This window comes from Bacillus cereus group sp. MYBKT111-2 (assembly GCF_051915205.1).
Classification (GTDB): domain Bacteria; phylum Bacillota; class Bacilli; order Bacillales; family Bacillaceae_G; genus Bacillus_A; species Bacillus_A paranthracis.
Genome location: NZ_JBQAEG010000003.1, coordinates 288,357 through 403,699 on the forward strand (window position 1 = coordinate 288,357; position 115,343 = coordinate 403,699).

Sequence of the window (115,343 nt, forward strand, 5' to 3'; positions counted from 1 at the left end):
TATACGTTACCACATTTTCTTGTTAAATAGCTTTTAAACCCACTTTTTTTGGTACGCTGCTATACTTTCATATTCTTCTTCCAATTGACGAGACAGACGAATATAAATCGGTGTTAAATCTTTATACTTTTCCACACTTTCCATGTTTGGTTCATGGTGGAAATTCGCACCTACCATTTCAGAAACTACATGCAACGTATCTACTTCACCTAAACTATATAAACCGAGGATTGCAGCTCCTAAGCAAGAGCTTTCAAAACTTTCCGGAACATATACGTCTTGATGGAAAATATCTGCCATCATCTGTCTCCAAAGTTCCGATCTTGCAAAACCACCTGTCGCTTGAATTTTTTTCGGTTCACCAATGAGTTCTTTTAAAGCGAGAAGAACGGTGTATAAATTATAAATTACTCCTTCTAAAACAGCACGGATAAGATGTTCTTTCTTATGATGCAATCCAAGTCCAAAGAAAGATCCTCGCGCATTTGCATTCCATAAAGGAGCTCTTTCTCCTGCTAAATACGGGTGAAATAATAAACCGTCGGACCCCGGACTCACTTTTGCTGCTATTTCAGTAAGCACTTCATATGGATCTTTTCCTAAACGCTTCGCAAGCTCAATCTCTGAAGTACCTAATTGATCACGAGCCCATCTGAAAATCATACCACCGTTATTAACCGGTCCACCAATTACCCAATGGTCTTCAGTTAAGGCGTAACAAAAAATTCTACCTTTTGGATCTGTTACAGGACGATTTGTTACAGCACGTATCGCACCGCTTGTACCAATTGTCACAGCAACAACGCCAGGATCTATTGCATTTACACCTAAATTGGATAGGACTCCATCACTCGCTCCTACTACAAATGGAGTAGAAACAAGTACATTCATTTCTTTGGCAAGCTCCTCATCTAATCCTGTTAAGCTGTGCGTCGTTGGAACAAGTTTAGAAAGCTTATCATCTGTAATGCCCGCTACATGTAAAGCCTCTTCATCCCATTTTAAAGATTTCAAATTGAACATTCCTGTCGCTGATGCTATAGAATAATCAATTACATACTCCTTATATAACTTATAAAAAACATACTCTTTAATAGAAATAAATTTATAACTTTTTGCGAACAATTCTGCCTGTTCATTCTGTAACCAAACTAATTTCGAAAGTGGTGACATCGGATGAATTGGTGTCCCAGTCCGCAAATAAATTTCATGACCATTCATATCATTCTTTATTTTCTCTGCCCAGCTTGCACTTCTATTATCTGCCCAAGTAATACATCTCGTTAACGGCTTTCCCTTCTCATCTACAGCAATGATACTATGCATTGCCGAACTAAAAGAGACGCAAAGAATATCATTTGGCTGTACACTACTTGACTGTACAGTTTCTTTAATCGTATGTATTACTGCACGAAAAATTTCTTCTGGGTCTTGTTCTGCTGTTTCCGGCGTAGGAGAATATAAAGGATATTCAATTCCATGACTTGCAATAACAGACCCATCAGTAGAAAATAGAACTGATTTTGTACTAGTCGTCCCAATGTCTACACCAATCATATATTTTGAGCTCACCATTTCTTCCTCCTAACAAAAAATCACTACAGTATACCACCATAAAAACATCCTTATTTTAAACAAACATATCGAGTAATAAAACGCCTCCAAAAGCGATAAATGAAAGTAATGTTTCTAATACTGTCCATGTTTTAAATGTTTCTTTCACTGTTAAACCTAGGTATTCTTTTACCATCCAGAACCCAGCATCGTTTACGTGAGAAAACATTAATGCCCCTGCACCCGTTGCAATGACGAGTAATTCTAAATTCACACCTGTCGTATTTTCAACGATTGGCGAAACGATACCCGCTGCTGTTGTTAAGGCGACTGTCGCTGACCCTGTCGCAATTCGAATTAATCCAGCTACCATAAATGCTAATACAATTGGAGATAGTGCTAAATGCTCAGACATTTGAGCAATAGCATTCCCTACACCACTATCGATAAGAATTTGCTTAAATCCCCCGCCGGCACCAATAATCGCAACGATTGAACCGATTGGTAATAAGCTATCTTCTGTTACCTTCTTAATAGCCTTTTTATCGATACCTTGACGAAATCCAAGAAAATAGAAAGCTGCAAAACATGCAATCAAAAGCGCAATGATAGGACTACCGATTAAGGTGACCATCTTCATCAAAGTAGTAGAAAGCGGAACATAAGGAGCTGCTGCAGCTAACACCATTAACAATACAGGTAACAATATAACTAAAAACGAAACTCCTATTCCTGGTAATTCCGTTGATTTTGTATTTACACGAATCAATTCTGGCTCATTTTCAGGAATTACACGTTTGTGAATCCATTTAGCGAATAAAGGACCTGCAATAATCGCTGCAAAAAATGTAATAATGAGTGAATACAATAATACCTTCCCAAGATTCGCTTTATAAATACCTATTGCAACGATTGCCCCTGGATGCGGAGGAACAAGACCGTGTACGACAGATAGCCCAGCAATTGCTGGTAACGCTATCAATAAAATATTTTGTTTTGTTGTTTTATGAATGGAAATTACTAACGGCAACAATATTAAAATACCTACTTCAAAAAACACCGGAATTCCAATAATAAAACCTGCAATTAACATCGCCCATGGTAAGTTTTTTATTCCGAAGGATTTAATAAAGAACTCTGCCACCTGCATTCCAGCACCTGACTCTGCCATCATTTTCCCTAAAATTGTACCTAATACTAAAATACCTACTAAATGCCCAAGAACACTTCCGACTCCCGTTTCATAAGCACTCACTATTTTATCCATTGGCATTCCAGACATAATTGCTAAAAATAAACTTGCAATCGTTAAACTAATAAACGCATGCCATCTCCACCACGATACCCCTAAAATAACAATTACAATTGATAATAATGTAATCATTAAAAGGTACATATTCATACTTAATACCCCCTTTATGTAAACCCTTTCAAAATTGCTATAAAATGAAAAGAACCTATATAGTTCTTAGTTGAACAAAAGATATATTTACATATTGATTACACTAAAAAGCATCTTCACAACATAATAATTTATATAAAAAGAATCTCCCTTATCAGAGATATACTTTAACTCATCTCTCTAATAAGGGGATTTCTCTTTCATAATTGTAATGTTATTGTGATAAACGCTTCGCGTAAGCAAATTTTCCTTTTTTAAAAGTGAATGACGCTTTCTTCTCTTGCTGTTTTCACGTAGTAAGACCCAAACTCGGGATCCCGTTTAAACGATGAAGTTACTTAGGATTTGTCCTCTCATGAAAAGCAATTTTCGGAAAGCTCCTTCACTTTTATGCATTATAATTTAGGAGCTTTCGCCCAGTCCGCAGCAAACTTCTCAATACCTTGATCTGTTAATGGGTGCATAGCAAGTTGTTCAATTACTTTATAAGGGATTGTTGCAATGTGAGCACCTGCCATCGCTACACGAGTTACATGATCTGGATGTCTAACAGAAGCCGCAATAATTTGTGTATCTAATTGGTGAACATCGAATAATTCAGCAATTTTAGCAACTAATAATACGCCATCTTCAGAAATATCATCTAAACGTCCTAAAAATGGAGAAACATACGTTGCACCTGCTCGAGCTGCTAAAAGTGCTTGGTTCACAGTGAAAATAAGTGTAACGTTCGTTTTCACACCTTTTTCAGTAAGATAGCGACAAGCTTCTAATCCTGCTAGCGTCATTGGAAGTTTTATTGTAACTTTCTCATCGCCGCCGTTAATCTTAATCAACTCTTCTGCTTGAGCAATCATTTCTTCAGCCGTCACAGCATCTGGCGTTACTTCTGCCGAAACAGATTCAACTTTCGGCACTGCCTGACAAATTTCTGCAATACGGTCTTCAAATTTAATCCCCTCTTTTGCTACTAAAGAAGGATTCGTTGTAACACCAGCTAAAACTCCAAGTTTATATGCTTTTTTTATGTCCTCAAGATTTGCAGTATCAATAAAAAATTTCATGATCTATTCCCTCCATTTTTTAAACGTCAATGAGTTAAATTTTTAAGATGTTTATTTCTTTTCTACTGCATGTCCGCCAAATTCATTGCGCAGAGCTGCTACTACTTTTCCTGTAAATGTATCATTGTCTAATGAGCGGTAGCGCATTAATAACGACATTGCGATAACAGGAGTTGCTGTTTGAAGGTCTAATGCTGTTTCTACTGTCCATTTTCCTTCACCAGAAGAATGCATAACACCCTTAATTTCATCTAGTTTTGCATCTTTAGAAAATGCATTTTCTGTTAATTCCATTAACCATGAACGGATTACTGAACCGTTGTTCCATACTCTTGATACTTTTTCATAATCGTAGTCAAATTCACTTTTCTCTAGAATCTCAAATCCTTCACCAATAGCAGCCATCATACCGTACTCAATTCCGTTGTGAACCATTTTTAAGAAGTGACCACTACCAGCTTTTCCAGCATATAAGAATCCATTTTCTACAGCAGTATCACGGAAGATAGGTTCAACGATATCCCAAGCTTCTTGATCTCCTCCGATCATGTAACAAGCACCATTACGAGCGCCTTCCATTCCGCCAGAAGTTCCTGCATCCATAAAGTGAATGCCATCTTTCTTTAGTTGCTCATATCGGCGAATAGACTCTTTATAATGTGAATTACCCGCTTCAATTAAAATGTCTCCTTTTGATAAAAGTGGTGTAACCTCATCAATAACAGAATCAACAACAGCGTGTGGTACCATTACCCAAAGAATTCTTGGTGATTGTAATGACTGAACAAGTTCACTTAAACTAGATGTACCTGTAGCCCCGTACTCTTTCATTTCTTCCACTGCACTTGCATTTAAATCAAATGCTGCTACTTCATGTTTATGATCCATTAAATTTTTCCCTAAATTTAATCCCATTTTACCTAACCCAATTAATCCTACTTGCATAATATAATTCCTCCTCAAATTATCTTTTATTAAAAATTCATATCACTACAATCTGGAATACCTTGCAGCACTGATATGTACGGAAAGGTATTCACAGTCATAGCTTAAGAATTCAATACATTTTTAGTAATTTGAACAACATTTTCTGTCGTAAATCCAAATAGATTCATGACTTCAGCCCCAGTTCCTGAAGCTCCAAATGTTTCAATCGATAATATGTTTCCTTCTTGTCCTACATAACGTTCCCAACCGAGAGATACGCCCATCTCAAGAGATACTCGTTTCGTTACAGAAGATGGAAGAACTGATTCCTTATATTCTTTCGATTGGTGATCGAATAACTCCCAGCTTGGCATTGCAACGATACGAACAGAGACATTGTCTTCTTCTAGTTTCGCTTTCGCACTAGCAGCTAAGGATACTTCAGAACCTGTTGCAATTAAAATTACATCTGGATTTTCATTCGTTTGCGTTAATACGTAAGCCCCTTTAGAAAGATTCTCTATGTTTCCTTTCGTTTCATGAAACACCGGTAAATTTTGACGGCTAAGTACTAAAACGACTGGACCATCCGTTTGCTGTAAAGCATACGCCCACGCACTTGCTGTTTCATTTGCATCTGACGGGCGGATAACTGTTAAACCAGGAATTGCCCGAAGAGCTGCTAAATGTTCGATAGGTTCATGCGTTGGACCATCTTCTCCTACAGCAATTGAATCATGTGTAAATACGTACGTAACAGGTAACTTTTGCAATGCAGCCAGTCGAATAGATGGACGAAGATAGTCATTAAATACAAAGAATGTACTCACGAACGGTTTTACTCCTCCATGAAGAGCCAGTCCATTCGCTGCTGCGCCCATTGCATGTTCACGTACACCGAAGTATATATTTCGACCAGCATACGATTCTACTGCATACACTGCTTCACCTTTTATATCTGTCATCGTAGAATGAGAAAGATCCGCACTTCCACCGAAAATAGAAGGAATCGATTTCACATAATGGTTAATAGCTTCCCCACTTGCAACACGAGTAGAAATCGTTTTTTCAGTATCGAAGGATAAAATGTCTTTCGCTTCGATTAAAACTTCACCTGTAATCGCTTTTTCTAATTCATCTGCTAGTGTAGGGTTTGACTCTCTGTATAAGTTAAACTGTTCATTCCAGCCATTTTCTTTTTCAATACCTTTTTGTTTCAGTTCATTAAAATGAGCTGTTACTTCTTCAGGCACAAAGAAGTCTTCCTCATAATGCCAACCATACACTTGTTTTGTCGCTGTCGCTTCTTCTACTCCAAGCGGATTACCATGTGCTTTGTTCGTTCCAGCAACTTTTGGACTTCCGTAACCTATAATGGTTCTAATTTCTATAAGAGTAGGTTGATCCGTATTGTCTTTCGCTAGTTGAATCGCTTTTGTAATCGCATCAACATCGTTTCCATCCTCAACTCTTACATATTGCCAATGTGCAGATTCTACTCTTTTCTGCATATCTTCAGAGAAAGCAATGTTTAATTCACCATCAAGTGAAATTTCATTTGAATCATACAGCACAATTAACTTGCCAAGTTTCATATGTCCTGCCATTGACATCGCTTCATAAGCGACACCTTCCATTAAATCACCGTCTCCAACTAAAGCGTACGTATTGTGATCAATAATAGAGTGACCATCCTTATTGAACTTCGCCGCTAAATGCGCTTCTGCCATTGCCATTCCGACAGCATTGGCAATCCCTTGTCCTAACGGGCCTGTCGTCGCTTCAACTCCAGAAGTGTGACCAAACTCAGGATGTCCTGGTGTTTTACTATTTAACTTTCTGAAGTTTTTCAAGTCATCAATTGAAACGTCATATCCAGCTAAATGAAGTAGGCTATATAATAAGCTAGATCCATGTCCCGCCGATAAAACGAAGCGATCACGGTTAAACCATTTTGGATGATTAGGATTATGCTTTAAATGATTCGCCCATAATGCATAAGCCATTGGCGCTGCTCCCATCGGAAGACCTGGATGACCTGAATTTGCCGCATTAATAGCATCAATTGATAACGTACGAATTGTATTCACTGCTAATTGATTTATGTTTTGTGTCATAGTAATCGTCCCCCTACATGCTTTCATGAAAGAAAGTACTTATTTTTTCGTTTCTTGATCTAACCACCATTTAAATCCACTTTCTTGCAATAATTCATTAGATGCCTCTGGACCATATGAACCAGACTCATATTCATGAAGTGGTAATAAGTTTTCCTCGAATGCCTCAAGAATTGGTTGTACCCATTCCCATGACAATTCAACTTCTCTCCAATGTGCAAAGAATGTAGCGTCTCCACTCACAGCATCATGAATGAGTCTTTCATACGCTTCAGGTACTCCCACATCCGCTTGCTCACAAGTAAAGTTAATACGGATTGGTTCAATTTCTCCATTTTTCAATGGATTTTTACTATTTAACTGTAATGAAACGTTCTCACCTGGGCTAATTTCAATTATTAACAAGTTAGGTGCTGCATTTGGATTACTATCTTGATATTGCTGTTTTAACGTATTTTTAAATTCGATTACAATACGAGTAGACTTTTCTTTCATTCGTTTGCCTGTTCGTATATAAAAGGGAACGCCAGTCCAAAATGGATTATCGATCCACAAGCGAGCAGCGACAAATGTGTCTATATTAGAAGAAGGATTTACTCCTGGCTCCTCTTTATATGCTACAACTTGCCCGCCATTTATCTCACCTGCACCATATTGTCCGCGAATGATATGGTTTTGAACGTCTTCTTTTTTCACTTTACGAAGCGCCTCCATTACCTTTCGCTTTTCCTCTCGAATTTCACATGCATTAACCTTTTCTGGCAAATTCATAGCAGTCATCATTAATATTTGTAACATATGATTTTGAACCATATCTCGAATGGCTCCTGCCTGATCATAATATCCTGCCCTTTCTTCAACCCCAACTGTTTCACTCGCTGTGATTTGTACATTCGCTATATGTTCTTTATTCCAAATCGATTGTAAAACAGGATTTGCAAACTCTAGTGCTTCAAGGTTTTGAATCATCGGCTTACCTAAATAATGATCAATACGGTATATCTCGTCTTCTTCAAACGTGCGACTAAGCTTATCATTCAGCTCACGAGCAGATGTAAGGTCGTGCCCGAACGGTTTCTCAATCATTAGGCGTTTCCATCCATCCGTTTTATCAAGTCCACTTTCCTTAATATTTAAAGCGATTGTCTCAAAAAATTCAGGAGCAACGGAAAGATAGAACATTCTATTCCCTTTTATATGTAGTTCTTCTTCCCTTTCACGAACGACTTGTAATAATCTCTCATAGTCTTCCGGCTTACTCACATCTAATGGACAATAGCGAAAATTATCTAAAAAACCTTCGAGTTCTGGAGTACCTTCTTCTCTATGACGAGAAAACGTCTCTATTGATTCTTTTATTCTTTTTTGAAAATCTACATGAGATACTTCACGTCTCCCAAGCCCGATAACGGATATTTGCTTTGGAAGCTTTTGATCTCTATATAAGTTATATAGTGCGGGGTAAATTTTGCGTTTCGCTAAGTCCCCTGTCGCTCCAAATAAAACAAAGGTCATTGATTCCAATTTCAGTCCCCCTCTTGTTGTATAATCCTGGTCAATATATTAAAAATGAATTGTACAGAAGCTCATGTTTTTATAAAAAACAAAGAGTTATCAAATTCCAATTCTTTTTATACCTTTCGCTTTCTAATTGTCCCCAATATTAATATTGGCAATTCAAAGCGTTTCTACCACGACTTACTTATTTATAATATTTTACGAAAAAATATATATTAAATTACTTTTAGTAATTAAATAATATTATGTCTAGTATATTAACCACATAAATTATTATCGTCAATAAAAATGTCTTAAATTACATACTATTTATTTCGTAATACTTTTCTAAGTTTATCCTTAGTTACCACTCATTTTCAAAGATAATGATCGATATAAAAAATATCAGTTTCATCAAAATCTTCAATTAATTTTTCGTTAAACTCGTGAGCAGACGTTATATGATGATCAAACGGCTTCTCTATAATAAGACGGTTCAATCCTTTTGTAGCCCACAATCCACTTTCCTTAATATTTAAAGCAATGACATCAAATACTTTTGGTATAACAGATAGGTAAAACATGCGGTTTTCAGGAATGTTTAATTCTGTTTCACGTCTCTTTACAAGACGCAACAAATCTTGATAGTCCTCTATATTCGCTGTATTTAATTGACAATAACGAAATGTGCTAAGAAATTCTTCTACTCCTGATTCGTCATCAGTAGATCTTCTAGAAAATGTAGCAAGGGATTGTTCTACCTTTGTTTGAAATTCCACATCTGACATTACCCTTCTGCCGATACCGATAATCGAAATAGATTGCGGTATATTTTGATTACTAAATAGCTTATATAAAGCAGGATAAATTTTTCGTTTCGCTAAATCCCCTGTCGCTCCAAATAAAAGAAATGTCATTGAATCCATTTGTTCTCTCCCTTTTAAAACAATTGCTAGAATAGAATATATAAACTCATTCGCTACTTAGCACAATACTGTCTCTAAAACCTCATACTTTACCAATGTTTCTTCAATACTATTTTGCCACGAGCACGCTCTGACTCACTTATGTGGTGTGCTTTTTTTACACCTTCTACATGTAAAGGCAACACATGCGTGACAACGGGTTTAATCTTCCCGCCCTCAATTAATTCTGTAATAAGAGAAAGTTCATATCCGTTAGGTTCAGTAAATATATGGTCACTCTCAATATTTTTCTCTCTTGATATCTCGGTTTGCGGAATTTCCATACCTTTCGGACCATAAATAGACGCTAACTTTCCATTTGGTGCAAGCACTTTATAACTATCCTTTAGTACATCTCCGCCTAACACATCAAATACAATATTGTAATTATGCAAAAGCGAAGAAAATTCTTCCGTTTTATAATCGACGACAATATCAGCGCCTAGATCCTTTACAAACTGCATGTTTTTCGTACTAGTCGTAGTTGCAACATGTGCACCGAAGCTTTTGGCTAGCTGAATAGCAAACGTACCAATCCCGCCAGATCCAGCATGAATTAAAACCTTATTGCCTTTTTGAACATTTGCGAACTTTACTAAGCTTTGCCAACTTGTCAAACCTACAAGAGGGATTGATGCCGCCTCTTCAAAAGATAAATTCCTCGGTTTTTTCGCCACATATTTCTCATCTACAGCCACGTACTCTGCATAAGCACCGTTTCGTTCAATATCCGGACGACTATATACTTCATCCCCCACTTTAAATACTGTTACGTTTTTTCCTATAGCAGCAACTACACCTGCAACATCCCATCCTAAAACGAGCGGGAAGTCATAAGAAATTACGTCTTGAAGTAAACCTTCACGTATTTTCCAATCCACGGGATTTACACCAGCTGCATATACTTCAATCAGTACATCGTTGTCTCCCAATAGCGGTGTCTGCATTTCAATCTCTTGTAGTACGCTTTTATCTCCATATTGCGTAAGTCCTATTGCTTTCATTCTTTTCACTCCTTTACAAGGCTGGGAAATGCGGTAGTACTTCTTCTCCTAGCTCATCCAATACTTCGTCAGCTGGACGTTGACCATCAAATAGAGCAAGGAATAAATGATTCACACCAATACTTTTATATATATCAAGTAATTCAATTAGTGCCTTACGCCCTGTACGGTAACCTAAACGTATCGGTGTAGGACGTTCATTTGGATCTTCAGATAAATCTAAATGCATCGGTTGGATAAATGGTTTGAATACATCTGGATGATAACCCTCTACTAGTTCTCTCCATTGTCCAATTGCTGCTGCCTGATGCACTGGACTACGTGGATAATACATCCATCCATCTCCATGTTCAGCGAACCAGTCCATATTTTGCTGACTAAAACCTGTAATAAAGGTTGGAACACGTTTAGACGGTTTTGGAACTAAATTCGCACCATGCACTTCTCCTAGCGTCGACTGGATAGACGGGAAGTTTTTATACAAAATCTCTTCCAAGTAAGCAAACGCTTCTCTAAACTTTTCACCTCGTGTTTCATGACTAACACCTAACGCTTTGAAATCGGCACGTCTGTCACCGGATGAAACGCCAAGCATAATTCTTTCTGGAAATAGTTGATCTAATGTAGCAATTTCTTTTGCTACACGCAATGGATGACGAAGTGATAACACTGTTGCCGACGTTCCAAATGCAATTTTCTCTGTCTTGCTTGCTAAATACGTCAAATAAATCATCATATCGTAAATTTGACCTGTTGCAGGATCACCAAAGTCAGGGTCTTGCAGTAAAACATCGCGAAGCCATACACCTGTAAAACCATATTGTTCTGCTTTTTGTACTAACTCTACTTGTTTTTCCATCGTTGGAGCATGAAACTGATAATTTTCAATCGGAATGTGAACTCCTAATGTAAGCTGATCTTTCGCAAACATACGATTATATCCAAAATGATTCGCAAACTTTTCCATGTGTTTCACTCACTTTCCTTTATTCATATAAATCTATACTTTTCATATTTCTTCTCAAAATTCATAAGCAATACTGTAGCACCACATTGTTGCCGATTGTCATCGTTATAACTTTCTTTGTGCTACGAGTATTATTATAAATCGGTCATAACATGAATAACAGTACGTACTTTAAAGTGATGTAGGCACTTTTAAGTACCTATACTAAGTGAGTAATAATACACATAATGAATAAATCGTGCTGCAAAAATCACATCTATCCTTTCTTCAAAAAGCTGTACTGTTGCTTTTGCAAGTACGTTACATGATTTCACGTACTTTCCCCTTCTCTATATAAAATTCTCACTAACCAAATTCAAAATATTATACTTATTTTTCGTACTTTGCTATGCTATAAGCACAAACAGGAGGTATAAACAATGAAAGCACAAATTATCCATTCTTTTGGGGATTCATCTGTATTTCAATTAGAAGAGGTTTCAAAACCGAAACTTTTACCAGGTCATGTTCTAATCCATGTAAAAGCAACAAGTGTAAATCCAATCGATACGAAAATGCGTAGTGGTGCCGTTTCAGCAGTCGCTCCTGAGTTTCCAGCTATATTACATGGAGATGTATCCGGTATTGTTATTGAAGTAGGAGAAGGCGTTTCGAAATTCAAAGCTGGCGATGAAGTATACGGGTGTGCCGGAGGTTTTAAAGAAACTGGTGGTGCACTTGCAGAGTTTATGCTTGCTGATACGCGATTAATTGCTCACAAACCTAACAATATAACAATGGAAGAAGCAGCAGCTCTACCATTAGTTGCAATTACAGCTTGGGAATCTTTATTTGATCGTGCAAATATTAAACCTGGTCAAAATGTACTCATTCATGGAGCTACTGGTGGCGTAGGACACGTAGCCATTCAATTAGCTAAATGGGCTGGTGCTAAAGTTTTTACAACAGCTTCTCAGCAGAGCAAAATTGAAATAGCTCATCGTCTGGGAGCTGACGTAGCTATTAATTATAAAGAAGAATCTGTTCAAGAATATGTGCAAAAACATACGGATGGCAACGGATTTGAAGTTATATTTGATACAGTAGGTGGCAAGAATCTCGATAACTCTTTCGAAGCTGCTGCAGTCAATGGAACTGTCGTAACAATTGCAGCTCGTTCAACCCATGACCTCTCTCCTTTACACGCAAAAGGACTCTCTCTGCACGTTACTTTTATGGCGTTAAAAATATTACATACAGATAAACGTGACGCTTGTGGGGGAATTTTAAATAAACTAACGCAAATAGTAGAAGAAGGAAAACTTCGCCCATTGCTAGATTCGAAAACTTTTACGTTTGATGAAGTTGCACAAGCACATGAGTATTTGGAGTCAAATAAAGCAATAGGAAAAATAGTGTTGAAAAACGTTTGGTAACTTTCACTAAATAATACAAATAACAGCAGGATCACTTCGCCTTATCTTTGTCTTAAGAGGCGTGCCACAACCTTAAAAGCTTCCCATCCTTTACAACAAATAAAAAAATAACAGCCGAATTTTTCTTATAGTAGAAAATCCGGCTGTTGTCATATCACAATTTATTTTTTGTATATTTCTGTTAATAAGTAAAATACAACTCATTTGCCTTACCATCTTTACCTTCAACAGCATATTATGTTGTTTTAAATTTATTAAAATACACTACGTACTAATCCCCCGTCTATTCGCAACGCGGAACCATTAATCGCTGAAGATAGTGGGCTGCTTAAGAAAGTGACAAGATTGGCAATTTCTTCTGGTCGAATAAGTCTTTGAATAATAGAGGTTGGTCGATTTTCTTTCATAAATCGCTTCTCAGCTTCTTCTATTGTCAATTGCTCATTAGGATAAAGACTATTTAACATAGTCTCCACTCCTTCCGTTAAAGTCGAACCAGGCATGATAGTATTAACAGTCACATTCGTTCCTGTCGTCAGCTCAGCTAAACTACGAGAAAGTGAAAGTTGCATCGTTTTAGTCGCACTATAATGAGCCATTTCTTGAGATGGCATAATAGCTGCTTCGCTAGCAATAAAGATAACTCTTCCTTCTTTTCTTTCAATCATTTTTTTCAAGTACGAGCGAGTAAGTCGAACACCACTCATAATATTGACTTCAAACAATTTAAACCAATCTTCATCACGGATATCAAAATATTCTACAGGTTCAAAAATTCCTAGGTTGTTAATAAGAATGTCTACTTCAGGGTACTTTTCAATCACATTTTGGCACCCTTGTTCTGTTCCTAAATCAGCTACTACGGGTTGAAGGATAGCATCTGGATACTGCATTCGAATTTCTTTTATCGTTTCATTAACATTTTCTTCACGGCGTCCATTAATAAGTACAGTAGCTCCTTCCGCTACTAATGAAGTGGCAATTGCTTTTCCAATGCCTGCCGTAGATCCAGTAACCAGTGCTGTTTTCCCTTTTAATTGCATATGCATATAGATCCCTCCAAATTCATGTGCTACATGATTGACTTACGTTGGAATAAATAATTACGTTTATATTGTGGTTCATTTCTCTTATCTTTAACAGAAAATAAGCTGATCCACCCTTTTTTCAAAAGAGTATAAACGAAAATTATGTAGCTATTACACTCTGTACGGAATTGAAAATCGAAATTATCATCATTTACATCTACTCGATAATTCTGATTCTAATCATTGTCATGTTAAAAAATCACATCAACAGCAGAGTAAAGCTAAAACCAACTAATAAATACCATTATGATATATATTAACGATAAAGAAAATTACGCACTTTAAAGTTCCATAGGAACAAAAAAGTGCCCTATAAACTATAATTTCTAACTCTTTATATTTGCTAAAGTAGTATCTTTTTTTATCATAGAAAAGGTTGTAAAATCACACATTCTTACATACAGTTATAGGATTATTTTTATCCTTATTAACTAAAAACCATTATACTCCTTTATCACTTTCAAACATGAACAAAAAAACACGAAGACTTTAAAGTCTTCGTGTTTTTTAATATACATATTGCTACATTTGTGATCGAATTCATAACTAGAATCTTTTTACTCATTCCTTATGAATAACGTTTATTACTTATGAAATTTCACACGCTCTTCAAGGGGTTGGAATTCTTTTTCTCCTGGTGCAGCTGTTGGATTACCAAATGGCATTTGTGCAATGAGTTTCCAATTAGCTGGAACATTCCATTCTTGTTTTACCTCATCATCAATTAATGGATTATAATGTTGTAAAGATGCTCCTAATCCCTCTGCTTCTAAACCTGTCCACACGACTAATTGGTGCATACCTGATGCTTGGTGTGACCAAATTGGGAAGTTTTCAGCATATGCAGCAAATTTTTCTTGAAGCGATTTAACGATAGCTTCATCCTCAAAGAATAGTACTGTTCCATAACCAGCTTTAAAAGAATCCATTTTTTGTTGCGTTCCTGAAAAATCTCCATCTCCAACTACTTTTCTTAATGTTTCAGTTGTAATATCCCATAATTTATTATGAGCTTCACCAAATAATACAACTAATCGCGCAGTTTGAGAATTGAAAGCGGATGGAGTATATTTCACAGCAAACTCCACAATTTCTTTAATTTTTTCATCTGATACTTGTACCTCTTTATTAATCCCATAGTAAGTACGTCTTTCTTTCAGTGCAGCATAGAAATCTTTTGTCATAGTTCATTTCCTCCCAAGCTTTAATATTCTTCAAAATGATACATCTCGAAGATAATATGCATTTAAATGAGTCCATTTTTAAATAATTGAACTCCATAACACCAATTGCCAGTCATTCTGAATCTAAACCACTGCTTCTTGCTTCAGTTTACCTAAAAAAACTCTTATAGCATCATTGATACAATCTAGTGATCATTCGTTATTATTTTACCCATTCTCTATTCATGTATCCTGCTTGTTTCATATTTACACAAATATGAAAATAACCTTAAATTGATGATCAAAAAAGCCAGGTAGCATGAATAATGCATTACCTGGCTTTTTACATTTTTAATTTAAATTCAACTAAACATTACCAATGAATAGTAGTAATAACTATATCCATCACTTATTTCATGATTAACATCTCATAAGGATGTTGTTCCATAAATCTATTCTCCCAAGGAATCTCTAATGATATCCAATTTGAACCACCATCTACTGACTGATACACTCCTTTATTGCTAAACAGATAGAACGTTCCATCACTTGTTGCCTTTAATACTGGTATGATTGTGCCCTTAGGAGTTGGTAAACCTGCATTCATTTCTGCCCAAGACTGATCTTTTTCTTTCTTATAAATAAATGATTCACAATTTCCATTATTGTAATCGTGTGCTACGTGTGGATTTGAAGATGTCGCGATAATAATATTTTCTGGATCATTTGGATTAACTGCCATTTGATATGCGTAATGATGTTTTAGCCCACTACACATATAGTTCCAAGTCTTACCTCCATCATTACTCTCCGCATACTCGTGACCTGGTTCTTTCAAGAATGAATCACCTAACACCCCGTATAAGCGATTTGGAGCATTGCGATGTGATGTAAGAATGTGAATATCTTGAGGGTAGTTCCCCTCTTTTTCCTCAGTCCACGTCTTACCTCCATCTACACTTTTAATTAATCCCCCAACCTCAATTGTTGTATATATAGTTTCTGGATTATTAGCATCAATTTCAATATGTTTTACGTGGTGCGTATATGTTCTTTGAGGAAAGAACCATGATGAATACGATGGCATTTGTCGATAATCCGTTAGCAATTCAAAACTGTCTCCTCCATTTTTGGATACAAACATGGCGCTCGGTTCAGTTCCTACATATACGATCCCGTTACCGTCATCACCCTTCGCTGGAGATACAGAAACTGCTGTAATAGCTCTCATATGAATAGCATTAGCTGGAAACACTTCACCAAAAGAAGGTAAAGTTCCAATCGCTTCCCATGAACTTCCTCCATCTTTACTTCTCCATAATCCTCTATCAAAAGTACCACAATACATTCTTTCTGAATCGTATGGATCTAAAGCTAACGCAACTGGATTCGCACCTACAAACTGTGATTGGACACTCCATGTTGAGTCTTTTTTTTCTGCAATTACAAGCTCTCTATCAAACGCTAATATAAATTTTTCCATAACTAAAATCTCCTCGTTTCATAATATATCTACTGTATTATTTAAATTTTCGCCATTACAATTTAAGAGGCGGATTTTATATGCTATAGCATATAAAAGATAAAATTTATAATCAATATGTGATTAAAAACTTACATTATATATTTTGTTAATTTCACATCAGTGCGATGAACAAGATGTCCTGTTCACTCATATAAGTCCATATGCCACCTCCAAATAACTTACAATATGTATGCTATAGCATACATATTATAGAATGCATGATTACATGTCAAACTTTAATACTGTCTTAGAGTAAGTTCTCTACATAGCCAAAAGCAATTCAACAGCCATAATATAAACGCTAATCAAATAAACAGAAACATTTTATTGAATAGGAAATAAAAAAGAGTGCAACTTTGCACTCTTTTTACTCATTCTTTAATCTTAGAAATCAAAGTTATCAGGATCTGGACCAACGCGGTGATTTTGGTTTAACGCATCGATTTTTTCCATATCTTCTTTCGTTAATTCAAAGTTAAATACATCAGCATTTGCAATAATACGGTGTTCTTTCGTTGATTTTGGAATTGTAATTACTCCATTTTGAAGATCCCAACGTAAAATCACTTGTGCTGTTGTTTTACCGTGTTTCTCAGCAATCTCTTGTAATGTTTCGTTATCTAATAATTGACCTTGCATTAATGGTGACCATGCTTCCATTTGAATGCCTTGTTCTTTACAGAAAGCTTGTAGTTCTTTTTGTGTTAAACGAGGGTGGTATTCTACTTGGTTGATCATTGGCTTAATTTCTGCATCTTTTATTACATCTTGCAAATGATGGATTTGGAAGTTACTTACGCCAATTGCACGTACACGCTTTTCTTTATAAAGTGTTTCTAACGCTCTCCACGTATCTTTATATTTTCCTTCTACAGGCCAGTGAACAAGATATAAATCTAAATAATCTAGTTTTAATTTTTTTAAGCTCTCTTCATATGCAGCAATTGTTTCTTCATATCCTTGATCTGCGTTCCATACTTTTGAAGTGATAAATAATTCTTCTCTTGAAATTCCAGTCGCTTCAATACCAGCGCGAATTCCTTCACCTACAGCTGCTTCATTTCCATAAATCGCAGCTGTATCGATGCTACGGTATCCTGCCTTAATTGCTGATTTAATTGCTTCTACAAGTTCTGGACCTTCTTCTACTTTAAATACTCCTAAACCGAACCAAGGCATTTCTACACCGTTATGCAATGTTGTTGTACTTTGTAAATTTTTCATTTTATTTTCTCTCCTTTTATTTTACTTGATCTCGTTTTTCTAATCTCATACTCCATGCTGTTAAAATAACAGCACCTACTACCATAATGCCGCCTACCCAAGCTGTATGAATTAACCCTAACGAGTTCGTTACAATACCACCTAAATAAGCACCAAGAGCAATCCCGGCGTTAAACGCCGCAATATTAATTGCCGATGCAACATCGACAGCACTCGGTACAAATCGTTCAGCTAACATTACGACATATACTTGTAACCCTGGAACATTCATAAATGCGAATAGTCCCATAAAAATAATTGTGATTAACCCCGCTACCTTAAATGGTGCTGTAAATGTTAAAACAAATAATATAATCGCTTGAATAAAGAACATGTAAAATAGCGCTCGAATCGGATTATGATTCGATAATTTCCCGCCAATCACATTCCCTATTGCAATGGCGATTCCATACACTAATAAAATGATAGTAACCGTATTAGCTTTAAATCCTGTTACTTCTTGTAATAACGGAGATAAATACGTAAATGTTACGAATGTTCCCCCATATCCTAATGCAGTAATGATGAAAACTAGTAACAGTCTTCCGTTTGTAATCAATTTAAACTGATCGCGGAATGATACAGACGCACCTTTTTTCATATTAGATGGAATGAGAATACTATTTGCGATTAAGGCAATAATTCCAATTACTACAATTGCTAAAAATGATGTTCTCCAGCCAAATTGTTGACCAATAAATGTTCCAATTGGTGCTCCTGTAATAGTTGCAACTGTTACACCAGTAAACATAATGGCAATGGCGCTAGCACGTTTATTTTCTGGTACAAGTGCCGCAGCAATCGTTGAACCAATTGACATAAACACACCATGCGAAAGTGCTGAAACAATTCGCGCAATAAGTAATACAGTGAAGCTTGTTGCGACAGCTGCAATTCCGTTACCAATAATGAAAATAATCATAATCCACATTAATAACGTTTTTCGTGACATATTAGCTGTTAACGACGTTAATACTGGAGCACCAAATGCTACGCCTAACGCATATAAAGAAACTGTTAAACCAGCTGTTGTCACCGACACATGTAAATCTTCCGAAATAGATGGTAATAAACCCACACTAACAAATTCAGTTGTCCCAATCCCGAACGCACTAATTGCTAGCGCTAATAACGCAAATATACTTCTTCGATTCGTCTGAACTTCTGAAGACGATGCTGTATATGAATTCAATTGATTTCCCCTCTTCCCTATAATTCCTATCATAATAGTGCGATAAAAAGGCCCTTTTATCTTTCAAAACATATATTTAATCTCTACAAACGCTATTATGAATGGTTTCATTCTCTTTTTAAAGAACGCACTTTAAAGTACTATAGATACTTTTTAGTACCGTAAAGCTTGTCTCTCTCCTACATGTACTATTATGAAATATATTTAACATAATGAATAGTACGCACTTTAAAGTGCTGTAGGTACTAAAAAGTAACATAGTTAATTACTAGTACCATAAAGCTTGTTTCCCTCTCACATGTGCTATTATGAATGATATTTAACATAATAAAAAGTACGTACTTTAAAGTACTATAGGTACAAAAAAGTAACATTTATATAACCTAGCTTATTTTGCTCCAAAATTAACATCTACATTCAACGAAGAAAGGTTTCATATGGAGAAATACTCTCTTCCTAGGGAGGCGACTTTAGAGGATATTACTTGAAAATGTAAAGGATCATGTTCATTATCACAAACAAATAATAAAAAAGGCAAAAACGAACAGAAATATGTTCATTTTTGCCTTTTTATTAATTCATTAAAATGTACGACTTTTGGAAAGGAAATCTTTATCGGCTCCCGTTACACCACTTTGCCCCCAGTTTCCTGGAATCATTTCACGAATAAGAATTAGCACTTTATCCAAAGGTGCATGCGTATATTTAGATGTTACTTGTGTAAGTTCGTTTACCCACTTATCCTTTGTTTCTTGATCAAATGTATTCCATATGTCAATCTTAATAATAGCCATTCCATCAACGTTACCAGACGATGTATCGTAGGACTCTTTTGTCTCCCAATTGGACACCCTACTTTTCTCAGCAAAGGTAGCATCACTTGCTACAGCTCCAGCTTTCCCCCAATTTTCTTTCTCAAGTTCCGTAATCAACACTTGAATTTTGTCAGGGACAATTTTTAATCGTTTTATTGTAAGTTCCGTTACATTATAAATGAATTCCTTCTTTTCTTCTGTTGACATGGTTGGCCAAGTATTTAGTTCAATTAATGGCATAGTATTGCCCCCTAAAGTTAATTAATTATTTATTCACTAGCTACAACTATTGGTTTAAATGATTTTTAACTGCCCTTACTACCAATTCGTGATCTTCTTCTGGTGGTAATCCTGATACCGTTATCATTCCAATAACTCCTACGTTTTTTATTCTGATAGGAAAACATCCGCCAAATGCAGCATATTCCGAAGTATCTAAAAGATATTTTTCATTATATGAGATTCCAGTTATTTCACTTTGTATCTGCATATAATACGAGCTACGATCATGCAGGGAAACGACTCGCTTTTTACGCTCAATCCATTTCGTATTTTCCGCATTTGTCCCTGTCATCTTGAAATGAAATAATTGCACACCGTTTTTTGTTATATCAACAGCAATCACTTTACCCTCTTGCTTTGCTGTTTCCACGATAAATAAACCTAGTTGCAAGGCATCTTCATTTGTAAAAGAGGAAAATTGAAGTGTTTCCTCCTCTTTTAAAATTTGTTTACTTATCTCATTCAAATTTGAAGAACTCATATTTTTAACCTCCATAATTGTTTTATGCCACACCGACATTTTTTTGAAATTATTAGTCCATATCGTACAACCTTTTAAACAATCTGAATCTAAATAAACTGTTATAACCTCATTAGTAACTAGTACCGAAAAGCTTGTTTTCTTCTTACTGGTGCTATTATGAATGATATTCAAAATTATAAAAAGTACGCACTTTAAAGTGCTATAGGTACTTTAAAGTACTATTTTACTTATCCCTATCTTACAGAGACTATTATGAAATATATTTAACATCTTAAAAATGTATGTACTAAAGAATAATATTTTTCATATCAAACTTTTTTGCTCAATGGCTGTAATGCAAGCCCATCAAATTTTTGTATAAAAACAAACGAAAAAGAAAAGAATCTAGCCGATACTAGATTCTTTTCTTATCTAAAAAATACCCTTATATTTCTTTTGAGTTGTTACAAACGAATTAGAATAGAACTTCAACTAAAGGCTCATTTTAATTACAGTAAAAGATTGGTGAAACGAATACATTGCACCACCTAAAAACAGGAGGAAACAAAAATGAGTGAAAAAACAGCAGGCTTCTCACAAGTAAATCACGTCGGAATTACAGTAAGCAATTTAGAAAAATCTATCGTTTTTTATGAAGCATTAACAGGTAAGAAAGTATCAAATATTGATGAAATTGGCGGAACAAGAATGGCGCAAACACAAGGACTTGAAGATACTCGTATTAAATATGCCAATCTACACTTAGACAATTTGAACATCGACATTCTAGAATACGTTGTCCCTAAATCAGATAAAGCATCTTACTCAAATGATCAAATTAGTGCGATGCATCTTTGTTTTGAAGTAGAAGATATTGATGCCGCTGTAGAACGTCTAAAAGCAATTGGGGTAAAACCAGATGGAGAACCAATTGTCTTTCAAGAAGAAGACGGCTTGAAATCTGGATTTGGTACAGGCGTTGCCTACTTCCGTGATCCAGATGGTACTAATTTAGAGCTCATTGCTCCAAAAGGCCCATTTAGACGTGAATAATTAAAATAAATTAATACCAAAACAGCCACCTTCTCTGAAAGGTGGCTGTTTGTTGATAGATTGAATAAAAGGACAAACTCTCCAACGTGAGAAGTTTGTCCAAAAGGTTTTTCATGTCCACTATTTTTATACTAAAATCAACAATCTTGAATTAGAATAATGATTTAATACTTGCTAAAACAGTAAGTACACCTACAATAATAACAAATACGTTACTCATTTTCCCTTTGTACTTAGCTAATACCGGTACTTTTTGAATCGCATACATCGGTAATAGACATAAGATAGCAGCAACTAATGGACCACTTAGAGAATCAATAAGTCCAAGAATACTTGGATTTGTATAAGCAACAAACCAGCATGATAATACAACAAAAGTAAGGACGATTGTCTTAATTGTTTTTTCTTCAATATCTTTTCCACGTGATTTACCAAACTTAATAATCATGTCACGCATTACTTCAAATGCTCCGATATAATGGCCAAGGAAAGACTTTGTAATAGCCACAAAAGCAATGATTGGAGCTGCAATCGTGATCACAGGTGAATTAAGCTCATTCGCAAGATATGAAAGGATTGATAGGTTTTGTTCTTTTGCCATTTTTATATCATCTGGAGTCAAGCTCAATGCGCTACTCCAAACGAAGAACATAACAACAGCGAATGTCATAATATAACAAACCTTTTGTATTTGCGCACATTTCGCATCAGTGGCTTCGATTCCATACGTAGCTCTCTGTTTCACAACAAATGATGAAATCATAGGTGAATGATTAAATGAGAATACGATGATTGGTAAAATCATCAATATCGTCCCAAAATAGCCTGTTCCTGTTGAAGCAGTTGAAACAGCTGAAAAACTCAGCATTGACGTATTCCACTGTGGAATTAAAGATATTGCGATAAACAGTAGAGAAACGATGAAAGGATACACTAACATACTCATTACCTTTACAGTAATATCTTGACCAAAATTTAGTATAGCGATAAGACCAAGAACTAATACAAGTGATAAAATTGCTCTTGGCGGTTCTGGCATGTGCAATTGATGCACGATAAAACTACTTGCAGTGTTTGTAAGCGCAACCGAATACATTAGTACGATTGTATAAATTGAACCGAAATATACGATGTTAAAAATGATACTCGCTTTATTTCCAAAATACTCTCTAATTGTACCTGTGATCCCCTCATCAGCAGAATTAGAAGCGTATATCATTTTAGCAAGCGCCCTATGTGAGTAGTACATAACTGGATATGCAAGCAATGTAATTAGCAGTAAAGATAATAAACCACCTGAACCTGCATTAATCGGTAAAAAGAGCACCCCTGCTCCAATTGCAGTTCCAAATAGACTGAGTGCCCATGTAGTATCCTGCTTATGCCACTTTTTCGGATCTGCATATTGCTCATTGTTTAGTGCGGTATTTTCAGCTTGAACTTCTATTTTCTTTGCAGTATTCCCGTTCATATAATAACTCCCCCTTGTATCTATTCCTGCCTCTCTCTTAATAGCTACCGAATATTTTCCTTTTTGGGAAAATGAATTCCTTACAAGTTGCCCCACATTGTATGTCCTTCATCATAATGAAACCAAATTGAAACATTCGCTAGTTAGCGTCCTAATATAATTGTTAGCGTTCACAAAAAAGTTTACTCGTAATATCCGCTCTTTATATAAAGACCCCTTAAGAGAACAATATAGAATAGACTTCATAAATACGTTGCAACATTTCTAATAACAGTGTATTACTTTCATGGTTTCTCTTTTTTACTTTTAACAGTAATTTTAGCTAAACCGGCCTCTCTTCATTTGCGAGGCATTTCTTTCTCAATTCTATACATTAACTTTCATAACTTCGGTAGCACTGATAATATTGCTTACACAAGCCACTGAAGCACATTACATTCATTTCGCCTCTAATCACACACCTTTCTTACTAATAATCGCATTTTTTATATTTTCTCCAGAGATAATAAAATTTCTCTCGACGCCCTCATTATAACGTGTATATTTATAAAATTAATATTTTTATATTTTCAGAAATATTAATTGGATATAATTTTACATAGATAACATTTTACAGTTCGCATGCAACCCTTGTTCCTATCGCTTAAAACTGAATGAATTAGCATAAAACACAGTCACATATTATTTATCCAAGTTACTTATTATAAAGATACTTATATTCTTCTTTGTCAAAAAAATTTATTTTAATTTAAAAAGATATTCTAATAAATAATTAATGTGGTTAAAAAGAAATATCTTTTTGAATATACCAACCAATTTTCAGGATATATATTATCGACATTGCATTCATATACATTTTTAGGAAGCTACCTTTTACTTGATGGCAATAAGAGGACCGCTAACATTTTACAAAAACCTACGCTAAACGCAAAAATACAATAAGCTGCCCATATCGGGCAGCTTATTTACATAACAATTGTTATCAGAGGTGTGCAAACAACTCAATGCAATTTCATCTTAATTCGAGTTTTTTCAACTCTTCTTCAGGAATATTTCTATATTTATAATGAATCGTTTTTACATCATTTCCTTAGAGATGATATTATTGCTTATTGCACGATTCAACCTATTAAAAGCAAATCATGTAATCTTTAAAATCCTTCGTTAACTAGCTCTTTTATTGAGTTTAATTTTGAAGAAAGCTCGATAAACCATTCTTCGTCTCCTGTTAATAATGCAAGGTCTATCAGATAAAGGATTTGCTCCTTATTGATTACCTTTGATTCAGGAAGTTTGTTAACATGTTTACTAAAGAGTAAAATCGCTTCGTTTATTGTGTACTTGTCGTCACGTTTCACAATACTAACTGTAACTATATCTTCCGCTTCATCAAGTGATACAATGTAACCAACTATGAATTCGCCCTCATTTGATATTCCACGAACCCAATCTCCTACTTTTAAAACTTGATTATTATTTGACATCATACTTTTTCACCTTCTTATAAATATTTTTTGTGACGATAAAAACGAAATTAAACTGTAATGTTTTCCATTACATTTCAATGGTAAGAACTTACGGCTCTATATAACAAGTAAGCCACTTAACGTTCTTGATTGATAAGATCAACAACTTCTTTCATTGTGTAATTCTTTAAGTATTCACCTAGATGTTCTTCCGCACCTAAGAAAATAGTGAACAGCACTTTTCGCATGTTTGAACCTACAATACACTGATCATTTGATTCTGGGCACTTAGGCTGCAATGCACCTTCAGAGGTTATTTGATAAATATGCCAAAGATTAACTTCATCTAAATCTCGGGCGAAAATAAAACCGCCACCAGTCCCCTCTTTCGATTGTATAAACTTATGTTTTTTTAACAAACTTAGCACTTTGCGAATGCGTACTGGGTGAACCCCCGCACTTTCTGAAATCGCATTACTTGTTGACATCCTGTCTGGCTGTAAAGCTAAATAAGTTAAACTGTGTATGGCCAAAGTAAAGTCGCTGCTCATTGTTTTCCTCCTACGATCAAAAATATTGTTTCTCCTATATTAACATACTGTAGCCATAAACATTACAGATAGGTTAGTTGAACGTTAAAATATAAGAACCACTCTTAGCATAAAGAAATAGATTCCATAACTTCATTTAGCTTTTTAAGTTAAACATACATTTAAAGACTCCATTGTTTCTTCACTTGCTCTTCTGCCAACTGTTTAATTTTTGTCCATATCGTATCTTTGCTTACAATAACATTTGTTTGATAATTTCTATCGTTATAATTGACTGTAACACATACTTCTATCATTTCCTGCTTCCTCCTTTCAAACAAATTTCTTATCTATATTTAAGTCCTGAAAAGTCTTGGGTTTAGTTATAACCTCTAACCTATAACTTCATTTTTTTGATAATCATATTTAAAAATCCCACTGTTTTTTGACTTGTTCTTCTGCCAATTGTTTAATTTTTGTCCACACCGTATCTTTGCTTACAATAACATTTGTTTGATAGTTTCTATCTTTATAATTAACTGTAACGCATACTTCTATCACCTTCAGTTTCCTCCTTTCAAAAAATTTCTCTCTCATACCATTACTTATTAATTAGCCAACTTTTGCAGTTCAATATTTAAAAATGTTCGAACGCTACGTGGTAAAAATTTACGAATTTCTTCGTCATTAAAACCAATCTGTAATCTTTTCTCGTCCAGCATAATTGGGCGACGCAACATTAGCGGATGCTCAATTATTAATTGATAAAATTCATTCAGCGAAAGCTCATCTATATTTATATTTAAGTCTTGAAAAGTTTTGGATCTAGTTGAAATTATTTCAGTAGCACCCTCTTCAGTTAAACGAAGAATGGATTTAAGTTCATCCACTGTCATAGAATTGGATACGATATTTTTTTCAGTATAATCAATTTGATTCTCCTCCAGCCATGCTTTCGCTTTTCGGCATGAACCGCAGCTTGCTGTTGTATATAAAACCACCATATTTCACTCACTCCTTTAATATTCTTTATGAAACTTCAATTTTAAATATCGGTCATTTAAATGTATTAAAAAAAATTACAGTTCAGGATCAAATTCACGTAATGTTATTTATTCGGCAATGTTTCATTTATCTCTATTATTCATGCTACATTTTACAGACGATAACAACTCACTTTTAAAAATCTTACTGTAATTTTAAACTTTACAGTTCAATTAATCAACTGTTAAGTCTTGGATTCATTTTAATAACAGAACAAATTGTTCTCATGTAAAATTGCCCATAGCATGGTAGCTCCTTCAAAGCACATTTCACGCATTTCTTGCTTACAAGTGCTATTATGGATTATATTCAGCATAATAAAAAGTACGTACTTTAAAGTGTTATAGGTACTAAAAAGTAACGTATGCATTTTCAAGTGTCGTTCTGCTTATTTCTCTCTTACATCGGTTATTATGACCGATATTTAGCACAATAAATAGTACGCACTTTAAAGTATTATAGGCACTAAAAAGAAATAATTTTCGTATTACAACGGATGTAGTATCAAAACTATAATCTAAATTCATTAAAGGAGTTTTTTTATGAAGACATACAATATTCCTGTAGAAGCGACTTTAGAAGTTATTGGCGGAAAGTGGAAGGTTGTTATTCTTTGCCATTTAAAAAAAGGCACAAAAAGAACGAGTGAATTAAAACGTTTAATGCCTGGTATTACACAAAAAATGTTAACACAGCAATTACGGGAACTAGAAGAAGACGATGTCATCCAAAGGAAAGTATATGACCAAGTGCCACCGAAAGTAGAGTATTCGTTAACGGATTACGGTTCGTCTTTAGGAGCCATACTTGATTCCCTCTGCACTTGGGGAGAAGTTCATCTTGAAAAAAACGGGAACACATCCATGCTGATTACAGCAGATGAATAATAGCTGTTCCTACTATATTGAAAACAGAAAATAGGTTGAGGCAATACGTGCCCCAACCTATTTTTTATACCCCTTTATAACTTTTTGCAGTAATAACTGTTTCAAATTCAAAGGTTTCTGGCAGGTGATCGGCGTAAGAGTATTCAAAAGTTCGTCCATCCGTTAAGTAGGCCACTTGTTCAACTCTCATTAAGAAATCTTGATTTGTTAAGTTCATAAACTGCTTTTCTTTATCATCCGGGCGAATTCCTTTAACCCTAACAACGGATGTTCCCACTTGAAGACCTAGTTTATTTTGAATGTGGGAGTAGATTGATTCCTCTAAAACAGAAACCTCAACACCTGGAATGACCGAAATCGGCATCCATGTATGCTCCATAATCGTTGGAATACTGTGAATGATGCGGAGGCGAATGATTTTATATACAAAATCCCCTACTGAGATACCCAATTTTTCAGCAATGACTTCATCGGCACCGACAATCGTAAACTCAATAATTTTACTTTCTACCTCACTGCCATAAACAGCTTTTGTACCTGTTAAAGTTTGAATCATTCGTGCTTTTTCCTGTTGACGCCAATCTTGAACGACCGTTCCACTTCCGCGCCGGCGAATGATGTAGCCATCTCTAACTAACAGATCCAGCGCTTTTTTTATAGTAAGGACAGAAACATCAAATTCTTCAGCGAGGACGGGGCTACTTGGAATTTTTTCGTTAATCTTATATTCGCCGTCTAAAATTTGCTGTTTCATTTTTTGATAAATGCCGAGGTATTTTACTTGTGTGGATCCGCTTGCCATTTCCATACCTCCTTTATGCTGTATTCCCTCTTCTATTCATTTAAGTTTAAAGCCTCAAGTTTGTAAACGGAAGGTGATGGCGCAGCAAATCCGTTTTCTAAGATTTCAATATTCGTTATCGCTTCTTCATCTTTCACAAGTTTTGGTGCACCATTCACGATTGTTTCATACGCTGCATCATAAAAACGACCGTAATCACCAAGCGGCGTTTTAATTTGTTTTTCAATCCAATCACCGTTTGCATTGCGATATTTCGCAATTCCATAGTACATCGGTGAATCTTCACCAAATCCTGCACTCTCAGGCATGATACCCGCTTTCAGATCATTTTCCTGCTGATCTTCACCATATTTAATAAACGATCCATTTGTTCCATGAACGATAAAGCGCGGATAATCTTTCGCTACAACATGGTTCGTTTTCAGTTTAATTTTCAACTTATTTCCGTAATGTAGACCAACATCGAAATAATTATCAACCGCAACTTCCACTTCATTATTACGAATATCGTATGTCACCGTATCTGGACGGCCAAACAGTGAAATCATACGGTCCATCGTATGAATACCTAAACTGTAAAATGAACCTTCTTCTTTTGGACCTTCGTGAGTGATTGAACCAGGACGGAAATAATCAATATGTGATTCAACCTCAACAATATCACCAAGGAATCCTTGTTCCACAACTTGCTTCACTGCTAAAAAATCACCATCAAAACGGCGGTTTTGATAAGGCATAACTACTACACCTTTTTCTCGTCCTAAAGCTAATAATTCTTTCGCATGTCCCACTGTATCGCAAAATGGTTTTTCCACAATAACTGATTTTCCAGCAAGTATAACTTTTTTCGCTAATTCGTAATGCGTATGTGCTGGCGTACAGACCGACACCACTTGAATTTCTTTATCATTCAACAATTCGTTCAAATCAGTAGTGAAACTAACACCTTTTTCCTTATATGGAGCCGCTAATTCTTCATTAATTTGGCGAGCAAAAATCGTTTTTACTTTTATATTTTTACGTATATTCACATACGGTAAGTGATAGCGGTTAGCTGATTTTCCAAATCCAATAAAGCCCATTGTTAATGTCATATTCTTCAACTTCCTTGCTCATAAATTTTTGATTCTATATTTATTATATATTTTTATTATTAAAAGTATATAGTTTTGTTTTTAAAATTATATATAAAAAAGTCGAGATGGAAATCATTTTCTGATTCCGATCTCGACTTTAAGTTATAGACTTATGTCCTACCATCATTTTATTTACACTCGATGAGTAGTTACAGAGCTGCTTCATTACATGCTCTTATTCATACATATAAGAACGTGTCATCGGAATTGTATCGTTAATACCTTTTGTAAATACAAATTGATGTAAATCAATATTACCTGTAAAGAACGAAGCTGCACATGCATTTAAATATAAGCGCCACATACGAATGAATCGCTCATCTTTCGTTTTGCGAACTTCCTCCAGTACGTTTTCAAAATTTCGAGCCCAATGTTGTAATGTTTTCCCGTAATGTCTACGTAAGCTTTCCACATCAACAATGTAAAATTGTTCGTTTGTCATGTTCGTGATTAATTCGTTAACAGCAGGAACATATCCGCCAGGGAATATATATTTTTCAATCCAACCATTCGTAGCACCACCATTGGCCGGGGAAGTAATACAATGAAGTAGCGAAATCCCACCATCATTTAGTAGTGCATTCACTGTCTCAAAGTATTGTGTAATGTTGTCTTTTCCTACATGTTCAATCATACCTACACTAACAATTTTATCAAATTTACGATTCTTAATATCACGGTAATCAAGTAAAGATACTTCAACTAAATCCGTAAGTCCCTCTTGTTTAATTCGTTCGGAAGTCTTAGCATATTGTTCCTCACTTAACGTTACTCCCATCGCTTTCACACCGTACTGCTTAGCGGCAGCTGTAATGAGCTCACCCCACCCGCAACCAATATCTAATAACGTATCACCTTTTTGAAGGTTCAACTTTTTCAAAATATGATTCACTTTATTATGTTGAGCTGTCGTTAAAGAATCTTGCTCATTTTGGAAATACGCACAAGAATATGTCATTGTTTCATCAAGCCATAATTTATAGAAATCGTTCCCAATATCATAATGATGAGCAATATCATCTTTATTTTTTTGTTTTGAGAAATTCCATTTACTTTTGAAATATTGCAACTTACTATCACCTAAAAAGCTATCCTGCCTTTTATAAATAGATTGAATTGCTTTTTCAAGGTTACCTTCTATTTCAAGATCTCCATTCATATATGCTTCACCGAATGCGATAGAAGGATCCTTAGCAATCTCTTTTTTTGAAAGCGGCTTATGAAATGTTACATGAAATTGAGGCTCCCCTTCTCCATATTGTATTGTTTCTCCATTCCAAAGTGTAATTTGAACTGGGTCTGAAAAAAGATTTTTAAGTATTTTTTTATAAAAAAGTTCTTCAACCATATAAACATCTCCTACTAAAGAAATTGAACAAAAAACTATACTAGTTAATAAGTCTTTTTGAACATAGCTTAAAACCGTTATGACTTGTTGCTACGAGTGTCATTATAAAACGGTTATATTATAAAGCATAGTACGTACTTTAAAGTGATGAAGGCACTTTTAAGTACCTATGACGAATGATGCATTAAACATTCACCCTAGCTAAAACAGCTGCTATTCTGGTATAGATCCTTACTTTTCAGTATAATAACTTTCTAAAGTTTTATACTGAAAACACCACCTCATCATTAGGTGGTGTTTTCAATATTACATATAGAGATTTCACTTAACTTTACTATTTTTTCTATCTATGCATCGTTCTCCCCATACGGTCAATTGATTTAATACATTTTGCAAAGACCACCCATAATCAGTTAAGGAGTATTCTACTCGGGGTGGAATTTCTTTATAGATTTCACGTGTAATCACACCATCATCTTCCAGCTCACGTAATTGTTGCGTCAACATTCTAACAGAAATTTCAGGAATTAGACGCTGCAACTCGCTCGTTCGCTTCGTTCCTTTCGTTAAGTGACATAAAATGACGACTTTCCACTTTCCCCCGATAATTTCTAAAGTTGCTTCTATCGGTATATTGTATTGTTTCACGCGATCTCCCTCCTTTTTTCTAAATTTCTTCTCTATTGTTACGTAAAAACAAATAATTTTCTATACGGCACATTTTAGTTCCTACAGCACAAAAAAGTACCTATATTACCAAAAAGTAATTATGCCGCTTACAAATCTCCCTATATACAAAAAGAAAAAACGAACGTATTCTCGTTCGTTTTTTTCTTGTTTATTCTGCTGTAATGAGCATAGACGTGTTGCCATTCTTTTCAAGATGATGTTCTCCCCAGTTACAAAGAGAATCGAGTATAGCATCTAAAGAATGACCGTAATCCGTTAACGAATACTCTACTTTTGGCGGCACTTGGTTATACACTTTTCTCTCGATTACACCGTCTTCTTCTAATTCACGTAATTGTTGCGTTAACATCTTTTGTGTAATACCAGACATTAATTGTTTTAATTCGCACGTTCTCTTTTTGTCTTTCTTTAAATGACAAAGGATTACTACTTTCCACTTTCCACCGATAACCTGTAAAGTCGCCTCTACAGGAATATTGTATGTTTTCATATAAAAATCTCCTTTAATAATGTTATAAGGCAAGTAAGCTAAAGATTTAAATATTACTTTTAAGTATCTATAGCACCTTAAAGTACGTACTTTTTACCCTGTTAAACATGTTTCATAATAGCATACGTAAACAGCAGATGAGTAGTACGGCACTAAAAAGTACCTGTATTACTTTTTAGTATCTATATCACTTTAAAGTACGTACTTTTCATTATGTAAAATACATTTCATAATAGCATTTGTAAGAGTTGAGTGAGTCATGCAGTGTTAGAAATTACCTACGTTACCTTTTAGTGCTAACGTACAATTTTAACTGTTTATATACTTTTATCATGCCTTTTGTCAGACGATGAAATGACATGTTTTCATTTTCACATCCATTCACAATGATGAATTAATTTTTAAATACATTTTAGGGGGATATTTATAATGAGTAAATTACTAAAAGAAAAAATTGGTTTTGGTACAGCACCACTAGGAAATATGTACCGTAATATTCCAGAAGAAGAAGCAATCGCTACAGTGGATGCTGCTTGGGATAATGGCGTTCGTTACTTTGATACAGCTCCACTTTATGGATCTGGCTTAGCGGAGATTCGTCTTGGTGAAGCACTATCAAAAAGAAATCGTGATGATTACTTTTTAAGCACAAAAGTAGGTCGAACGATTTCAGATGAACTAGAAGATCCATCTGCACGTGATTTAGGTGAAAAAGGCGGACTTTTCGAATTTGGCCGCAAAAATAAAATGATCAATGACTATAGTGCAGATGCAACACTTCGTTCTATTGAGCAAAGTTTGAAACGTCTAAAAACAGATCGTCTAGACTTTGTTTTCATTCATGATTTAGCACAAGACTTTTATGGTGATGAGTGGATTTCACAATTTGAAACAGCTCGAACAGGAGCATTCCGTGCACTAACACGTTTACGTGAAGAAGGCGTTATTAAAGGCTGGGGACTTGGAGTAAACAAAGTAGAATCAATTGAACTGATGCTTGATTTAGAAGAAGCGCAGCCAAATATATCCTTACTAGCTGGTCGTTATTCATTACTAGACCACGAGCGTGCATTGCAACGAGTAATGCCTGCAGCTGTTAAGCATAATATGGATATTGTTGTTGGTGGCCCATATAGCTCAGGTATTCTTGCTGGAGGTGCTCACTTCGAATATCAAAAAGCATCACCGGAAATTATTGCAAAAGTTGAGAAAATCAAAGCTCTTGCAGATCGTCACGAAATTAGCATCAAAGCTGCAGCATTACAATTTTCACTAGCGAATCCAGCAGTTGCCGCTGTTGTTCCTGGTGCAAGTAAACCGGAACGAATTGTAGAAGATCAAAATGCCTTAAACACAATAATTCCAGCAGCATTCTGGGAAGAAATGCGCGAACAAAAACTAGTAGCACCTAATGCACCACTACCAATCAACGTAAAATAAATTGAAACCTTAATCAGTGGGGCAATCCCCACTGATTATTTACCCGCAAATACCGGGATGAAAAGGAGCGTAATGAACATGGCACATACTACTACATCTATGGAAATTTTCGGTTCACCTGAACAAGTATGGCAATTAATCGGAGGTTTCAACTCCCTTCCAGACTGGTTACCTTATATACCTAACAGTAAATTAACGGAAGGCGGTCGTGTACGTCACCTAGCTAATCCAGATGGTGACACGATTATAGAACGATTAGAAGTATTCAATGAGAAAGAACGATACTACACGTATTCAATCATGAATGCACCATTCCCAGTCACTAATTATCTATCTACAATCCAGGTGAAAGAAGGTACTGAAAGTAACACATCGGTAGTAGAGTGGTCTGGTACGTTCACTCCTGTTGAAGTTAGTGATGAAGAGGCAATAAACCTTTTTCATAGTATTTACAGTGATGGACTGAAAGCATTGCAACAAGCATTTCTAGATTGAGCTATTAAAAACAATGAAAAGCAAAGCGATATCGCTTTGCTTTTTATAAAATCCCTTTTAACTTTTCACCAATTAACTTCGCTACATACTCATAGCCTTCTGGTCCAAAGTGTAGCCCATCTCTTTCATCATTTTCTACAAACCTTTTATAATTCCGTTCTTGAATCATTTCAGCATACAAATTTAGAAAATAGCTTCCTGTTTCTTTCGCTACTTCCTCTACCACGTCTGCATACTGACCGAGTACTTCATTTGTTCTATTATGCTGTCTTTCTTCATCAACTGGGGCAGGACTAATAAGCAGTACTTTACCTGAAGAAATATGGTTCACAATCTTCTCTAAATTTTCTTTGTATGCTTGTAATGCCCCTTGCGAAAAAGAGACTGCATCATTCGTGCCAAGAAAAACTGTTACGAAATCTGGTTTATGTGATAATACATCTTCTTTAATCCTTTTTAACGCATCAAACGTATTATCACCTGGAACACCTGCATTCACTACATTCCAATTCGGAAACATCTCTCGCAAACGTGGTGTTAACCTCGGCGTTCCATTGAAAAACATTTCATCAGCTGTAATACTATCCCCAAAGCATACTAACGTTTTCATAAAACTAACTCTCCTTTTACGTATGAAACAACTTTCCTTCTACCGCCTTAATATATCTTTCAGCAGAACGTTCCACTGCCTCATTTGCATGTTCTTTTACTACTCGATGAAAAGCGTTGTATAAACGATTAAACTGTAACGGCTTCACTCGATTCACCATTTCTTCCACTTTTCTCGCTGGTAATGGAATTAAGTTTGGATAGCTGTACATAAAGCTTACCCATCGTTCATCCGCTACAACTTGAATAATATCACCTGTTAACAAAATTCCTTTCCCATCATTACCTTCTTCCCAATGTAAGACAGATCCACCTTTAAAATGACCACCTAAACGATGAATAACCAATCCATCCGCTAATTGTAAAGACTCACCAGACCAATAAATAATACGACTACTCGGGCGCATCACCCACTCTTTATCATCTTCGTGTATATAAATCGGTACATCAAATGTCTCCGCCCATTCTACTTGCGTTGAATAATAATGAGGATGAGACAAGGCAATTGCATCTAGTCCACCAAGCTCTTTTATTTTCGCAATTGTCGTTTCATCTAAATAAGTAATACAATCCCACAGTAAACGATATGACTCTGTTTTCACTACATATGCCGTTTGACCGATCGCAAATCCTGGTTTTGTTGTAATACTAAAAAGTCCATTTTCCTCTTCGATTATTTCATTTTTATATGTATCACTTGTTTGTAAGCTTTCTAGCGTCGTCCAAGACTGCCCTTTCGGATTCACATATTGTCTCTCTTCATCACAAATATGACAACTCACCGGTTCCTCTACACTCGCTGCATACTGCACACCACACGTTGTACAAACAAAATTTTTCATCATAATTCCCCCTATCCCTCTATTTTTATTAAGCTGATTTTTGTTGATACTGATTTGCTTTTTTATTTTCAATTAATAAACTGATAAAAGTAAGTAAATAAACAACCGTAACGGATAATGGAATGACAGTGAATCCTTTTTCTGCAAAAAGAATCCCGCAAACTGACGTTACGAATACAGTCCCTACGGATAATAAACCGTAACTTTTGCTTTCATAAATCCATACGTACGGGATAAAATGAACACCTATTAACATCGCTACTACAAAAGGTAACCATTCTGGAAATTGAAAATAGGCAAGTAATACAAGCGGAATATTCAATACATTTATCCCACCAATTAATCCTGCCAAAACCCCTAACGGGTTTCCTTTCGCAAACATATCAATTTTCAATATAGCAGCTATCATTAATCCAAAAGGAAACACACATCCCATACCGATTAAATATACCCACACCACTTGTTTTTCAGAAAGAACAAAGCCCATTATACTCATAACTATCCAAAATAAAACACCAGCTAATATAACCGGTAATCCTCGCTTCGTTTTGATTGCTAAATCCTTTTTCGCTTCTGAAACATTCATTTCACGATCCCCCCAAAAATATTTGTACTATAAAGTCACCTCAACCTCGTCCATCCAATAACGCCAAGCTACTAAATAATCTTCTAAATCTTTCGGGTGATGTCTTAAACACGTATCTATACGCAAATATAATCCTATAACTATTTCTTCATATAAATCACGTTCTTTTTTATGAAATACACAGTGTTTCATCGCATAATCAATCGTTTCTTTCGTTACATCTTCCGGGGTTGAACAGAACGCATAAATTAAATCGTATATAGGATCTCCTAACACTGGTAGGGGATCAATTACACCATGCAACTCATTTCCTTGAAATATAAAATTATGAAATCCAAGATCACCATGCAGTAAAAATGGATGATTTATTCCAGTCCCTCTATTTGGGCTATTTGCTAACTTAAGAACTGTTCTATACTCTTCCTCACTTATGTAACGTCTTACATTTTCATAAGCTTCCATCACATTTTTCGTTAAAAATGCACTCCAAGATTGAACCGGACTTTCTTTCCATCCCCAGCCATCTATACGTGAAACTATTTCATACTTATTAATAACTTCTTTTACAAGGGTACTAAGCGTAATTCTTTTTTGTCCTCGTCCGCACGAAGTACTACCTTCAAGGAAAGAATACACAATATATGTATGTAAAGGTTCCTTATACAAAAGATTTGCAAACAAAGTATTCCTTTCATAAAAAGAAAGAAAAATAGCTTCTTCACGTATTACTTCCGCTTCATTAAGTTTTACAACGTATTTTTCATCCAACAAATATACAGTACTTGTCGTTCCCCCGTTCAGCACTTTTACGCTAGTTGGATAATGTGAAATCACTTTCTCCTTAACTAGTTGTGCAGCGATTGTTGAAATGTCCATTCCCTCACCCTTTAATCCCGAAGATTTCTTCAATTCAAAAGACAACTTTACTATTATTTGACAAACAAATAGTAAATACCTTCCAAAATCATAATATAACAAAAATTCATTCACTTTTACATTTCAAAAATAAGGAAATACTAACAACAACGTTACATACATATAGGAGGACAATATGAAACCTGAATTTTTAAAAGCTGTACATGATGCCATCGGAAATGTCGAACACATTCATATAGAGGAAAGCGGTGCTGACAGCTTACTCATCCATCATGATGATGCACAGCAGTTACAACAAATCGCTAAAACGCTAGAAAATAACAATTTTCGCTCTGCTTTAAGAACAACTGGAGATGCTTCGTATATTGAAGTATTGAACAGATAATGAAAGTCCGGATGTATGCCGGGCTTTCTTTTTTGTCCCGCATTAACGGGCAGTAAGACCCTCACCTCAAAATTCAACGGAAGCAAAGAAGTTAGGTGGGGGATCAACTGCCCGTAAAAGCCCGATTGGTTCAACTAATAATCAGTGGGGATGCCCCACCCACTGATTAAAGTTTCACTTTATATTGAAACTTCAAATTCTTTCACATACACCGCTGTTCCAGCAATATCAATTTGTAAATTCGCATTCCCTTCAACTTTCGTTACATACACCGTTACACGACCATCTTTATGTATTTCCTGTCCTTGTTCAACAATTAACTCCATTTCATGGTCAAAATCTTTTTCCAAATACATCGCATAATACGCCCCCATTACACCTGAAGCTGTTCCTGTCACTGGATCTTCTATCGTTCCAGCATAAGCCGATGAGAAATGACGTCCATGCATTTGTGCTAGTTCATCATAAGTTTCTAGACAAATTGGGTGAATAGAAGCGTTAGGTATTTCTTTTAATACTGATGGAAACATCTCATTGTTAGGCTTCATTCTCTCACACGCATCTAGATTTTTAATCGGTACAATTACAGTCCAATTACCAGTACTTCCATATACAATCGGTAAACTTACATCTAAATCATTTACTTCTAAACCGATACTATGAGCTAATTCTCCTTTTGAACCTGTAAATTCTTTAAACTGAGGTGCTGCCTGCCTCATTTTAATAAAGGTTTCTACATTTTCATTTACACCTATTTGTATCGGTAAAATCCCAGCCTTCGTTTCAATCATAAGGTTATTTTTCTCTTCTAATAACCCTCTTTCACGCAAAGCAAATATTGTTGCAACTGTCCCATGACCACATAAATCCATTTCATAACCAGGTGTAAAATAACGCATTCTTATATCTGCTACTTCTGAGGAAAGAACAAAAGTTGTTTCGTTATATCCAACTTTTTCAGCAATACGCTGCATTTCCTCTTCTGTTAATCCATCTGCATCTAATACAATACCTGCTGGATTACCCATATTCGATTTATTCGTAAATGCGTCATAATGAAATACGTTTATAGTCTTCATTTTCTTTTCTCCTAACCTTCTTTAAAAATTTTATAATAAAGCTCTATCTCCGTTTTCAACGAACAATTATTTCTCCAAAATATTCTCTGCATCTTTTCATTTGAAGTATGTGTGCTTCCGATGTAATAAGTAGCCCCTATTTCCTTTAACATATGTAAAGATTGAAGATGCAGCCGGGAAGCAATTCCTTTCCCACGATAACAAGGCATTACCCCAAGATAAAATAATCGTCCTTCACTTTCTGTTCCAGTTTCTATATGCGGTATGGACATACCAATCGGCTCATTTTTATCATAAAAAACAATACATGACTTTTCCCAACCCTTACCTAACTCTGTTTGTACAGAATAAAAATGTTCATCGATAGTTAAAATTGAAGTTTGATTCCCTGAACCCGACATACATTGTTCCCAAATATATTTAAAATCTTTTTCCGATAACGTTCCTTCTGCTATTGATCGATATGTATATTGTCTTTCAAGTTCTTCTATATTGTTCAATTCTCTACATACTTCTATCTTTGCTGCGTGCAAAGAAAAACCGGCATCAAGTAACACTCTCACACTTGAGTTATAACTACTAAACCTTTTGTTTAATACAATACTCGCTCTTTTTAACTCCCAATTAAAACAAACCTCTTCAAATCTACTTATCTTTTCTTTATATGTTTGTACGTTATACAAAACGTCTTCTTCGATTTCTTCAATCGTTACTGCATTTGGTAAGCCATTTAATACTTTTTTAGAAGGGCCAAACAGATTCTGAATGATTGCAAGATCGTATATCACCACTTTAATTCACCTACACCTGGCTCAATAAACTTCCCTGAAACATCCTCATTTGAATCTATTATCCAATCATATATATTTTTTGCTCCTTCAGCCGGGGTCATATTCGCATCAAAAGCACCAATTTCAGTCTTTAATTTTCCAGGGTGAATAGCAGTTACACGAATTCCTTTATCCTCAAACTCTTGTTGTAAACAGAGTGTTAGCATATTTTGTGCAGCTTTAGCAATTCGATATGAATATGAGAAATGGCCTTGCGGAAACTCTTTGTTGGCCATTTTATGCAATGAACCTAACCGAGAGGACACATTTATGATTCTCGGATGATCCGATTTAGCTAAAGCCACATATGTACCTTTTACAGCTCGAATTACACCTAAGCAATGAATATTAAATAAGTCCGTTAACTCTTCTGAATTCGTATGTAAAACCTCAGTCTCCTTTCCAGTAATTCCTGCGTTATTTATAACTAGATCAATATACTCTGTATATTCCTCAAGCTGTTTCTTAATTTGTTCTGTACTTTCATCAGCCGATAAGTCTGCTAATATAGGAAAACATCTACAACTAAACATTTGCTTCAATTGCGTTACCGCAACCTCAGTTTTAACTAATGGATAAACAATATGTCCATTTTCATGAAACACTTTTACTAACTGTAACCCTAATCCGCGATTTCCACCTGTAATTAGAACTCTCATATATTCATCTCCTTATTTTTAAAATAAATAAGAAAATCCATCCACTTACCATTCTCTAATGAAAACGCCTCTCTCTTGCATTCAAAAGAAAAACCGGCTCTTTCCGCAAGACGAACGGATGGTTCATTACCAACATGTATATGTAATTCGATTCTATGAAAATGAAGACGATTAAAAAATAACGATACTGCAGCTTTCACACTTTCCATGCCATATCCGTTTTTCCAGTATTGATTATGTATGGAATATCCCATCATCGCCCATTGATAGTCCATACGTAAAATTTTAATCAGCTCTAGCTTACCAATATTAGCTCCGTCTTCTTTACGAAAAATACCTAATACGTACATCTCATCTCGATGTGCTGCTTATCAAAGCCTCTAATCCATTCCGTGAACCATTCTTTCGTTGATGATGCCATAACTTGATAACCATCGTCATATTTATACTGCGATGGTAACCTCTTATGAAATCCATCTAACCAACTTTCATAATCATCATTTTGGAACGGACGGATCATCAGTCTCTCTGTCTCTACCTGTAATAGCGGCAGCTTCATTTACATCTCTTCCCTTGATTAATATTTGAATATTCTTTATTATCTTACACAAAATACAAAATCTAGTAAATTATTATGTTTTGATAGACAAAAACCCAGTCATGCTTTATACATAACTGGGTTCTTCATCGTTTAATAACATTTTTATTTCACAAGAACTACATCCCTTAATTCCCTCTTCAACACTTTCCCTAAAGCGTTTTTCGGTAATTCTTCTACGAATACCACTTCTGGAATTTTGTAACTTGCTAACTTCTCCTTACAATACTGAATAATACTTTCTTCTGTTACTGTTGTTTCGCCATCCTTCACAATGTAAGCTCTTGGAACCTCTCCCCAAAATTCATCTGGAACTCCAACTACTGCAACTTCTAAAACACCATGTATTTCATGAATAACCTCTTCTACTTGGTCTGGATATACATTGTCACCACCGCGTATAATAACGTCTTTATATCTTCCCATAATATGCAAGAATCCGTCGTCATCTATCATGCCAGCATCGCCCATGTTAAACCAATTATCTTTTACTACCTTCTTTGTCGCCTTTTCATTATTCCAATACCCTTTAAACATATATGGACTTCTTACATGAATCTCTCCAACTTCATTTGCTTTAAGTTCATGTCCTGTTTCTGGATGAACAATTTTCACCTCTACATTTTTCAAGGCTTTTCCAACAGAAGACATCTTTTCTTTTCCCATCATTGGATGCCATGATGTTACAACCCAACCTTCTGTACTACCATAGCCTTGCACCATATAGATTCCTTTTTCCATATATTTTTGGATGAGTGTTTCTGGCACTTTTGTTCCACCGCTCTGTGCTACTTTAAAGGTTGAGATGTTACGTTCTTTTTTATTTAGTTCATCAAGCATATAGCTATAAACAGCTGGGAATGCAAGCATCGTAGTAATTTTCTCTTCTTCAATCTTATCCCAAATAAGAGTAGGATTCGAATCAGCTAAGAAGATCATCGTAACACCATGATAAATACAATTTAAAATAGAAAGCACACCACTCATATGAAATAATGGATGCACGGATAAAAAGCGTTCACCTGCTGGAATTTCTCTTTGTCCTGCAATCTCATCAAAATAATGATGTAAGTTTTTATGTCCAATTACGCATGCTTTTGCCTGTCCAGTCGTTCCTGAAGTAAATAAGTAAATGGCATCGTCTTCTTCATGAACTTCTACGTTCGGTTCTGTCATTGGCTGTTTTTGCAACTCTAATTCAAATGAACCAAAGCCTTCTTTTGTCGTTTGAATTACATACGGAATTTCTTTAACAGCATCAACATTTAATAACACTTCACTAAATTCTTCATCAATAACTAACACTTTTAATTTCGCTTCTTTTACAATCGTTTCTAATTCATATACAGTAAGCTGATGATTTAGCGGAATACATACCGCTCCAATTTTTAAACTTGCCATCATAACGCTTGGAAATGGGTGATTGTTTTTGCATAGTATTCCTATACGATCTCCTCTTTGCACACCATTATGTAATAAATAATGTGCAAGCTGATTTACTCGTTCATTATATTGCTGAAACGAATATCTTTTCCCTCCGCCTACAAGCGCTTCCAAATTTGGTGATTGCATTGCTCTTTTTTGTAATAATTTTTGCATCGTTCTCAAGTAAAACTCCCCTTTATATATGTTAGGTTTTTTATTTTACCAGATTAACTATTAATTTACTAAAGATTACACTTAGTGAATATAATAAGAATATAAAATAGCCATTTACTTCACAAGTAAATGGCTATTTCCTCTTATATATTAGAATACTTCTTGTTCATCACATATTGCACATACTCAGGTGCACTTTTATCAATCTCTTCATCACTTAGTTTATATTCTGCACCATATAAATAAAATGAAGGTATAAATTCCATACCTGTATATAAGCATGTAGCTTGGAATGGTTTCGTCAACTCATCCATCGTAATTCCGCTATTTTCATAATCTTTTTCTAATCCACCTATAGAAACTGCTACACCAAACTCTTTTCCCTTCACTTTATCCCCTTTTGATCCGTATGCAAATCCATATGTTAATACATCATCAAACCATTTTTTTAATAATGGCGGTGTGCTGTACCAGTAAAGCGGAAATTGAAATATATATCTGTCATGTTCTACTAATAACTTTTGCTCTTCTTCAATATTAAACTCCCAGTTTGGTGCCACTTTATATAATTCATGCACCGTAATTTCATCTGAATGTTTCTCAAGTTCTTCTATCCATCTTTTATTAATTTTTGATTTTTCAATATGAGGGTGTGCTACAATTACAAGTGTTCTCATCATTTTCCATCCCCTTTATAAATGAATCAATCCTTTACATATTAGTATGAATGCATTACATATAATTGAAAAGTACGTACTTTCAGGTGCTATAGGAACCTTGAGGTACCTTTGGAGGTGTTATATGAATCAAAATGATAACTGTCCAATTGCAACGACGCTCGATGTAATCGGTGGAAAATGGAAAGTTCATATTTTATGTGTTTTGATGGATGGAAAAATGCGAACAAATGAAATCCGACGAGAAATCCCAAACATTACGCAAAAAGTTCTGACTCAACAACTTCGGCAACTTGAAGCTGATGGGATTATCCATCGTACTGTATATCAAGAAGTACCACCAAAGGTTGAGTACACAATAAGCGAATACGGGAAATCTTTAATGCAAATTATGAATGAACTATTTGAGTGGGGAAAAGATCATCAAATAAAAAGATTACATGACTAAAAAACCTACCAACTTCTTTGCATACTGGTGGGAACGGCACATCACTATCAAGCTAACAAAAAGACCTTAATAAAAACTTTCATGTTTATAGTCCATTTAAGAATTAGCTTGATAGTGATACGGCAAGACCCAAATAAAGAAGTATATGAAACAAATTAACAACAACGCACGGCTGATGTTAATAAGAAAATTATAATCGCTGAATGTCTTTCTTACTTCATTTTGAAGTTTAAACAATTATCCATTAAGCCAAGCTTAATAATATCGCTTTTGTACGATTATCCGTTACTTCATAATAAATTTCTAACCCTTTTCGAGTACCTGTAACGACTTTAGTAGCTTTTAGTTTAGATAAATGTTGACTAATTGTACTTTGAGGCATTTGTAACATTTCATACATTGTCGTTACGTTAATAGGACCTTTTGCAACCATTATTTTTACTAATGATAAACGGACAGGATGTGCTAATACCTTCAATACTTCAGTGATTTCTTCATACATTTCTTTCATATTTTTTCTCCCCTTTTACATAAACATTAATGATATCCATATATATAATTCGAAAGGATATACGATTTTGTGTCCGTCATTTTAAAAAAAATAAAAAATCTTTTCAGATGGAAAGAATTCCCCCTCTGTTCAATATTCTATAAAGTGAAACTTTAATCAGTGGGGTTTTCTTCATCCCCCACTGATTATTAGTTGAACCAATCGGGCTTTTATGGGCAGTTGATCCCCACCTTACTTCTTTGCTTTCGCTGAATTTTGAGGTAGGGGTCTTACTGCCCATTAAAGCGGGATAAATTTTTCTTTCACTCGATATTATGTGGTAAGAACTTTCCTTACTGCGACCCTCTTCCATTGTTTTCTTGCTTATGTCCACTATACCCTTGAGAACCTCTTCCATTATTCTCTTGCTGATTCCCATTATTCCCTTGCGATCCTCTTCCGTTGTTCTCTTGCTGGTGCCCATTATTTCCTTGGGACCCTCTTCCGTTGTTCTCTTGTTGGTGCCCAGTATTCCCTTGCGATCCTCTTCCGTTGTTTCCTTCCTGATTCCCATTATTCCCTTGCGATCCTCTTCCGTTGTTTCCTTCCTGATTCCCATTATTCCCTTGCGATCCTCTTCCGTTGTTCTCTTGCTGGTGCCCATTATTTCCTTGGGACCCTCTCCCGTTATTTCCTTGCTGATTCCCATTATTCCCTTGCGATCCTCTTCCATTGTTCTCTTGCTGGTGCCCATTATTCCCTTGCGATCCTCTTCCGTTGTTTCCTTGCTGATTTCCATTATTCCCTTGTTGGGATTCTCGACCGTTGTTCCCTTGCTGATTCCCATTATTTCCTTGTTGGGATTCCCTACCGTTATTCTCCTGCTGATTCCCTCTATTTTGTTGCTGAGATCCTCTACCATTGTTTTCTTTTATTTGCTTCGTTGGCTGTTCCTCTATTTTCTTTTGTTCTTTATGCTCTGGCTTCTCATATTTTTTGTCTTTTACAGAAGACAAATCTGGCGCTACATCAGGAGATGAATCCGGCTGCGATTGCACCTCTTCTTCGTTTTCCACCGGATTAGACAGCGTGGCAGGCGGCGTAACCGATTTGTTCTTCTCATTCTCTTGCTTTATATAGACACCTGTGCCCATTCCAGCTTTTCTAGCATTCTCTCGTACTTGCATCGTGCTACTTTGATATTCGACTGTAATATGTTTTAGCTCATATTCTTTCTTTAATTCTTTCATTACCTTTTCCAACTTCGGTTCTAGCAACTTATCCTTTGCAATAGCGGTTAGCATAACTTGCTTATCATTCGTTAAATACTTATCCTCTTGACTCTGCTTTATAATTGTACGTATTACTTCTTGCAATTGTTTATTTTCCCATTGCTTCAATTCTTTTAAAATACGCCTTCCATCATCATTACAAGCTTGTAAATCTATAACGCGAAGATCCTTCGTTACGCTCACTTCTAAACTTGGATTTATATCAACTGAGACGTAAGCGAATACTTTTTCTTCCGGTTGGTTGTAGAAAAATAACAGCGCACATAGAAAACAAGCAACAAGTAATGATGCCGGCTTTAAGAAATAAGGGATTGAAAAACGCGATGCTTTTTGTTCTTGCTCATCAAATGAAATTTCCTCTCCAATCATGCAAGAATCCCCTTTTCTTTTACACGTAATAAACTCTCCATTTGGCGTTAAAACAACTACGCTATGTTTTTTTATATCCATCACAATTCCTTTATTCATCATGCTTCCCTCCCCTTATATAATCAAGAATGTATGTATAGTTGTTTGCGAAGATAATACACATTGCAATGATATATTTTCTATGCCGCTCCAACGTTTTACGACTTACCCTAACACGCGGTTCAATATGTTTAAGCGGTAACTTTTTCTTCCTAAACAGCTCCTCCATCATTTCCTCTTCTTTTATAATCATCTTTACAATTTCTATTAAATGTTCACGCGTATCACGATGCTTAGGAGATTCTTTAGCAAGCTCTGAAAATGTGATTTTAAACTCAGCTAACACACTTTGAAAATGGAGAATTTCTTCCTTACGGTTACCATTTTCTATTTCCTTCATATACTCCGTAAGCGATACTTGCATTTCTAACATTTCCTCTTGCTCATCTTCTTTTAAAAAGACAAGGTTATGCTTAGACTCCTTGCGTATATAGTCAATTACATCTCTTTTTATAAGAAGATCAGCAAACGCTAGAAAAGATTTCCCTTTTTTATATGAATACTGTTCAATTGCTTCGTTAAACGCAAACAATCCAATACTATATTCATCATCCTGTTCTGTAATATATCGGCGGCAGACAGACGAGATTGATTTTCTAATAAACGGCTGATACTGTACGATAAAAGCTTCTTTATCTTCTTCATTATTTTGTATGTTACATACGATATCTTCTATTTTCGGTTTTCTTAAGATCTTCATTACTAAACTCAACACGGGTAATCTCTCTCCCTCCTTCTGCTTGAAATAGAAAAATGGTCACTAAACAAGTGACCATTCAACCACATTTTCTTTAGGCTTGTCTTCTTGTTGTTCATATTTTTCAAAGCCAACTTTTCTATCGTTCTTACAGTTAGGCTTACATTTCACTCTACTTTCTTATTTTCTTCCGCTTGTTTTGCTTGCTCTGTTTCTATTTTATCTGCAATCCTTGCATAACTCTTCTCTATATCATTGGTAATTTCACCCTTTTATTTCGGATGCTCAACTTAATCTAGTAATTTTATTAACACGTCAATATTCTTTCATAATCAGTTTTCTTCTATTTATTTTCTTCACTATACATATTCGGAGGAATACAAAGTTTTATGGGGGTCAAAAAATATTTTTATAAAAAAATAGATATTTATTTCAAAAATAAAAACCATTGATTTGAAAAAGGGCTAATCAAATTGATGGTTTTCTTATCATATCTATTAAATTAAGTTAGGCTCTCATTATGTATAAGAAAATCTGCTGTTCTCCCTATTTCCTGCCGCTTTTCTCCATCGTTATCTTTCTTGATTATCATAATATGTCTTATCTGCATATTTTTGATCATTTCCTTTTAGATAAGCTAATATTACTTTTGGATTTTTAAGTAAAGCCCAGTCTCCATATGTATCAAATCTTCTGCATGAAGTTATCATGCCATTTTTAATGGTACCAAATTTCTTATTATTTCGTTTTCCCCATTCTTTTAAGCGTTTCGCGAAATCTGCATCTTCTGCCATAAGCATGTTTTCATTAAATCCGTTAATTGCCATAAAATCTTTTCTATAACACCAAAAAATCCCCACAGATATAGCTCCGTACTTAAAAAGTAAGGGAATTATAATTAGAATTGCAGAAAAGAATATTCCAAAAGACATTCTTTCGAACTTCCCATTCACCCCACCACCAATATATTTACCTGAAGATAAATATTTATCTACATTAGATAACAAAGACTCTGTCATTATCGTATCAGCATCTATAGTAACGATTATTTCTCCACTAGCTATTTCTGCCCCTGCATTTCGGATTTTAGATAAGTTTTTATCTTCATTTTTTAATGTAATACAATCATAAGATTTTGCTATTTCCTCTGTTTTATCTGTGCAACGATTTAAAACAACTATAACTTCCGTTTGCTCTTTATATGCTTCTGATGCTTTTGCAATTGAATCCAAACATTTTCTAATGTACTTTTCTTCATTATGTGCAGGGATTATAATAGAAAACTTCACATCTTTTTGTAAATCACTTCCTGAAGATTCGTTTATTTCAGTCATAATATTCCCCCTTATTTTAGATAAATATATGTTATACATAACATATATTAAAATTGATTAAGTTTTATTATAAAAAAGTACTTAAAACAATATGGACATATTATGTTAAGTGTAACAGGGCTACTATTAAGCTAAAAAAATTGACGTTGTATGAGCTTAGCTTAATAGCGATGTGTTGGACCTCTATATAAAAAACCACAGTTTACACCCAAACTGTGGTTTTTTGACGTACAATGATTTATCAACTTCTGTTTTTAGTCTTAAAATCTGCAACAGAACCAGGATCCCTCCTGAAAGTATAAATTCCAAGGAGGGAATCCGTTTTTTATTTACTTATATACGTACAGCTGTACCACTTACAGCAACCATTAACATTCCATCACGAACAACTTCGTAATCTACGTCAATACCAACGATAGCGTTCGCACCTTTTTGTTTTGCAAGTTCTTTCATTTCGTCCATTGCGATATCACGAGCTTCTTTTAGCTTACTTTCATAAGAACCAGCACGACCACCGACAACATCACGAACAGAAGCGAATAAATCGCGTACAATGTTGGCCCCCATAATAGCTTCACCATTTACAATATCAATATAGTCAATAATTTCTTTACCTTGAATTCCAGACGTTGTTGTTACAATCATGTTTGACACCCTCCTAATTTTTTATAATATTCAACTGCATGTGTCTCTCTATGACATATGCAATTAAATAAAAGGAATAAAATTGTTTAACATATGTATCGCTATAACATATGCAAGGGATCTATTAGAAATAAGATACGCTGCAGTAAGCATCACCGTGCCAGGTAAATAAATAGCAATATCCGAAAGTTGGTTCGTGTGAAGAAGTGTAAAAATTATAATCGAAACGATGGATGCAATAGCAGTACCAACATATTCCGAAAAACGATTTACTAATATATAACGAAATATAATTTCTTCAATTATTGGTCCTATAATCCCAAATACAAGTAATGTGAATATAATAGGCATCTCTGCGCCATTTGTAAGGATCTGTTCTTGGTTCTCTGGCTGACCTGTATTTAGAAAATGCATAATAGAATTTTCCACAATTATCATAAGTAAAACTACCATAGGAATGCTTACTATTTTCAAAATTGTTTTCTCTTTAAAATAAGTAAAACTTTCAATCATTTCTTTCCTAAAGAAAATGATTCCTACAATAGCAGGTACAGTCAAACCGATGGCACTAAGAGCAAATTCTGATTCAACTAAGTTGCTGTTAGTTAAAAGGGATATGCCAAATAATATGAACAAGCCAATTTGAAGTAGTGCAAACAGTATATAAATTATTAGCATAACAAGTTCTTTTGTATTCGTTTTTATAAAGCTCACTTTATTACCTCCATAATGAAATTACTTAGAATCTTTGATTTTTCTTTCTGCATAACGTTCTCCTTCTAAATATACTTATATAATTTTTCAGACCGGACGGTTCGGTCCGAAAACTAATGATACTATAAGTTTCTAGTTTTTTAAACCCCCTTTATAAATTATTTACAAAATCAAAACGGTACAAAGCAATAAATTTATATTTCAGCTTCTGATTTACAATCAAATTCCAGTACTCATTCATTATTAACAATTAATCTTTTATAGTATGAAGTGATACGGCTTTTAACCGCAAGATCTCCTAATTAAACGAAGTGAAAATGAGAGTAGTTCAAACATTTTAGCTAAACATATTAATTAAAATTATATATAATACTCATATGTCGATACGGTAAAATTAGTTGCATGATATGACTGAATTAACCAACTGGTCATATTGTTTTTGACAGAAAATTCATTCGAATAGTATGGATAATACAGTTTGAGGTTTCCATCAGATAGGAATTGATAAGATATTTTTTGTTCCAAACTTATTTCTACTTACAAAAAAATCAAGAAAATAGAGGGTAAACATTACCTGGAATATTAAGCTCGTTTTTATTAGGAGGACTATAAAGCATGACTAAAGTTGATACAGTAAAAGAAAAGATTATTGAAACATCTTTATATTTATTTAATACTAATGGGATAACTCGCACATCCATTCAGGATATAATGACAGCCACTGAACTACCGAAAGGATCTATTTATCGTAGATTCAAAAATAAAGAAGAAATTGTTCTTGCTGCCTACGACAAAAGTGGTGAGATTATGTGGAGTCATTTTCATAAAGCAATGGAAAATAAAAAGACAGCAATCGATAAAATCCTTGCAATTTTCCTTGTATATCAAGATGCAGCTAATAACCCCCCTATCGCCGGAGGCTGTCCATTGCTTAATAGCGCAATTGAAAGTACTGGCGTATTTCCAGAATTACAAAAAGCAGCAGCAAAAGGCTATGATGATACAGTAATGTTAATGGCTTCTCTCATAAAAGAAGGAATAGAGAAACAAGAACTTAAAGAAGAGATAAACATTATTTCGCTCGCTTCTTTCCTTGCCTCTTCAATGGAGGGCGCTATTATGGCAAGTCGTGTATCTAACGATAATATACACCATCATTATTTTATTGAACAAATAAAACATCATCTTTTCTCTTATTCTAAATAAGTGAGAACTTGCATTGCTTTCATTCAATTTTTATAGACTTAAATTGAATAAACCCCTCACATAAAGAATGCTTTCTATTTATGTGAGGGGTGAATAGTTTTTAGCAAAGGTAGCTTTTTAGACGTTGTATATTATGCATACAACCAATCTATTTTTTTACATACCCCTCCTCACTATCTTGACGTGGATTTTAGGTTCTTATTTGTTACTGGATTAACCAAAAACTTTATAAAATCTCACATGTTCTTAGCTTGATAGCGATGCGCCGCTTCCCTATTTAAAAGAATGTAAAAAAGGCCAACAATTCAAGATTGTTAGCCTCCATATTCCATAATCGTGCATTTTAAAATACTACAAACGACTGGATTCTTCAACTTACACTATATTCTCCTTTAATTACAAAAAACGATCCCCGAATTGTTCCAGCTAATTTAGACTTCTGCCTAGCAAACTTAAATTTCTCTGCCAATTCTGTTGGTACCTCCATTCCATCAGAAAGCTTAAATCCAACAGCCCTCTTCTTCGGGTTATCCAATGTATACATGACGTTAATCACAAGACCATCTTCATAAAAGACGTATGCAAACTTAATATTTTCCACTTGAAAATACGATGTTTCTAAAGGTTTCGCCGCAAATTCAATATCACGTTCTTCCTTCAAAATGCGGTTCACATAATCAAGAGTCTTCTGGCTTGCACTAGCTGGTACAACTATAAATTCATGCTTGTATTTATTCATAAAGTAACGGGCTTCATGAGCACGTAAACCAGCTAGCGCTTCTACTATAGGTGAAGATTCTAAACCAACTGTAGTTACATTTTTAAAATCAACGATACAAGACAATTTCATCTCTCCTTTTAACTATTTATTTCCTAACAACCGGAATCCACATTTCACCAAACACTAAACCGTTTCTTTTCCCCATCTCAACCGTCGTATTTGGCCCACCAACATAAGCAAAATCTATTGCTTCTCGTAAAGCCTGACCGAAGGCGATGCCAGTAAGCTTATTACTTAGCTCTTCAGCTGTTTTGTCTTCCCCTTTTACTACTAAGTATTCTCCCTTAGGAAATTGGATTACTCTAGATTCTTCTTCTATTTGTGCTTCTGTCATGACACCCGCATAATACATCATCTTGTTATTCACCGCTTCGCTCACAGAAAAAATGTAATCATTTGTAGCTAGAGCTTTTAAAGTATCCAGCCTTCCATCTTCTTTAACAGCTGACCAAAAGTCTTCCTTTTCTTTTTTTATTCCAACAAAATCTGTATATTCACTCTTAATTTCAGTTCCAATACCTAACACAATAAAGCTATCTTTTTCTTCAATCGTATAATTTTTCATATTCAAAACCTTCCTTCTTTTAAAATGAATCAAATGATTTATCTTTTCATCTGATGAGTTTATAATAACTTTAAATCATGTCAAAAAATGATACTGTTTAGGAGAACCAAATGAAAAAAGTTGAACGGATTAATACAATTATGCGGTATATCAACAACCGCTCCCACTTTACAATTTCAGAAATCATACGAGAATTTAACATCTCTCGATCGACAGCTATTAGGGACATTAGAGAAATAGAAGCTATGGGCATGCCACTTGTTGCTGAAGTTGGGAGGACTGGGGGATATTTTGTTATGCATAACTCTATCCTGCCCGTTGTTCGCTTTACTGATAACGAAGTGAAAGCTCTTTTTATTGCCTTTATGGCTACAAGAAATCAACAACTTCCCTATTTAAAAAGTCGTCAATCTTTAGCCGAAAAACTGTTAGGACTCATCTCAGAAACCCAGCAAGATGATATCGTTCTTTTAAATCAACTCTTGCTTTTTGAAGGGACTAATCCACATAACCCTGATCTACTTGAGCTTTCTGACCTCCCTCACCCTATGTTAGAAAAACTCATCCAAATCCTTCTTTTGGATAGACATTTATTGATTTCCATTAAAGAAGAGAAAGAAATCAAGTCTTATTCCATTTATCTATTACACCTGTATCAAGAAAAAAGTCAATGGATCATTGAAGGGTTTGACTTAAAAGAAGAAAAGAAGAGGATGTTTCCTGTCGATCATCTCATCCATATCGAACCATACACGACGAAAAAAAAGCTAAATAAGAAAAAGATTTTAGAAAAACTAAGTAAGAAGGATGAAGTGATTAACCTTATACTTGAACTTGGTCCAAAAGCAATTGCCCAGTTCAAAAAATACCACCCTTTCAAAATTTCAATATCTTATACAAATCCTTACCAATCCACAGCTATTTTAAAAACATTTATCAATGTTAACAATTCGGATGAAGTAACGGAAATAGTAAATTGGCTACTTTTCCTAGGGAAAGATATTACAATTAGGGAAATGCCTGAAGAAATACTAGAGAATTTACAAAAGCAATTGTGCTTTTACACTCCATAAACAGTGAGCCATTGTCACTGGGTAGATATCCTTTTTTTAATATCATTTTATTTACTACAGCGAGAGCACAACAAATAATAAAAGCACGGAAAATCTTCCCGTGCTTTTTCAAAGATATATATTATTTCGGAGGATTTGATTTACTTACCCTAACTGACGTTTAAATGCTTTACTAGCGAAAAAGTAAGAGATGATCATAATCCCTACGCACCAAGCGAGCGCAATCCAAATATCGTTTCCAACAGATCCTTCATATAAAAGAACACGAATCGCATTCACGATTGAAGTTACAGGCTGGTTTTCAGCAAATGCACGAACAATTTTCGGCATCGTTTCGGTAGGTACGAAGGCCGAACTAATAAATGGAAGAAAAACGAGTGGGTACGAATATGCTGTCGCCCCTTCCATAGACTTCGCTTTCAGCCCTGGAATGATAGCCAACCATGTTAGCGCTAACGTAAACATCCCTAGTATCCCAGCTACTCCAAGCCAATCTAGAATATTCGCACTGGAACGGAAACCCATTAAGAGCGCAACAAGAATAACAACTAAGATAGTAAGTACATTCGCAACAAGAGAGGTTAAAACGTGAGCCCACAATATCGATGAGCGCTTAATAGGCATCGTAATGAAACGTGCCATAAGCCCACTCTTTACATCCGTAAATAATCGTACAGAAGTGTAAGCGACACCAGATGCGATAGCCATTAGCAAAATTCCCGGCAATAAATAATTGACGTAGTTATCTGTTCCTGTTTGTATAGCCCCACCAAATACGTATACAAACAATAGCATCATCATAATCGGTGTAATCGCTACCGTAATAATTGTATCTGGACTACGCATAATATTGCGCATTAAGCGCCCAAGTAATACCCCTGTTTTGCTTTTCATTTACATCTCCTCCTTTTTGCCAATGATCGCAAGGAATATTTCTTCCAATGTAGGCTGCTTCTCGATATACTCCACTTTTGCTGGCGGGAACATCTCTTTCAGTTCAGTAAGAGTACCTGTCGTAATAATTTTTCCACCATGTAAAATAGCGATACGGTCAGCTAATTGTTCTGCTTCCTCTAAATACTGGGTTGTTAGTAAGATAGTTGTTCCTCCACCAGCAAGCTCTTTAACTGTATCCCACACTTCAATGCGCGCTTCAGGATCAAGCCCAGTCGTTGGTTCGTCAAGAAAAATAACTGCTGGCGCCCCGATCAAACTCATCGCGATATCAAGCCGGCGCTTCATCCCGCCTGAATACTGATCTGCCCTTTGGTTGGCCGCATCTGTCAGGCTAAATCTATCAAGCAAATCGTCAGCAACTTGAGCAGGATTGGAAACACCACGTAACTTGGCAATCATGATCAAGTTTTCCCTCCCGGTAAGCATGCCGTCTAAAGCTGCAAACTGTCCTGTCAAACTGATACTTTGACGAACATGATCTGGTTGGCGCTTAATATCAAATCCGCAAATACTTCCTTCACCGCTATCTTGTTTCAGTAGCGTCGAAAGGATGTTAACCGTTGTCGTCTTTCCCGCTCCATTTGAGCCTAGCAGCGCGAAAATTTCTCCACGCTGCACCTCAAAATCCACTCCCTTTAAGACTTCTTTATCTCTAAAAGCTTTTTTTAACCCTTTTACAGAAATCGCTGCATTACTCATACTTTTTCCCCCTTATAAAATTAAATTACCTGCACCCTCTATTCAGTACCACTGATAATCCGTATTACTTAGTAGTGGTTTAAAAATATAACTGAATAGCGATGGCGTTAGTTCACATTTATGACCAGCTAATCAGTCGGTATTACTTGTTGCATTTATTTTTTTCTCAATTTCTTCATAATACTTTCATTCAAATCTTCACGATATTTGGAGACATACGTTTTAGCGTTTGCCACTAGTTCGTCAGCAAAAGATGCCACATCTTCCCCAGTAATATCTAGCACTTGTCTACCTTCCGCTGCACCAGCTTCAAACAAATCGATTAATTCGTACTGAATGTGCAGCATATCCATTCCGTTGCCGGTCGAAAAATTCCACATGTAGTTTTGAATTTTCTTAAACACAAACTGATAGTCCTCTGGCAGTGCTGCAACACGTGCCATCATCATTCTATACTCTTTTTTATCACCAATTAATTTTTTGAATATTTCCAACATCTTATTTTCCTCCTTTTTTATAAAGCAGAACAAAAAACTCTCCAAATATGAGCCGAAACATTTTATATTATGAGGCTAATTTGACTTCAAGACATTAATTTTTGACGATACAAAATCCCATTTTCTCCAAAATAATTCCAGCTCCTGACGGCCAGCTTCATTTAATGAATAAAACTTACGAGGCGGCCCCATATCTGATGGTTTCTTTTCAATATTCACAAGCTTTTTCTTCTCTAATCGTACGAGGATGGTATAGACCGTTCCTTCCACGACTTCGGTAAACCCAAGATCATTCAGGTGGCGAGTAATCTCATAACCATACGTTTCACGGCGACTAATGATTTCCAGCACACACCCTTCCAATGAACCTTTCAACATTTCAGTTAAATTTTCCATGTTCTGATCCTCCTTTACCCCCTATTCTGTCTGACTTATATTCAGTATTACAGAGTACTAAGGCGAATTTTTAATGAATAGCTTTTGAGTAAAACTACACTATTCAGTATTACTTATTACAACTACATTGTATGACTAAGTAGCGATACATGTCAACTAATTTTCAAATTTTTTCTAAAATCCGCTATTACCTATCGTTTAGTGAAAATTTTTTACGAAATAACACTACTCAGTATCACCTATTACAACTACATTGTATGACTGAGTAGCTGTAAATGTCAACTCGATTTTTATATTTTTCTAAAATCAACTATTACCCACCCCGCTAAGAAAAGAAAATACCCCAAAACAATAATTCTACATTTTTGTTTTGGGGCGCTATAAGCTAGCTCTTCTTCTAAATAAAACAATTCATCCTCTTGTTACGATAACATCATATCCATATCTTCTGCTGCAGTTGTAATTAATTTCAAACCGAATGTTTCTTGTAATACATCAAGCACGCCAGCTGAAATAAATTCAGGCGCCTTTGGACCGATGCGAATATCTTGAATTCCAAGACTAAATAGCCCAAGCAAAATAGCAACCGCTTTTTGTTCAAACCAAGATAAGACAATGCTTACTGGCAATTCATTCACTTCGCATTGGAAAGCATCAGCTAAAGCAGCCGCTATTTTCACTGTAGAAATGGAATTATTACATTGTCCTAAGTCGATGTAGCGCGGAATCTCGGTACCAGGTACAACGCCGTAATCCACATCATTGAAGCGGAACTTTCCGCAAGAAGTTGTTAAAATCACTGTTTCAGGCGGAAGTGACGTTGCTAATTCACGATAATATTCCCCGCCTTTTCCTGGTGCATCACAACCTGCGATGACAAAGAAACGCTTAATCTTTCCTTCTTTTACTGCCTCAATAATTTCTGGAGCTAATGATAAGACTGTATTATGATGAAACCCTGTTACTAACTGTTCATCCGACTCCATATGTACTTCTGGAAGTTCTAGCGCTTTTTGAATCAATGGTGCAAAATTATCATTTTCAATTTTTTGTACACCCTCTAAGCCGGCAATATCATATGAAAAGAATCGATCAGAGTATGATCCTTTAATTGGCATAACACAGTTCGTTGTCGCTAATATGGCACCTGTAAATTTTTCAAAAAGGCGTCTTTGATCATACCATGCCTTACCGATGTTTCCTTTTAAATGTTTATATTTTTTCAGCTGCGGATACCCGTGTGCTGGTAACATTTCCGAATGCGTATAAATATTAATTTCTTTTCCTTCTGTTTGTTTTAATAATTCTTCTAACGCAAATAAATTATGGCCTGTAACTACAATAGCTTTACCTTCTACACGGTTTTGTGTAATTTGAACAGGCTCTGGAACACCAAAATGATTCGTATGTGCCTCATCTAGCAACTCCATTACTCGTAAAGCCGATTTCCCAACTTTCATAGCCATATCAATATGTTCTTGTTCATTAAAATTAGAATTTGTTAATGTCATATACAGCGCTTCTTGCGTTGTAGCATCTACAAAAGCATCCGTATACCCTAGCTGAGCAGCATGCGTACGATAAGCCGCAATTCCTTTTAACCCAAACACAATCGTATCTTGTAAACTCGCAATCGTTTCATTCTTGCCACAAACACCCATTACTTTACATCCGCCTGTTGGTGTTTGTTCACATTGATAACAAAACATATCATCCCACCCTCTCCCAATCATTAATTACACCCTAAGCATAATATCCATTGAAAAAAAGTGATGTGATATCAATCACAATAATATATAAAGATTTGTGACAGTTCATATTGTTGACATAATATTTTTACTGTCTTCTGATTTCGATACTTGCGCATAATATATCAGTGCGTTTTTATGAAATACAAATATCATATCGATCTAATATTTAACAAAATTTCCCTTTCTGATGGTACAATTAAAATTATGGAGGGATAATATGGTATATATGATGTTTTATTACGGAATACTGTTTCTTATACTTGGTATTGCAGTATTTCTATTTATTATGGCTGGGTCACGAAAAATTAGGAATAAAAATCTTTCATTCGTATTGATCGGTTTAGGGATAAATATACTTGCAAGTCCAGTGGCACTTTTTATAGGGGGGATGGCAACAGATTCTCCATATAGTACTGCACTTGATTTTTGGAAAGGATTTTTCTTTATTCAAGGAATACCTCTTTTCTTACTACTTATAGCTTTCGTTTGGTGGTTTATTTGCCCGCCAAAAGTAACAGTTCAAACGAGTATTGAAAAAGAACTTGAACAAGATAGTAAAAGCACTAAGAAAAAAAGGAAAAGAATCCGTCCAATTACTGCCTTACGTATTGTAATTTCGATTATTTTAGTAGTAGGCTGTTTGTCTTACATTTTGTATTTACAGGACATTACACTAGAAAAAAGTCATTCTCCAAATAATAAAAATACGATTAAAGTAGTGAAAATAGATTCAGACTCTTCTCATGGTTCCTCTCCTGTCAGAATTAAATACGGCTTATGGGAACATTTTGACATAAGTATTGCAAATGAGGGAGAACGCCTCGATTCCTCAAACGTTTTCGTAGATTGGAAAAACGATTATGAAGCAACAATAACACTACGAGGAAAAGAATCCGTACCTGAAGTTGTGGAATTTAACATATCAAATAAATCCAATGGTCCTATTTTTAAGAAGGTACAAAAAGTGGTCAGTTCCTTTACCTTTCAAAAAAGTGAATCTCCAAATTTAATAAATATTATCGAGCTTAGAGAAACAATAAAATCAAAAGGACCAAGTCCCAGTTCAACTGTAAGAATCTATTATGGGAAAAGAGGTAGCATTTTAGAAAAATATAAAGAGGTCACTCTTAAGGAAATGTATACGACAGATAACTTTAATATCAATTGGAGAAACGATGAACAAGTACAGGTAGAAGTATTAGAGGAAAATGTAGTAACAGCTACCATCGTGATCGATTTGTCAAAATGAATTTATTTTTCACATGTTATAACTGTGTTCTATCTGGCACACGAGAGATACATAGCATTTATAAATGAATAGATTTACAGACATGATGAACCACCCCTTTCTTTACAATACATTTACATTACCTTAACATTGTTTACATTATTTATATGATATATTTATATAGAATCTACTTAATAAATTTCATGTACATTGTTATCTTTATAATCTCTGATTTAATTGATAAGAGATTATGTTATATTTTTTATACCAGGGGTGAATGAGGATGACTGAAACTTTAAAAACACTTATTATGCTTGATGCTACTTACGTTGTTATCGCAATTATGACGATACTGGTATTTGTATACTTGGAATTAAAATCTCAGTAACGTATGCGGACTTCGCATTTAAATATAGTTAGAAGAAAGCGAGGAGAAAATTGTTTCTCCTCGCTTTTTTTATTTCAACAAATCCAATGTATGTAAAAGTAATCCTCTATCCCCTACTTCTCCATGACCAGGCACTACTAAATTTATATTTCCATATCGCTTCAGCACATTTTCAATCGATGTGGACCATTCATTTACATAAGCATCAGTAATATTTCCTAAATCTTTCGCGGACGCAGACTTCACTAAACAGCCTCCAGCTAAAATTTGATATTGTGGCAACCAAACAACAATATTATCTTCTGTATGTCCCTTCCCTGGATAAAATGTTTCTACTTTCATATTTCCAAACTTCAAATTTGTAACGCTTTGTAAGTCTCCAAGTGGTTCTTCATATCCATTTTTCTTTGCTAATTCCGCAGTTAACGCTGTACTATGCGCTTTAATGCCTCTTTCTTTCAATGTTTTCATTCCACCAATTCGATCAGCGTGTGCATGTGTAATAATGACATCTGTTACGCGCTTCTTAAATTTCTTTTCTACCATCTCTATTAATTCTTTCGTTAACTTATCATCCCAAGAAGAATCGACAAGTACTAACCCTTTAGAAGTATTAAGGACTAAACCGTTCGAAGGAACTGCTTCTCCGCTAAAATAACCTAACTCCGTATGAACCCAAACATTTTTGTTTAACTGAGAAATTGAAATAGTTCCTGTCTCATTTTTTATTACTTTATGCTCTACCGTTCGTTCTGCTTGTACAGAAGAAATTGTACTAACAAATGGAGTTATTCCTAGTAAACTAACACATACCCCTAATTTTAATAATGTATTTTTCATTTTCTCCACCCTTTCTTTCAAACGAAATATTTATTACCTATATTAGACAATTCATCTTCAGTGCTTGTTCCATCTTTTCTTACATATTTTTCATACCATGAATAAAAAGCGCACAAAATTTTGTGCGCTTTTTAACTTCCCTTTTACCATTCACGTTTTTTATTAATCATCATTTTTTCTTCAAATGCCTTCTCCAAATCAATTTCTAACTTGTTTGCTAAATCACATATATTCCAAATGACATCAAACATTTCTAAACCGATTTCTCTTTTGGCATCTTGAATTTTATCACGCTTTAATATAACTTCCGCTAATTCACCTAATTCCGCCATCGCATACATCGTACGCTCTTCAATTGTTGTATCTTGAAATCCTTTTTCTTTACTGAAATTTAATACATATCTCTGAAATTCCACAATATTCATACTTCATCTCTCCTTGTCACAAATACTTTATTTTTCTATTACACTTAAAACTGATTTTTTGTTAATTTATAACATTCATACTATAATTTATTTATAACCCTTTAACGGAGGTGTTTTCAATGACTCTCTTCGCTTCCCCATCATTATTCATACTAGCAATTATTTCATTTGCACTAGCCTATTTCATCGGAGTTAAACAATACACTTGGCTCTTATCAGGATTCAATGAACGCCGTGTACCAGAAAAAGATAAGTTATCAAAAATAGTTGGTCTTTATAATTTAACTGCTGGTGTTATTGCCACAATTGGTAGCGTCTTCCTTACTCCTAATGTAAAAATCTTATTTCCTATCATTATAATTGGACACTTTATAATCGCTGCTTATGTAAATACACGCATGGTGCAGTGAAAAAAGATCACCCACACGGATGATCTTTTTATAATTTATCAACATATTGCTTCGCTTCTAGTAAAGAAAAACCAAAAGCTTCTCTTACTCTCTTAACTGCTGTAACTGTTTTTCCTTCTTCCATAAGCTGGCGTAACTCTTTATTAATTTCAGGTTCTCTATCTACAATTCCCATTTCTTTCGTAATTAGCTGTAATCTATCTTCCACCCTCTTTAAACGCGCATCCGTTTTCTTTTCAATTTTATTTAATTTTTCAACGATATAAATAAACCCAAAGACAGCTATCGGTATGATCATCCAAAACTCCATGATTATTCCTCCTCACTAGCTTTCATTTGTTTTATTTCACTAACTTATGTAAATTTTACCACGAAACACATTTAATGTATAATAGTAATATACAACACTGTTGATAAACCTTTTATTTTAGGGGGACACTTTATGAAAAGATTTTTTAAGACGTTACTACAATTTGTAGTTCTTTCAATTGCACTACATGTATTATTTGATATCGTTGGCTGGCTTGTTTTCAAGGCACCAATTCAAAACAAACAAATCATTATTTCATTAATTACAGCCTCATGGCTTATGTACATGTACCGCGATAAATTTTTTAAAACATTCACTTCAAATTAACGAAAAAACTTCATCGATAAAAGATGAAGTTTTTTCGTTTTCTCCCCATTTACTACTGTATAATAGAACTAACATTCTGTCTTTTTAAGAAAGGAGTCACTATGAACTTAAAAAGTAAAAATATATACGAGAAAATGAACCAATATTCCGTTGCAGGTTTAAGTCTTGCCGTTATACGCGACGGCAAACTAGATGAAACAGCTGCTTTCGGAACACTTGAATCTGGAACAACTAGAACTGTTACTACAGATTCCATATTCAATTCTTGTTCTATTAGCAAATTTATCACCACAATTCTCGTACTAACATTATCCGATCAGAAAATCGTACATTTAGATGAAGACGTAAATGATAGACTCACATCTTGGAACATCCCTACTAATCTATTTACTTCACAGAAAAAAGTCACATTGCGAAACTTGTTAAGTCACCAATCTGGAATCATTGACCCACCTAATAGTTTTGAACATTATACACTTGCACATGGGCAACCAAGCATGTCTAAACTCCTTGCCGGTAAAACACCATATTGCTCCGTACCGATAGAAGTAACTTATAAACCAGAAAGCGAATTTCACTACTCGGATGCAAACTTTTGTATAATCGAAATACTACTTGAAGATATAACTGGAAAGCCATTCAACCTTTTACTAGAAGAATATATATTTCAACCACTGCAAATGGAGAATAGTACAATCTTCTCTCCTGAAGACATAGATAAAACCGATGCTTTTGCTTGCGGACATAATAAAGATGGCACCGTTACAAATGAGAAGTATCCATTTTATCCATTCGCAGCTTCTTCAGGTATTTGGACAACACCAACTGACTTATCAGCTTTAGTTATTGAAATCATTCATTCCTTACAAGGAAAGGGTAAACTAAAACTTTCTCAAAAAACAGTACAAGATATGATTTCTCCTCAAGGTTGCTCAAAATGGACGGGACTAGGTGTTTTTCTGGATGATTCAAATGAAGACTTACAAATATATTCACTCGGATGGGGCGTGGGATTTCAATGTATGCTAGTATGCTATCCATACCGAGGTAAGGGTACTATTATAATGACGAACGCAGACTTAGGTGTTCATCAAATGGAAGGGATTATTGGTGAGATTTTAAAAACGTTATCCTTATAATGAAAAAGAAAGAAGCTGTTCCTTTCAGCTTCTTTCTTATATAACATTTTTCGCAACAATTTTTATATGTTCTGGTGCAATAATCTCCGTTATACTTTCTTGGAAATCTTCCTGCAACATTTCTTCAATATGTTCTAGCTGCACTTCAACATGTGTGCATTCTAAATTATGTATATTTAAAAGTGCATAATGATCTTTTTTCTTTATTACTAAATATTGATTTTCTTCTGTTACAAGTACAGAACCTAATCGTACTCCTAGTAGGCGTTGATCATCAAACTTCACAGCCATCCCCCCTTACTTTATATGTAATAAAATAACATTTTATGTAATCTATTCTTTATAAACTATATCATAATTTATTAAAATATAAATATCATATTTCTTTTTACTAAAAACCCCCTATTCTTTTATATATTTCGATACAAAAAACTTTCTCAACACGAAATTAGAATTTTCAGTTTTTATTCTTATGAAAATCAATTATAATAAAGTCAATAAATGTTTGACCTCTCCTAATTCATGTACATATGGATGATCAGTAGTCGCTGCTACTGATCTATTTTTTTGATTTCAGAAAGTAAATACGCCGCATCCTTTCCTACACCACAAATAAGTGCAGAACCTCTTTGAGACTGCCATGGCAAGCCGATATAATATAATCCTCTTACTGGACTTATTCCTTTTACATGATTAGGCAATCCATTCTCATCCACTGCCTTTTCTATTTCAATCCAGTTATAGTTCTGAATAAAGCCTGTTGACCATATAATGCTTTCTGCACTATATGTTTCACCGTTCTGAAACATAATGTTATTTTCTGATGCACTTACTACTTTTTCTTGTAGTTGTATTGATCCATTACGAATGAGTTCCTTACCTTCAAATCCAAAAATGGGATCCTTTCTCTTTTGAAACCATTTCCCCCTCTTTGTATTTACTTCGGCGTACAATAAACCCAATTTTTCTAACCAATTGAAAATACTTTTTCTAAAAAGATGTAACGGTAAATACGTTAAAGGATGACTAATAGACAGTGTAACTTCATGAGTTTTTGCCAGTTCTACTGCAATTTGCATTCCTGAATTCCCGCCACCTACTACGAGTACTTTCTCCTTAGGAATTTGTGATGGTGATTTATATTGTGATGAATGTATTTGAAAAACATGTGATGATAGATTTGCTGAAACTGAGGGAATAAACGGTTGCTGAAAACCACCTGTTGCGATAATAACTTTTTTCGTTTGTAAAATTTCTGTAGGGGTATGTAATTCGAATATATCTCTTTCTTTCTTTATTTTAAAAACTTTAGTTTGCAATTGGATCGGTAATTGAAAATGTCTTGCATATTCTTCTAAATACGTTGCAATTTCATCTTTATATGGAAATTCATTTTTTTCATCTATTAACGCCATACCTGGTAAACCACTGTAAGGCCGCGGAGTAAAAAGCTGTAAAGAATCATATCGATTTCTCCATGAATCACCAACTCGGTTTCCTGCCTCAAGTAATAAAAAATTATACCCTTCTTGTTTCAAGTAATATCCCATTGTTAATCCAGCTTGACCCGCTCCAATAATAATTAGATCTTTCATTCTAATCCCTCCTCTTCTCAAATATATGAATACTTGTTCATATATTCATACGTTTCCATAATCATAACATTTTATTTTTATATAATTCAATATGTACTCAAAATAAAAAAGAGCAGTTTACCATAAAGTAAGCTCCCCTTCATTCTATCTTCCCAGTCTTTATCGCCTGTGCCCAATCATGCCTTTCATGTTAAGTAGCTAACCGAGCAGCTTCTTCCCAATTATACGGAACTGAAATTTGTTCAATTATCCATTCTCCCAAAACCTCTTCTATCACTACATATTTTGCATGCGGAGTTCCTGATTCCATTTTATGCATAACAGGTAACTCATCTTTGTATGCTGGAAGTCCTACACTCCCCGGATTTATAACGATTTTTTCGTTTGCTAAATATACAACTCTAGGAATGTGCGTATGACCGCATACTATTATTTTTTGCTCAATATTTTGGAGTTGATCCATTATATTTTTTTCATTCTTTAATATCGCACCATTCTCATCCATCTCCTCTAGTAAATACACCTCATCTGAAGTTGGTGTACCATGACAGCATAACATATCGTCTACAATAAATTGTGCAGAATGTTGTTTTAACCAATCTATATGATTTTTTGTTAATTGGTTTTGGACAAAAGTTAGTGTAGCAGACTGCTGTTGTATAGGTTCCCAGAGCATGCGGTCACAATTGCCCTTAATATGTATCATCTCGGTATTCATTAATAATTCAATTGTCCCTAAAGGATCTAACGGCCCATACACACTATCTCCTAAATTTATTATCATTTCGACCTTGCGACGTTCCAAATCTTTTAATACTGCTTGTAAAGCGTGACTATTTCCATGAACATCTGAAATGATTGCTATTTTCATCTAAACCCCCACTTTACTATATTATTTATAAACATCTGCCGCCAATTCTCTCAAAACATCCACATTCACTACTTCAAAGCATCCATTGTTTTTCTTTATAATCTCTTTATCACAAAAAATATTTAATGTACGTAATAGATGCCGATAACTCGTTCCTAACAATTCAGCTGTTTCTGTTAAATTCCCACTAAATACAATTCGATTTCCGTGCTGCACCGCTCGTTCCCCTGCTGCTAACATGTAACTCGCAAGTCTGTTTTCAAGTGGATATAGTAAATTAATGGTACTATTTTTTGAAAGTCGGTTTAATTTATGTGCTAACGATCCACAAATACATCGTAAAAATTTCGCATCATGAAATAGTTGATTTCTCACTTTTCCTAAAGGCAAACCAACACAATATGAATCTGCCATTACTTGTACGTTTGAAGCAGTCTTTTGAGAATGAATTAACTCCACATCTCCTAACAGCTGCAAACTATCATAAAAACATAATAATACAGATTTCCCGTTACTTAATGTATTAAACGCTTTTGCTTTTCCTTCAACGAAGAAAAACAAATAATCTATCTCTTCATTTTCTCTACAAATAAACTCATTCTTTTTAAAAAATATAAGTTCCATATACGGTTTCATATCATTACTAAAAAAGGAGTCAATGTTATTTTGTTTCATATACTCTGCTAATTTAATTGAATTACATATTTTCTTCATAGTCCCCCACCTTTACAACTCATCCCCATTGTAATCAAAATTTTCTTCCTCCACTATGACATATGTCATAGTAATACACAATTTCAGCATGATACAGTCATTACAAATATGAAATACAAAGGGGATATTACATTGTATAACTTTCTTTCTGTCTTTATTGGCGTGCTTATCGCCGTTATGCTTCCATTGAATGGGATTTTATCTGAGTTAATTGGCAAGTATACAGCAAGTGTTGTCATTCACTTTGTCGGTTTAATTGCAGTTATTTTCGTTTTAATCATAAACAAACATAAAATCCATTTTGATAAAAGTATTTCACTTTTTTTATATAGCGCTGGAGCGATTGGAGTATTCACTGTTCTTTTTAACAATATAAGCTTCTCCGTCCTTGGTGCCTCTATTACGATCGCATTAAGTTTACTCGGTCAATCCATTGCTTCCATCGTTATTGATCATTTCGGTTTATTAGGAATGAAAGTTGCAAAGTTTGAAAAGAAAAAACTAATTGGATTATGTTTCATCTCTTCTGGAATTATAATCATGACAATTTATTAATGGGGGCAAGAAAATGTTATATGTTACGATCGCTATTTTAGCTGGTGTTTCTATCGTCGTTGCTAGAATTATTAACGCGAATTTAGCAAAGAAAATTGGGAATTGGGAAGGCACATTTTTTAATTATATTACTGGCTTATTTTTCTCTATGTTATTTTTAATGTTCAGTTCAGATTCAATGTATATTCCAATGCATACGTTACAATCCATACCTATCGCTGTATATTTAGGCGGATTAGTAGGCGTTATCGTTATTTCATTATCGAACTATATCACTCCTAAAATATCAGCATTTTATTTAACGTTACTCATCTTTATCGGACAGTTATTTGCAGGGACTATCATTGATTTCTTCCTGACAAATGAACTCTCAACTGGAAAGATTATCGGCGGTGTTTTCGTATTAATTGGGCTTACTTACAATTTACTCGTTGATCGCCCTCTTAAAACTGTTAAGAATAGCCACGTTCAACTATAATACTTTACGCTTACCTATCATATATTAATAGAAAAGCTCTTTATACGAAGTAATAGAGAGGAGAATATTCTATTAAGAAAATTATTTTACTGCTTTGTAGCACATTGATTATTTGTGGGATCATATGGTTTATAAACTCTGGAAAATCTATTCAAGATCTCTATACAGCAAATAAGCCCAAGAAAAAAGCTACTATTATTTCCACTCAAAGGGATCCAAATGAGCCCCCTGTCTTTTTAGGAAAACAGGAAATAAAAGATATACATGTCGAATCCATTAAAACAAAAAAGGATCTCTTCCTCACAAAAACAGATGAATTAAAAACGTTTATTAATAGTATGGATACCGCAAAAAAAGGAAAATTAACATTAGATGAAGAAGGATCAGATTTAATAGATTGTGATATGTGGATTACTTTCGAAGATGGAACTTATAAAAAATATTTCATATGGGTAGTTGATCATCACAATAACGAAGTGATGATTGCTCAGCAAGATACTCCTGATGATGTAAACCTAACGTACTATCAACTAAATGAAGATAGTTCCAAAAAAGTTTATAACTTATTAAAAAAAATTATTTAAACGAAAAAGTCATGAGCACGTGAGCTCATGACTTTTTGCACTATACATATTCAGGAAACACTTTACAACCCTTTTCCTGTTCTATATCATGTCCAAAGAAAATAATTGGTTTCTCTTTTGTCACAACTTCTTTTAAACGTTTAATTGAAGATAAAGCTAATTCCGAATCAAATCCCGCAAACGGCACTTCACCTTCAAAATTCTCTTTCGTATAAGATGCATCAATCGTTAATAGTACAGGACCGTTTTTTTCCGTCTCAATTAATAATGACTGATGTCCTGGAGAATGTCCTGGTGTATACAATAACCGAACACCAGGTACCACTTCATAATCACCTTCAATAATTTTGCAGTTTAAATTTGGAAGATATGCTATTGTTTTTCCACTGTAATATTTCCGTTATGTGTATTTAATTTAATTACATTTTCTCCTTTTCCAATAACGGTATTTCCATTATATTTATCAAGGATATTCGCTCTACCATTATCAACAGCAACATTAAATTGAACATTAGTTGGTTCTTTTTCCGTTTCAATATTAATTTTTCCATTGTGAGTCGTAAAATTGAGATTTCGATCCAGTTCATTCGTTTTCAGAGTAAGACTTCCATTTTTAGTTTGCCCCTCTATTTCACCTTCAACATGGTCTAGCATTATTCGTCCGTTGTTCGATTTCACATGAATATTTTGTGCCAATACATCTTTGAAATCCATAATTCCATTGTTTGTTTCCGCGATAATTTTTGGCGAATTGATTTCTCTTAATTCAACACGTCCATTGCTTGTATTGATATTAAAATTTGTTGCGTTTAGTTTTTTAGCAGAAACATAGCCGTTATTATTGGAAACTTTTAATGATTCATATTGTTTTTCAGGTAGATACACATTTAATGTTAATGGCGCCAACACTTCAGAAATATTAAAGTTGAACCAACTCTGTTGTTTTTCTTTATAAGAAATAAGAAGCGTTGAATCTTTCTCATCCGTAGCTAATGTTCTTTTTACGTTTGGATTAACCTCACCATCTAATTTTACTTTCACGTTACTACCTGTTGTAGGGTTGATGTTAACACGAACATTATTCGTATCGATAATGACGCTTGACACATTATTATTAATGACCTTTTCTTCTGAAATTGGTACCCCAGCAATTGAACGATAAGTGAATAAACTTCCGATAATACCAATAATGAAAATAATACCTGCAATGATTGAGAAACTCTTCTTATTTATCATGCTTCAAACCACCTTTTACTAGTGCTATATTGAACTTTAAATAACGAACAAATCCTTTCGTTGCTAACTTCGTTAAAAATAACATAGCAATAACAATGAAATATCCAAGTCCACAAAGTGCTAAAGAAACGAAAAGATTAAATAACAAGAATGTATTTGGATGTATAATCGTATCAACTAAAACAAGTAATGGTGCACCTAAAAATGAGATACCTAGAACCCAACCTGAAAAAATCAATGCCGCTAATGTAATTGCAGGTGCAAGTACGATTAACAAATTGAAAAAACCTAATCCAATTACTGCCCAAATTGCACGAAAAACATTTCCTGTTGTTGCACTTGTTGTTACTTTCTCAATATGATAATCTGCTAATAACTCTTTGGCGATTTGAGCTGGAGAACCTAATGAAGCTACAATTTCTTCTTCCCTTTTCCCTTCCTCTAATCCGAAAGTAAAATGTTCTTCATAATCTTTTAAAATATCTGCACGCTCTTTTTCAGATAATCTTTTTAGAGATGCATTTAATTGTTGTAAAAATTCATTTTTCGTCATTACTTACACCTTCTTTTATTAATTGATTGACACCTTGTGAGAACTCATTCCATTCCCTCAAAAGTTGGTACAAATACGTTCTACCTTTATCCGTCAGCGTATAATACTTCCTTGAAGGACCTTCTGAAGACTCCTGTAAATACGTTGTAAAATATTCTTCTTTAGTTAATCTACGCAGTAGAGGATAAACAGACCCTTCTGATATTTCAATTCGATTGGAAATACTTCGAACTAATTCATACCCATAACGGTCTTGCTTATCAAGTAAGACAAGAACACAAAGTTCTAAAACTCCTTTTTTAAATTGTACATTCAATATTCATTCACCCTATTCTAATTGATGTTCACTACTATTTATTATTCAGTACTGTTTTATAATAAGTAACCGCAAGTATAATATAACACTCGGTATTGTTCATTGCAAGGTACACTGGAAAAATAAGTATAACTTTCATCCAACGCCTATAAAATCAAAACGATGGCGGATCCTCTCCAGTTACACGGTACTACATGATGCTGAAACAGGCCTTTTACAAAATAGAAGGGACTTAACTTTTTTACATAATGACACTCCACCTACTATAATAAAAGAGTAAATGACTCTTACTTTAATGGAGGGAATACAAATGAAAGCAATTGGTTTACATGAATACTTACCTATTGAAGAAGAAAACAGTTTAATTGATATGGAAGTTGAAAGACCTGTTGCTACAGGAAGAGATATACTCGTTAAAATTAACGCTATTTCCGTTAATCCAGTTGATACAAAAGTTCGCTCTCCGAAAGATAAAAAAGAAGAAGTAGTGAAAATACTTGGCTGGGATGCGAGTGGTGTTGTTGTACAAACTGGCGAAAGTTGTACGTTATTTAAAGAAGGCGATGAAGTATTTTACGCTGGAAGCATTACGAGACAAGGTACATATAGTGAATACCACCTCGTTGATGAAAGAATCGTTGGTAAAAAACCAAAAACGTTAAGTGATGCTGAATCTGCAGCACTTCCGTTAACAGCTATTACAGCTTGGGAAGGTTTATTCGAACGTTTAGGTATTGATTATAATAAGAAAGATACGAACTCCTTTAAAAACATTTTAATTATAGGCGGTGCTGGTGGTGTAGGTTCAATTGCCATTCAACTTGCGAAATGGGCCGGACTAAATGTTATTACAACTGCATCCCGCAATGAAACGATACACTGGGTTGAAAAATTCGGTGCCGATTATATCATTAACCATCACCAACCTTTACAAGAACAAATATTAGAGTTTGGGCTAAAAGATGTAGATTATATTTTCTGCCTAAACAATACAGATCAACATTGGCAAGCAATATGTGACCTCATTAAACCACAAGGAAAAATTTGCTCTATCGTAGAAAATGAATACCCTCTTGAGATGGGCATTTTAAAAAGTAAAAGTGCTACACTCGTTTGGGAATTTATGTTTACAAAAGCGATGTATGAAACTGGAGACATGATTACGCAACACGAACTATTAAATAAAGTAAGCGAACTACTAGATGAAGGCATTTTAAAGACTACTTTAAATGAAACATTCACACCAATTAACGCTGAAAATGTAAAAAAAGCACATGCCCTGCTTGAAAGCGGAAGTACAATTGGGAAAATCGTTTTAGAGAAGTTTTAATAGTAAAAAGTCCGATTTCTAAATAAGAAATCGGACTTTTTATTATCTTTATTTACTTGAAATCTCTTGATCATTTTGAACGTCTAACGGAGTTCGCTTTCCTATTCCGAAAGCATAGAAACTAATTGTAACGATAGCTAAGAAAATGATACCTACAACTAGTGAAATGCGCGTATCATCGTTAAACCACATTCCGATTAATACCATAATTAAAAAGGCAATTGTTAAATAGTTTGTAACAGGAGCAAACGGCATTTTGAACGGATGATCTTTCATCTCTGCTCCCTTTTCTTTTCTAAAATTAATTTGGCTAATTAAAATGACAAACCATGGTACCATACCAGGAAGTACACTCGCACTATATACATATACGAATAAGTTTTTTGGTGCAATATAACTTAGAACTACACCGACCGCTAAACCGATAATTACGCCAACTGTACCAAATAAAGGTACACCATTTCCAGAAAGTTTCGTGAAATATTTCGGTGCTTGTCCATTTACACCTAACGTATATAGCATACGACCAGCACTATAAATACCACTATTACAACCAGACATTGCTGCTGTAATAACAACAAAGTTAATTAATCCCGCAGCAGCCGTAATACCAACTTTCGCAAAAGTTGCTACGAATGGACTTCCAATTGTACTTAATTGATCCCACGGATACACAGTTACAATAACGAAAATCGCACCGATGTAGAAAATTAAAATACGCCAAATTGTACTTTGAATCGCTCTTGTAAGTGTCTTCTTCGGATCCTTCGCTTCACCAGCAGTAATACCGATTAATTCCACACCTTGATACGCTCCAACTACAAGTGATAATGCAAAGAAGAATCCAGAAAAACCACCTGTAAAGAAACCGCCATTTGACCAAAGATTCGATATGCCAATCGCTTCTCCACCGTTACCAATTCCAAAGAAAATAAGTCCAAATCCCGCAATAATCATTAATAGAATCGTAACGATCTTAATCATCGCAAACCAAAATTCAAATTCACCAAATGACTTAACAGAAATTAAGTTAGCTGCGCCAAGAATAACCATTGCGATTACACCTGGTATCCAAGCTGGTAAATCAGGGAACCAATATTGCATATACGCTCCAACTGCGATAATCTCTGACATCCCAACGATAACCCACTGGAACCAGTTACTCCACGCTGTCATATAACCAGCTAGCGGATGAATATACTTATGACCGAATGTTGCAAATGAACCTGTACTTGGCTCCATATACAACATTTCTCCCATGGCACGCATGATGAAAAAGATAAAAATACCTGCAATTGCATACGCAAGCATAACTGACGGACCTGTCCATTTAATTGTGCTGGCTGACCCCATAAACAAACCAACACCAATTGTTCCGCCTAAAGCAATCATTTGAATATGACGTGCTTCTAAACCTCTTTTCAATTCTTTGTTTGCCACTTCACTTCCCCCTCTTAGATGATTCATAGCCGCATTTTAAAACAAGATGCTTTCCCCTAATTCCTTTCGGCCCTGAAAATGATGAAGCAAACGTCATTTTACACTAGCTTTAAAGCTATCCTAAAATCGTTTTTATTGCTTCTTATAAAATTCTCAAAACCTTTCATCTTCCAATATTCTATAAATCTTAAAATTACTTACCTTATATTAATTCATTAATCTGAAAAATTCAATTATTTTTTCAATAAATTAATATGCATAATTACGTTTAAATTTTAACTGAATTAACAATAAAATACATCTATTCAATATGATTCCGGTATGTATATTATTACAATATAAATAACCGAGGAGAGCATTTTTTCCCCGGTTTCACATCTCATGTACTTCAATCGTTATAGTTGATAACGTAATTTCCCACGCATCCAATTCATATACCAACCAGAAATTTAATATATTAATAAACTACTAACTTTTTTAATCTAATTTTGAGGCAGGAATCTTCCTGCCTCAAAACAGCGGGATAAAATATAAAAGAGTCTCATTTTTAATGAGACCCTTTTACCATTACATATTTAAATCATTTTTGAAGTTTGTTTACCCAAAACAAACACTTTAGTAAACACCATCATGATAACGACTATAGCTAGAAAATAAAGTGGCATCACTATTAATGAGCCTGTATGAAGCTCGCTCATTCCCAAAATTATCATTGTTACTACTATATAGTACCCTAGGCTAAACAATGCGCCCGCTGTACCAATGACATCTTGAAAATCTACTAATGCTAAACTTAAACAGTTAGGTAACGCCACCCCAATTCCTAATAGCAATATAAACATCGCTACTAAAAATACAACCATATATATTACATTCGGATTTGATCCAACAAACGTAATAACAGATAAAAGGATAGCTCCTCCTGTCATTACGAGACAACCGATATATATAATTTTCTCTGGTTTATAAGTAGCAAGTAAACGTTTCGAAACTTTCGCTCCAACAATAGAAGCAGACGCTACAACAATCCCTAAAAATCCATACATACTAGGCGATAATTGAAAGTATTCAATAAAGATAAACGGTGCTTCTGCATAATAGCTAAATAAAACACCATTTGCTCCTCCAATTAATAGCCCATACGTTACTACTTTCGAATTTGTAATTAACCTCTTCAAGACTGAAAACACATTTATTTTATTCGTTACTGATCCCGTCTTTGTTTCGGGAAGAGAAACAAACGTATACAGAAAAATTCCGACACTCATAACTACTAAACTTAAAAATACTATTTTAAATCCAAACATTTGATCAAGAAAGCCACCAATTAACGGTCCTATCGCTGGTGTAAAAGCAATAACTGCCGAAATTTGAGCAAACATAACGTGGCGCTTATGCCCCTCTACACTTTCACGTAGAATCGTTTGTGTCACAACTGATCCTGCACTTGCTCCAAACGCTTGAATAAAACGACTTAGCAATAAAACTTCAATGGAATTTGCAATAAAGCATAAGAAACTACCCGCGCCATATACGACAATTCCAAGTAACATCGCCCGGCGACGGCCAATTATATCTGATAACCATCCAATAAAAAATACACCTAAAGCAAATCCAGCAAAATACACACTAAGCGTTAACTGTACCTCATTATTACTTACATGTAACGCCTTTGAAATGTCCGGTAAAGACGGTGTGTAAATCGTTTCACTAATTTGCGGAAATGCGACAAGAATAATCATTAACAACAGTGATGGTACTGAGACTTTTTTCATTTTTCATACCCTCCTATAACTTTGAAAATCTCAGAAATAAAAAGACTTTCTTTAGCTACGGAACAGGAGGGGCCATGATAGAAATTCGATCATAAAACAACAAAGAAAACACCTCAATTACGTATGTTAATACTTATAGGAGGGTAATATTAACATCGATTTTTAAATATACTTTTTCAATTATATTACATATTGCGTTTCTTTTTCTATTACTCGGCCTTGGCAGATTTATTAAAGAGATACCTTGAATCAACAACCTTTTTATGAAATAATTAGAAATAGTTTGAATAAATAGATCTAATTATTAAACGATAGACTAGCATATTTCTAATTTCGCCAAGCTTACAAACAGGAGGACTTTCGTAATGATTGAAATTTTAAGGACACTATTAAACTTCCTAATTTCTCTATTCTCAGGAGAATTACCAATTGTATATTATGTATGGATTATTAGCCTATTCCTAATTCAAATAACCCAATCTACTCTGAACTATAAGCTTTTTAACAAGAAAGATAATTTCAGCACTTATATATTGGAAGGATTACTCGCTTTTATTATTTTATTGTTTGGAGGAATATTAGTATCTAAGTTACTTGCTTACATAATAGACGACCCTACTATTAGTATGACGAATGTAACACATTATTTTGTTTCTCTTATCATATTAACTATATTTGTCTTAATAACCTGCGTTAAAGACTTTATAGAGAGATCTATAAAGAATAAAAATATATCTCTTTTTAGCTTTTTAGTAATTTCCTTACTAACAAGTATACTTTCATTCAAGTTTTTATCACCTTTAATTGAAGGTTCTTTTTCTCTTTCTAAATCTTTTATCACCACTTTAATCATTCTTGTAACTATATCAATCCCTCTATTAATTTCCTTAGAGGATAAGTATGCAGATGAAAAAGAAACGGAAAATGTATAGCTTCTTATTTACATAAAAGAAAGAGGGAGCCCCCCTCTTTCTTTTAAATCATCCCTTTTAATATCAATCCTAAAACTGACATTATTATCGTACTAATAATAATACGCAAAATCCAAGTTGTGTTTGTACTTATTTTTTCTAATTGCTTATTAATTGTTGCTATGTCTTTCTCATTAATAGTGGTACGCGTTTCTAAAGCACGAATGTCTCTCATAATTTCTTTTTGGTCGGCCTTGAGACTGTCAATTTTAGCGTAAACATCTTCCATATATTCACACCCTCTGTTCATCTTAATAGAAAAATCTATATATATTATGAGACAACCCTCTTACCGGTGAATACATTCCGTATATGTGCGCACCAAATTATTTGCACAATCTAATTATGTTTCCATTCTTCTATATTAAAATTAGCGTTAGGATAAATTAAATATAGAAAAGGAATCCCTTGTTTATGTAACAGCAAACAAGCTGCTCTCCAGCATACGAGAGCACCTAAGATAATTTCTATTGTTTTCATCACCATTTTCATGTTTACTAACTCAATATAGTCAGTATGATTTTATGAAGAGTCTACTTTGTTAGCTGCTTAATGTATACTAATAGTAATACGAAATAGTTCCATTGATAAACTCTCTAGAACAATAAATATACTGGCGGAAACAGACCTATACCCGATATTTTTTCCAGTAACATGAATGGTTATTTCTGATAGATGTGTTTGTATATCATTGTTTTCAAAAATTCCATCCTCAACCTTTACAATATCTGCTTCACAATCTACTTCTTTAAAAGTTTTCAGTAATTTTGTTTTTAATAAACTACAGTCAAAGTTTTCATCTTTTATTACAGCAAATTTAACCTTCATATCGATTTCCCCATTTTTAACAAACTAAAATCATTAAATCTATATAAATATATATTATTCTATTAAACAATTCAAAATATATGTTTCTTATAAACCATTACTAAATTCCAGTTCTAAGGCTTTATATAAAAAAGAAAACAAATAAAGTGAAATTCTAATCATTAAGAGGGGTATCTATCCCCCACTAATTGTTTAGTTGAACTAACCAGACATTTACAAGATTAAAAAATTACTCTTTCAATCGCTAAACTAATTAATATATAATCCCCCTGTTTAAAGCCTCGCCCCCCTGCGAGGCTTTTTCCTATTTAACTTGAATAGTAGTTATCAACGCAACGCTACACATCCCTCCCTTTAGTTATTCAGCATCAGCACACGTAATTTTCTTTCCTCCATCATTTGATTTACAAATTTTATTTATCGATTTTCCGGTTATCTTTTCACTTTCATTAGAAACTTGATCTAAATCCATTCGAAGTACTTGTTCCGGATTCTCTTTTGAATTTCCTTCGATATGAATTGTACAATCGAACATCTCAGCCGTGAAGCTGCTAGATGTATTTATCATTTTCACTCCATTATTTTCACCTACATAGCGTTCAACTACTTTCTCAGCTTCGTTAAGTTGTTGAGATGATGTAGGATATGGTATAGATTCCGCTAATATGACTACGCCTACTAAATATGTAATATACAAACCACCTGCAATTAAGATAACTTTCTTTACTGTTTTATGAATCATGCTCTAACTCCCTTTTCTTTTTTTGCTATTAAAATATATAACATTCCTAATTTCCATCGATTTCTTTTTAGTACATAACATTCATTTTATATTTCATACAAAGCACCTCTCTTACTAACTTTCAATTTGATATATAATAATTATTAATTGTTTTTTCAACAAAAAAATATTATATATCAATATTTATTCACTTTTTTAATCCCGAACAATGATAAAAGCAAATAACTTTCTTATAACATCCTCATTCTAATAAGGAAGTAGCTAAAGCTCTCCTATCTTGAACAAGGGATGATGCTAATGTTGTTAATAGCACAAAAAAGCACCGTCACAAGTGACGGTGCTTTTTCTATGTAAGAGCTACTAGAAGATACCCTTCTAGCCTACTCCCATTTATAAGTCCAAAATTGTTCAAGTTGCAGCCATTTTAATGTTGCTGCATCTTTGTTTTTGATTTTTACATGCGTTTCTTCAAGCATCGCTTCTGTTTGCGAACGGTGCGCACCTAGTGCAGCTAATTTATGCTCGAATACTTCACTAATATTATTTACAACATCCGGCTCACCTAGTACAGCTTCGCGATTTTTCGTAATCGCAACCGCATGAATAACTGGACGTTCTTCTTTTGACATACGTGATACGGCGCGAACGACAGCGCGGCCAAATGCATCATGATCTGGATGTACGCCGTGCTCTGGATAAAATGTAATAATTCGAGATGGATTTACTTCTTGAATGATCGCTTCAATTTTATCTGCTACGAAATCAACATCTTCAAATTCTAACGTTTTATCATGGAAACCAAGCATTCTTAAGTCTTGAATCCCCATCGCTTCACATGCATCTTTCAATTCTTTTTTACGGATATTTGGAATCGTTTCACGGTTAGCGAACACGTTTTTCCCCATGTTACGTCCCATTTGTCCTAAAGTACCACACGCGTACGTTACAGGTACTCCTTGATCTGTTAATAAGCGAATTGTTCCTCCCGCAGCAAATGCTTCATCATCTGGATGCGGAAATACAACAAGTACATGTCTCTCCATAAGTTTCCCTCCTTCTTACTTAAATGGCGTTAAGCTTAACTCAAGCGCTACTGCTAAACGACCTTGATTATCATGCCCTGCTAGTAATAAACGATCTTTATCGTCTACTTCCCAGTGCGTAATACCTTCAGCATATACCCAGCCGTGATCCATCTTTAAACCAACTCGGTATGGGTTTGTTCCAGTTATTTTCCCGCGCTCAAAGCGAATAATTGCATTTCGAATGAATGCTCCAACTGTCATCATCTTTTCATTAAAGTGTGACGCGTACGCTCCGTTCGTCGTTTCTAAATGAATATATACATCTTTATTTACAAAACGTTCAATTTCATTTTGAATAAGAGAACTATCTTTTACTATTTCCATCGGAATTCACCTCTTTAAACCATTTTACGCAAAAATAATGTAAATTGCTATCTCTATATTAGAGGACAACGCCCACTTTTCCTAATAATTTGCACTGTGTTTCTTCATTTTTTTATATCATATTTGACACTCCCACGGCTAAAGCCGCAAGCTGACTAACGTCAATGGGATTCTTGCTACCAAAGGCGACGTCTATTTCTAGTATCGCTGACGTGCAAGATTGCAGTGTGCCATCACCACTCCGTATCCAGTGCATCTAGCAGATACGGCACTCGTTCTATTACCAAACGAGTCAGATTGTGAGTTCTCATATGTGTTTTAGCGTCTTGTACTTGACGACTCAATACATTTTACGGAGTAGAAGAATTTGTTACTCCAACCTCATATGTATTCTGTTTTCAGAGAACAAGATTGTTTTAGAGACTTTTACTTGTCTGTTATGAAAATTATACCATTTCAAATACTTGATGAACAGAACATACTTTCGGTATTTTATCTGTACATCGCATTTGACCTCACTATCATCCACCCCTAAAGGGGATACTATCGTACCGTAGTGGGCTTTCCTATTCGGAAAATCTGTAAAATCATCATTTTTTCCTTCACTTTGTTAAATAGTTTTCTTTCTTTTTTGAATTTGCTACAATATATTTTATCCCGTATGAATACAGCGAGATACATTTTGACAATTAAATACATACTTTAAAGAAGGTGACATGATTGGAACAATCAGCACATGAAGTAGCAAATTGGCAATATTATTTTGCAATTGCCGTATTTTTAGTCACGTACGGATTTATTATTTCTGAGAAATTGAATCGTGCTGTAATCGCACTATTCGGTGCTGCTATTATGATTATTTTTGGAATTGTAGATTTACATACCGCTTTCACATCTCATATTCAATGGGAAACGATTACCCTTTTAATTGGGATGATGATTCTCGTACATATTACGAGTCAATCAGGCGTCTTTGAATTTTTGGCCATTAAAGCAGCGAAGGCAGCTGGCGGAAAACCAATCCGCATTTTATTATTGCTATCCCTATTAACTGCTGTCGGATCTGCATTTTTGGACAATGTAACGACCGTCTTATTAATCGTACCTGTTACACTATCTATTACACGTATTTTAAAAGTAAATCCTGTTCCTTATTTACTTTCAGAAGTATTATTTTCAAATATAGGCGGAACAGCAACATTAATCGGTGACCCACCTAATATTATGATTGGATCAGCAAATAAGCATTTAGACTTTAATGCCTTTTTACTTAACTTAGCTCCTATCGTAATTATTATTTCTATCGTGACACTTGGCATTATTTACTTTATGTATCGCAATAAACTAAAAACAACAACTGAGCAAATCGAAAAACTTATGGTATTAAACGAAAAAGATTATATTAAAGATCAAAGCCTCCTTTTAAAATCGATCACGATTTTGGGACTAACTATTTTAGGGTTTATCCTTCATTCTGTTATTCATGTAGACGCTGCGGTTGTCGCGATGACAGGCGCTACACTTCTTATGCTAATTGGAGTAAAAGAGCACGATATTGAAGATGTATTTGCCCACGTTGAATGGGTAACTATTTTCCTCTTCGCTGGACTATTTGTTCTCGTTGGCGGGTTAATTGATATCGGACTTATTTCTTCACTCGCAAAAGAAGTACTCGACGTAACGAATGGTGATATCGGTTTTGCCGCTATACTTATTTTATGGGTATCAGGGATCGCATCTGCGACAATTGACAATATCCCATTTGTCGCAACGATGATCCCACTTATTCAAGATTTAGCTACAGGGCTCGGACTATCTGTCGATTCTCCGCAAATCGAAGTACTATGGTGGGCATTATCACTTGGAGCTTGCTTAGGAGGAAACGGAACGTTAATCGGAGCATCAGCAAACGTAGTCGTTGCTGGTATCGCTAAACGTGAAGGACATGCTTTCTCTTATATGGACTTCTTAAAAATTGGTTTGCCGTTAACAATCATTGCATTACTATTATCACATGCTTATATATATTTACGTTATTTAATATAAAAGTTGTATTGCATGAAATTATATCGACGATTTTTAAAATATATTAACGATTTTCTAAGTATATCGACGATTCGACAGAGAATATCGACTTACCGACAAATAACGACAACGAAAAAAGGTATGCAGCGCTAAACTGCATACCTTTTTTCGTTCACCAAAATATACCGATAATTGCTAATCCACCTAAAATCATACCACCAATTTGTCCAACGATTGCTGGTGATAGTTGAACACCTTTTCTCACTTCAACAACTGGTCTTTCGTGCCTTAGTTGCTGCACTTCGCTTTGCAATTGATGTACACTTCCGTGCAATTCTTTAATTAACTCCTTTAATTCAGCGACCTCTTCATTTACTGGTTTTGCTTTTTCTAAATTCATCTCACATAGCTCCTTATAAATGCAATCAGTACACTGTAAAAATTCGCCAATTATTATTATATCTCCTGCATACTACATATATAATTTCGAATATACTTTCTAACCTTGTAGCTCTATCCATTCATCCCGCAATATCCCCATACTGATACGATTAAAACACTTCCCATCTCTTTTAACCGCTTCTCTCATAGCTGATAATTTAATCGTTTTATTTTGAAAAAGATTCATCGTCATTTCAAACTCCCCCTTTATTAAATAACAGGGATAATTATTCGAGCCTATTTACCCCCTCGTTTCATAAACGGGATACATACAATAAGCGCTGACATTGGCACATCTCCTCTACACGAAATTAACTTCACTGTATAATTTTTCGTTTAATCTAACAATAATAAAAAGCCCTCCAAATTTAGAGGGCCTTCCCTAATAGCAAAACTATATTATTTCGTAAACATTTTCTCCGCTTCATCCATTGCCATTTTGTTTCCTAAAGCAGAATAGTCAAGCCATGGTTGGTCATTGATAATGTATACGTGCTTGCCTTTAACTGCTTTTAAGTCTTTCCAGATTGGTGTTTCTTGAAGTTGTTTAAATGCAGCTTTTGCTTTATCGTCTCTGTTTACAACAACGAAAATAGCATCTGCATCAAAGTCAGGTAATACTTCTTGTGAAATGACTTCGAAAGGACGGTTTCCATCGATTTTCTCTACACCATTTGCAGGTTGTAATCCTAAGTCTTGGAATAAAATTGGTCCCATCGGTCTTTTCGTACTAAATACACGTAATTCTTTGGCAGTAACGCGAATTGCCATTACTTTTTCGTTATTACCTAGCTCTTTATCTATTAAACCTTTTACTCGTTTTGATTGCTCTTTGTAATCTTGAATATATTGATCCGCTTCTTTCTCACGGTTTACAAGTTTACCAACTTGTTTTAAATGGTCTCTCCACGTACCTTCATCTAAATTGAAAGTATGCGTTTTTGCAATTTTTTCGTATTTCGCTACATCTTTACCCGCGTATTTTTCATCCACATAAATGTCAGTAGGCTTTAATTGAAGTAATGCTTCCATATTCGGATCAGTTACAACACCCAGTTTCTTCGTATCTTTCAGTTGTTCTTTTGCGTGTGGTAAGAAATCTTTTAAATCTCCACCAATTACAGAACCTACTGGTGTAATTCCTAATGCAAGTAAATCATTTGTTAAATGAATAGACATTGAAGCAATTTTTGGGTCATTACTTTTTTCCGTTTTTTTCGTTGCCTCTTCATTAGATTTCGTTTGACCACATGCTGCTAATACTAAAATACACATGATGCTAAATAAAATAGTAAGTTTCTTTTTCATATGTTCTCCTCTTTGAAGTATTTATTTTGTTTTTGTAAGTAAATAAAGAAAATACGGTGCTCCTAATGCGGCCACTACTACACCAGCTGGAATAGAATTTGGCTCAAATATAGAACGACCTATCGTATCTGCTAGTACTAAAATAATCATTCCGATAATACCAGCCATTGGAAGGAAATGTTGATAGGTAGTACCTACTAACTTTCTGGCGATATGCGGAGCAACTAAACCGATAAAACCAATCCCTCCTGCCATCGATACACTTGCGCAAGATAATCCAACCGCTGTAGCTAAAAGTAGTAACCGTTCTTTTTGAACAGAAACACCAAGTCCTGCTGCTACACTATCACCTAGTGACAATGCATTTAACGTTTTAGATTTTAGCCATGCATACGGGGGTAGTATGAAAATCCAAGGTAATAATGCTAGGACATGAATCCAATCCCTTCCCCACACGTTACCAACTAGCCATCTAGAAGCGAATGTATACGTCTCATCATTTAACTTGAGAGAGAAAAATAACGAAATTGCACTAAAGCCAGCTGAAACAGCAATACCAACGAGAATAAGTCTAATGGGAAGTAAACCTTTCGAACGATCACTCGCAAGTAAAATAATAAGAAATGCAGCTAATACTCCTCCACCAAATGTAAATAACGGTATTAAAATCGATGCATTCTCATTAATAGAATGAAAGAAAGTAACGAATATAATTAGCCCGAAAGATGCACCTGAATGCAGTCCAAGAATACCAGGATCGGCCAACGCATTACGGGATAACCCTTGCAAAATCGCACCGGAAATCCCAAGGCCAATACCAGCTAACATTGTGATTATAATTCTTGGCATACGGTAATCGTATAGCACGGTTGCACTCTCAAAATCACCATGACCGAAAAGCGTTTGAATTACTTTGAGCGGTGCAATGCTAAGTGTCCCCGTATTTAAGCTAAGCAAAATGACAGCGATACCAATACAACCAAATATTGTAGTTACAATAACGGCTCTCGTTTTATCTGTGTTTAAAATCTTCTTCACTTACAACTCCCTCCCAACTTTACGTGCTATATAGAGGAAGAACGGAACTCCAACAAGAGCCACCATAATTCCTATTGCAAGTTCTTTAGGAGGATTTACTGTTCTTGCCCCTAAGTCAGCTACAACTAATAACATGGCTCCTAAAAATGCTGACATAGGAATAATGAGTCGATAATTCACACCAACTAATTTTCTAGCAATATGCGGGATAACTAGTCCTACAAATCCAATAGAGCCAACAGCTGAAACAGATACACCTGCAAGAATGACTACTATAATCATCCCTAGTATTCTCGTTCGGTTCGTTTTTACTCCTAAATTCGTAGCGACATCATCCCCCATTGATATGAGTGAAATAGACCGCCCTAAAATTGTCGCAAAAACAATTGTTATGAGAATAATAGGAACTAAAAATTTCAAGTGTTCCCACTTAACCCCTGCAACACCACCAGCGTACCAAAAAGCTAAATCTTGACTTAAGTCATAATAAATCGCGACACCTGAACTTAACGAATGTAAAAGCGCAGCCATAACTGCCCCAGCGATCGTTAATCTCATCGGTGTTAATCCGCCTGATGTTGCTGATCCGATAATAAAAATGAGCACTGTACTTAAGACCGCTCCAATAAAGGAGACAATCATTAAATAGGAATACGGCATATGCGGGAAAAAGGCAAAACTAAGTGCTACTACAAACATCGCACCTGCATTTATACCCAGCACACCTGCATCAGCTAAAGGATTTCGTGTTACTCCTTGCATAACAGCTCCAGCCACTGCAAAAGCGGCTCCTACAATTGCTGCACCAATTACCCTGGGGAGCCTTAATTCGTAAATGATTTGATGCTGCGTTAATTTCGGATTGTAATCAAAAACCGCTGCCCACACCGTTTGCAAATGAATATCCTTTGCACCAAATGCAACAGCTAAAAATATAGAGCCGATTAAACATAAAATTGTTAAGCTCATGAAACATATGAACTTAATATGTAGCCAGCGATTATTGCCAGCATATACAGCATGCTTATGTAACATGTTTCATTTCATCCTTTATATTCAGTTGTTTTTTATAATTATTTTTTATTTGTAATTATTACTGATAACAATTATCATTTTCATTTAGATATTATATCGCCACTTTTTTTAAATAGCAAACTATTTTTTCACTTCGCTAAATATTAAAATACTTATTACAATTCCCTTCCAAAACTTACAAATACACGCAAAATAGACTACTAGCTTATTTTTAAAAGTGTAGTATACTTAATCAGTATTTTGATTTTTCAAATAAAGATACCGAAGGTGAACCAATGTTATATATAAAACAACTACTCTATTTTACCTATGAACAAGCATTATCCTGCTTATTCCCAGTCGTTATTTTCGTAACACTAGCCCTTTCAAAAATCGTTTCGATCCCAGGGTTATACCGCTACGATTTCATACTCATCGTATGCCTTCTTATGCAGTGGGTTATGTACAAGACTGGCCTTGAGACGAAAGACGAATTAAAAGTAATTACTGTCTTCCACCTCATCGGCCTTTTACTAGAAATATATAAAGTTCATTTCGGTTCATGGAGTTATCCGGAAGAGGCATATTCAAAGGTTTTTGGAGTTCCACTTTACAGCGGCTTTATGTATGCAAGTGTTGCAAGTTACATATGCCAAGCGTGGAGAAGACTACATTTACAAATGTATCATTGGCCGAAAGTTATTTTTGTAATACCTCTAGGAGCAATGATTTACTTCAATTTTTTCACACATCATTTTCTATACGATTTTAGATGGTTCTTAACTTTACTTCTATTCATCGTTTTCTTTCGGACATTTGTGGAATTTTCATTACGAGGCGTTACATATAAAATGCCGCTCGTTCTCTCCTTTTTTCTTATCGGATTCTTTATTTGGATTGCAGAAAACATCGCAACATTTTTCGGTGCATGGCAATATCCAAACCAACGGGAAGCTTGGAATCTCGTTCACTTAAGTAAAATCAGCTCATGGTTTTTACTCGTTGTTATTAGCATTATGATTGTTACACAACTCAAACATTTGAAGCAGTTGAAAAGATAATACTGATTATATAAAAATAGTTAGCCCATCACTCATTAGGGGGTGATGGGCTTTTTTTAGTAATATTTTTTAAACCATCCTTATCAAAGGAGTTATAATTTACAATAGCATAAGCAGTTGCACATTATGAACTACTACTAGCTGAAGATGTTGCTGCAGATGAAGCGGCAATCGTTGCCATCATAGCTGCTTGTTGTGCTTGGATAAGGACTTCTATCATAGTTTGTAAACCCGTGTTGGTAGCTTTACTTTCCTCACCTTTCTGACTTACGAACAGTTGAATAGCAATAAGAATATTCGTATCTGTATGCCAACGGAATAATTTCTCTCCCTGCAATTTTTCAATCAACGCTTTAATAGAATGAATCTCTTTTTCTCCATCCTCAAGTAACGCTAATAGCCCGATTGCTGGGTAATGCATCTGTTTCACTTTTACCTTTTCTTGCTTTAACAAATTCCATATGTTTGTGCATGTTGCAACTAATATTTCTTCCCTGACATCCTTCTTTAGTGAAAGAATATGGCTTAGAAATTGGAGGTCATTCCCTTTGCGCAAGCCAGCTTTTGCTAGTTTCTGATAAAGACGCTCCACTCGGTCCATAAGTGTTTCTACATGCTCTGATTGTCCTGCTAATAAAACGGAGAGCGGATAATCATTTGTACCTGTTAGGAAAAGATGATCCTCTTTCATACGTTTATATACTTGCATCGAACGCTGAATGTGCGTGCCATGATGCTCATTATCTTCTGTTAAAAGCACAGCTGCTGCAAGATAAGTAAATATACTGCGGCTAAAGCCACCAGCGACCAATTGTTCATATAAGTCTAAAAACTCTCGAAAAGCTTTCTTATAATCTGTAAAGTGAATATCTAATGTTGCGGCCACTACAAAGCGATGATAAGACTTTAAGTATGAAAACATCCCTACCTCATTCTTAATATAACTACTAATTTCTAAAAAACGTCCGAGATCAAGCAATTTATCACTACTTGCATACATAGCAGCAATCATCATTCCTGTTCGAGAATCACTCGTTTTCCATTTTAATTCTCCCTTTAACTGTGAATATGTATGTATATATTGCTCCAGCTTTTGTTCTAATGTAATCATAGTATTCACCCCTATTTCTAGTTCCTCTCTATTATTATACGCATATTCCATATTTAGGAATACTATAATTAATAATCCATCATAAAAATAATAGTTTTTTTATCCTTATATATTGTTTTTAGCCCTTCTTCATCAGCATCACGATGATAATCCCTAATCCTTCAAGAAGTTATACAAAAAAGGTAGATAATAATTTATCTACCTTTTTTGTATATATTATTTAACATTACACTTGTATTGCTCGTTATATGCAATTAAGACTAAAGAGCTTTAATAATACGTTCCATCGCCTTCATTTGCCCAATATGATCAGCTTCATGATAAAGCATCATACCGTAAAGTTCCCCTACTGTTTCCAATCCTAGGAACGGCTCTGGCAGTTTATTTTCAAATGCTTCTGCTGGAATTTCTTTAATACGTTTTGCTTGTTCTTTTAATTGAACCGTTAACACTTCTAACGATGGTCCTGCTGTTGTCCATTTAGATGGTCTTGATCCATATCCAAACATACCTGGATATTCCGTTGGTAATTGTTTAAATTCTTTTCCAAACATGAAAACTTCTGCTGCCGTTAACACATGACCGATATGCCAGCGAATTGTATTGTTAAAACCCTCTGGCTGCGTATCTGCAGTTTTATCATCTAGCGTCTCCATAAATGTAAGTAACGCACCGCGCGTTATTTCAAATTGTTTTAAGCCAACTAGTCTATTCATTTTATCGTTCCCCTTCTTGATGTACCATTTATTATGAACTAAAAATGTTTAATTTATTAAACTTTCACCTTGTTTAATCTATCAGAAACAATGAAGAAATACATCTAATATGCTTAGTAAAAATAATAAAAAGGTTCCACCCTCGTAAATATAGAATTACTTACTACACAAATAGTTTAGTAAGTAAAAGAGGAGTGTTAATTTCATGTTACATGTTTTAAAACAGCAATATAATCTTATTAGCGATACAAGAGAAACTCTATTCACATTTTTAGAAGAAATCCCACTAGAAAAATTACATAGCACAATTCCGAATTTCGGGAGCGGTAGCATTATAAAGACACATATTCATGTAGCCGATTGCTACCGATACTGGCTTGGATCATTCGCATTTAAACAAAAGCGAGCAGACTTTTCATTTGCTAGCGATTACGAAATTGAGCATGCAGATGTGGAAAGAGTTCGCGCTAGATTTAAGTTAGTAGATGAGACTGTACAACGTTTTTTAGATGAATACAATGACCGGTGGCTCGAAAATATTGCAAATGAAGTAAAGTGGCAAAAAGAGCCTTGGAGTACAACTCCGCTATGGCTTTTAACTCATACGGAGACGCATGAGTTTCACCATAAAGGACAAATTGTATCTATGGCTAGACACCTTGGATATGTTCCTCCTGATACAGACCTGATTAGTTGATATCAAAAAGCTTAGGATGAATACAAATTGAGCATGTTTTGAAAAGCAATCAAAACATGCTCTTAAAATATTCTACCTTACAATCTCCATATCCTCATCAATACCAAATAGTCTCGGCATAATTATAAGCATCACTATTTGGTATAGCATGTTTCCCTTGTGCTTGTGCCTTTCTTGGATCTAAATCATATACCATTGGTGTATAGCATGATGTTTGCCCTTTATTTACAACACCATTTCCTCCAGCACTTCCGCAAGTATATGCCTTTCCATCTGTTTTTCTAACAATTCTTGCATCAGCTTCGTTATTATAAACTGCCAGGCGAGTTACAGTAACTTTTGCCCATGCTGTTTTACACGTCGTGCTAAATTTTAATTCCACATAAGAATTTGAATCAATCCACTTCTTCTCTTTCGTTACTGCTGATTGATCACAACTATTGTAATACGGACTTTTCCCATCATATGAATGGTCTTCTGCGTATGCTTTATCGCTATTAGTTGTACTAAACATATTAGTTACAACGAGTAAAGATAGCAATAAACATGCACTCACCTTTTTTAATAGCTTCATATAATTTCACTCCTTTATTAATAACGTGCTGTTTTCCCGTAACCGTTATTAAACGTAACTGCTTCAGCATCTGCTGTATATCCGAAATCAGCAGTTAAATCAAATACCATTCCTGTATACGTACTCGTTTGCCCCGTTTTAATTGCTCCATTACCACTATTAGAATCTACTGATTTTTGGAATACACCATTTTTATATTTATTAATAACAGCGTAAGCATATACTCCTCCAGAAACAGAAGGTGCTGGTTGATCTAAAACAAACTTAGACCATGCCGTGTGACATTTATTACTGTAACGTAAATACACTGTTCCTACTTTTTTACTACCTTCATACACCGCTGTAGACTTTGCATTAAATCCATCTGCATCACATGTTGTACTGCCTCCGTATACTTTCGTTGTTGCTGGATTTTTCCCGTCATAATAACTACTCAGATCGGTAGCTGCAAATGTACTTCCTTGAAAACTAAATAATACCCCTACACTCGCTACACTTAACACACATACTTTCATTAACTTTTTAAACATTGTAAATCTCCTCCCTCAAAATAAGTACGTATATCTATCCCCTATGTACGCCCCTCCTTTCGTGCTGCCTAGAGGCATCTTACAGAAACGAATAAACGTTGTAAATTCCCTTACGATTATTGGAATATACGAAGAAATTTACTTATCCTTTTAAGAAAAAAAGTTGAGAAATACACATTTGAAAACATCCTGTATTTAAAACATAAAGAACCGATACTCGTTTCATGCAAGCATCGGTTCTTTATACAAAATTTCCATTTTTTCTTTTATATAAAATAAATATTTCTCCACTTAATCCGTTATAAAAAACTCCCTCGTTACATCAATAAATTGCTGCAGTGGCGCTGTCATCCATTTATCTTTATGCCAAGCAATTTGTGTATAAATCGGAGAGATTGCATTTTCTACATGTAACTCTTTTATCGTCCCTTCTCGTATATCTTTTTCTACTACTATCGCCGGTAAAACGGCTATACCTAAATCTGCAATAACACATTGTTTTATTGCCTCTACACTAACAAACTCAATCTTATTTGCTGGATACACATCTTGGATGCGAAATAACTCTTCAAATAAAGTCCGATATGAGCACCCTAGTTCTGTTAATAAAAGTGTTTCCTTCTCCAAATCTTTTATAGAAACGGCAGTTTGCTGGAGTAAATGATGCCCCGAAGCAGCTACTACTTTTAATTCTTCTTTCATAAGCAGCTCCACATGTAAAACATCTTCTGTTTTACATTCATCCAAAATAAATGCAAGATCGACTTTTCCTTCCATCAATTGTTCCTTCGCATCTTTATTAGAATGTGCGGGTTTAAATATAAGTTTTATTTGAGGAAATTGTGCTTTAAATCTCTTTAATATAGAAGGAAGTCTATATGTACATTGGCTTTCTTGCGCACCAATCGTTAACGTACCAGCTATTTCTTCATCATCTTTCACAGCCGTCTTCGCTTCGTTACTAAGTGCGATTATCTTGTCCGCGTATAGTTGAAACTTTCTTCCTGCTTCGGTTAAGAAAAGACGTTTCCCTAATCTTTCAAATAACGGCGTACCTAGCTCAGTTTCTAACGTTTTAATTTGCGCCGTTACGCTTGATTGAGCAAAGTTTAATTTCTTCGCAGTTTGGGTAAAGTTCAAAGTGTCCGCGGCGATTTTAAAGGTAATTAATTGTTTTATCTCCATTTATCATCCCTCTTTTCAATCGGAATTCCCGATTGATTTCATCGAAATAATCCTCTTTGTCTATTGATATTTGTATTGTATGATAAAGAGCATCGACAAACAATATAATGGAGGTATTCCATATGAAAACACTTTGTTTCGAACAGTTTGGAAGTCCAGATGTACTACAATATAAAGAAATACATGATCCAATCATAAATCCAAATGAAATTCTTCTCCGTACAAAAGCAATTGGATTAAACTTCGCTGATATTTACAGACGCCGCGGTGATTATCATCTTGCTGGCAATCCACCTTATATATTAGGTTATGAAGGGGCTGGTATTGTTGAAGAGGTAGGAGCTAACGTTACAAATATCAATCCTGGAGACCGTATTGCATTTACTGATGTTCCATTTGCAAATGCAGAATTAGTTGCCGTTCCATCAGAAAAAGCAATCCCGCTTCCAGATTCAATTTCTTTTGAAACAGCCGCTTCTGTCTTATTACAAGGCTTAACAGCACATTATTTAACGAAAGATAGCTATGAAATAAAACAAGGTGATATAGCTTTAGTGCACGCTGCAGCTGGCGGTGTTGGGCAACTTCTTATTCAAATGATTAAACTGCTAGGCGGAAAAGTAATCGGCCTAACTTCATCAAACGAAAAAGGAAAAGTAGCCACATTAGCTGGTGCCGATCACGTATTTTTATATACGGAATCATGGGCTACGAAAGTACTTGAAATAACAAATGGTACCGGGGTAAATGTTGTATATGAATCAGTAGGATCTACACTTGAGGAAAGTTTTAACGCTACTAAAATTGGTGGTACTGTCGTATTTTACGGAATGGCCGGCGGCAATCCTGCTCCCGTTGATCCGCGTATGCTTATGGATACTTCAAAAACTTTAACTGGCGGAGACCTTTGGAACGTGCTTACTACTTTTGAAGAACGAAAAAAACGCTCTACTCAATTATTTGATTGGATCGCTACTGGAAAATTAAACATTGCAAGTCCTACTACATTCTCTTTACAAGACGGTGCCCGTGCTCATAAATTATTAGAGAGCAGAAAAAGTACAGGGAAGATTTTATTGATTCCATAATTCACAAAATGAAAAGGAATCTAGGTTAAGTTTTATGAAAACCTATAGTAAAAAAAGTTGATAAATGAAAGGACATAACTAATACGTTATGTCCTTTCTTCTTCAAATCGCTCGGATAATTTTCGATCTCTTTTCTCAATTAAAAGCATATGTTTTTTATTTGTATATCGCTAGGAAATTATCATTTTATTTATGAATAAGGCTACGTACCGATTTAAACTAAAAACTAGCTTTCGATCCTATAACAACAGTAGCATCTAATTCCTCATCTCGAGCTACTTTCGTGGTAAGCCCAGCACCAGCAAAGATTTCAAAGGTCTGATCTGCCTGCATTTCGCTCGTCTCTATTAAAAGATGACCTCCCGGTGCTAGCCAGAGAAATGCTTCTTTCGCTACTCTTCGCTGAATGTCAAGTCCATCCTCTCCCCCATCAAGCGCCACCTTTGGTTCATGTAGGCGAGCTTCCTGTGGGAGCAGTTTTATTGCATCAGTAGGAACATAAGGTGCGTTTGCAAGTATGGTCTTCACGTTGCCTTTAAGTGAATGAGGCAACGATTTATACAAATCACCTTCAAAAACATGGCCACCGAAACTCGTTACATTGCGGCTTGCACATCGTACCGCAATAGGGTCAATATCAACACAATATAATTCAACTCTTCCTAAAGCTGCCGCTAGAGCTGCACCGACAGCACCTGAACCACAACAGAGATCAACGACAATATCACCAAAACATGACAGCGCTTCGGCTTGGTGAACAAGAAATTCGGTTCGTTGACGAGGCACAAAAACCCCCCGCTCCACTTCTATCCGCATCCCACAAAATTTTGCGTATCCAACAACATATTCAAGTGGTAAACCATCGGCTCGCATTTCCACCATTCTCTTGAGGTCCTCTGGAGTTTGGGCTACTGAAATAAGTAACCTGGTCTCTTCTTCTGCGAAAACACACCCTGCGCTCTGAAGCCTGTTAATTATACATTTTTCTGTTTTATTGTCCAAAAAGGAATTACATTCTTTTCCTATTTACCTCACCACTTTTCTTATTTATAACCCTGTATTCGCTAAAAATTGGATGTATCCTTTTTAACAAAGTGGTCCTATTCAAAAAAATACGCCCTTATTCAATTAAATGACCCAATTGTTGAACAAAGAAACATTCTACACATTAAAAGCAAAATCATAATATAAAGATACAATATTTCAAATGATGCACTAAAAAATAAAAAGGAAGCTAGATTTTACTAACTCCCTTTTCTTATATCTATTTGAGATAGGATTATATTTCCACACTTTCTTTCCCCTTTGCAACATAGCTCATATCTCCAACTGACTCGACTGTATATGTTCCATCTTGATATAAAATCTTCGTCACACTAGCATTTTCCACTCCAAGTTTTGTTTTACTACTGTCTAGCAATTCTATTAAGGTAGTAATCAACAGCCCATGAACAACAACTAAAACGTTACCGCCGCCATCTTTAGCTACTTCTTCACTAATATTATCTATCTCTGCTTTTATACGAGTAGAAAATAATTCCCAATCTTCCGCCTGTTTCGTAGGATCTGCTGCTCTAATAAGATCAATAACTTCTTGAATAGAAAACTTCATAAGTTCTTCTGGTGATGCAACGCCTGCAGCTTTTCCAACCGCATCCCACATATTATCAAGTTTTTCACCTTCAAAAATACCAAAATTTAATTCTCGTAATTTTTTTCTTTGCTCAAGTTTCAATTTTGATTGCTCACTATATTTTAATACTAAATTAGCAGTTTCAATCGCGCGACCGCTATCACTACTATACGCACTTGTAAAATGAATATCTTTTAATCCCGTTCCTAAATTAGAGGCAACTTCCACACCTTTTTCTACTAACGGAGAGTCTGCCCAACCTTGCGCGCGATGGTTCGTATTTAATATTGTTTTACCATGTCTTGTAACATATAACGTAACTACGTTGCTATCTGTTTCTCGATTCTTCATTCTTTTTTCTCTCCCTTTACATTTCTATCTCAATTTTAACACCTCAATTATTCATTGAGCAAAATATATGTAAGTAGCTTCGCTTAATAAAAAACGCTACCTTTCTGTATATCCATACAATAAGGTAGCGTCTTTTATGATTATATTTCTTAACCGATACTCCTACTCAGCAAAAGCACTCGAATATTGTACAACTCCTTCTACACTTTCAAGAGCATTCTCTGTTAATTCCATTACCATAAACACTTCTTCAGGCACTTCAAATGGTGCTTTTATATTCCACTCACTGGCTTTCTTAAAACCAAATTTCGGATAGTACTCTGGATGTCCTAATACTACAACTGATCCGTATCCAAGTTCTTTCGCTTTTTCTAACGCAGCTACTATAAGCTTTCCACCAATTCCTTTTTTCTGATATCCCGTAGCAACTGATACTGGTGCAAGCGCTAATGAATCTACAGAAGCTCCATCTTGTTCTATCGTAATTTTAGATAACATAATATGACCGACTATTTCTTCATCTACTGCAACGATTGATAACTCTGGAATAAATGCGTCACACTCTCTAATACGCTTTACAAGTTCATGTTCCTTTTTATCACTAAATTCTTCATTTAAAAATGCTTGTTGTACAACTTCTTCCGTTTTTCTATAATCGGTTTGTCGTTCTTGTCTAATCGTTACCACTCTGGATTACCCTCTATTCTTTCTCATTTCTTTTTGAATTTTACGAAGTGCTTTTTTCGATCCCCGCTCAATATCATGTTGCATTTTTCTTTCTTTATAATCGACAAATAGCGTATTTAAATCGTATCCCTCTGGATATAATTCTTTTGCTGATACCTCTAAAGTAATACGTTTTACATTCACTTCAATGAATTCACCGTTATAATATACAACGACATTATAGAAGTTATCTTTTTCCTTATAGATGATACCAAAATCATCATGATCCAATAAATTTACACGGTCGCCAATTTTATACTCATAATGATTTTCTCTTTTTTCTTGCAGGAATTTCGGCTTTCTAATTTTACTTTCATTCACTTTTTCTAAAGTATATTCTTTATTTTCCATGTACTCTTTCGCTCTTTTCAGTACACGTTCTCTTACGTTCATTTTATTTGCAATCCAAAGTGCATTACTTTCACCTGATTTACCGATCACTAATTTATAAAGCGGTTCTAGCGTCTCACTATTAAATTGCATGGCTGCGTTCATGAAATCATCGTGCATTTCTGAGAAGCGTTTAATTTCACCGTAATGCGTACTCGCAACTGTAATACATCCTGCAAGATAAAACTCCTCTAAAATAGAAATTGCAAGTGCTGCTCCTTCATTCGGTTCAGTCCCGCTTCCTATTTCATCAAATAATAGCAACGTATTATTATTTGACATCCTCATAATCTCAGATAAATTTTTCATATGTGATGAAAATGTACTTAGTGCATTTTCGATACTTTGATTATCACCAATATCTACAAATACATTTTCGAAAATAGCAATTTCTGTTTCTTTATCTCCGGCAATATGCAAACCTGACATTGTCGCTAATGTTAACAATCCAATCGTCTTTAACACAATTGTCTTCCCGCCCGCATTCGGCCCTGTAATAATTAAACTACGATAGTTTTGACCGATTTCAAAGTTTAATGGTACTACTTTTCCACTTAAAAGCGGATGCTTACAATTTACTAAATGAACGTAGCCATGATCATTTAACTTCGGCTCTATTCCATCAATCGATTTACTAAACTTCGCTTTCGCAAACACCATATCATACTGACTAATTAATTCCATATTAATTTTTATATGATAAATATTTTCTACTACCATTCCTGATAAAGTCGCTAAAATTTGATATTCTTCCATCGCTTCTTCTGCTTTCAAACTTGCAAGTTCCGCATTTAACTTTGTAACCGTATGCGGTTCTATAAATACAGTAGAACCTTTAGCCGACGCTTCAACTATACTTCCCGCAACTTGATTTTTATAAGAAGATTTAATCGGAATCGTATAACGATCATCTTTTTTACTAATAAAGAACTCCTGAATATACTTCTTATTTGCACTGCTATTTAAAAACTTCGTTAAACGTTCTTTTATTTTCCCGTCTACCGAATCCATGTTATTTCGAATTCGTTTTAACTCTTTACTAGCGGCAGAATCAATACTATTTCCTTTAATTGAAAAGTTAATTTCCTCTTCAATACTTTTATATTCAGTCATTGAATTTGCATAAGAAGCTAATACTGGTGCAAAAAATTCTTTATCTAACATAAATTTTTTAATCTTTCTACATCCGCGTAAAAAGTCTGAAACACTTACTAACTCTTCTGGATCTAAAATCATTCCTTTTTCTAATTTTTGAATTGTACTAGCAATATTTGAAATACCGAAAAAAGGCACATGCCCTTCTGCATCTAATATAGCTCGTGCTTCGGTTGTTTCATTCAATCGATTCCTTACTACTTTTATACTTGCACTCGGCTCTAATTTATTTATTAATTCTTTTCCTAATCCACTTACACAATAAGATTTCACTATATCCTTTAATTCGTTATATTGTAACTTTTCAAAAGTCATCGTATTCATTTTGTTTCTCCTCACTATGATTGATTTCTATCATAAATGAAGATACCTACTCATTAGATTCCAATGAGTTCTACATTATTCAATTACCCTTTTTAAACATTAAAAATATACACAAAAAAGCTGCGGGGATACCGCAGCTTTTACATTTACAAGGCATGAGTAATAACATATGGGGAAATAAACCATAAAAAACGGATGGCAATCCCCTTATTACACGCTTTATAAAGTATTGTAGGTATCTTCATAGGTATCGAAATAAATCCATGACAAAATTAGGGGTATGGTATACATAAAAATCCCCTGTTCTTATCCGATTTATTTCATTCAATTTTTCCTATTTAGTACCTACCGCACTCACAAAAAGCACCTCTCATTATTTTATATTATGGTCATTGAAATCTAATTTACTGAAATCATCATACTATATGTATAGCAAGAAGTAAAGGTGTCATACTTTAGTCGTACGCACATATGCAGATGTTTCCTCTTGCGATATTAGATACAATATATATATAAATCGTTTAACGGAGGGGTTTCTATGACAGACTTTCAAAAACAATTTTTCGCACGATTACATATAGAAGAAAAAGACAAAGTTTCATTTGAAGATTTACCTAACATTATGTACGCAATGGCACAAACTGTCCCATTTGAAAACTTAAATGTTCTCGAAAAGAATTTTAAGGAAATATCAAAAGAAAATCTAAAAGAAAAAATTTTAGTAAACAATCGTGGTGGTCTTTGTTATGAACTCAATCCTACTATGTATTATTTCCTTAAAGATGCTGGATTCGATGTTTATCTCGTTTCAGGAACAGTGTATAACGCTGCAAATTCTATATGGGCTGTTGATTCTGGCCATATCGCAACCGTTTTAACACATCATAATGAACTTTACTTAATTGAAGTAGGATTCGGATCATACTTACCGCTTGCACCTGTTCCTTTCTCAGGTGAAGTCGTTCAATCCGTTACAGGAGATTATCGTATTCGTAAAGAAATGACCGAAAAAGGAAACTACATGTTAGAGATGCGTAAAAACGATGAGTTTTTGGATCAATCTTCTACTGATGATTGGACGTTAGGCTATGCATTTTATATAGAAGAAGTGAATGAAAAAAAAGCAAATGCAGCACAAAAAATTATTGTTGAACACGATGGCTCACCATTTAACAAAGTACCTCTTATTGTAAAACTAACTGAAGATGGGCATGCATCTTTAACGAAGGATAGTCTGACAATAGCGAAAACCGGTAAAAAAACGAAAGAAAAAGTTACAGATATGCAATATAAAAATCTTTTACATTCAAAATTCGGAATTACATTATAATTTTTTTAGCCTTGCCTTTTAGCAAGGCTTTTTAATTTTCAGCAGGGATTTTTTGCAATTTGTTGTATTTCATAGTTATATAGGAATATAACTACATATTTAGAAAGGAAATGATTATGACAGAACTTAAAGATCGACTACAAGTAGCTGATAAAGAAAAATGGGATTTAACGGATATTTACGATACCATTGAAGATTGGGAAAGCGATTTTCATAAAATTGAAGTATTAACGAAAGAATTACACGAGTTTAATGGAAATATTCACGATGGCAATAGTTTATTAGCCTATTTAACAAAGAGTGAAGAAATTTCTAGCATAATAACTTTAATGTTCGCTTATGCACGATTACAATCTGATCTTGATACACGCGATACTGACGCTCAATCTCTTGTCGATAAAGTAACACAATTACAAGTGAAAGTAAGTGCAGCTAAATCTTTCTTTTCTCCATTCTTACTTAGCGTAGATGAAAACACATTACACACTTACATAGAAGAAGCTGAAGGCTTACAATATTATAAAGAAGATTTATTTGAATTATACCGTTATAAAAAACACGTATTGAATAAGGACCAAGAAGAGATTTTATCACAAATGGGCGAAGCACTCTCCTCTCCGCAACATACATATGGCATGCTAAATAATGCAGATATACTATTTGGTGAAGTGACTACTAATGATGGAGAAAAAGTTACTTTAACACGAGGAATGTATGCAAAGTTAATAGAAGATGAGAACCGCGAAAAACGTAAAGAAGCCTATAAAGCTTATTACAAACCATACGTTCAATTAAAGAATTCTATCGCTTCTACTTTATCTGCAGCTATTAAAAATAATGTTACTGTTTCTAAGCTAAGAAAATATCCATCAGCGTTAGAGAAATCATTATTTGGCGACATGGTTCCGAAAGAAGTATATGAAAATTTAATTGAAACGACGAAAAAAAACATTCAATCTTTACATACATATAATGAACTTCGAAAAGAAAAATTAAATGTCGATGAACTAAGACAATATGACTTAAGTGTCGATTTAGTAAAAGGTGTAAAACAAGATATTCCATATGATAACGCGTTTGACATCATGATTGAATCACTAGCTCCTTTAGGTGAAGAATATATTGAAACATTAAAAAACTTTAAAGATAAACGTTATATCGATGTGAGAGAAACGCCAGGAAAACGTTCCGGTGCTTATAACTTTGGTGTATACGGCGTTCATCCATTCATTCTTTTAAATCATCACGATGATTTAAATAGCCTTTTCACCCTTACTCACGAATGTGGGCATGGTATGCATACGCACTACTCACACGGATACCAACCAAGAATTTCTGCACACTATACTATCTTTGTCGCAGAGGTCGCTTCTACAGTAAATGAAGTGCTATTAATTCATTATTTATTAAAAGAAGCAAAAGATGCTAACGTACGTAACCATTTAGTAAACCATTTCATTGAGAAATTTAAAGGCACTTTCTTTACACAAATCATGTTCGCTGAGTTTGAAAAAATCACACATGAAATGGCACAGCAAGGTAAACCATTAAATGCCCAAGTCTTTAGCGAAGTTTATGAAAACTTGTTCAGAGAGTATAATGGCGACTCTCTCGTATTTGACGAAGAAGTAAAATACGGATGGGCTAGAATACCGCATTTCTACCGTCCATTTTACGTATACAAATACGCAACTGGATTCGCTTCTGCAATCCAAATTGCTGATAAATTATTAAGCGGCGATCCAAATGCACAGAAAAACTATCTCGAATTCCTTAAAGGTGGAAGTTCAGATTATCCATTAAATCTACTGAAAAAAGCTGGCGTTGATTTAACTACGCCAGAACCGATTGAAAGTGCATTACATCGTTTTAGTGAACTTGTTGGAGAGTTTTCAACTTTATAAAAAAGAAGAGCCTCTCGCTAGAGGCTCTTTCTCTTTCATGCTCCGTTTCCTTCTATTAAATCATTCGCCATTTTCCTAAACTCTTGATTAAATGTATCATTCATACCATTTTGAACGTTAGAGAACAATATGACGAATGTTTTTTTATCCCAGTTAAAATTATTAAAAGTATTCCAACCTGCTAATACCCCGTGGTTATGATAATAATCTGGATACGTATAGAAACTAAATCCATATTTTCTTGCAGGTGATGCAGTAAACATATCTAATACACTTTGTTTAGATAACAGCTTTCCATCCATTATTGCCTCATCTAATCTTTTCATATCTTCAACAGTTGTATACATTTCACCACACCCATACAACCAGTTCATTTTTAAGCGGGGGGCAGCTATTAATTCATTATCTTTTCTCGTATAACCTTCTGCTAAAAAAATATCTTCTGGGAGAGTCGCCCCCATTCCAGATTCATACATGCCAGCAGAAGTAAAAATATTTTCTTTCACGTATTCAGCGAGCGGTTTATTCGTAATTTTTTCTACAATATATGCAAGCACCATATAATTATAGTCTGTATATTTCCAGCCTGTCCCTGCAGGAAATTGCAATTTTTGCGCCCCAATCCACGTTACTAACTTTAAACGTGACCCTGCATCCACCCTACCTTGTCCTTGATCTGGCAAGCCAGATGTGTGTGTTAATAGATTTCGTAACGTAATGTTTTTATCTGCTGGAAACGATGGAATATACTTATTTACATTGTCTTCAATATTTAATTTCCCTTTTTCTTTTAGCTGCATAATAGATATTGCAACGACCGTTTTCGTAATAGAACCAATACGATATTTCGTTCTTGGCGTTGTTACTACTTTATCTTTCACATTCGCATATCCATAACCTTTTCGTAAAATCACATGATCTTTACTAGCTACAAGAACGCTCCCATTAAATCCTTTATCTTTTAAATATTGATCTAGTTTTCCAGCTACAGCTTCATAGCGTTTTTTCTCAGTTGCATCAACTTCTTGCATATCGTCCTTTTGCTTACTATTTAAATTAGAAAATGCCTTTATATCATATTTCTTACCTTTATTTGCATGTATTAGTGCAACGACACTCCCACAAAAAATAGCAAAAATAAAGAAAACGATTAACCATTTCTTTAACATAATAGGAACCCTCTTTTATATAGTTTCACTTAACGTACATCCATTCTATTCTATATCTATTAATTTTTAAATTTTTTATAATACTACCTATTATTCACCTAAATGAACTAGATTCCTTTTTCTCATATTCAGTTTTCGGCTACTCTCTATTGTATTTCTTTCTCGCAAAATTTCCACCATACAATCGGATGCACCCTACTATAATTTCAACATCTTATGTAACATTTGTTACACAAGATAAGAAACGGAGTTGTTAAGATGAAAAAACACAGATAGAAACAATCGTTTAGATGATATGACGTTTCATTATCCTACAACAAAATATAGTTATAATTTAATATTAAATAAAATAGATTATAACTTTAAAAGGAAATGATACTAAAAATTTTCAAACAAAATAAATCATGTAAATAACGATAAAGAAAAACAAATCATTATAGCTAAAATTACAGGCAATGAACTTCATTGAAAATGAATCTCATTTATAATTTGATTATACAACAAATAAAAAAGAAATGTCGCTCACTCGGCATTTCTTTATATTTTCTTCATAAAAAATTTACATTGCTAACTTTCTTTTATTTTCTTGTTTTTTCTATATAAACTGACTGCCGAGATACTTAACAATACTACTATACATAACCACGCATACGTATACCCTTTCTCATCCACAATATAACCAAATAAAACAGGTGCAACAATAATAGCAATTTGATTTAATGTAAGTGCTACACTCACTGTTATCCCTACAGATTCTTCACTTGCCAATTCAGCAACTTCGGCTATAAAAAGACTAAACCATCCAATTGAAAAGAATCCTAACAATGCACTTACACTATACAAGACTCCACTCATTATTGTATGTATATTCATTACTAACAATAAAATCAAGCCGATAGAAGCGCAGACAGCTATAAATAAAGGTATACGCCGATTCCCCTTATACAACACATCACTAATAGCTGCTAATGCAATACGACCAATCATTCCAGAAAAGAACATAACTGAAAATACTGTTCCGGCTACAATAGATGTAATCGATTGTTCCCCTGCTAAAAATTTCATGAAGTGTCCAACTAACACCATTTGTAATGAAATCATGCAAATACCCGTTATATAAATTGGATACAACTCTTTTTTGCATATCACTACTTTTAGCTCCATCCAAAAGGAAATGTTATTATGTCCTTTCCTCGCTTCCTCCTGAACATATGGCTCTTTATAAAACACAAAAAATAATACTCCTCCCATTATACAAATGCATGCGATACTATTGATCGCGTAAGTCATATTATATTGTACTGTAAGAAACGGGATTAACACTCCCGCTAACGCGCCACCAATCGGTATACCCGCTTGCCTTATTCCCATCGCTAATCCGCGATTTTCTTTTCGGAACCATTTTAAAATCACTTTACTTCCTCCTGGCTGGGAAACACTATAAAACATTCCTATTAATAAAAGTACAAATAATAACCCATTAAATCCATTTACTATATTAGTCAGTAAAAGCGAACTCCCTAGCAAAAATGAACTGATAGAAATTAATATTTTTTCATTATATTGATCAAGTAGCCGACCGACAAAAAGCATACAAAATAACGGTCCAACATTTACAACACTTACTAATAATCCACTCTCCGTATTCGTAAGTGCATATTCTTCTTTCCAAAATAAAGCGAAAACCCCGACACCATACGTTATAAGTGTCGCTGTTGTTTGAGCAATCGTCGCAACAATTAACATAACCCATTTATAAGTACTATTCACCCTTTCTTCAATCAACATAATAATCCCTCCCCCTTCCATTGTATGAAAGTTCTGATATCATATAAAATAAAGATTCATCATATAATCCATCAAAAAAATTGATACCTTTTTGGAGGAATGATACGTGGACATAAAAGATTTAACTGTATTTTACGAAGTCGCGAAGGAAAATAATATTTCTCACGCAGCGAAAAATTTGAACTACGTGCAATCAGGCGTAACGATGCGTATGAAACAACTAGAAAATGAATTAGGTGTTCCTTTATTTTACAGAAACGGAAAAGGTGTAACTTTAACTTCTAACGGTGAGATTTTATTAACGTACGCCAAACAAATTATCCACTTAATGGATCAATCTATAAAAGCGGTTCAAAGTAATGGAACTGATCCTAAAGGTACTTTAAAAATTGGGTGTACAGAATCTACAACTGCGGTAAGGCTTCCCTCTATATTAACGGCCTACTATGAGAGGTACCCAGAAGTCGAATTGATTTTGGAAACAAATACAACTGAACAACTAATTAAGCTTGTATTAGAGCGAAAACTAGACGGAGCGTTTATAGCTGGCTCTACTCAGCATAATGAACTTCATACAAATGTATTTCATGAAGAAGAATTGGTTCTCATTAGTAAAAAACCTTTATCCTCTCTTACAGACATAGAAGATATGAATTTACTCGCTTTTAGTCACGGGTGCTATTATAGAAGTTTATTAGAAGACTGGCTTCAAGAAGAAGACATCTCGCCTAAACGAGTATTAGAATTCGGAACAATCGAAGCGATACTTGCATGTGTAAAATCAAATATGGGCGTAGCGATTATGATGAAATCAATTTTAAAGGGACATGAACATGACGTATCATTCAACCCTTTACCAAATAGCTTCAAAAAGGTTCCTACTACTTTCATTACTAGAAAAGACATATTTCGCTCAGCTGCATTACAAAAATTTATGGAGATGACTCACAATGCATGAAAAGAAAATACGTGGGATGAAACGAAAAACAAACACTATGATTAAACGAATTGAGGAACATACAAAAATATTCCCTTCTACTTTCTATAATGATGAATATTGGTATATGCCTTTACCCGTTTCTCAAACTTTTATCGAGTCTCATAAAACACCTAGAAAAGTAAAACGATTATGTATACAAACCTTATTAAATCAAGCAAACCATTTAATAAAAATAAAACCGAGCGATACACATACATATCGAGTTGTTGTTTTCATTTCTATAGAAAGTTTGTGGAATTCGCAAATTATTATATTTAAAAATGAAAGGTACTTTCATAATTTCTTTAATAGAAATAGTGAATTTCAAAATTGGGTCCCTCTTTCAAATGAGTCTGAGTTTTGGGAGACATGGGGAATTTCAATTTTCTCTACTTTCCAAACGTTTCACTTTCAAGAAGTCATTTATGATGAAGATACAATCGATGAAAATGAGATTTGGTTTATTGGAGAGTTATCTTAAAAGGGGTACTTTCAAATGAAAAGCTTCCCTTTTTCCACTTATTAAAATCGCTATATAATGAATTTGTCATTTTATTATATAGGAGGTTTTCAAATAGTAATACCTAAATATCCTGATGTCCCTACTCTTACGAAAAAACAAATCGATCAAATTAAAGAAATCACTTTTCTAAAAGAAATAACACCACAAAAATGTGATGCAATATTCGTTTTCGGTGGTTCACACCCTGGCAATTGGCAAGCTCCTCTAGAAGCTTATCGACAAGGTTTAGGAAATAAAATTATCGTTACAGGTGGTACTAGTTTACATGGCATGAAACATCCGAGCTGGAATTACGGGGATTTGTCAGATGCAGAAGTAATTGTAAATAAATTACTTGAACATGGCGTACCAAAAGATGCTATCCTATTCGAGAAAAACTCCCTCCATTCTATCGCTAATGTAATGGAAGCGAAAAAGATTTTTGATTTTACAAAGATTAATCAGCTACTATTTGTTTGCAAAAGTTTAGGCGCTGGTCGGCAATATCGAGTATTAAAAAAACATTTACCTAAAACTATTACGTGTATCCCATATACATTTGATACAAGTTTCGATGGTGAGTTTATCATTAATAGATATAATTGGATGGAAAATGAAAAAAGTCGCTCTATGATTTTTGGAGAATACTTGAGAAATATTTGCTACGGTAGAAAGGGCGGCATTGAGCCACCTGAAAATGAGGTTGAAGGTTTAGAAGAATATGTATCCTATTACTATAATCTAGCATAATAGAAAAAGGTATACCAAAATGTCGGTATACCTTTTCTCCTATTTATTTTTCTTTTAACACACTATGTAATCGATCAGGATAATTTGTAAACATTCCTGTAGCACCCCATTTTATTAACAATCTCATATCTGGTTTCTCATTAATTGTATAAGGATGAATTAGCAGTCCATTATTTCTAGCTATTTTCATATATGACTCATCAATAATTAATTCTCCGTTATCATTACGTAAGTTTGGTCCAATACCAACTGCATACTTTTTAATTTCTTGAAAATCTTCATTCGTTACACGTTTCGGTTCATGTGTAATAGCAGACCATTCAACAATCTCATTGTTTTCATTTGGATAATACCAAAGCAGTTGAACTAACGGAATATTTTCATTCATACTATGAATCTTTGTTAAACTATCTTTACTAAATGATTGAATCATCACACGGCTAGAAGACATGTTTTGACCTATTAAATTATATTTTTCTAATAAAGCTAATAATTTCTCTTCCATTCCTGGATACACATCTGGTGATTTTGTTTCAATGTAATACTTCATGCTTCTTCCGTACTTTTGGAAAATTTCTTCAAGAGTCGGAACTTTTTGACCAACGTACTCTTGCTTAGCCTTTTCTGGATACGCTTTATTGAACCACGATCCTGCATCTAAACTCTTTATTTCACTTAATGTTTTATCTCGCACTTCACCTGTACCATTTGTCGTGCGATCAACTGCCGTATCATGCATTGCAATCAACTGGCCGTCCTTAGTTAATTGAATATCTAACTCCAAATAATCCGCTTTCATTTTTTTCACTAAATCATAAGAAGCAAAAGTATGCTCAGGTGCATGTCCACTTGCTCCGCGATGTGCAATATTTAAAAACTTATTCTTATTCCACTCATGCTTTCCTTCTGCTTTCGCATGAACAGCTCCCCCAGCAAAGATACTTCCCGTCATAAAGAAGATAACTAAAACGCTAATAATTTTTCTCATCCTGCTAACCCTTCCTACGTTACAAATTTCAACAAGTTAATGAGATTTACACGAAATAGAAGATATACTTTCATCATTTTTATAAGTTTATATTAAAATTCCAATCTTACAAATATAATTCCCCTATGTTATTACTATACTATTTATTTTCCATATCCCCCCCCTATTCACATGTAACTTCCTATTGATTACATTTCATCAATAAAAAAAGCCATAAATTATTTAGAGGACACTTCTGTATCCTTAAATAAATTTATGGCTTATCTCAAATATCTCCGGCCTCGATTAACTTGTCGAAATTAATCATACCAAACCTATTAATATTTGTGAATATTATTTAAATAGATATTTTCTATGCTAAAGCAAATGGCGACATTAATTGTGGCCCTTTCCCCATACGCGCCAATACCCAGTCATCGTAATACCACATTTCTGTTTGACGACGGCTCATCATATAATCCCAGCGTACTTCGCGCTCAAATTCAATGATTTGTCCTTCTCCGCCAATTGTTACCCAGTTGAAACTGCCGTTATGATGCATCATTTTCACCCATAAAACAGGGAACGTAACAATTTCTCCTTCATTTTTATACTGCCTCATTTGTTTTTCTGTACGAAGGAAAGTTAAACCATTTGCATATTGTTGATCAACCTTTTCCATTACATCCATAGCTATTCTTTCAGCATCATCTTTATGCGGTAATGCAATAGAGTATACTGGCATCATATTCGTATAACTTAATAAATACTTACCATTTTGAGAAGTAATGGTTGTAACATGAGCACCACCGTAATGTAACGGCTCTTCTGCTTGATAGCGTTTGATGGAAACTTGTACACCGTCACGTAATTCTTCATGCTCTCGTACTAACTTTATATACTTCGGAAGTGGTAATAGCATTGAAACTTCCTTACTACAATTTTGAAAAGTATTATATTGATTCGCCATTTAATATCGCTCCCTTATATAATTCTTCTGGAACATGTGCAAGAAATTCCGTTAGCTTTCCAGCATAATATACATATAATTCATGCATCGCCCTCGTACACGCTGTGTAAAACAAATTGCGCTCAGACTCTCTATAGTAGCTGTTATTAGAAGCGTCAAATATGATAACAGCATCAAATTCTATCCCTTTCGCCAAATAAGCAGGAATAATAACAACGCCTTTCTCATACGTTGTATTCTCTTTTTGCATAAGGTGGACATGTAATGTATCTCCTATTAGTTCCCTAACTTTCATACACTCTTCATTTGTTTTACAAATAACCGCAATTGTTTTATGTCCTTTTTCTTCTAACTTTTTCACCTTAAGAATCATATTTTGTACATGATCTCGTTCATCAATTATCTTTATACAAACGGGCTTCTTACCATCCCTGTTAAAAGCTTCAATATTTTTTCCATTTGGAATTATACACCTTGTAAATTCAATGATTGGTTTTGTCGATCGATAACTACGGTTAAGCTGGACTGTTTCTACTTTACAATCTGCAAATAATGTGGGAATAATATTGTTCTCTTTATTTTGATTATGCGAGAAAATATTTTGATTACGATCACCAAGTAATGTCCATTTCGCCTTCGGAAATAGTCGTTTTAGAAATGCTAACTGAAATGGTGTATAATCTTGCACTTCATCAATAAATACAAACTTCACAAGATGATTCGTTTTAAAACCTTCAAGTAATTCCTTTAAAAATAAATACGGCGTGGCATCTTCATTTGCTAATTGTTTATTCTTCAAACACTTCACTGTTTGCTTACATATATCTTCCCAACAATCTGGTACGAAAATATCTTTCTGAGTACTTTCAAATAACTGTTCAAAAATCGCAGGATGATTTACAAAAGCAAACTTTTTTACCTTTCTACGTAACGAACGAAAATGTTTCTTCACTACATATTTCGTTAATAACGCATGTTCCTTCTCATAATAATCAAATTGATTATCTTTCTCTATTTTTTCATATATACGATTATAATCTTCTTTATTTAAATACTGAACTTCTCTTTCTACCCAATCTTTTTTCGCTTCTATCTTTTCAAATTCATGTAACTTCCGAAGAACCCATTCCATTGTAAGTTGCATTCGATTCGGTATAGCAATTGTCATGTCTAGACTATAAAAATAAGCACATATTGATTTTGCCTCTATGAGCACTTCACCCTTACATGTAACATCATGAAATTGTAAACCTTTTTCACTTAAGCTTCGCGCGTATTTCTCAAGTAATCCCATAAATTCAACCGAGGATTTATATTGAATTCCCTTCACTCTAGTTTCATACGTACTTTCATGCTTTTTCGTTAAAACATATTCTAACTGCGCAAATGAATCTTCTACAATAAAGCTTTTTCCAATCATATGTTCCACATACGCTTGAAAAGTCGTTTGTTGCATATTCTCTTCTCCTAGCTCTGGCAAAACGTTCGCAATATAACTATTAAACAACTCATTCGGAGAAAACAGTAACATTTGATCCGCATGAACCGTGCCGCGGTAATGATACAATAAATAAGCAACACGCTGCAGTGCCGCTGAAGTTTTCCCGCTCCCAGCAGTTCCTTGCACAATTAACACATCACTTTTATCGTTTCGAATAATTTGATTTTGTTCCTTTTGTATTGTTGCTACAATGCTTTTCATTTGTTCACTTGCATTTCGTCCCAGTGCTTCTTGTAATAATTCATCACCTATTGTCACACCTGTATCAAACATACTTTGAATCGTCCCGTTTCGAATCATGTATTGACGTTTTAAAAGTAAATCTCCTGAAATCGTACCAATGGGCGCTTTATACTGTGCCTTTCCTAAAGTGTAATCATAATAAAGGCTCGAAATAGGTGCCCGCCAATCATATACTAAAAACTCATCCTTTTCTTTATCATAAAAAGAGCCGATACCGATATACATTTCATCAGTATCCGCTTCATCATCTTCTTTAAAATCAATCCGCCCAAAATACGGCGTTTCTTTTATTTTCGTTAAAAGGTCATATTCATTTTTCGTATGACGATGTGTATGCTCTCTTTCAGCAAGAAGCTCTGCCTCTTGCCTAATACTCGCCGCCGTTTCAACCGCTTCTTTAATATTATCTATATTTACCTTTACATCTTCCCAAAAGTTTTTTCTAATGCTGACAATTTCAGACTTCACCGAACCAACTCGCCCGTCCAGCTCTCTGAGTTCCGCATCTACTTTTTCAATGACTACATTAACGCGTTGTTGCTCTTCTTTATAATGACTCATATAACCTCTCCTTCTCATACTATTTGAAAGCCTTATATGATACGTAATTTTTTACTTTTGAAAAATGCCGCAGGCAACAATTTTCCATGACTTTTGAAACTCTTCGTTTATCCTATCTTCTTTCCATTTCTCAGAAAAAGCAGGATGATAAAATGATGAAAGTAACCCAAATAACGTATGCGCTAAAAACAAACCGTCTTGTTTTTTAATCTCCTTACGCCCCATCCCACGATTTATCACGTTCTCCAGTTGTCCAACTAATCTTTCTTCATGCTTTTGGACTACTTTATTTTTTTGCTGCACTAACGAACTATTCAATGTAAATAACTCTTCGTTTTCAAGTAGCTCTTTCTTTTTAAGCTGAAATAAACGAAAGAACCACTCTTGTAAAATGCTTTCCGTCTCTCCATCTTTCCTCGCAATTTTCTCAAGCTCATCCGAGTACTTAAGCAGCCACCTTTCTAAAATAGCATCGCGTAGCGTGGCCTTACTCCGAAAATAAGAATATAAAGCCGCATGACTAACATCAAGTGACTTCGCAATACTAACAAGTGTCGTCCTACTCCATCCATATTTCATTAACTCTTTTTCTGCTGCATCTAAAACAACATTTTTCGTTAACGCCTTATCTGTCATTTTTCTCACCGTCCATTTTATTTACATAATAATATTATTTAAATAACAACTTACATTTTTTATTATTTGTAAGTTGAGTGCAAAAAAATACTATTTCAATTAGGTTATAAGATTAACATATCCCTTATCAACTTACAATATTTTTATTTTGTAAGTTGATAAGGGATAGAAGAATCACCTTCTATAAGACAATTCTTCCTAGTTACTTAAAAATTACACAATAAATGATTCATCACTTCGTTAAGCACTGTATCTAGATTTGATACCTCTTTTTCCGAACACCATCCAATAAAGCCGTCTGGTCTAATTAATACAGCTCCTCCATTCTCTATCCTATATAATTCACGGAAAACATTTTCTTGAGCAATAAAGTCTCCACTTCCACCTACTCGATACAGTTTAATATTTATTCCTAATTTAGATGAAACATCAAATACAGCTTCACCCCAAGAGCTATTGTCTACTCCAGTAAGTAATACAAAATTGTTACCAAATAAGTCTAATATAGAAGCTTCTTTCCCTTTATACATCCCCCAAAAGTGTGGCGCTCGCGTTCCAGGTCTCCCGTTCAACTCTACGCTATCCATTCTATGTGGAATGACTGATTCATCTATTATTGCATCTGAACTATAATGATACCCAACAGTCACAGCTAAACCGTCCATATTATTCAGACTGCCTTCCTCTCTATTCGCAGCACGAAACAGTAAACTACTTGCATAATCTGTCGTTAATTTTGCAACAGGGTATCTCTCTTCGTGATATGTTTCTAACAATTTTGCTTTTGCCTTTCCTTTTAAAAAAGCTGCTAATTTCCAAGCTAGATTGTGTGCATCTTGTATTCCTGTATTGGAACCAAACCCTCCTGTTGGGGGCATAATATGTGCAGAATCGCCAACTAACAAAACGCGATTATCTTGAAATTTTGTAGCAGTACTTTCAGCCGCTTTCCACGGTAAAACACTTACTATCTCCGGCTCAACATTTGTGCTTCCAATTGCGGTTTGAATAATTTGTTTACAACGTTCTATAGTGAAATCTTCTGGTCTCTCTCCTTTTAATGGATCGTAGGATACATGGTAAATCCATCTTCTTTCGTTATCAACTGGAATAAGCGCACCAAGAACTTCAGGATGAAGTACCATAGAGAAACCAAATGCATCTCCTTGTATAAATTCACTTAAATCCGCTTCAAAATAAATATTCATATAATAACCACCAATTGTTCCACGGCCCTCGGTACTAATCCCTAAGTGCTCACGTATTTTACTTTTTGCCCCATCTGCTGCAATTACATAGTCACAATGTATGACACTTTCTTTTTCTGTTTCACGATTTCGAATCGTTGCGATTACTCCATGCTCATTTTGTTCATAAGAAACCAATTCATGATAAAAAGATAATTCTCCGCCTAATATTCTCGCTTCTTGTAACATGATCTCTTCTAAAGTAATTTGATAACAAGCAGTTTGTTTTGATGGACTAATCTCTTTTACTTTTCGAAGCAATTTTTCATCGTTTTCATACTGAGTCGCCCTCATTTGTGCCAATTCTTCCTGATTCGCCTCAGCTATTGTATGAACTGCTATTCTTCCGCGGCAATTTTCTAACGCTTTACCCGCCGATCTAATTCTTTGTTCTAAACCTAATTCTCGAAATAACTCCATCGTACGAAAAGTGATTCCACCTGCTTTCGGATGAATTGCAGTAGACGGATGCCTTTCAATAAGCAAGTATTCAATATTATGTTTTGCAAGGAATAATGCAGACGCTAATCCTGATAATCCCCCTCCAACAATTAAAACTGGTACATAATTCGATTCCATATACTTATCCTCCACATCATTGTTCTGAGCTCAGTGACATAAATATAATCAAAAAAACAACAAAGATATAGACTTATATTTCATTTTAAATTATCATATAGATAGATTACGCCCCAAATTACTTTTACTTTTTCATACATCTATAATCTGCTTGAATTATGCATGTATGAAAGAGTAAAACGAAACAACTCACTTCAAAATAATAAAAACATGATAAGCGGTCGTAACCCAATAAATTATATAGGGTTACGACCGCTTAATTTTTTGTGCAATGACTTAACCATCCTCATCTGTAAACAACGTATTATTAAGCCTTTTCTATCTCCTACCATTTTCAACTCATAAAATTTCATTCGTCTCGATTTTCTTTCCCAATATTGCAGCTCATACAACAATCATGTAGCATTACCTTATCGAAGTAATGGTCCATCATCTTAAACCTTTCGACTAATTTCCAGGAGGTAAAGTGATTGAAATGAATAAACAAGAACAATTAAATGTTATAAAAAAAGATTTTATTGATTCTCAAAAAGTATTATTAGCAATTGGCGATGAAACACGTCAAGCTATTTTGTTAGTTCTCATGGAAACGGAATGTCAAACCGGATTACGTGTAGGTGAAATTACGAAACAAACACACCTTTCTCGACCAGCGGTATCACATCACCTTAGAATTTTACGAGAAGCCGGTATTATTTTAATGCGAAAAGAAGGTACAAAAAACTTTTATTATATTGATATACGTACAAAATTAAGTTTATTAAAAAATCTTGTATTAGATATCGAAAAGCTATTGCACAACTTTTATTGAAATGTGGAGGTATAAGAAATGAAAGCGATGATAATTGATAAGTACGGAAAAGTCCCAATGCGTATGGCCGAGGTACCTATTCCTGAAATAAATGAGCATGAAGTGCTCGCAGAAATTCATGCAGCTAGTATTAACCCAATTGATTTTAAAATACGCGATGGAAAAGTAAAGGTGTTACTGAAATATGAAATGCCCCTAATCCTTGGGAATGACTTTGCTGGTGTCATCATAAAGGTTGGATCAAAAGTAACTCGTTTTAAAGTCGGCGATGCAATCTATGCACGTCCAAGAAAAAATAAGATTGGTACTTTTGCGGAGTATATAGCCATTCATGAAGATGACATAGCTTTAAAACCGAAAAATTTAAGTTTTGAAGAAGCTGCTTCAATTCCACTTGTTGGCTTAACATCCTATCAAGCATTACATGACATTATGCAATTACAAAAAGATCAAAAGATTTTAATTCACGCTGGATCTGGTGGTGTTGGTACTTTCGCAATTCAGTTAGCAAAAATAATGGGCGCTACCGTTACAACAACTGCTAGTGAAGCTGGTTCCGATTTAGTAAAGTCTCTTGGAGCAGATCAAATTATTAATTACAAAACAGAAAAATTTGAAGAAATACTAAAAGATTATGATGCAGTATTTGATACCATTGGTGGTACAACACTTGAAAAATCATTCAATATTATAAAAAGCGGCGGCAACATTGTTTCCGTTTCAGGAATGCCAAATGCTCGTTTCGGTAAAGAATTTGGTTCTGGACTTTTTAAAACATTCTTATTTTCATTAGCAAGTAAAAAACTTACTGCACTTGAAAAAAAGCATAATGCTCAATATTCATTTTTATTTATGAAGCCAAGCGGGGATCAATTACGTATTATCGCAAATTATATTGAAGCTGGAAAAATCAAACCGGTAATCGATCGCGTTTTCCCTTTTGAAGATGCGCAAAAAGCAATGGAATATTCAGAGGCTGGCAGAGCAAAAGGAAAAATAATTGTAAAAATGAAATAATAATAAAGACCCCATTTTCTTCAAATGGGGTCTTTATATTTACTGTTAAATAGACATAGTGCAGTGAAGTCCTTACAATAGATTGCAAGGGGAAATATCATATTATACTTTTAGCTAATTTTACAAAGAATACATACGTACAAATACATAATAAAAAAATAAACAAGGAGGAGATAAAATGACTAAAAATAATGAAGCTGGTTGGAATTTAGACCATAGTTATACGACTTTACCACAATCATTTTATACAGAAATCCCCCCTACTCCTGTAAGTTCACCGGAGTTAGTTAAGCTAAACCATTCACTTGCGATATCTCTTGGCTTTAATCCTGAAGAATTGAAGAAGGAAGCCGAAATCGCTATTTTTGCTGGTAATGCACTCCCAGAAGGAGCTCGTCCATTAGCTCAAGCATATGCCGGTCATCAATTCGGACATTTTAATATGTTAGGCGACGGTCGTGCTCTTTTAATTGGTGAACAAATGACTCCTTCAGGTAAACGTTTTGACATTCAACTAAAAGGTTCTGGTCCTACTCCGTATTCACGCCGCGGTGATGGTCGTGCTGCACTCGGTCCGATGCTACGTGAATATATTATTAGCGAAGCTATGTATGCACTTGATATTCCAACTACCCGCAGTTTAGCAGTTGTCACAACAGGCGAACCAACCTATCGTGAAACAAAGTTACCTGGAGCTATTTTAACTAGAGTAGCAAGCAGCCATATACGCGTCGGCACATTTCAATATGCTGCAGCTCGCGGTTCTATCGAGGATCTTCAATCACTAGCTGACTATACAATAAAAAGGCATTATCCAGAAATTGAAGATCATGAAAACCGATATACTGCATTGCTACAAGAAGCCATTAAAAGACAAGCAAGTCTTATCGCAAAATGGCAACTTGTTGGATTTATTCACGGCGTAATGAACACTGACAATATAACGATTAGCGGTGAAACGATTGATTACGGCCCTTGTGCATTTATGGACAATTACGACCAAGGAACTGTATTTAGCTCCATTGATACACAAGGTCGCTACGCATATGGAAATCAACCATATATGGCCGCATGGGATCTCGCGCGACTAGCTGAATCTTTAATACCAATCCTACACGAAGATGAAGAAGAAGCATTAAAGATTGCTCAAGACGAAATTTCAAAATTTAGCGTACAGTATGAAAACCAGTGGTTCCTTGGAATGAAAAAGAAATTAGGACTATTTAGCAACGAAGAACAAGATCAATCACTTATTGAGCAACTTTTAAAAATGATGGAGAAATTTAAAGCGGATTACACAAATACATTCCGTTCATTAACTCTTAATACGTTAGAAAATACCCCTCTATTCGATAGCCCTGAATTTAAAGAATGGTACAAACTGTGGCAATCTCGATTAGAAAAACAAGATGAATCGAAAGAAAATGCCTACGAAATGATGAAAAATAATAACCCATCAATCATCCCAAGAAACCATCGCGTAGAAGAAGCACTAGAAGCCGCTGTCACAAATGGCGACTATAGCGTAATGGAAAAACTTCTTGAAGCTCTAGCAAATCCTTATGCATATTCTACAGATCAAGAAGAATACTGCGTTCCACCTGCGCCTACGAATCGCCCTTATCGTACTTTTTGTGGGACTTGATTGTTTAATCTGTAAAAAGGTGTGTTCATACAAATTGTGTGAACGCACCCTTTTTTATATTTTCACCTCTCAACTAGAAATTTAAAATGCCCCCTCCCCCGACACCTTTTCTTTACTCCAAAACAAATTAATACTATTCCAATCGGCTTACTGAAAAGTTTGTTAAACAAATATTGAGAAATAAAAATCGTATTTCTAAATATTGTTATTTTTGATACTATATTTTATAAGAATATTCAAAAAGCGAGGGGATTTCATGAACGTTCAACTACAAGGTAATGAACAAATCACAAAATTATTTAATGATTGGTATTTAGCTATGCTAAAACAAGATGTGTCCCAGGCAACAAACTTAAAGCATGAAATTGAGGAAAAAGAACTAAACTTTGAAGAAGATGAAAACTTAGCATTATACTATTCTCTACTAGATTTTCGTTTCAAAGTTTTAACTGATGGTTTAAGCATCACAAAAGACAGTTTCAATAAAATAGATTCTTACGCGATTTCACCTAATCACCAACTTTCTTACTACTATCATTTATTTAAAGCGATTCATGCTACTTTAACAACAAATTATAATTTAGCAGGTGAACATTATGAAAAAGCTGAGAGACTACTGGTAAATGCCACTGATGATCTAGAAAAAGGGGAATTTAATTATCGAATGGCTATTTTCTATTATCATTTTTACCAGCCAATTGAGGCTATTGAATATGCAACCAAGGCGAAAGAATTCTTCATAAAAGCTGTAGGCTATGAAAAGAATGTCGCCTCTTGTGAAAGTGTATTAGGTGCAGCATTTGTATATTTAAAACAATACGAGCAAGCAGAGGAAAAATATAATTCAGCAATCAATATTTTACAGAAACAGGGTGAAGAATCATTACTGTTAAGAGTGCGTAATAACTTAGGTTGGCTATATGCTAATCAAAACTTATCAACATTAGCTATTCGTCATCTATCTGAAGTGACAACAAAAATGCCTACACATTTTAAAGCGATTTTCTTACAAGCAAGGGAACATTCTAAACTTGGTGAGATAAATATCGCTTCAGAATTTATTAAAAAAGGATTAAAAATTTGTACAGAACTTAACAATGAAGAATATATGCTTCACTTTAAAATTTTAGAGTCCCTTAACAATAACGAGTCAACTGAAGACTTAGAAAAAATTATTCTTGAAGGAATTGCGTATTTCGACAAAGAATCTTTATATAACTACACTCAGGAATATTCAGAAAAGTTAGCTATTAAACTTTACGATGAAAATAATCATATAAAAGCAAGTGAGTATTTTCATAAGGCGTTACAAGCAAAAGAAAAAACGTTTGAGAAAGGGGCATTAAAATGATAAAAAAAATTAGTTCTATCGTTTTAGGATTCTCTGTACTAGGTATTGTATCTATTGGTCTAAATAGTTCATTTACATATCAAGCAGGCCATGCGGATTTCCCTGCACCACAAAGACCTGACCTTGTTCAATCCGTTGACGTAGGTAAAGACTACAACCCAATAACAACTGAAAAAACACTTTAAAAACGAAAGACCTTCCATTAAGAAGGTCTTTTTAAATACGCTTATTTAGAATGTTTCCCTTTCAAGTAAACTCTATTTTCTCATCAACCCTGCAATCCCCCTACTCCCCTCACTACCAACTTTCTCAAGTTCCTCCACAACTAATTTCCGTCTCTCTACAGAATGATTTTGACTTAACTTCGCTTTTCCTTCTATTTTATTTATCTTTACTTTGAACCCAACTATCCCCTTACTTAATCCTCCCATATAATTCGGGTCTACATCATTAAGTGAGTAGGTGCTCTCCGGATCTTCATACTTATGTACTAACTCTTGAAGAGAGTCTATTAATTCCTGTTCATCTTCAACAATTTCTAATTCACCATATACATGCACTGCAACGTAATTCCATGTTGGTACTGCATTGTTTGTTTCATACCATGACGGAGAGATGTAACTATGTGGTCCTTGAAATATAGCTAGTACTTGCTGAGTCCCAATATCTTTCCACTGTTCATTCGGCCATGCGAAGTGACCATGTAAAGTAAGGGTCTCCCTATTTAATAACAACGGTAAGTGCGATGCATATGGTTCCCCGTTATGTTGAGAAAATAATGTCGCAAAGCTATTTTGTTCCATTATTTCATACTTCATTTCTTCATCTTGTATTGCGAAATATTTTGGTATATACATAAGTTCCCTCTTTTCCGATCTTTTATTTCTCATTATATTTAAGTATCGTAGCATTCAACAGGGCCAGTTTGTATTTCTTTTACACTGGCAGCTCTCAATTAAAAAAGAATAGGCCGCATATACTCAATGCGACCTTAGTTTATTTTTTCTAATATATTTGTAATAAATGCCGTCTTACCTTCACTATAACCCGCTCTATTTTTCGATTCTCTTGCTAATTCTTTCTTTAAACGTCCATATTCAACAGCAACACCTTCATGTTCACGAAGATAATCCCGAAACGCTATATGTCTTCTTAGCTCTTCACTTTCTTTATCACACACATACAAATGATGTTCCATCCAATCTGTACTTTCTCCGTCCCACGGCACGAAAGCGTCCTTTCTGCCAAACGCCT

At 34.7% G+C, this 115,343-nt stretch carries 121 protein-coding genes and 4 pseudogenes (1 of these 125 only partly in view); 32 read left to right on the forward strand and 93 right to left on the reverse strand.

Annotation, left to right across the window (positions count from 1 at the left end; all coding sequences use genetic code 11):
• Positions 1-33 precede the first annotated feature (33 nt).
• The 10 genes from gntK to ACTFNE_RS10290 all read right to left on the reverse strand — a co-directional run bounded on the left by gntK (position 34) and on the right by ACTFNE_RS10290 (position 11,811).
• The gene (gene gntK / locus ACTFNE_RS10245; protein ID WP_046198386.1) at positions 34-1,575 is read right to left on the reverse strand and encodes a gluconokinase; all 1,542 of its coding nucleotides are present in this window, start codon (positions 1,573-1,575) and stop codon (positions 34-36) included.
• 55 nt (positions 1,576-1,630) lie between these two features.
• Positions 1,631-2,956: a gluconate permease GntP gene (gene gntP, locus ACTFNE_RS10250; protein WP_046198385.1), complete on the reverse strand. Its 1,326-nt coding sequence runs from the start codon at positions 2,954-2,956 to the stop codon at positions 1,631-1,633.
• Positions 2,957-3,351: 395 nt separating this feature from the next.
• A complete protein-coding gene (gene fsa, locus ACTFNE_RS10255; RefSeq protein ID WP_000667676.1) occupies positions 3,352-4,020 on the reverse strand; it encodes a fructose-6-phosphate aldolase in 669 nt (222 codons plus the stop codon).
• Positions 4,021-4,071: 51 nt separating this feature from the next.
• Positions 4,072-4,965, reverse strand: a complete 894-nt coding sequence (gene gnd, locus ACTFNE_RS10260; protein WP_001195911.1) for a phosphogluconate dehydrogenase (NAD(+)-dependent, decarboxylating) — start codon at positions 4,963-4,965, stop codon at positions 4,072-4,074.
• Positions 4,966-5,069: 104 nt separating this feature from the next.
• Complete coding sequence (gene tkt / locus ACTFNE_RS10265; RefSeq protein WP_270705066.1) at positions 5,070-7,064, reverse strand: transketolase; 1,995 nt, start codon at positions 7,062-7,064, stop codon at positions 5,070-5,072.
• Positions 7,065-7,103: 39 nt separating this feature from the next.
• Positions 7,104-8,588, reverse strand: a complete 1,485-nt coding sequence (gene zwf / locus ACTFNE_RS10270; protein ID WP_000445343.1) for a glucose-6-phosphate dehydrogenase — start codon at positions 8,586-8,588, stop codon at positions 7,104-7,106.
• Between the two features lie 350 nt (positions 8,589-8,938).
• Entirely contained in the window at positions 8,939-9,487 is a 549-nt protein-coding gene (locus tag ACTFNE_RS10275) for a glucose-6-phosphate dehydrogenase (RefSeq protein ID WP_046198383.1), read from the reverse strand.
• An 89-nt stretch (positions 9,488-9,576) separates the two neighbouring features.
• A complete protein-coding gene (locus ACTFNE_RS10280; protein ID WP_046198382.1) occupies positions 9,577-10,530 on the reverse strand; it encodes an NADP-dependent oxidoreductase in 954 nt (317 codons plus the stop codon).
• Positions 10,531-10,543: 13 nt separating this feature from the next.
• The gene (locus tag ACTFNE_RS10285) at positions 10,544-11,497 is read right to left on the reverse strand and encodes an LLM class oxidoreductase (RefSeq protein ID WP_046198381.1); all 954 of its coding nucleotides are present in this window, start codon (positions 11,495-11,497) and stop codon (positions 10,544-10,546) included.
• A gap of 191 nt (positions 11,498-11,688) precedes the next feature.
• Positions 11,689-11,811 (reverse strand): hypothetical protein, encoded by a 123-nt coding sequence (locus ACTFNE_RS10290; RefSeq protein ID WP_269430696.1) that lies wholly within the window; start codon positions 11,809-11,811, stop codon positions 11,689-11,691.
• A 105-nt stretch (positions 11,812-11,916) separates the two neighbouring features.
• Between ACTFNE_RS10290 and ACTFNE_RS10295 the strand changes: the two genes are divergently transcribed.
• The gene (locus ACTFNE_RS10295) at positions 11,917-12,912 is read left to right on the forward strand and encodes a zinc-dependent alcohol dehydrogenase family protein (RefSeq protein WP_270705064.1); all 996 of its coding nucleotides are present in this window, start codon (positions 11,917-11,919) and stop codon (positions 12,910-12,912) included.
• Between the two features lie 254 nt (positions 12,913-13,166).
• Here the strand turns inward: ACTFNE_RS10295 and ACTFNE_RS10300 are convergent, their stop codons facing one another.
• The 7 genes from ACTFNE_RS10300 to ACTFNE_RS10330 form a co-directional block, all read right to left on the reverse strand.
• Positions 13,167-13,961 carry an SDR family NAD(P)-dependent oxidoreductase gene (locus ACTFNE_RS10300; RefSeq protein ID WP_046198379.1) on the reverse strand — a complete coding sequence of 265 codons (795 nt, stop codon included), beginning with the start codon at positions 13,959-13,961 and terminating at the stop codon, positions 13,167-13,169.
• 623 nt (positions 13,962-14,584) lie between these two features.
• Entirely contained in the window at positions 14,585-15,184 is a 600-nt protein-coding gene (locus tag ACTFNE_RS10305; protein ID WP_046198378.1) for a nitroreductase family protein, read from the reverse strand.
• Positions 15,185-15,572: 388 nt separating this feature from the next.
• Entirely contained in the window at positions 15,573-16,646 is a 1,074-nt protein-coding gene (locus tag ACTFNE_RS10310) for a WD40/YVTN/BNR-like repeat-containing protein (protein WP_270705063.1), read from the reverse strand.
• 426 nt (positions 16,647-17,072) lie between these two features.
• On the reverse strand, positions 17,073-17,912 hold the full coding sequence (locus ACTFNE_RS10315; RefSeq protein ID WP_046198376.1) for an aldo/keto reductase: 840 nt from the start codon (positions 17,910-17,912) through the stop codon (positions 17,073-17,075).
• A 16-nt stretch (positions 17,913-17,928) separates the two neighbouring features.
• On the reverse strand, positions 17,929-19,143 hold the full coding sequence (locus ACTFNE_RS10320; RefSeq protein WP_046198375.1) for an MFS transporter: 1,215 nt from the start codon (positions 19,141-19,143) through the stop codon (positions 17,929-17,931).
• 581 nt (positions 19,144-19,724) lie between these two features.
• On the reverse strand, positions 19,725-20,198 hold the full coding sequence (locus tag ACTFNE_RS10325; protein ID WP_001128303.1) for a tautomerase family protein: 474 nt from the start codon (positions 20,196-20,198) through the stop codon (positions 19,725-19,727).
• A 46-nt stretch (positions 20,199-20,244) separates the two neighbouring features.
• Positions 20,245-20,760, reverse strand: a complete 516-nt coding sequence (locus ACTFNE_RS10330) for a heme-degrading domain-containing protein (RefSeq protein ID WP_139120477.1) — start codon at positions 20,758-20,760, stop codon at positions 20,245-20,247.
• A gap of 513 nt (positions 20,761-21,273) precedes the next feature.
• Between ACTFNE_RS10330 and ACTFNE_RS10335 the strand changes: the two genes are divergently transcribed.
• Positions 21,274-21,756 carry a VOC family protein gene (locus tag ACTFNE_RS10335; protein ID WP_046198374.1) on the forward strand — a complete coding sequence of 161 codons (483 nt, stop codon included), beginning with the start codon at positions 21,274-21,276 and terminating at the stop codon, positions 21,754-21,756.
• Positions 21,757-21,907: 151 nt separating this feature from the next.
• Here the strand turns inward: ACTFNE_RS10335 and ACTFNE_RS10340 are convergent, their stop codons facing one another.
• The 7 genes and pseudogenes from ACTFNE_RS10340 to spxA all read right to left on the reverse strand — a co-directional run bounded on the left by ACTFNE_RS10340 (position 21,908) and on the right by spxA (position 26,227).
• A complete protein-coding gene (locus ACTFNE_RS10340) occupies positions 21,908-23,227 on the reverse strand; it encodes an aromatic amino acid transport family protein (RefSeq protein ID WP_001014179.1) in 1,320 nt (439 codons plus the stop codon).
• Positions 23,228-24,239: 1,012 nt separating this feature from the next.
• Positions 24,240-24,317: pseudogene (locus tag ACTFNE_RS10345) on the reverse strand (DUF3888 domain-containing protein); the annotation flags it as partial.
• Between the two features lie 61 nt (positions 24,318-24,378).
• Positions 24,379-24,714: an IDEAL domain-containing protein gene (locus ACTFNE_RS10350; protein ID WP_000987468.1), complete on the reverse strand. Its 336-nt coding sequence runs from the start codon at positions 24,712-24,714 to the stop codon at positions 24,379-24,381.
• A gap of 116 nt (positions 24,715-24,830) precedes the next feature.
• Positions 24,831-25,244 carry an Rrf2-family transcriptional regulator SaiR gene (gene saiR, locus ACTFNE_RS10355; RefSeq protein ID WP_000093217.1) on the reverse strand — a complete coding sequence of 138 codons (414 nt, stop codon included), beginning with the start codon at positions 25,242-25,244 and terminating at the stop codon, positions 24,831-24,833.
• 161 nt (positions 25,245-25,405) lie between these two features.
• Positions 25,406-25,540, reverse strand: coding sequence for a BA3454 family stress response protein (locus tag ACTFNE_RS10360; protein WP_000573531.1), 135 nt, complete (start codon positions 25,538-25,540; stop codon positions 25,406-25,408).
• Between the two features lie 109 nt (positions 25,541-25,649).
• Positions 25,650-25,784: a BA3454 family stress response protein gene (locus ACTFNE_RS10365; protein ID WP_000573519.1), complete on the reverse strand. Its 135-nt coding sequence runs from the start codon at positions 25,782-25,784 to the stop codon at positions 25,650-25,652.
• Between the two features lie 47 nt (positions 25,785-25,831).
• Positions 25,832-26,227: a transcriptional regulator SpxA gene (gene spxA, locus ACTFNE_RS10370; protein ID WP_000261183.1), complete on the reverse strand. Its 396-nt coding sequence runs from the start codon at positions 26,225-26,227 to the stop codon at positions 25,832-25,834.
• A gap of 582 nt (positions 26,228-26,809) precedes the next feature.
• Here spxA and ACTFNE_RS10375 point away from each other — a divergent pair.
• Positions 26,810-27,154 carry a winged helix-turn-helix transcriptional regulator gene (locus tag ACTFNE_RS10375; protein WP_000860825.1) on the forward strand — a complete coding sequence of 115 codons (345 nt, stop codon included), beginning with the start codon at positions 26,810-26,812 and terminating at the stop codon, positions 27,152-27,154.
• Positions 27,155-27,218: 64 nt separating this feature from the next.
• On the opposite strand, the gene ACTFNE_RS10380 is transcribed toward ACTFNE_RS10375, so the two are convergent.
• The 5 genes from ACTFNE_RS10380 to ACTFNE_RS10400 all read right to left on the reverse strand — a co-directional run bounded on the left by ACTFNE_RS10380 (position 27,219) and on the right by ACTFNE_RS10400 (position 31,620).
• Complete coding sequence (locus tag ACTFNE_RS10380; RefSeq protein ID WP_046198372.1) at positions 27,219-27,956, reverse strand: GntR family transcriptional regulator; 738 nt, start codon at positions 27,954-27,956, stop codon at positions 27,219-27,221.
• 32 nt (positions 27,957-27,988) lie between these two features.
• Positions 27,989-29,050 carry an oxidoreductase gene (locus ACTFNE_RS10385; RefSeq protein WP_046198371.1) on the reverse strand — a complete coding sequence of 354 codons (1,062 nt, stop codon included), beginning with the start codon at positions 29,048-29,050 and terminating at the stop codon, positions 27,989-27,991.
• 217 nt (positions 29,051-29,267) lie between these two features.
• Entirely contained in the window at positions 29,268-30,440 is a 1,173-nt protein-coding gene (locus ACTFNE_RS10390) for a cyclopropane-fatty-acyl-phospholipid synthase (protein ID WP_000229046.1), read from the reverse strand.
• A gap of 321 nt (positions 30,441-30,761) precedes the next feature.
• Positions 30,762-31,088, reverse strand: a complete 327-nt coding sequence (locus tag ACTFNE_RS10395) for a winged helix-turn-helix transcriptional regulator (RefSeq protein WP_000816333.1) — start codon at positions 31,086-31,088, stop codon at positions 30,762-30,764.
• 190 nt (positions 31,089-31,278) lie between these two features.
• A complete protein-coding gene (locus ACTFNE_RS10400; RefSeq protein ID WP_046198369.1) occupies positions 31,279-31,620 on the reverse strand; it encodes a winged helix-turn-helix transcriptional regulator in 342 nt (113 codons plus the stop codon).
• Between the two features lie 429 nt (positions 31,621-32,049).
• On the opposite strand from ACTFNE_RS10400, the gene ACTFNE_RS10405 reads away from it, so the two are divergent.
• Positions 32,050-33,060, forward strand: a complete 1,011-nt coding sequence (locus tag ACTFNE_RS10405; protein WP_046198368.1) for an aldo/keto reductase — start codon at positions 32,050-32,052, stop codon at positions 33,058-33,060.
• A gap of 78 nt (positions 33,061-33,138) precedes the next feature.
• Positions 33,139-33,555: an SRPBCC family protein gene (locus ACTFNE_RS10410; protein WP_000951517.1), complete on the forward strand. Its 417-nt coding sequence runs from the start codon at positions 33,139-33,141 to the stop codon at positions 33,553-33,555.
• Between the two features lie 43 nt (positions 33,556-33,598).
• Here the strand turns inward: ACTFNE_RS10410 and ACTFNE_RS10415 are convergent, their stop codons facing one another.
• The 4 genes from ACTFNE_RS10415 to ACTFNE_RS10430 are packed head-to-tail and all read right to left on the reverse strand — an operon-like array spanning position 33,599 to position 36,468.
• A complete protein-coding gene (locus tag ACTFNE_RS10415) occupies positions 33,599-34,165 on the reverse strand; it encodes an SGNH/GDSL hydrolase family protein (RefSeq protein WP_046198367.1) in 567 nt (188 codons plus the stop codon).
• A gap of 16 nt (positions 34,166-34,181) precedes the next feature.
• A complete protein-coding gene (locus tag ACTFNE_RS10420; protein WP_046198366.1) occupies positions 34,182-35,009 on the reverse strand; it encodes an MBL fold metallo-hydrolase in 828 nt (275 codons plus the stop codon).
• A gap of 25 nt (positions 35,010-35,034) precedes the next feature.
• Positions 35,035-35,592, reverse strand: coding sequence for a DUF7010 family protein (locus tag ACTFNE_RS10425; RefSeq protein ID WP_046198365.1), 558 nt, complete (start codon positions 35,590-35,592; stop codon positions 35,035-35,037).
• 27 nt (positions 35,593-35,619) lie between these two features.
• The gene (locus ACTFNE_RS10430; RefSeq protein ID WP_046198364.1) at positions 35,620-36,468 is read right to left on the reverse strand and encodes an aminoglycoside phosphotransferase; all 849 of its coding nucleotides are present in this window, start codon (positions 36,466-36,468) and stop codon (positions 35,620-35,622) included.
• Positions 36,469-36,643: 175 nt separating this feature from the next.
• Between ACTFNE_RS10430 and ACTFNE_RS10435 the strand changes: the two genes are divergently transcribed.
• Positions 36,644-36,853 (forward strand): hypothetical protein, encoded by a 210-nt coding sequence (locus ACTFNE_RS10435; protein ID WP_046198363.1) that lies wholly within the window; start codon positions 36,644-36,646, stop codon positions 36,851-36,853.
• Positions 36,854-37,032: 179 nt separating this feature from the next.
• Here the strand turns inward: ACTFNE_RS10435 and ACTFNE_RS10440 are convergent, their stop codons facing one another.
• The 6 genes and pseudogenes from ACTFNE_RS10440 to ACTFNE_RS10465 all read right to left on the reverse strand — a co-directional run bounded on the left by ACTFNE_RS10440 (position 37,033) and on the right by ACTFNE_RS10465 (position 42,295).
• The gene (locus ACTFNE_RS10440) at positions 37,033-37,932 is read right to left on the reverse strand and encodes a PhzF family phenazine biosynthesis isomerase (RefSeq protein ID WP_046198362.1); all 900 of its coding nucleotides are present in this window, start codon (positions 37,930-37,932) and stop codon (positions 37,033-37,035) included.
• A gap of 11 nt (positions 37,933-37,943) precedes the next feature.
• On the reverse strand, positions 37,944-38,720 hold the full coding sequence (locus ACTFNE_RS10445; RefSeq protein ID WP_046198361.1) for a GNAT family N-acetyltransferase: 777 nt from the start codon (positions 38,718-38,720) through the stop codon (positions 37,944-37,946).
• Positions 38,717-39,421: an SDR family NAD(P)-dependent oxidoreductase gene (locus tag ACTFNE_RS10450; RefSeq protein WP_046198360.1), complete on the reverse strand. Its 705-nt coding sequence runs from the start codon at positions 39,419-39,421 to the stop codon at positions 38,717-38,719. Before ACTFNE_RS10450 ends, ACTFNE_RS10445 begins: the two co-directional genes overlap by 4 nt.
• Positions 39,418-39,980, reverse strand: a pseudogene (locus tag ACTFNE_RS10455) (GNAT family N-acetyltransferase). The gene ACTFNE_RS10450 and the pseudogene ACTFNE_RS10455 overlap by 4 nt, the downstream one beginning before the upstream one ends.
• A 144-nt stretch (positions 39,981-40,124) precedes the next feature.
• The gene (locus tag ACTFNE_RS10460) at positions 40,125-41,618 is read right to left on the reverse strand and encodes a class I adenylate-forming enzyme family protein (protein ID WP_270705075.1); all 1,494 of its coding nucleotides are present in this window, start codon (positions 41,616-41,618) and stop codon (positions 40,125-40,127) included.
• Positions 41,619-41,761: 143 nt separating this feature from the next.
• The gene (locus ACTFNE_RS10465) at positions 41,762-42,295 is read right to left on the reverse strand and encodes an NAD(P)H-dependent oxidoreductase (protein ID WP_002156901.1); all 534 of its coding nucleotides are present in this window, start codon (positions 42,293-42,295) and stop codon (positions 41,762-41,764) included.
• 124 nt (positions 42,296-42,419) lie between these two features.
• Between ACTFNE_RS10465 and ACTFNE_RS10470 the strand changes: the two genes are divergently transcribed.
• On the forward strand, positions 42,420-42,743 hold the full coding sequence (locus tag ACTFNE_RS10470; RefSeq protein WP_046198358.1) for a winged helix-turn-helix transcriptional regulator: 324 nt from the start codon (positions 42,420-42,422) through the stop codon (positions 42,741-42,743).
• Between the two features lie 244 nt (positions 42,744-42,987).
• Here ACTFNE_RS10470 and ACTFNE_RS10475 read toward each other — a convergent pair whose 3' ends face one another.
• The 6 genes from ACTFNE_RS10475 to ACTFNE_RS10500 all read right to left on the reverse strand — a co-directional run bounded on the left by ACTFNE_RS10475 (position 42,988) and on the right by ACTFNE_RS10500 (position 48,383).
• Positions 42,988-43,254 (reverse strand): ArsR/SmtB family transcription factor, encoded by a 267-nt coding sequence (locus tag ACTFNE_RS10475; RefSeq protein ID WP_000661864.1) that lies wholly within the window; start codon positions 43,252-43,254, stop codon positions 42,988-42,990.
• Between the two features lie 332 nt (positions 43,255-43,586).
• A complete protein-coding gene (gene rsgI / locus ACTFNE_RS10480) occupies positions 43,587-44,996 on the reverse strand; it encodes an anti-sigma-I factor RsgI (RefSeq protein WP_082112660.1) in 1,410 nt (469 codons plus the stop codon).
• Positions 44,986-45,708 carry an RNA polymerase sigma factor SigI gene (sigI, locus tag ACTFNE_RS10485; RefSeq protein WP_013246469.1) on the reverse strand — a complete coding sequence of 241 codons (723 nt, stop codon included), beginning with the start codon at positions 45,706-45,708 and terminating at the stop codon, positions 44,986-44,988. Before sigI ends, rsgI begins: the two co-directional genes overlap by 11 nt.
• A gap of 554 nt (positions 45,709-46,262) precedes the next feature.
• A complete protein-coding gene (locus ACTFNE_RS10490; protein ID WP_000136094.1) occupies positions 46,263-47,024 on the reverse strand; it encodes a glycosyltransferase in 762 nt (253 codons plus the stop codon).
• 333 nt (positions 47,025-47,357) lie between these two features.
• Positions 47,358-47,669 (reverse strand): YbjQ family protein, encoded by a 312-nt coding sequence (locus ACTFNE_RS10495; protein WP_000637502.1) that lies wholly within the window; start codon positions 47,667-47,669, stop codon positions 47,358-47,360.
• 63 nt (positions 47,670-47,732) lie between these two features.
• Positions 47,733-48,383: a CPBP family glutamic-type intramembrane protease gene (locus ACTFNE_RS10500; protein WP_046198357.1), complete on the reverse strand. Its 651-nt coding sequence runs from the start codon at positions 48,381-48,383 to the stop codon at positions 47,733-47,735.
• Between the two features lie 615 nt (positions 48,384-48,998).
• Here ACTFNE_RS10500 and ACTFNE_RS10505 point away from each other — a divergent pair.
• On the forward strand, positions 48,999-49,589 hold the full coding sequence (locus tag ACTFNE_RS10505; protein WP_000169674.1) for a TetR/AcrR family transcriptional regulator: 591 nt from the start codon (positions 48,999-49,001) through the stop codon (positions 49,587-49,589).
• Between the two features lie 370 nt (positions 49,590-49,959).
• Here the strand turns inward: ACTFNE_RS10505 and ACTFNE_RS10510 are convergent, their stop codons facing one another.
• On the reverse strand, positions 49,960-50,439 hold the full coding sequence (locus ACTFNE_RS10510) for a hypothetical protein (protein WP_025991629.1): 480 nt from the start codon (positions 50,437-50,439) through the stop codon (positions 49,960-49,962).
• Between the two features lie 16 nt (positions 50,440-50,455).
• Positions 50,456-50,935, reverse strand: coding sequence for a GyrI-like domain-containing protein (locus ACTFNE_RS10515; protein WP_046198356.1), 480 nt, complete (start codon positions 50,933-50,935; stop codon positions 50,456-50,458).
• A 110-nt stretch (positions 50,936-51,045) separates the two neighbouring features.
• On the opposite strand from ACTFNE_RS10515, the gene ACTFNE_RS10520 reads away from it, so the two are divergent.
• Positions 51,046-52,008 carry a helix-turn-helix transcriptional regulator gene (locus ACTFNE_RS10520; protein ID WP_046198355.1) on the forward strand — a complete coding sequence of 321 codons (963 nt, stop codon included), beginning with the start codon at positions 51,046-51,048 and terminating at the stop codon, positions 52,006-52,008.
• A gap of 144 nt (positions 52,009-52,152) precedes the next feature.
• On the opposite strand, the gene ACTFNE_RS10525 is transcribed toward ACTFNE_RS10520, so the two are convergent.
• The 5 genes from ACTFNE_RS10525 to hcp form a co-directional block, all read right to left on the reverse strand.
• Positions 52,153-52,902, reverse strand: coding sequence for an ABC transporter permease (locus ACTFNE_RS10525; RefSeq protein ID WP_046198354.1), 750 nt, complete (start codon positions 52,900-52,902; stop codon positions 52,153-52,155).
• A complete protein-coding gene (locus ACTFNE_RS10530) occupies positions 52,903-53,664 on the reverse strand; it encodes an ABC transporter ATP-binding protein (RefSeq protein ID WP_000063321.1) in 762 nt (253 codons plus the stop codon).
• Positions 53,665-53,819: 155 nt separating this feature from the next.
• Positions 53,820-54,161 (reverse strand): DUF1048 domain-containing protein, encoded by a 342-nt coding sequence (locus ACTFNE_RS10535; protein WP_000889650.1) that lies wholly within the window; start codon positions 54,159-54,161, stop codon positions 53,820-53,822.
• A 75-nt stretch (positions 54,162-54,236) separates the two neighbouring features.
• On the reverse strand, positions 54,237-54,557 hold the full coding sequence (locus tag ACTFNE_RS10540; RefSeq protein ID WP_000429484.1) for a PadR family transcriptional regulator: 321 nt from the start codon (positions 54,555-54,557) through the stop codon (positions 54,237-54,239).
• Between the two features lie 422 nt (positions 54,558-54,979).
• Complete coding sequence (hcp, locus tag ACTFNE_RS10545) at positions 54,980-56,266, reverse strand: hydroxylamine reductase (protein WP_046198471.1); 1,287 nt, start codon at positions 56,264-56,266, stop codon at positions 54,980-54,982.
• A 259-nt stretch (positions 56,267-56,525) separates the two neighbouring features.
• On the opposite strand from hcp, the gene ACTFNE_RS10550 reads away from it, so the two are divergent.
• Complete coding sequence (locus ACTFNE_RS10550) at positions 56,526-57,557, forward strand: hypothetical protein (protein WP_046198353.1); 1,032 nt, start codon at positions 56,526-56,528, stop codon at positions 57,555-57,557.
• A 436-nt stretch (positions 57,558-57,993) separates the two neighbouring features.
• Here ACTFNE_RS10550 and bla2 read toward each other — a convergent pair whose 3' ends face one another.
• Together bla2 and ACTFNE_RS10560 are read right to left on the reverse strand one after the other, a co-directional pair.
• Positions 57,994-58,764, reverse strand: coding sequence for a BcII family subclass B1 metallo-beta-lactamase (bla2, locus tag ACTFNE_RS10555; protein WP_071727081.1), 771 nt, complete (start codon positions 58,762-58,764; stop codon positions 57,994-57,996).
• 143 nt (positions 58,765-58,907) lie between these two features.
• Positions 58,908-59,189 (reverse strand): MazG nucleotide pyrophosphohydrolase domain-containing protein, encoded by a 282-nt coding sequence (locus ACTFNE_RS10560; protein ID WP_046198351.1) that lies wholly within the window; start codon positions 59,187-59,189, stop codon positions 58,908-58,910.
• A 119-nt stretch (positions 59,190-59,308) separates the two neighbouring features.
• On the opposite strand from ACTFNE_RS10560, the gene ACTFNE_RS10565 reads away from it, so the two are divergent.
• Positions 59,309-59,599, forward strand: a complete 291-nt coding sequence (locus ACTFNE_RS10565) for a DUF3784 domain-containing protein (RefSeq protein ID WP_000171761.1) — start codon at positions 59,309-59,311, stop codon at positions 59,597-59,599.
• Positions 59,600-59,627: 28 nt separating this feature from the next.
• Here the strand turns inward: ACTFNE_RS10565 and ACTFNE_RS10570 are convergent, their stop codons facing one another.
• A complete protein-coding gene (locus ACTFNE_RS10570) occupies positions 59,628-59,909 on the reverse strand; it encodes a hypothetical protein (protein WP_046198350.1) in 282 nt (93 codons plus the stop codon).
• A 132-nt stretch (positions 59,910-60,041) separates the two neighbouring features.
• On the opposite strand from ACTFNE_RS10570, the gene ACTFNE_RS10575 reads away from it, so the two are divergent.
• Both ACTFNE_RS10575 and ACTFNE_RS10580 read left to right on the forward strand, forming a co-directional pair.
• The gene (locus tag ACTFNE_RS10575) at positions 60,042-60,236 is read left to right on the forward strand and encodes a hypothetical protein (protein ID WP_046198349.1); all 195 of its coding nucleotides are present in this window, start codon (positions 60,042-60,044) and stop codon (positions 60,234-60,236) included.
• Between the two features lie 101 nt (positions 60,237-60,337).
• Entirely contained in the window at positions 60,338-61,375 is a 1,038-nt protein-coding gene (locus ACTFNE_RS10580; RefSeq protein ID WP_046198348.1) for a serine hydrolase domain-containing protein, read from the forward strand.
• Positions 61,376-61,411: 36 nt separating this feature from the next.
• Here the strand turns inward: ACTFNE_RS10580 and ACTFNE_RS10585 are convergent, their stop codons facing one another.
• The 4 genes from ACTFNE_RS10585 to yeiL form a co-directional block, all read right to left on the reverse strand.
• Complete coding sequence (locus ACTFNE_RS10585; RefSeq protein ID WP_000666946.1) at positions 61,412-61,660, reverse strand: hypothetical protein; 249 nt, start codon at positions 61,658-61,660, stop codon at positions 61,412-61,414.
• 266 nt (positions 61,661-61,926) lie between these two features.
• Entirely contained in the window at positions 61,927-62,970 is a 1,044-nt protein-coding gene (locus ACTFNE_RS10590; protein ID WP_046198347.1) for a flavin-containing monooxygenase, read from the reverse strand.
• Positions 62,971-63,160: 190 nt separating this feature from the next.
• On the reverse strand, positions 63,161-63,841 hold the full coding sequence (locus ACTFNE_RS10595) for a metallophosphoesterase family protein (RefSeq protein WP_270705060.1): 681 nt from the start codon (positions 63,839-63,841) through the stop codon (positions 63,161-63,163).
• A gap of 21 nt (positions 63,842-63,862) precedes the next feature.
• Entirely contained in the window at positions 63,863-64,555 is a 693-nt protein-coding gene (yeiL, locus tag ACTFNE_RS10600; RefSeq protein WP_061677641.1) for a transcriptional regulator YeiL, read from the reverse strand.
• A gap of 108 nt (positions 64,556-64,663) precedes the next feature.
• Here yeiL and ACTFNE_RS10605 point away from each other — a divergent pair, with 108 nt between their 5' ends.
• The 3 genes from ACTFNE_RS10605 (at position 64,664) to ACTFNE_RS10615 (ending at position 66,172) form a co-directional block, all read left to right on the forward strand.
• Positions 64,664-65,110: a DMT family transporter gene (locus tag ACTFNE_RS10605; RefSeq protein WP_061130361.1), complete on the forward strand. Its 447-nt coding sequence runs from the start codon at positions 64,664-64,666 to the stop codon at positions 65,108-65,110.
• Between the two features lie 13 nt (positions 65,111-65,123).
• Positions 65,124-65,588 carry a DMT family transporter gene (locus tag ACTFNE_RS10610; RefSeq protein ID WP_270705059.1) on the forward strand — a complete coding sequence of 155 codons (465 nt, stop codon included), beginning with the start codon at positions 65,124-65,126 and terminating at the stop codon, positions 65,586-65,588.
• A gap of 89 nt (positions 65,589-65,677) precedes the next feature.
• Positions 65,678-66,172: a hypothetical protein gene (locus ACTFNE_RS10615; protein WP_033670754.1), complete on the forward strand. Its 495-nt coding sequence runs from the start codon at positions 65,678-65,680 to the stop codon at positions 66,170-66,172.
• Between the two features lie 40 nt (positions 66,173-66,212).
• Here the strand turns inward: ACTFNE_RS10615 and ACTFNE_RS10620 are convergent.
• The 4 genes and pseudogenes from ACTFNE_RS10620 to ACTFNE_RS10635 form a co-directional block, all read right to left on the reverse strand.
• Positions 66,213-66,539, reverse strand: a pseudogene (locus ACTFNE_RS10620) (MBL fold metallo-hydrolase); the annotation flags it as partial.
• Positions 66,540-66,544: 5 nt separating this feature from the next.
• On the reverse strand, positions 66,545-67,408 hold the full coding sequence (locus tag ACTFNE_RS10625) for a DUF4097 family beta strand repeat-containing protein (protein ID WP_000608746.1): 864 nt from the start codon (positions 67,406-67,408) through the stop codon (positions 66,545-66,547).
• Entirely contained in the window at positions 67,398-67,961 is a 564-nt protein-coding gene (locus tag ACTFNE_RS10630) for an HAAS signaling domain-containing protein (RefSeq protein ID WP_000164531.1), read from the reverse strand. The genes ACTFNE_RS10625 and ACTFNE_RS10630 overlap by 11 nt, the downstream gene beginning before the upstream one ends.
• Positions 67,948-68,277 (reverse strand): PadR family transcriptional regulator, encoded by a 330-nt coding sequence (locus ACTFNE_RS10635; protein WP_001102641.1) that lies wholly within the window; start codon positions 68,275-68,277, stop codon positions 67,948-67,950. Before ACTFNE_RS10635 ends, ACTFNE_RS10630 begins: the two co-directional genes overlap by 14 nt.
• Before the next feature lie 310 nt (positions 68,278-68,587).
• Between ACTFNE_RS10635 and ACTFNE_RS10640 the strand changes: the two genes are divergently transcribed.
• Positions 68,588-69,607, forward strand: a complete 1,020-nt coding sequence (locus tag ACTFNE_RS10640) for a zinc-binding alcohol dehydrogenase family protein (RefSeq protein ID WP_270705057.1) — start codon at positions 68,588-68,590, stop codon at positions 69,605-69,607.
• Positions 69,608-69,655: 48 nt separating this feature from the next.
• Here the strand turns inward: ACTFNE_RS10640 and ACTFNE_RS10645 are convergent, their stop codons facing one another.
• Positions 69,656-71,047: an amino acid permease gene (locus tag ACTFNE_RS10645; RefSeq protein ID WP_001284419.1), complete on the reverse strand. Its 1,392-nt coding sequence runs from the start codon at positions 71,045-71,047 to the stop codon at positions 69,656-69,658.
• 575 nt (positions 71,048-71,622) lie between these two features.
• Entirely contained in the window at positions 71,623-72,822 is a 1,200-nt protein-coding gene (locus tag ACTFNE_RS10650) for a multidrug effflux MFS transporter (RefSeq protein WP_270705055.1), read from the reverse strand.
• A 365-nt stretch (positions 72,823-73,187) separates the two neighbouring features.
• Here ACTFNE_RS10650 and ACTFNE_RS10655 point away from each other — a divergent pair, with 365 nt between their 5' ends.
• Positions 73,188-73,754 carry a DUF5823 family protein gene (locus tag ACTFNE_RS10655; protein WP_000570015.1) on the forward strand — a complete coding sequence of 189 codons (567 nt, stop codon included), beginning with the start codon at positions 73,188-73,190 and terminating at the stop codon, positions 73,752-73,754.
• Between the two features lie 43 nt (positions 73,755-73,797).
• Here ACTFNE_RS10655 and ACTFNE_RS10660 read toward each other — a convergent pair whose 3' ends face one another.
• From ACTFNE_RS10660 to ACTFNE_RS10680, 5 genes are all read right to left on the reverse strand, one after another.
• Complete coding sequence (locus ACTFNE_RS10660; RefSeq protein WP_000390460.1) at positions 73,798-74,022, reverse strand: hemolysin XhlA family protein; 225 nt, start codon at positions 74,020-74,022, stop codon at positions 73,798-73,800.
• A 320-nt stretch (positions 74,023-74,342) separates the two neighbouring features.
• Positions 74,343-74,621, reverse strand: coding sequence for a hypothetical protein (locus ACTFNE_RS10665; protein WP_000865011.1), 279 nt, complete (start codon positions 74,619-74,621; stop codon positions 74,343-74,345).
• 358 nt (positions 74,622-74,979) lie between these two features.
• Positions 74,980-75,363: a hypothetical protein gene (locus tag ACTFNE_RS10670; RefSeq protein WP_046198334.1), complete on the reverse strand. Its 384-nt coding sequence runs from the start codon at positions 75,361-75,363 to the stop codon at positions 74,980-74,982.
• A 380-nt stretch (positions 75,364-75,743) separates the two neighbouring features.
• The gene (bshB2, locus tag ACTFNE_RS10675; protein WP_000439477.1) at positions 75,744-76,406 is read right to left on the reverse strand and encodes a bacillithiol biosynthesis deacetylase BshB2; all 663 of its coding nucleotides are present in this window, start codon (positions 76,404-76,406) and stop codon (positions 75,744-75,746) included.
• 15 nt (positions 76,407-76,421) lie between these two features.
• On the reverse strand, positions 76,422-76,772 hold the full coding sequence (locus ACTFNE_RS10680; protein WP_000407038.1) for a YojF family protein: 351 nt from the start codon (positions 76,770-76,772) through the stop codon (positions 76,422-76,424).
• Between the two features lie 720 nt (positions 76,773-77,492).
• On the opposite strand from ACTFNE_RS10680, the gene ACTFNE_RS10685 reads away from it, so the two are divergent.
• Complete coding sequence (locus ACTFNE_RS10685) at positions 77,493-78,818, forward strand: ArsB/NhaD family transporter (protein WP_270705053.1); 1,326 nt, start codon at positions 77,493-77,495, stop codon at positions 78,816-78,818.
• Positions 78,819-78,969: 151 nt separating this feature from the next.
• Here ACTFNE_RS10685 and ACTFNE_RS10690 read toward each other — a convergent pair whose 3' ends face one another.
• The 5 genes and pseudogenes from ACTFNE_RS10690 to ACTFNE_RS10710 form a co-directional block, all read right to left on the reverse strand.
• Complete coding sequence (locus ACTFNE_RS10690; protein ID WP_001047302.1) at positions 78,970-79,197, reverse strand: hypothetical protein; 228 nt, start codon at positions 79,195-79,197, stop codon at positions 78,970-78,972.
• Positions 79,198-79,296: 99 nt separating this feature from the next.
• Positions 79,297-79,386 (reverse strand): annotated as a pseudogene (locus ACTFNE_RS10695) (GNAT family N-acetyltransferase); the annotation flags it as partial.
• Positions 79,387-79,637: 251 nt separating this feature from the next.
• Positions 79,638-80,546, reverse strand: coding sequence for an iron-hydroxamate ABC transporter substrate-binding protein (locus ACTFNE_RS10700; RefSeq protein WP_333729173.1), 909 nt, complete (start codon positions 80,544-80,546; stop codon positions 79,638-79,640).
• Positions 80,547-80,567: 21 nt separating this feature from the next.
• On the reverse strand, positions 80,568-81,584 hold the full coding sequence (locus tag ACTFNE_RS10705; RefSeq protein ID WP_270705051.1) for a FecCD family ABC transporter permease: 1,017 nt from the start codon (positions 81,582-81,584) through the stop codon (positions 80,568-80,570).
• Positions 81,585-82,619 carry a FecCD family ABC transporter permease gene (locus tag ACTFNE_RS10710; RefSeq protein WP_270705049.1) on the reverse strand — a complete coding sequence of 345 codons (1,035 nt, stop codon included), beginning with the start codon at positions 82,617-82,619 and terminating at the stop codon, positions 81,585-81,587.
• A gap of 275 nt (positions 82,620-82,894) precedes the next feature.
• On the opposite strand from ACTFNE_RS10710, the gene ACTFNE_RS10715 reads away from it, so the two are divergent.
• On the forward strand, positions 82,895-83,659 hold the full coding sequence (locus ACTFNE_RS10715; protein ID WP_270705048.1) for a DUF817 domain-containing protein: 765 nt from the start codon (positions 82,895-82,897) through the stop codon (positions 83,657-83,659).
• Between the two features lie 124 nt (positions 83,660-83,783).
• Here ACTFNE_RS10715 and ACTFNE_RS10720 read toward each other — a convergent pair whose 3' ends face one another.
• Both ACTFNE_RS10720 and ACTFNE_RS10725 read right to left on the reverse strand, forming a co-directional pair.
• Complete coding sequence (locus ACTFNE_RS10720) at positions 83,784-84,821, reverse strand: DUF4003 domain-containing protein (protein ID WP_029439309.1); 1,038 nt, start codon at positions 84,819-84,821, stop codon at positions 83,784-83,786.
• Positions 84,822-85,030: 209 nt separating this feature from the next.
• Positions 85,031-85,486 carry a DinB family protein gene (locus tag ACTFNE_RS10725; RefSeq protein ID WP_001081129.1) on the reverse strand — a complete coding sequence of 152 codons (456 nt, stop codon included), beginning with the start codon at positions 85,484-85,486 and terminating at the stop codon, positions 85,031-85,033.
• Between the two features lie 205 nt (positions 85,487-85,691).
• On the opposite strand from ACTFNE_RS10725, the gene ACTFNE_RS10730 reads away from it, so the two are divergent.
• Positions 85,692-86,183 (forward strand): DinB family protein, encoded by a 492-nt coding sequence (locus ACTFNE_RS10730; protein WP_270705045.1) that lies wholly within the window; start codon positions 85,692-85,694, stop codon positions 86,181-86,183.
• A gap of 97 nt (positions 86,184-86,280) precedes the next feature.
• Here ACTFNE_RS10730 and ACTFNE_RS10735 read toward each other — a convergent pair whose 3' ends face one another.
• From ACTFNE_RS10735 to ACTFNE_RS10745, 3 genes are all read right to left on the reverse strand, one after another.
• Entirely contained in the window at positions 86,281-86,757 is a 477-nt protein-coding gene (locus ACTFNE_RS10735) for a DUF2690 domain-containing protein (protein WP_270705043.1), read from the reverse strand.
• Positions 86,758-86,774: 17 nt separating this feature from the next.
• Positions 86,775-87,287, reverse strand: coding sequence for a DUF2690 domain-containing protein (locus tag ACTFNE_RS10740; protein ID WP_046198323.1), 513 nt, complete (start codon positions 87,285-87,287; stop codon positions 86,775-86,777).
• Positions 87,288-87,578: 291 nt separating this feature from the next.
• On the reverse strand, positions 87,579-88,472 hold the full coding sequence (locus ACTFNE_RS10745; RefSeq protein WP_270705042.1) for a LysR family transcriptional regulator: 894 nt from the start codon (positions 88,470-88,472) through the stop codon (positions 87,579-87,581).
• Between the two features lie 122 nt (positions 88,473-88,594).
• Here ACTFNE_RS10745 and ACTFNE_RS10750 point away from each other — a divergent pair, with 122 nt between their 5' ends.
• Positions 88,595-89,560: a quinone oxidoreductase family protein gene (locus ACTFNE_RS10750; protein WP_270705040.1), complete on the forward strand. Its 966-nt coding sequence runs from the start codon at positions 88,595-88,597 to the stop codon at positions 89,558-89,560.
• Positions 89,561-89,779: 219 nt separating this feature from the next.
• Here ACTFNE_RS10750 and ACTFNE_RS10755 read toward each other — a convergent pair whose 3' ends face one another.
• The 4 genes from ACTFNE_RS10755 to ACTFNE_RS10770 form a co-directional block, all read right to left on the reverse strand.
• Positions 89,780-90,562, reverse strand: coding sequence for a putative protein N(5)-glutamine methyltransferase (locus ACTFNE_RS10755; RefSeq protein ID WP_270705039.1), 783 nt, complete (start codon positions 90,560-90,562; stop codon positions 89,780-89,782).
• A gap of 277 nt (positions 90,563-90,839) precedes the next feature.
• Complete coding sequence (locus ACTFNE_RS10760) at positions 90,840-91,544, reverse strand: histidine phosphatase family protein (protein ID WP_270705036.1); 705 nt, start codon at positions 91,542-91,544, stop codon at positions 90,840-90,842.
• A gap of 162 nt (positions 91,545-91,706) precedes the next feature.
• Positions 91,707-92,231 carry a GNAT family N-acetyltransferase gene (locus ACTFNE_RS10765; protein ID WP_000256495.1) on the reverse strand — a complete coding sequence of 175 codons (525 nt, stop codon included), beginning with the start codon at positions 92,229-92,231 and terminating at the stop codon, positions 91,707-91,709.
• Positions 92,232-92,237: 6 nt separating this feature from the next.
• Positions 92,238-94,139: an endonuclease MutS2 gene (locus tag ACTFNE_RS10770; RefSeq protein ID WP_001095176.1), complete on the reverse strand. Its 1,902-nt coding sequence runs from the start codon at positions 94,137-94,139 to the stop codon at positions 92,238-92,240.
• A 538-nt stretch (positions 94,140-94,677) separates the two neighbouring features.
• On the opposite strand from ACTFNE_RS10770, the gene ACTFNE_RS10775 reads away from it, so the two are divergent.
• Positions 94,678-95,469, forward strand: a complete 792-nt coding sequence (locus ACTFNE_RS10775) for an arylamine N-acetyltransferase family protein (RefSeq protein ID WP_270705035.1) — start codon at positions 94,678-94,680, stop codon at positions 95,467-95,469.
• Positions 95,470-95,585: 116 nt separating this feature from the next.
• Entirely contained in the window at positions 95,586-97,373 is a 1,788-nt protein-coding gene (pepF, locus tag ACTFNE_RS10780) for an oligoendopeptidase F (protein WP_270705033.1), read from the forward strand.
• 35 nt (positions 97,374-97,408) lie between these two features.
• On the opposite strand, the gene ACTFNE_RS10785 is transcribed toward pepF, so the two are convergent.
• Positions 97,409-98,542 (reverse strand): serine hydrolase domain-containing protein, encoded by a 1,134-nt coding sequence (locus ACTFNE_RS10785; protein ID WP_270705031.1) that lies wholly within the window; start codon positions 98,540-98,542, stop codon positions 97,409-97,411.
• Positions 98,543-99,109: 567 nt separating this feature from the next.
• Entirely contained in the window at positions 99,110-100,330 is a 1,221-nt protein-coding gene (locus ACTFNE_RS10790; RefSeq protein WP_270705029.1) for an MFS transporter, read from the reverse strand.
• 106 nt (positions 100,331-100,436) lie between these two features.
• Between ACTFNE_RS10790 and ACTFNE_RS10795 the strand changes: the two genes are divergently transcribed.
• The 3 genes from ACTFNE_RS10795 to ACTFNE_RS10805 all read left to right on the forward strand — a co-directional run bounded on the left by ACTFNE_RS10795 (position 100,437) and on the right by ACTFNE_RS10805 (position 102,561).
• Positions 100,437-101,288 (forward strand): LysR family transcriptional regulator, encoded by an 852-nt coding sequence (locus ACTFNE_RS10795; protein WP_046198313.1) that lies wholly within the window; start codon positions 100,437-100,439, stop codon positions 101,286-101,288.
• Positions 101,281-101,790, forward strand: a complete 510-nt coding sequence (locus ACTFNE_RS10800; RefSeq protein ID WP_270705027.1) for a DUF3916 domain-containing protein — start codon at positions 101,281-101,283, stop codon at positions 101,788-101,790. Before ACTFNE_RS10795 ends, ACTFNE_RS10800 begins: the two co-directional genes overlap by 8 nt.
• A 93-nt stretch (positions 101,791-101,883) precedes the next feature.
• The gene (locus ACTFNE_RS10805) at positions 101,884-102,561 is read left to right on the forward strand and encodes a YdcF family protein (protein WP_270705074.1); all 678 of its coding nucleotides are present in this window, start codon (positions 101,884-101,886) and stop codon (positions 102,559-102,561) included.
• 43 nt (positions 102,562-102,604) lie between these two features.
• Here the strand turns inward: ACTFNE_RS10805 and ACTFNE_RS10810 are convergent, their stop codons facing one another.
• The 5 genes from ACTFNE_RS10810 to ACTFNE_RS10830 form a co-directional block, all read right to left on the reverse strand.
• A complete protein-coding gene (locus tag ACTFNE_RS10810) occupies positions 102,605-103,549 on the reverse strand; it encodes a glycerophosphodiester phosphodiesterase (RefSeq protein WP_001226327.1) in 945 nt (314 codons plus the stop codon).
• Between the two features lie 352 nt (positions 103,550-103,901).
• Positions 103,902-104,498 (reverse strand): hypothetical protein, encoded by a 597-nt coding sequence (locus ACTFNE_RS10815; RefSeq protein WP_046198311.1) that lies wholly within the window; start codon positions 104,496-104,498, stop codon positions 103,902-103,904.
• Positions 104,482-106,803 carry an RNA polymerase recycling motor HelD gene (gene helD, locus ACTFNE_RS10820; protein ID WP_270705026.1) on the reverse strand — a complete coding sequence of 774 codons (2,322 nt, stop codon included), beginning with the start codon at positions 106,801-106,803 and terminating at the stop codon, positions 104,482-104,484. Before helD ends, ACTFNE_RS10815 begins: the two co-directional genes overlap by 17 nt.
• 51 nt (positions 106,804-106,854) lie before the next feature.
• The gene (locus ACTFNE_RS10825; protein WP_046198309.1) at positions 106,855-107,439 is read right to left on the reverse strand and encodes a TetR/AcrR family transcriptional regulator; all 585 of its coding nucleotides are present in this window, start codon (positions 107,437-107,439) and stop codon (positions 106,855-106,857) included.
• Positions 107,440-107,645: 206 nt separating this feature from the next.
• Entirely contained in the window at positions 107,646-109,265 is a 1,620-nt protein-coding gene (locus ACTFNE_RS10830) for an FAD-dependent oxidoreductase (RefSeq protein ID WP_270705025.1), read from the reverse strand.
• 466 nt (positions 109,266-109,731) lie between these two features.
• Between ACTFNE_RS10830 and ACTFNE_RS10835 the strand changes: the two genes are divergently transcribed.
• The 5 genes from ACTFNE_RS10835 (at position 109,732) to ACTFNE_RS10855 (ending at position 114,274) form a co-directional block, all read left to right on the forward strand.
• The gene (locus ACTFNE_RS10835) at positions 109,732-110,076 is read left to right on the forward strand and encodes an ArsR/SmtB family transcription factor (RefSeq protein WP_000571881.1); all 345 of its coding nucleotides are present in this window, start codon (positions 109,732-109,734) and stop codon (positions 110,074-110,076) included.
• Positions 110,077-110,094: 18 nt separating this feature from the next.
• Positions 110,095-111,093, forward strand: a complete 999-nt coding sequence (locus tag ACTFNE_RS10840; protein WP_270705023.1) for an NADP-dependent oxidoreductase — start codon at positions 110,095-110,097, stop codon at positions 111,091-111,093.
• Between the two features lie 178 nt (positions 111,094-111,271).
• Entirely contained in the window at positions 111,272-112,738 is a 1,467-nt protein-coding gene (locus ACTFNE_RS10845; RefSeq protein WP_270705022.1) for a protein adenylyltransferase SelO, read from the forward strand.
• A gap of 256 nt (positions 112,739-112,994) precedes the next feature.
• A complete protein-coding gene (locus tag ACTFNE_RS10850) occupies positions 112,995-114,089 on the forward strand; it encodes a Rap family tetratricopeptide repeat protein (RefSeq protein ID WP_071727741.1) in 1,095 nt (364 codons plus the stop codon).
• Entirely contained in the window at positions 114,086-114,274 is a 189-nt protein-coding gene (locus ACTFNE_RS10855; protein ID WP_270705020.1) for a Phr family secreted Rap phosphatase inhibitor, read from the forward strand. Before ACTFNE_RS10850 ends, ACTFNE_RS10855 begins: the two co-directional genes overlap by 4 nt.
• A 72-nt stretch (positions 114,275-114,346) precedes the next feature.
• Here ACTFNE_RS10855 and ACTFNE_RS10860 read toward each other — a convergent pair whose 3' ends face one another.
• Positions 114,347-114,946, reverse strand: a complete 600-nt coding sequence (locus ACTFNE_RS10860) for an FMN-binding negative transcriptional regulator (RefSeq protein ID WP_270705019.1) — start codon at positions 114,944-114,946, stop codon at positions 114,347-114,349.
• A 134-nt stretch (positions 114,947-115,080) separates the two neighbouring features.
• A protein-coding gene (locus ACTFNE_RS10865) for a GrpB family protein (protein ID WP_270705017.1) crosses the window boundary here: on the reverse strand, positions 115,081-115,343 show its final stretch. The gene runs 265 nt beyond the window's last position; only the last 263 of its 528 coding nucleotides appear in the window; its start codon lies off the right edge, out of view; the stop codon is at positions 115,081-115,083.

Coding starts and splice junctions, on each gene's coding strand:
- ACTFNE_RS10590 (WP_046198347.1), bottom strand. CDS start 62,970: ATGAAAGATCTAATTATTATTGGAGCGGGTCAAGCTGGATTAACAATG.
- ACTFNE_RS10760 (WP_270705036.1), bottom strand. CDS start 91,544: ATGAAGAATCGAGAAACAGATAGCAACGTAGTTACGTTATATGTTACA.
- ACTFNE_RS10715 (WP_270705048.1), top strand. CDS start 82,895: ATGTTATATATAAAACAACTACTCTATTTTACCTATGAACAAGCATTA.
- ACTFNE_RS10375 (WP_000860825.1), top strand. CDS start 26,810: ATGAAGACATACAATATTCCTGTAGAAGCGACTTTAGAAGTTATTGGC.
- ACTFNE_RS10360 (WP_000573531.1), bottom strand. CDS start 25,540: ATGATAGAAGTATGTGTTACAGTCAATTATAACGATAGAAATTATCAA.
- ACTFNE_RS10440 (WP_046198362.1), bottom strand. CDS start 37,932: ATGAAGACTATAAACGTATTTCATTATGACGCATTTACGAATAAATCG.
- helD (WP_270705026.1), bottom strand. CDS start 106,803: ATGAGTCATTATAAAGAAGAGCAACAACGCGTTAATGTAGTCATTGAA.
- pepF (WP_270705033.1), top strand. CDS start 95,586: ATGACAGAACTTAAAGATCGACTACAAGTAGCTGATAAAGAAAAATGG.
- ACTFNE_RS10340 (WP_001014179.1), bottom strand. CDS start 23,227: ATGAACGGGAATACTGCAAAGAAAATAGAAGTTCAAGCTGAAAATACC.
- ACTFNE_RS10720 (WP_029439309.1), bottom strand. CDS start 84,821: ATGGAATATGCGTATAATAATAGAGAGGAACTAGAAATAGGGGTGAAT.
- ACTFNE_RS10430 (WP_046198364.1), bottom strand. CDS start 36,468: ATGGACATTTCAACAATCGCTGCACAACTAGTTAAGGAGAAAGTGATT.
- ACTFNE_RS10515 (WP_046198356.1), bottom strand. CDS start 50,935: ATGAAAAATTATACGATTGAAGAAAAAGATAGCTTTATTGTGTTAGGT.
- ACTFNE_RS10830 (WP_270705025.1), bottom strand. CDS start 109,265: ATGGAATCGAATTATGTACCAGTTTTAATTGTTGGAGGGGGATTATCA.
- ACTFNE_RS10570 (WP_046198350.1), bottom strand. CDS start 59,909: ATGGAGTTTTGGATGATCATACCGATAGCTGTCTTTGGGTTTATTTAT.
- spxA (WP_000261183.1), bottom strand. CDS start 26,227: ATGGTGGTTTTATATACAACAGCAAGCTGCGGTTCATGCCGAAAAGCG.
- ACTFNE_RS10335 (WP_046198374.1), top strand. CDS start 21,274: ATGAGTGAAAAAACAGCAGGCTTCTCACAAGTAAATCACGTCGGAATT.
- ACTFNE_RS10415 (WP_046198367.1), bottom strand. CDS start 34,165: ATGAAAACGTTAGTATGCTTTGGGGATAGTATTACAGCTGATGAAATG.
- ACTFNE_RS10450 (WP_046198360.1), bottom strand. CDS start 39,421: ATGAGAGTTCTAATTACAGGTGGAAATCGCGGATTAGGGTTACAGTTA.
- ACTFNE_RS10775 (WP_270705035.1), top strand. CDS start 94,678: ATGACAGACTTTCAAAAACAATTTTTCGCACGATTACATATAGAAGAA.
- ACTFNE_RS10305 (WP_046198378.1), bottom strand. CDS start 15,184: ATGACAAAAGATTTCTATGCTGCACTGAAAGAAAGACGTACTTACTAT.
- ACTFNE_RS10730 (WP_270705045.1), top strand. CDS start 85,692: ATGTTACATGTTTTAAAACAGCAATATAATCTTATTAGCGATACAAGA.
- ACTFNE_RS10520 (WP_046198355.1), top strand. CDS start 51,046: ATGAAAAAAGTTGAACGGATTAATACAATTATGCGGTATATCAACAAC.
- tkt (WP_270705066.1), bottom strand. CDS start 7,064: ATGACACAAAACATAAATCAATTAGCAGTGAATACAATTCGTACGTTA.
- ACTFNE_RS10460 (WP_270705075.1), bottom strand. CDS start 41,618: ATGCAAAAATTATTACAAAAAAGAGCAATGCAATCACCAAATTTGGAA.
- ACTFNE_RS10840 (WP_270705023.1), top strand. CDS start 110,095: ATGAAAGCGATGATAATTGATAAGTACGGAAAAGTCCCAATGCGTATG.
- ACTFNE_RS10725 (WP_001081129.1), bottom strand. CDS start 85,486: ATGAATAGACTAGTTGGCTTAAAACAATTTGAAATAACGCGCGGTGCG.
- ACTFNE_RS10560 (WP_046198351.1), bottom strand. CDS start 59,189: ATGAATATTGTGGAATTTCAGAGATATGTATTAAATTTCAGTAAAGAA.
- ACTFNE_RS10750 (WP_270705040.1), top strand. CDS start 88,595: ATGAAAACACTTTGTTTCGAACAGTTTGGAAGTCCAGATGTACTACAA.
- ACTFNE_RS10405 (WP_046198368.1), top strand. CDS start 32,050: ATGAGTAAATTACTAAAAGAAAAAATTGGTTTTGGTACAGCACCACTA.
- ACTFNE_RS10575 (WP_046198349.1), top strand. CDS start 60,042: ATGAAAAGATTTTTTAAGACGTTACTACAATTTGTAGTTCTTTCAATT.
- ACTFNE_RS10800 (WP_270705027.1), top strand. CDS start 101,281: ATGCATGAAAAGAAAATACGTGGGATGAAACGAAAAACAAACACTATG.
- ACTFNE_RS10825 (WP_046198309.1), bottom strand. CDS start 107,439: ATGACAGATAAGGCGTTAACGAAAAATGTTGTTTTAGATGCAGCAGAA.
- ACTFNE_RS10505 (WP_000169674.1), top strand. CDS start 48,999: ATGACTAAAGTTGATACAGTAAAAGAAAAGATTATTGAAACATCTTTA.
- ACTFNE_RS10670 (WP_046198334.1), bottom strand. CDS start 75,363: ATGATTCATAAAACAGTAAAGAAAGTTATCTTAATTGCAGGTGGTTTG.
- ACTFNE_RS10475 (WP_000661864.1), bottom strand. CDS start 43,254: ATGAAAGAAATGTATGAAGAAATCACTGAAGTATTGAAGGTATTAGCA.
- ACTFNE_RS10380 (WP_046198372.1), bottom strand. CDS start 27,956: ATGGCAAGCGGATCCACACAAGTAAAATACCTCGGCATTTATCAAAAA.
- ACTFNE_RS10710 (WP_270705049.1), bottom strand. CDS start 82,619: ATGTTACATAAGCATGCTGTATATGCTGGCAATAATCGCTGGCTACAT.
- ACTFNE_RS10425 (WP_046198365.1), bottom strand. CDS start 35,592: ATGAATGTTTCAGAAGCGAAAAAGGATTTAGCAATCAAAACGAAGCGA.
- gnd (WP_001195911.1), bottom strand. CDS start 4,965: ATGCAAGTAGGATTAATTGGGTTAGGTAAAATGGGATTAAATTTAGGG.
- ACTFNE_RS10605 (WP_061130361.1), top strand. CDS start 64,664: ATGAAATACAAAGGGGATATTACATTGTATAACTTTCTTTCTGTCTTT.
- ACTFNE_RS10495 (WP_000637502.1), bottom strand. CDS start 47,669: ATGATTGTAACAACAACGTCTGGAATTCAAGGTAAAGAAATTATTGAC.
- ACTFNE_RS10625 (WP_000608746.1), bottom strand. CDS start 67,408: ATGATAAATAAGAAGAGTTTCTCAATCATTGCAGGTATTATTTTCATT.
- ACTFNE_RS10435 (WP_046198363.1), top strand. CDS start 36,644: ATGAAACCTGAATTTTTAAAAGCTGTACATGATGCCATCGGAAATGTC.
- gntP (WP_046198385.1), bottom strand. CDS start 2,956: ATGAATATGTACCTTTTAATGATTACATTATTATCAATTGTAATTGTT.
- bshB2 (WP_000439477.1), bottom strand. CDS start 76,406: ATGGAGAGACATGTACTTGTTGTATTTCCGCATCCAGATGATGAAGCA.
- ACTFNE_RS10660 (WP_000390460.1), bottom strand. CDS start 74,022: ATGGAAGATGTTTACGCTAAAATTGACAGTCTCAAGGCCGACCAAAAA.
- ACTFNE_RS10280 (WP_046198382.1), bottom strand. CDS start 10,530: ATGAAAGCAATAGGACTTACGCAATATGGAGATAAAAGCGTACTACAA.
- ACTFNE_RS10325 (WP_001128303.1), bottom strand. CDS start 20,198: ATGCCATTAATTGAACTAAATACTTGGCCAACCATGTCAACAGAAGAA.
- ACTFNE_RS10630 (WP_000164531.1), bottom strand. CDS start 67,961: ATGACGAAAAATGAATTTTTACAACAATTAAATGCATCTCTAAAAAGA.
- ACTFNE_RS10640 (WP_270705057.1), top strand. CDS start 68,588: ATGAAAGCAATTGGTTTACATGAATACTTACCTATTGAAGAAGAAAAC.
- ACTFNE_RS10510 (WP_025991629.1), bottom strand. CDS start 50,439: ATGAAATTGTCTTGTATCGTTGATTTTAAAAATGTAACTACAGTTGGT.
- ACTFNE_RS10745 (WP_270705042.1), bottom strand. CDS start 88,472: ATGGAGATAAAACAATTAATTACCTTTAAAATCGCCGCGGACACTTTG.
- ACTFNE_RS10735 (WP_270705043.1), bottom strand. CDS start 86,757: ATGAAGCTATTAAAAAAGGTGAGTGCATGTTTATTGCTATCTTTACTC.
- ACTFNE_RS10390 (WP_000229046.1), bottom strand. CDS start 30,440: ATGGTTGAAGAACTTTTTTATAAAAAAATACTTAAAAATCTTTTTTCA.
- ACTFNE_RS10690 (WP_001047302.1), bottom strand. CDS start 79,197: ATGAATTTAGAAAAAGCAAAACCAGTAAATGAAGAGGTCGCTGAATTA.
- ACTFNE_RS10650 (WP_270705055.1), bottom strand. CDS start 72,822: ATGAAAAAAGTCTCAGTACCATCACTGTTGTTAATGATTATTCTTGTC.
- ACTFNE_RS10490 (WP_000136094.1), bottom strand. CDS start 47,024: ATGACTGAAATAAACGAATCTTCAGGAAGTGATTTACAAAAAGATGTG.
- ACTFNE_RS10565 (WP_000171761.1), top strand. CDS start 59,309: ATGACTCTCTTCGCTTCCCCATCATTATTCATACTAGCAATTATTTCA.
- ACTFNE_RS10535 (WP_000889650.1), bottom strand. CDS start 54,161: ATGTTGGAAATATTCAAAAAATTAATTGGTGATAAAAAAGAGTATAGA.
- ACTFNE_RS10420 (WP_046198366.1), bottom strand. CDS start 35,009: ATGATGAAAAATTTTGTTTGTACAACGTGTGGTGTGCAGTATGCAGCG.
- ACTFNE_RS10530 (WP_000063321.1), bottom strand. CDS start 53,664: ATGAGTAATGCAGCGATTTCTGTAAAAGGGTTAAAAAAAGCTTTTAGA.
- ACTFNE_RS10810 (WP_001226327.1), bottom strand. CDS start 103,549: ATGAGAAAAATTATTAGCGTTTTAGTTATCTTCTTTATGACGGGAAGT.
- yeiL (WP_061677641.1), bottom strand. CDS start 64,555: ATGAAGAAAATATGTAATTCAATTAAATTAGCAGAGTATATGAAACAA.
- ACTFNE_RS10860 (WP_270705019.1), bottom strand. CDS start 114,946: ATGTATATACCAAAATATTTCGCAATACAAGATGAAGAAATGAAGTAT.
- ACTFNE_RS10850 (WP_071727741.1), top strand. CDS start 112,995: ATGAACGTTCAACTACAAGGTAATGAACAAATCACAAAATTATTTAAT.
- ACTFNE_RS10350 (WP_000987468.1), bottom strand. CDS start 24,714: ATGATGTCAAATAATAATCAAGTTTTAAAAGTAGGAGATTGGGTTCGT.
- bla2 (WP_071727081.1), bottom strand. CDS start 58,764: ATGAAAAATACATTATTAAAATTAGGGGTATGTGTTAGTTTACTAGGA.
- ACTFNE_RS10680 (WP_000407038.1), bottom strand. CDS start 76,772: ATGGAAATAGTAAAAGATAGTTCTCTTATTCAAAATGAAATTGAACGT.
- ACTFNE_RS10285 (WP_046198381.1), bottom strand. CDS start 11,497: ATGGAAAAGTTTGCGAATCATTTTGGATATAATCGTATGTTTGCGAAA.
- ACTFNE_RS10550 (WP_046198353.1), top strand. CDS start 56,526: ATGGTATATATGATGTTTTATTACGGAATACTGTTTCTTATACTTGGT.
- ACTFNE_RS10700 (WP_333729173.1), bottom strand. CDS start 80,546: ATGAAAAAGAAACTTACTATTTTATTTAGCATCATGTGTATTTTAGTA.
- gntK (WP_046198386.1), bottom strand. CDS start 1,575: ATGGTGAGCTCAAAATATATGATTGGTGTAGACATTGGGACGACTAGT.
- ACTFNE_RS10740 (WP_046198323.1), bottom strand. CDS start 87,287: ATGTTTAAAAAGTTAATGAAAGTATGTGTGTTAAGTGTAGCGAGTGTA.
- ACTFNE_RS10310 (WP_270705063.1), bottom strand. CDS start 16,646: ATGGAAAAATTTATATTAGCGTTTGATAGAGAGCTTGTAATTGCAGAA.
- ACTFNE_RS10855 (WP_270705020.1), top strand. CDS start 114,086: ATGATAAAAAAAATTAGTTCTATCGTTTTAGGATTCTCTGTACTAGGT.
- ACTFNE_RS10540 (WP_000429484.1), bottom strand. CDS start 54,557: ATGGAAAATTTAACTGAAATGTTGAAAGGTTCATTGGAAGGGTGTGTG.
- saiR (WP_000093217.1), bottom strand. CDS start 25,244: ATGAGCAGCGACTTTACTTTGGCCATACACAGTTTAACTTATTTAGCT.
- rsgI (WP_082112660.1), bottom strand. CDS start 44,996: ATGATGAATAAAGGAATTGTGATGGATATAAAAAAACATAGCGTAGTT.
- ACTFNE_RS10295 (WP_270705064.1), top strand. CDS start 11,917: ATGAAAGCACAAATTATCCATTCTTTTGGGGATTCATCTGTATTTCAA.
- ACTFNE_RS10580 (WP_046198348.1), top strand. CDS start 60,338: ATGAACTTAAAAAGTAAAAATATATACGAGAAAATGAACCAATATTCC.
- ACTFNE_RS10785 (WP_270705031.1), bottom strand. CDS start 98,542: ATGTTAAAGAAATGGTTAATCGTTTTCTTTATTTTTGCTATTTTTTGT.
- ACTFNE_RS10330 (WP_139120477.1), bottom strand. CDS start 20,760: ATGTCGGTGTGGCATAAAACAATTATGGAGGTTAAAAATATGAGTTCT.
- ACTFNE_RS10655 (WP_000570015.1), top strand. CDS start 73,188: ATGATTGAAATTTTAAGGACACTATTAAACTTCCTAATTTCTCTATTC.
- hcp (WP_046198471.1), bottom strand. CDS start 56,266: ATGTTTTGTTATCAATGTGAACAAACACCAACAGGCGGATGTAAAGTA.
- ACTFNE_RS10525 (WP_046198354.1), bottom strand. CDS start 52,902: ATGAAAAGCAAAACAGGGGTATTACTTGGGCGCTTAATGCGCAATATT.
- ACTFNE_RS10400 (WP_046198369.1), bottom strand. CDS start 31,620: ATGAAAACATACAATATTCCTGTAGAGGCGACTTTACAGGTTATCGGT.
- ACTFNE_RS10315 (WP_046198376.1), bottom strand. CDS start 17,912: ATGAAAAATTTACAAAGTACAACAACATTGCATAACGGTGTAGAAATG.
- ACTFNE_RS10815 (WP_046198311.1), bottom strand. CDS start 104,498: ATGGCGAATCAATATAATACTTTTCAAAATTGTAGTAAGGAAGTTTCA.
- ACTFNE_RS10595 (WP_270705060.1), bottom strand. CDS start 63,841: ATGAAAATAGCAATCATTTCAGATGTTCATGGAAATAGTCACGCTTTA.
- ACTFNE_RS10845 (WP_270705022.1), top strand. CDS start 111,272: ATGACTAAAAATAATGAAGCTGGTTGGAATTTAGACCATAGTTATACG.
- ACTFNE_RS10300 (WP_046198379.1), bottom strand. CDS start 13,961: ATGCATATGCAATTAAAAGGGAAAACAGCACTGGTTACTGGATCTACG.
- ACTFNE_RS10770 (WP_001095176.1), bottom strand. CDS start 94,139: ATGAATACGATGACTTTTGAAAAGTTACAATATAACGAATTAAAGGAT.
- ACTFNE_RS10665 (WP_000865011.1), bottom strand. CDS start 74,621: ATGAAGGTTAAATTTGCTGTAATAAAAGATGAAAACTTTGACTGTAGT.
- ACTFNE_RS10470 (WP_046198358.1), top strand. CDS start 42,420: ATGAATCAAAATGATAACTGTCCAATTGCAACGACGCTCGATGTAATC.
- ACTFNE_RS10410 (WP_000951517.1), top strand. CDS start 33,139: ATGGCACATACTACTACATCTATGGAAATTTTCGGTTCACCTGAACAA.
- ACTFNE_RS10610 (WP_270705059.1), top strand. CDS start 65,124: ATGTTATATGTTACGATCGCTATTTTAGCTGGTGTTTCTATCGTCGTT.
- ACTFNE_RS10275 (WP_046198383.1), bottom strand. CDS start 9,487: ATGGATTCAATGACATTTCTTTTATTTGGAGCGACAGGGGATTTAGCG.
- ACTFNE_RS10465 (WP_002156901.1), bottom strand. CDS start 42,295: ATGAGAACACTTGTAATTGTAGCACACCCTCATATTGAAAAATCAAAA.
- ACTFNE_RS10385 (WP_046198371.1), bottom strand. CDS start 29,050: ATGACATTAACAATGGGCTTTATTGGATTTGGAAAATCAGCTAACCGC.
- ACTFNE_RS10790 (WP_270705029.1), bottom strand. CDS start 100,330: ATGTTGATTGAAGAAAGGGTGAATAGTACTTATAAATGGGTTATGTTA.
- fsa (WP_000667676.1), bottom strand. CDS start 4,020: ATGAAATTTTTTATTGATACTGCAAATCTTGAGGACATAAAAAAAGCA.